The 113,344-nt window shown below is 74.3% G+C and carries 113 protein-coding genes (2 of these 113 only partly in view); 68 read left to right on the top strand and 45 right to left on the bottom strand.

Annotated features, from left to right (window positions below):
* Window positions 1-267: the 3' portion of a putative quinol monooxygenase gene (locus tag CLV37_RS03620; protein WP_106207462.1), read on the top strand. Its footprint begins 27 nt before the window's first position; 267 of the gene's 294 nt are visible here — the last part of the coding sequence; its start codon lies off the left edge, out of view; it ends in the stop codon at window positions 265-267.
* A 12-nt stretch (window positions 268-279) separates the two neighbouring features.
* Here the strand turns inward: CLV37_RS03620 and CLV37_RS03615 are convergent, their stop codons facing one another.
* The 4 genes from CLV37_RS03615 to CLV37_RS03600 all read right to left on the bottom strand — a co-directional run bounded on the left by CLV37_RS03615 (window position 280) and on the right by CLV37_RS03600 (window position 3,601).
* Entirely contained in the window at window positions 280-1,125 is an 846-nt protein-coding gene (locus tag CLV37_RS03615; RefSeq protein WP_106206981.1) for an amino acid ABC transporter permease, read from the bottom strand.
* Window positions 1,122-1,796: an amino acid ABC transporter permease gene (locus tag CLV37_RS03610; RefSeq protein WP_106206978.1), complete on the bottom strand. Its 675-nt coding sequence runs from the start codon at window positions 1,794-1,796 to the stop codon at window positions 1,122-1,124. The genes CLV37_RS03615 and CLV37_RS03610 overlap by 4 nt, the downstream gene beginning before the upstream one ends.
* A gap of 65 nt (window positions 1,797-1,861) precedes the next feature.
* Complete coding sequence (locus CLV37_RS03605) at window positions 1,862-2,782, bottom strand: glutamate ABC transporter substrate-binding protein (RefSeq protein ID WP_106206976.1); 921 nt, start codon at window positions 2,780-2,782, stop codon at window positions 1,862-1,864.
* A gap of 39 nt (window positions 2,783-2,821) precedes the next feature.
* Window positions 2,822-3,601: an amino acid ABC transporter ATP-binding protein gene (locus tag CLV37_RS03600; protein ID WP_106206974.1), complete on the bottom strand. Its 780-nt coding sequence runs from the start codon at window positions 3,599-3,601 to the stop codon at window positions 2,822-2,824.
* A gap of 117 nt (window positions 3,602-3,718) precedes the next feature.
* Between CLV37_RS03600 and miaB the strand changes: the two genes are divergently transcribed.
* A complete protein-coding gene (gene miaB / locus CLV37_RS03595) occupies window positions 3,719-5,221 on the top strand; it encodes a tRNA (N6-isopentenyl adenosine(37)-C2)-methylthiotransferase MiaB (protein ID WP_106206972.1) in 1,503 nt (500 codons plus the stop codon).
* A gap of 171 nt (window positions 5,222-5,392) precedes the next feature.
* On the opposite strand, the gene CLV37_RS03590 is transcribed toward miaB, so the two are convergent.
* Window positions 5,393-5,713 (bottom strand): antitoxin, encoded by a 321-nt coding sequence (locus CLV37_RS03590; protein WP_106207460.1) that lies wholly within the window; start codon window positions 5,711-5,713, stop codon window positions 5,393-5,395.
* Window positions 5,714-5,774: 61 nt separating this feature from the next.
* Between CLV37_RS03590 and miaA the strand changes: the two genes are divergently transcribed.
* Together miaA and dapF are read left to right on the top strand one after the other, a co-directional pair.
* The gene (miaA, locus tag CLV37_RS03585) at window positions 5,775-6,758 is read left to right on the top strand and encodes a tRNA (adenosine(37)-N6)-dimethylallyltransferase MiaA (RefSeq protein ID WP_106206970.1); all 984 of its coding nucleotides are present in this window, start codon (window positions 5,775-5,777) and stop codon (window positions 6,756-6,758) included.
* Window positions 6,755-7,681 (top strand): diaminopimelate epimerase, encoded by a 927-nt coding sequence (dapF, locus tag CLV37_RS03580; protein WP_106206968.1) that lies wholly within the window; start codon window positions 6,755-6,757, stop codon window positions 7,679-7,681. The genes miaA and dapF overlap by 4 nt, the downstream gene beginning before the upstream one ends.
* On the opposite strand, the gene CLV37_RS03575 is transcribed toward dapF, so the two are convergent.
* A complete protein-coding gene (locus CLV37_RS03575; protein ID WP_106207458.1) occupies window positions 7,665-8,306 on the bottom strand; it encodes a class I SAM-dependent methyltransferase in 642 nt (213 codons plus the stop codon). The genes dapF and CLV37_RS03575 overlap by 17 nt on opposite strands.
* A 100-nt stretch (window positions 8,307-8,406) precedes the next feature.
* Between CLV37_RS03575 and hflX the strand changes: the two genes are divergently transcribed.
* The 3 genes from hflX to CLV37_RS03560 all read left to right on the top strand — a co-directional run bounded on the left by hflX (window position 8,407) and on the right by CLV37_RS03560 (window position 12,828).
* The gene (gene hflX / locus CLV37_RS03570) at window positions 8,407-9,972 is read left to right on the top strand and encodes a GTPase HflX (protein WP_106206966.1); all 1,566 of its coding nucleotides are present in this window, start codon (window positions 8,407-8,409) and stop codon (window positions 9,970-9,972) included.
* Window positions 9,973-10,063: 91 nt separating this feature from the next.
* Entirely contained in the window at window positions 10,064-12,112 is a 2,049-nt protein-coding gene (locus CLV37_RS03565) for an ATP-dependent DNA helicase (protein WP_281260499.1), read from the top strand.
* 50 nt (window positions 12,113-12,162) lie between these two features.
* On the top strand, window positions 12,163-12,828 hold the full coding sequence (locus CLV37_RS03560) for an aspartate/glutamate racemase family protein (RefSeq protein ID WP_106206964.1): 666 nt from the start codon (window positions 12,163-12,165) through the stop codon (window positions 12,826-12,828).
* On the opposite strand, the gene lexA is transcribed toward CLV37_RS03560, so the two are convergent.
* Window positions 12,825-13,565: a transcriptional repressor LexA gene (lexA, locus tag CLV37_RS03555; protein WP_106206962.1), complete on the bottom strand. Its 741-nt coding sequence runs from the start codon at window positions 13,563-13,565 to the stop codon at window positions 12,825-12,827. The genes CLV37_RS03560 and lexA overlap by 4 nt on opposite strands.
* 179 nt (window positions 13,566-13,744) lie before the next feature.
* Between lexA and CLV37_RS03550 the strand changes: the two genes are divergently transcribed.
* The 4 genes from CLV37_RS03550 to CLV37_RS03535 all read left to right on the top strand — a co-directional run bounded on the left by CLV37_RS03550 (window position 13,745) and on the right by CLV37_RS03535 (window position 16,216).
* Window positions 13,745-14,014, top strand: coding sequence for a DUF2277 domain-containing protein (locus CLV37_RS03550; RefSeq protein ID WP_106206960.1), 270 nt, complete (start codon window positions 13,745-13,747; stop codon window positions 14,012-14,014).
* A gap of 178 nt (window positions 14,015-14,192) precedes the next feature.
* Window positions 14,193-14,648, top strand: a complete 456-nt coding sequence (locus tag CLV37_RS03545) for a LysM peptidoglycan-binding domain-containing protein (RefSeq protein ID WP_211298334.1) — start codon at window positions 14,193-14,195, stop codon at window positions 14,646-14,648.
* Between the two features lie 112 nt (window positions 14,649-14,760).
* Window positions 14,761-15,264 (top strand): transcriptional regulator NrdR, encoded by a 504-nt coding sequence (gene nrdR / locus CLV37_RS03540; protein ID WP_106206958.1) that lies wholly within the window; start codon window positions 14,761-14,763, stop codon window positions 15,262-15,264.
* Between the two features lie 46 nt (window positions 15,265-15,310).
* On the top strand, window positions 15,311-16,216 hold the full coding sequence (locus CLV37_RS03535) for a proteasome assembly chaperone family protein (RefSeq protein WP_106206956.1): 906 nt from the start codon (window positions 15,311-15,313) through the stop codon (window positions 16,214-16,216).
* A 15-nt stretch (window positions 16,217-16,231) separates the two neighbouring features.
* Here the strand turns inward: CLV37_RS03535 and CLV37_RS03530 are convergent, their stop codons facing one another.
* Window positions 16,232-16,687 (bottom strand): pilus assembly protein CpaE, encoded by a 456-nt coding sequence (locus CLV37_RS03530; protein WP_106206954.1) that lies wholly within the window; start codon window positions 16,685-16,687, stop codon window positions 16,232-16,234.
* Between the two features lie 71 nt (window positions 16,688-16,758).
* On the opposite strand from CLV37_RS03530, the gene CLV37_RS03525 reads away from it, so the two are divergent.
* Both CLV37_RS03525 and CLV37_RS03520 read left to right on the top strand, forming a co-directional pair.
* The gene (locus tag CLV37_RS03525; RefSeq protein WP_106206952.1) at window positions 16,759-17,121 is read left to right on the top strand and encodes a TraR/DksA family transcriptional regulator; all 363 of its coding nucleotides are present in this window, start codon (window positions 16,759-16,761) and stop codon (window positions 17,119-17,121) included.
* Between the two features lie 63 nt (window positions 17,122-17,184).
* Entirely contained in the window at window positions 17,185-17,859 is a 675-nt protein-coding gene (locus tag CLV37_RS03520; protein WP_106206950.1) for an SDR family oxidoreductase, read from the top strand.
* A gap of 6 nt (window positions 17,860-17,865) precedes the next feature.
* On the opposite strand, the gene CLV37_RS03515 is transcribed toward CLV37_RS03520, so the two are convergent.
* Entirely contained in the window at window positions 17,866-19,593 is a 1,728-nt protein-coding gene (locus CLV37_RS03515; protein ID WP_106206948.1) for a hypothetical protein, read from the bottom strand.
* A gap of 383 nt (window positions 19,594-19,976) precedes the next feature.
* Between CLV37_RS03515 and serA the strand changes: the two genes are divergently transcribed.
* A complete protein-coding gene (gene serA / locus CLV37_RS03510) occupies window positions 19,977-21,206 on the top strand; it encodes a phosphoglycerate dehydrogenase (RefSeq protein ID WP_245885220.1) in 1,230 nt (409 codons plus the stop codon).
* The gene (locus CLV37_RS03505) at window positions 21,206-21,784 is read left to right on the top strand and encodes a metallophosphoesterase family protein (protein ID WP_106206946.1); all 579 of its coding nucleotides are present in this window, start codon (window positions 21,206-21,208) and stop codon (window positions 21,782-21,784) included. Before serA ends, CLV37_RS03505 begins: the two co-directional genes overlap by 1 nt.
* Here CLV37_RS03505 and CLV37_RS03500 read toward each other — a convergent pair.
* Both CLV37_RS03500 and CLV37_RS03495 read right to left on the bottom strand, forming a co-directional pair.
* Window positions 21,775-21,981, bottom strand: coding sequence for a hypothetical protein (locus CLV37_RS03500; RefSeq protein WP_106206944.1), 207 nt, complete (start codon window positions 21,979-21,981; stop codon window positions 21,775-21,777). The genes CLV37_RS03505 and CLV37_RS03500 overlap by 10 nt on opposite strands.
* Window positions 21,982-22,050: 69 nt before the next feature.
* Complete coding sequence (locus CLV37_RS03495) at window positions 22,051-23,055, bottom strand: LLM class flavin-dependent oxidoreductase (protein WP_106206942.1); 1,005 nt, start codon at window positions 23,053-23,055, stop codon at window positions 22,051-22,053.
* Between the two features lie 57 nt (window positions 23,056-23,112).
* Here CLV37_RS03495 and CLV37_RS03490 point away from each other — a divergent pair, with 57 nt between their 5' ends.
* From CLV37_RS03490 to CLV37_RS03480, 3 genes are read left to right on the top strand one after another with little or no spacing between them, the layout of a single operon-like run.
* Window positions 23,113-26,805 (top strand): ABC transporter ATP-binding protein, encoded by a 3,693-nt coding sequence (locus tag CLV37_RS03490; RefSeq protein ID WP_106206940.1) that lies wholly within the window; start codon window positions 23,113-23,115, stop codon window positions 26,803-26,805.
* Between the two features lie 56 nt (window positions 26,806-26,861).
* Complete coding sequence (locus CLV37_RS03485) at window positions 26,862-27,839, top strand: YihY/virulence factor BrkB family protein (RefSeq protein WP_245885219.1); 978 nt, start codon at window positions 26,862-26,864, stop codon at window positions 27,837-27,839.
* 8 nt (window positions 27,840-27,847) lie between these two features.
* Window positions 27,848-28,042, top strand: coding sequence for a hypothetical protein (locus CLV37_RS03480; protein ID WP_146149286.1), 195 nt, complete (start codon window positions 27,848-27,850; stop codon window positions 28,040-28,042).
* A gap of 2 nt (window positions 28,043-28,044) precedes the next feature.
* Here the strand turns inward: CLV37_RS03480 and CLV37_RS03475 are convergent, their stop codons facing one another.
* Window positions 28,045-29,079, bottom strand: coding sequence for an aldo/keto reductase (locus CLV37_RS03475; RefSeq protein WP_106206936.1), 1,035 nt, complete (start codon window positions 29,077-29,079; stop codon window positions 28,045-28,047).
* A 54-nt stretch (window positions 29,080-29,133) separates the two neighbouring features.
* On the opposite strand from CLV37_RS03475, the gene CLV37_RS03470 reads away from it, so the two are divergent.
* From CLV37_RS03470 to gndA, 5 genes are read left to right on the top strand one after another with little or no spacing between them, the layout of a single operon-like run.
* Window positions 29,134-30,219 carry a carbohydrate kinase family protein gene (locus CLV37_RS03470; RefSeq protein WP_106206934.1) on the top strand — a complete coding sequence of 362 codons (1,086 nt, stop codon included), beginning with the start codon at window positions 29,134-29,136 and terminating at the stop codon, window positions 30,217-30,219.
* A 7-nt stretch (window positions 30,220-30,226) separates the two neighbouring features.
* Complete coding sequence (locus CLV37_RS03465) at window positions 30,227-30,868, top strand: UdgX family uracil-DNA binding protein (RefSeq protein ID WP_106206932.1); 642 nt, start codon at window positions 30,227-30,229, stop codon at window positions 30,866-30,868.
* 45 nt (window positions 30,869-30,913) lie between these two features.
* Window positions 30,914-31,555: a GntR family transcriptional regulator gene (locus CLV37_RS03460; RefSeq protein WP_106206929.1), complete on the top strand. Its 642-nt coding sequence runs from the start codon at window positions 30,914-30,916 to the stop codon at window positions 31,553-31,555.
* The gene (locus CLV37_RS03455; RefSeq protein ID WP_106206927.1) at window positions 31,552-32,901 is read left to right on the top strand and encodes an MFS transporter; all 1,350 of its coding nucleotides are present in this window, start codon (window positions 31,552-31,554) and stop codon (window positions 32,899-32,901) included. Before CLV37_RS03460 ends, CLV37_RS03455 begins: the two co-directional genes overlap by 4 nt.
* Window positions 32,901-34,382 (top strand): NADP-dependent phosphogluconate dehydrogenase, encoded by a 1,482-nt coding sequence (gene gndA / locus CLV37_RS03450; RefSeq protein WP_106206925.1) that lies wholly within the window; start codon window positions 32,901-32,903, stop codon window positions 34,380-34,382. The genes CLV37_RS03455 and gndA overlap by 1 nt, the downstream gene beginning before the upstream one ends.
* 60 nt (window positions 34,383-34,442) lie before the next feature.
* On the opposite strand, the gene CLV37_RS03445 is transcribed toward gndA, so the two are convergent.
* Complete coding sequence (locus CLV37_RS03445; RefSeq protein ID WP_106206923.1) at window positions 34,443-35,090, bottom strand: DedA family protein; 648 nt, start codon at window positions 35,088-35,090, stop codon at window positions 34,443-34,445.
* Window positions 35,087-35,992, bottom strand: a complete 906-nt coding sequence (locus tag CLV37_RS03440) for a spermidine synthase (protein WP_106206921.1) — start codon at window positions 35,990-35,992, stop codon at window positions 35,087-35,089. The genes CLV37_RS03445 and CLV37_RS03440 overlap by 4 nt, the downstream gene beginning before the upstream one ends.
* A 57-nt stretch (window positions 35,993-36,049) precedes the next feature.
* Here CLV37_RS03440 and CLV37_RS03435 point away from each other — a divergent pair, with 57 nt between their 5' ends.
* From CLV37_RS03435 to CLV37_RS03410, 6 genes are all read left to right on the top strand, one after another.
* Entirely contained in the window at window positions 36,050-36,277 is a 228-nt protein-coding gene (locus CLV37_RS03435; RefSeq protein ID WP_106206919.1) for a hypothetical protein, read from the top strand.
* A 94-nt stretch (window positions 36,278-36,371) separates the two neighbouring features.
* Window positions 36,372-37,046, top strand: coding sequence for an EcsC family protein (locus CLV37_RS03430; RefSeq protein WP_106206917.1), 675 nt, complete (start codon window positions 36,372-36,374; stop codon window positions 37,044-37,046).
* The gene (locus CLV37_RS03425; RefSeq protein WP_106206915.1) at window positions 37,043-37,366 is read left to right on the top strand and encodes a YkvA family protein; all 324 of its coding nucleotides are present in this window, start codon (window positions 37,043-37,045) and stop codon (window positions 37,364-37,366) included. Before CLV37_RS03430 ends, CLV37_RS03425 begins: the two co-directional genes overlap by 4 nt.
* 62 nt (window positions 37,367-37,428) lie before the next feature.
* Window positions 37,429-38,577, top strand: coding sequence for a DUF4192 domain-containing protein (locus CLV37_RS03420; protein WP_170127032.1), 1,149 nt, complete (start codon window positions 37,429-37,431; stop codon window positions 38,575-38,577).
* A gap of 60 nt (window positions 38,578-38,637) precedes the next feature.
* Window positions 38,638-39,039, top strand: coding sequence for a universal stress protein (locus CLV37_RS03415; protein ID WP_106206911.1), 402 nt, complete (start codon window positions 38,638-38,640; stop codon window positions 39,037-39,039).
* A 311-nt stretch (window positions 39,040-39,350) separates the two neighbouring features.
* Window positions 39,351-40,826 (top strand): RNA polymerase sigma factor, encoded by a 1,476-nt coding sequence (locus CLV37_RS03410; protein ID WP_245885218.1) that lies wholly within the window; start codon window positions 39,351-39,353, stop codon window positions 40,824-40,826.
* On the opposite strand, the gene CLV37_RS03405 is transcribed toward CLV37_RS03410, so the two are convergent.
* The gene (locus CLV37_RS03405; RefSeq protein WP_106206907.1) at window positions 40,814-41,812 is read right to left on the bottom strand and encodes a helix-turn-helix transcriptional regulator; all 999 of its coding nucleotides are present in this window, start codon (window positions 41,810-41,812) and stop codon (window positions 40,814-40,816) included. The genes CLV37_RS03410 and CLV37_RS03405 overlap by 13 nt on opposite strands.
* Window positions 41,813-41,912: 100 nt before the next feature.
* Between CLV37_RS03405 and CLV37_RS03400 the strand changes: the two genes are divergently transcribed.
* Window positions 41,913-42,335: a VOC family protein gene (locus CLV37_RS03400; protein WP_106206905.1), complete on the top strand. Its 423-nt coding sequence runs from the start codon at window positions 41,913-41,915 to the stop codon at window positions 42,333-42,335.
* Here the strand turns inward: CLV37_RS03400 and CLV37_RS28775 are convergent.
* Window positions 42,322-42,453, bottom strand: a complete 132-nt coding sequence (locus tag CLV37_RS28775; RefSeq protein WP_281260498.1) for a hypothetical protein — start codon at window positions 42,451-42,453, stop codon at window positions 42,322-42,324. The two genes, CLV37_RS03400 and CLV37_RS28775, sit on opposite strands and share 14 nt — an antisense overlap.
* Before the next feature lie 355 nt (window positions 42,454-42,808).
* Here CLV37_RS28775 and CLV37_RS28960 point away from each other — a divergent pair, with 355 nt between their 5' ends.
* The 5 genes from CLV37_RS28960 (at window position 42,809) to CLV37_RS03375 (ending at window position 47,485) form a co-directional block, all read left to right on the top strand.
* A complete protein-coding gene (locus CLV37_RS28960; protein WP_106207448.1) occupies window positions 42,809-43,204 on the top strand; it encodes an acyltransferase in 396 nt (131 codons plus the stop codon).
* A gap of 665 nt (window positions 43,205-43,869) precedes the next feature.
* The gene (locus CLV37_RS03390) at window positions 43,870-44,589 is read left to right on the top strand and encodes a hypothetical protein (protein ID WP_146149285.1); all 720 of its coding nucleotides are present in this window, start codon (window positions 43,870-43,872) and stop codon (window positions 44,587-44,589) included.
* 349 nt (window positions 44,590-44,938) lie between these two features.
* Entirely contained in the window at window positions 44,939-45,442 is a 504-nt protein-coding gene (locus tag CLV37_RS03385) for a methyltransferase domain-containing protein (RefSeq protein WP_106206901.1), read from the top strand.
* Window positions 45,399-46,463 (top strand): glycosyltransferase family 2 protein, encoded by a 1,065-nt coding sequence (locus CLV37_RS03380; protein WP_342762208.1) that lies wholly within the window; start codon window positions 45,399-45,401, stop codon window positions 46,461-46,463. Before CLV37_RS03385 ends, CLV37_RS03380 begins: the two co-directional genes overlap by 44 nt.
* 23 nt (window positions 46,464-46,486) lie before the next feature.
* Window positions 46,487-47,485 carry a glycosyltransferase family 2 protein gene (locus CLV37_RS03375; protein ID WP_170127031.1) on the top strand — a complete coding sequence of 333 codons (999 nt, stop codon included), beginning with the start codon at window positions 46,487-46,489 and terminating at the stop codon, window positions 47,483-47,485.
* An 80-nt stretch (window positions 47,486-47,565) separates the two neighbouring features.
* Here CLV37_RS03375 and CLV37_RS03370 read toward each other — a convergent pair whose 3' ends face one another.
* Entirely contained in the window at window positions 47,566-48,351 is a 786-nt protein-coding gene (locus CLV37_RS03370; protein WP_170127030.1) for a hypothetical protein, read from the bottom strand.
* A 754-nt stretch (window positions 48,352-49,105) separates the two neighbouring features.
* Here CLV37_RS03370 and CLV37_RS03365 point away from each other — a divergent pair.
* The gene (locus tag CLV37_RS03365) at window positions 49,106-50,692 is read left to right on the top strand and encodes an oligosaccharide flippase family protein (protein ID WP_170127029.1); all 1,587 of its coding nucleotides are present in this window, start codon (window positions 49,106-49,108) and stop codon (window positions 50,690-50,692) included.
* Window positions 50,689-51,732, top strand: a complete 1,044-nt coding sequence (locus CLV37_RS03360) for a glycosyltransferase family 2 protein (protein WP_170127028.1) — start codon at window positions 50,689-50,691, stop codon at window positions 51,730-51,732. The genes CLV37_RS03365 and CLV37_RS03360 overlap by 4 nt, the downstream gene beginning before the upstream one ends.
* Here the strand turns inward: CLV37_RS03360 and CLV37_RS03355 are convergent.
* Both CLV37_RS03355 and CLV37_RS03350 read right to left on the bottom strand, forming a co-directional pair.
* On the bottom strand, window positions 51,656-52,783 hold the full coding sequence (locus CLV37_RS03355) for a glycosyltransferase family 4 protein (protein ID WP_146149283.1): 1,128 nt from the start codon (window positions 52,781-52,783) through the stop codon (window positions 51,656-51,658). The two genes, CLV37_RS03360 and CLV37_RS03355, sit on opposite strands and share 77 nt — an antisense overlap.
* Before the next feature lie 7 nt (window positions 52,784-52,790).
* A complete protein-coding gene (locus CLV37_RS03350; protein WP_106206885.1) occupies window positions 52,791-53,921 on the bottom strand; it encodes a glycosyltransferase family 4 protein in 1,131 nt (376 codons plus the stop codon).
* A 261-nt stretch (window positions 53,922-54,182) separates the two neighbouring features.
* On the opposite strand from CLV37_RS03350, the gene CLV37_RS03345 reads away from it, so the two are divergent.
* A complete protein-coding gene (locus tag CLV37_RS03345) occupies window positions 54,183-55,337 on the top strand; it encodes a putative glycoside hydrolase (RefSeq protein ID WP_170127027.1) in 1,155 nt (384 codons plus the stop codon).
* Here CLV37_RS03345 and CLV37_RS03340 read toward each other — a convergent pair.
* The 5 genes from CLV37_RS03340 to CLV37_RS03320 all read right to left on the bottom strand — a co-directional run bounded on the left by CLV37_RS03340 (window position 55,318) and on the right by CLV37_RS03320 (window position 60,956).
* The gene (locus tag CLV37_RS03340; RefSeq protein WP_211298332.1) at window positions 55,318-56,532 is read right to left on the bottom strand and encodes a glycosyltransferase; all 1,215 of its coding nucleotides are present in this window, start codon (window positions 56,530-56,532) and stop codon (window positions 55,318-55,320) included. The genes CLV37_RS03345 and CLV37_RS03340 overlap by 20 nt on opposite strands.
* A 111-nt stretch (window positions 56,533-56,643) precedes the next feature.
* Window positions 56,644-57,759 carry a glycosyltransferase family 4 protein gene (locus CLV37_RS03335; RefSeq protein WP_106206881.1) on the bottom strand — a complete coding sequence of 372 codons (1,116 nt, stop codon included), beginning with the start codon at window positions 57,757-57,759 and terminating at the stop codon, window positions 56,644-56,646.
* On the bottom strand, window positions 57,756-58,697 hold the full coding sequence (locus CLV37_RS03330; protein ID WP_106206879.1) for a hypothetical protein: 942 nt from the start codon (window positions 58,695-58,697) through the stop codon (window positions 57,756-57,758). The genes CLV37_RS03335 and CLV37_RS03330 overlap by 4 nt, the downstream gene beginning before the upstream one ends.
* Window positions 58,694-59,794, bottom strand: a complete 1,101-nt coding sequence (locus tag CLV37_RS03325; protein ID WP_146149282.1) for a glycosyltransferase family 4 protein — start codon at window positions 59,792-59,794, stop codon at window positions 58,694-58,696. Before CLV37_RS03325 ends, CLV37_RS03330 begins: the two co-directional genes overlap by 4 nt.
* A complete protein-coding gene (locus tag CLV37_RS03320; RefSeq protein WP_211298331.1) occupies window positions 59,712-60,956 on the bottom strand; it encodes an O-antigen ligase family protein in 1,245 nt (414 codons plus the stop codon). The genes CLV37_RS03325 and CLV37_RS03320 overlap by 83 nt, the downstream gene beginning before the upstream one ends.
* A 329-nt stretch (window positions 60,957-61,285) precedes the next feature.
* On the opposite strand from CLV37_RS03320, the gene CLV37_RS03315 reads away from it, so the two are divergent.
* A complete protein-coding gene (locus tag CLV37_RS03315; protein WP_211298330.1) occupies window positions 61,286-62,722 on the top strand; it encodes a sugar transferase in 1,437 nt (478 codons plus the stop codon).
* Between the two features lie 7 nt (window positions 62,723-62,729).
* Here CLV37_RS03315 and CLV37_RS03310 read toward each other — a convergent pair whose 3' ends face one another.
* Window positions 62,730-63,248, bottom strand: a complete 519-nt coding sequence (locus CLV37_RS03310; protein WP_106206870.1) for a DUF456 domain-containing protein — start codon at window positions 63,246-63,248, stop codon at window positions 62,730-62,732.
* Window positions 63,249-63,290: 42 nt separating this feature from the next.
* Window positions 63,291-63,515, bottom strand: a complete 225-nt coding sequence (locus CLV37_RS03305; protein WP_170127054.1) for a DUF7455 domain-containing protein — start codon at window positions 63,513-63,515, stop codon at window positions 63,291-63,293.
* 213 nt (window positions 63,516-63,728) lie between these two features.
* Here CLV37_RS03305 and CLV37_RS03300 point away from each other — a divergent pair, with 213 nt between their 5' ends.
* The 9 genes from CLV37_RS03300 (at window position 63,729) to CLV37_RS03260 (ending at window position 74,667) form a co-directional block, all read left to right on the top strand.
* Complete coding sequence (locus CLV37_RS03300; protein ID WP_106206866.1) at window positions 63,729-65,825, top strand: DNA gyrase/topoisomerase IV subunit B; 2,097 nt, start codon at window positions 63,729-63,731, stop codon at window positions 65,823-65,825.
* A 194-nt stretch (window positions 65,826-66,019) separates the two neighbouring features.
* Window positions 66,020-66,781, top strand: coding sequence for a DeoR/GlpR family DNA-binding transcription regulator (locus CLV37_RS03295; RefSeq protein WP_106206864.1), 762 nt, complete (start codon window positions 66,020-66,022; stop codon window positions 66,779-66,781).
* Window positions 66,778-67,737 (top strand): 1-phosphofructokinase, encoded by a 960-nt coding sequence (gene pfkB, locus CLV37_RS03290; RefSeq protein ID WP_106206862.1) that lies wholly within the window; start codon window positions 66,778-66,780, stop codon window positions 67,735-67,737. Before CLV37_RS03295 ends, pfkB begins: the two co-directional genes overlap by 4 nt.
* Entirely contained in the window at window positions 67,734-68,192 is a 459-nt protein-coding gene (locus CLV37_RS03285) for a PTS sugar transporter subunit IIA (protein WP_106206860.1), read from the top strand. The genes pfkB and CLV37_RS03285 overlap by 4 nt, the downstream gene beginning before the upstream one ends.
* On the top strand, window positions 68,189-69,673 hold the full coding sequence (locus CLV37_RS03280; protein ID WP_106206858.1) for a PTS fructose transporter subunit IIC: 1,485 nt from the start codon (window positions 68,189-68,191) through the stop codon (window positions 69,671-69,673). Before CLV37_RS03285 ends, CLV37_RS03280 begins: the two co-directional genes overlap by 4 nt.
* A gap of 14 nt (window positions 69,674-69,687) precedes the next feature.
* On the top strand, window positions 69,688-69,966 hold the full coding sequence (locus tag CLV37_RS03275) for an HPr family phosphocarrier protein (protein WP_106206856.1): 279 nt from the start codon (window positions 69,688-69,690) through the stop codon (window positions 69,964-69,966).
* Window positions 69,959-71,611 carry a putative PEP-binding protein gene (locus CLV37_RS03270; protein WP_106206854.1) on the top strand — a complete coding sequence of 551 codons (1,653 nt, stop codon included), beginning with the start codon at window positions 69,959-69,961 and terminating at the stop codon, window positions 71,609-71,611. The genes CLV37_RS03275 and CLV37_RS03270 overlap by 8 nt, the downstream gene beginning before the upstream one ends.
* A gap of 85 nt (window positions 71,612-71,696) precedes the next feature.
* Window positions 71,697-73,256: a carboxylesterase/lipase family protein gene (locus CLV37_RS03265; RefSeq protein WP_170127026.1), complete on the top strand. Its 1,560-nt coding sequence runs from the start codon at window positions 71,697-71,699 to the stop codon at window positions 73,254-73,256.
* 85 nt (window positions 73,257-73,341) lie between these two features.
* On the top strand, window positions 73,342-74,667 hold the full coding sequence (locus CLV37_RS03260; RefSeq protein ID WP_211298329.1) for an ATP-binding protein: 1,326 nt from the start codon (window positions 73,342-73,344) through the stop codon (window positions 74,665-74,667).
* A 111-nt stretch (window positions 74,668-74,778) separates the two neighbouring features.
* Here the strand turns inward: CLV37_RS03260 and CLV37_RS03255 are convergent, their stop codons facing one another.
* From CLV37_RS03255 to CLV37_RS03245, 3 genes are read right to left on the bottom strand one after another with little or no spacing between them, the layout of a single operon-like run.
* On the bottom strand, window positions 74,779-76,134 hold the full coding sequence (locus tag CLV37_RS03255; protein WP_106206849.1) for a M20 family metallopeptidase: 1,356 nt from the start codon (window positions 76,132-76,134) through the stop codon (window positions 74,779-74,781).
* Window positions 76,135-76,160: 26 nt separating this feature from the next.
* On the bottom strand, window positions 76,161-78,638 hold the full coding sequence (locus CLV37_RS03250) for a DNA gyrase/topoisomerase IV subunit A (RefSeq protein WP_106206847.1): 2,478 nt from the start codon (window positions 78,636-78,638) through the stop codon (window positions 76,161-76,163).
* 28 nt (window positions 78,639-78,666) lie between these two features.
* Window positions 78,667-79,278, bottom strand: a complete 612-nt coding sequence (locus CLV37_RS03245) for a nitroreductase family protein (protein ID WP_106206845.1) — start codon at window positions 79,276-79,278, stop codon at window positions 78,667-78,669.
* 26 nt (window positions 79,279-79,304) lie between these two features.
* On the opposite strand from CLV37_RS03245, the gene CLV37_RS03240 reads away from it, so the two are divergent.
* The 4 genes from CLV37_RS03240 (at window position 79,305) to CLV37_RS03225 (ending at window position 85,143) form a co-directional block, all read left to right on the top strand.
* Window positions 79,305-81,998, top strand: coding sequence for a bifunctional acetate--CoA ligase family protein/GNAT family N-acetyltransferase (locus tag CLV37_RS03240; RefSeq protein WP_106206843.1), 2,694 nt, complete (start codon window positions 79,305-79,307; stop codon window positions 81,996-81,998).
* Window positions 81,999-82,057: 59 nt separating this feature from the next.
* Window positions 82,058-82,666, top strand: a complete 609-nt coding sequence (locus tag CLV37_RS03235; RefSeq protein WP_211298328.1) for a DUF5998 family protein — start codon at window positions 82,058-82,060, stop codon at window positions 82,664-82,666.
* 5 nt (window positions 82,667-82,671) lie between these two features.
* Window positions 82,672-83,811, top strand: coding sequence for an alkaline phosphatase family protein (locus CLV37_RS03230; RefSeq protein WP_245885215.1), 1,140 nt, complete (start codon window positions 82,672-82,674; stop codon window positions 83,809-83,811).
* Window positions 83,812-83,949: 138 nt separating this feature from the next.
* Window positions 83,950-85,143 (top strand): MFS transporter, encoded by a 1,194-nt coding sequence (locus CLV37_RS03225; protein ID WP_106206841.1) that lies wholly within the window; start codon window positions 83,950-83,952, stop codon window positions 85,141-85,143.
* Here the strand turns inward: CLV37_RS03225 and CLV37_RS03220 are convergent, their stop codons facing one another.
* Together CLV37_RS03220 and sepH are read right to left on the bottom strand one after the other, a co-directional pair.
* The gene (locus CLV37_RS03220; protein ID WP_106206839.1) at window positions 85,144-85,689 is read right to left on the bottom strand and encodes a hypothetical protein; all 546 of its coding nucleotides are present in this window, start codon (window positions 85,687-85,689) and stop codon (window positions 85,144-85,146) included. It abuts the gene before it with no gap.
* Window positions 85,690-85,691: 2 nt separating this feature from the next.
* Window positions 85,692-86,882, bottom strand: a complete 1,191-nt coding sequence (gene sepH, locus CLV37_RS03215) for a septation protein SepH (RefSeq protein WP_106206837.1) — start codon at window positions 86,880-86,882, stop codon at window positions 85,692-85,694.
* Between the two features lie 113 nt (window positions 86,883-86,995).
* Here sepH and CLV37_RS03210 point away from each other — a divergent pair, with 113 nt between their 5' ends.
* Entirely contained in the window at window positions 86,996-88,135 is a 1,140-nt protein-coding gene (locus tag CLV37_RS03210) for a ferrochelatase (RefSeq protein ID WP_106207437.1), read from the top strand.
* Window positions 88,136-88,138: 3 nt separating this feature from the next.
* Window positions 88,139-88,969 (top strand): inositol monophosphatase family protein, encoded by an 831-nt coding sequence (locus tag CLV37_RS03205; RefSeq protein WP_106206835.1) that lies wholly within the window; start codon window positions 88,139-88,141, stop codon window positions 88,967-88,969.
* Between the two features lie 111 nt (window positions 88,970-89,080).
* On the opposite strand, the gene CLV37_RS03200 is transcribed toward CLV37_RS03205, so the two are convergent.
* Window positions 89,081-89,356: a hypothetical protein gene (locus CLV37_RS03200; RefSeq protein ID WP_106206833.1), complete on the bottom strand. Its 276-nt coding sequence runs from the start codon at window positions 89,354-89,356 to the stop codon at window positions 89,081-89,083.
* 425 nt (window positions 89,357-89,781) lie between these two features.
* Here CLV37_RS03200 and CLV37_RS03195 point away from each other — a divergent pair, with 425 nt between their 5' ends.
* Entirely contained in the window at window positions 89,782-90,081 is a 300-nt protein-coding gene (locus CLV37_RS03195; protein WP_106206830.1) for a DUF4193 domain-containing protein, read from the top strand.
* Here CLV37_RS03195 and CLV37_RS03190 read toward each other — a convergent pair.
* Window positions 90,056-90,544, bottom strand: a complete 489-nt coding sequence (locus tag CLV37_RS03190; protein ID WP_211298326.1) for a DUF3093 domain-containing protein — start codon at window positions 90,542-90,544, stop codon at window positions 90,056-90,058. The genes CLV37_RS03195 and CLV37_RS03190 overlap by 26 nt on opposite strands.
* A 63-nt stretch (window positions 90,545-90,607) precedes the next feature.
* Between CLV37_RS03190 and dut the strand changes: the two genes are divergently transcribed.
* The 6 genes from dut (at window position 90,608) to CLV37_RS27365 (ending at window position 94,103) form a co-directional block, all read left to right on the top strand.
* Window positions 90,608-91,132 (top strand): dUTP diphosphatase, encoded by a 525-nt coding sequence (gene dut, locus CLV37_RS03185; RefSeq protein ID WP_342762225.1) that lies wholly within the window; start codon window positions 90,608-90,610, stop codon window positions 91,130-91,132.
* Window positions 91,129-92,019, top strand: a complete 891-nt coding sequence (locus CLV37_RS03180) for a DUF3710 domain-containing protein (protein ID WP_106206826.1) — start codon at window positions 91,129-91,131, stop codon at window positions 92,017-92,019. The genes dut and CLV37_RS03180 overlap by 4 nt, the downstream gene beginning before the upstream one ends.
* Before the next feature lie 103 nt (window positions 92,020-92,122).
* Window positions 92,123-92,515: an OB-fold nucleic acid binding domain-containing protein gene (locus CLV37_RS03175; protein WP_245885214.1), complete on the top strand. Its 393-nt coding sequence runs from the start codon at window positions 92,123-92,125 to the stop codon at window positions 92,513-92,515.
* Between the two features lie 7 nt (window positions 92,516-92,522).
* Complete coding sequence (locus CLV37_RS03170) at window positions 92,523-93,185, top strand: DUF3159 domain-containing protein (protein WP_106206822.1); 663 nt, start codon at window positions 92,523-92,525, stop codon at window positions 93,183-93,185.
* Window positions 93,186-93,188: 3 nt separating this feature from the next.
* Window positions 93,189-93,920: a class I SAM-dependent methyltransferase gene (locus CLV37_RS03165; RefSeq protein WP_106206820.1), complete on the top strand. Its 732-nt coding sequence runs from the start codon at window positions 93,189-93,191 to the stop codon at window positions 93,918-93,920.
* A 33-nt stretch (window positions 93,921-93,953) separates the two neighbouring features.
* Entirely contained in the window at window positions 93,954-94,103 is a 150-nt protein-coding gene (locus CLV37_RS27365; RefSeq protein WP_170127025.1) for a hypothetical protein, read from the top strand.
* A 4-nt stretch (window positions 94,104-94,107) separates the two neighbouring features.
* Here CLV37_RS27365 and trmB read toward each other — a convergent pair whose 3' ends face one another.
* On the bottom strand, window positions 94,108-94,785 hold the full coding sequence (gene trmB / locus CLV37_RS03160) for a tRNA (guanosine(46)-N7)-methyltransferase TrmB (protein ID WP_245885213.1): 678 nt from the start codon (window positions 94,783-94,785) through the stop codon (window positions 94,108-94,110).
* Window positions 94,786-94,869: 84 nt separating this feature from the next.
* On the opposite strand from trmB, the gene CLV37_RS03155 reads away from it, so the two are divergent.
* Window positions 94,870-95,166 (top strand): hypothetical protein, encoded by a 297-nt coding sequence (locus CLV37_RS03155; RefSeq protein WP_106206818.1) that lies wholly within the window; start codon window positions 94,870-94,872, stop codon window positions 95,164-95,166.
* Between the two features lie 8 nt (window positions 95,167-95,174).
* Here the strand turns inward: CLV37_RS03155 and CLV37_RS03150 are convergent, their stop codons facing one another.
* The 3 genes from CLV37_RS03150 to CLV37_RS03140 are packed head-to-tail and all read right to left on the bottom strand — an operon-like array spanning window position 95,175 to window position 98,924.
* Window positions 95,175-97,568: an ATP-binding cassette domain-containing protein gene (locus CLV37_RS03150; RefSeq protein WP_106206816.1), complete on the bottom strand. Its 2,394-nt coding sequence runs from the start codon at window positions 97,566-97,568 to the stop codon at window positions 95,175-95,177.
* 31 nt (window positions 97,569-97,599) lie between these two features.
* Complete coding sequence (locus CLV37_RS03145; protein ID WP_106206814.1) at window positions 97,600-98,259, bottom strand: potassium channel family protein; 660 nt, start codon at window positions 98,257-98,259, stop codon at window positions 97,600-97,602.
* Window positions 98,259-98,924: a potassium channel family protein gene (locus CLV37_RS03140; protein WP_106206812.1), complete on the bottom strand. Its 666-nt coding sequence runs from the start codon at window positions 98,922-98,924 to the stop codon at window positions 98,259-98,261. Before CLV37_RS03140 ends, CLV37_RS03145 begins: the two co-directional genes overlap by 1 nt.
* Before the next feature lie 70 nt (window positions 98,925-98,994).
* Between CLV37_RS03140 and CLV37_RS03135 the strand changes: the two genes are divergently transcribed.
* Window positions 98,995-101,046, top strand: a complete 2,052-nt coding sequence (locus tag CLV37_RS03135; protein WP_106206810.1) for an APC family permease — start codon at window positions 98,995-98,997, stop codon at window positions 101,044-101,046.
* Window positions 101,043-102,413 carry a class I SAM-dependent RNA methyltransferase gene (locus tag CLV37_RS03130; RefSeq protein WP_106206808.1) on the top strand — a complete coding sequence of 457 codons (1,371 nt, stop codon included), beginning with the start codon at window positions 101,043-101,045 and terminating at the stop codon, window positions 102,411-102,413. The genes CLV37_RS03135 and CLV37_RS03130 overlap by 4 nt, the downstream gene beginning before the upstream one ends.
* Before the next feature lie 21 nt (window positions 102,414-102,434).
* Here the strand turns inward: CLV37_RS03130 and CLV37_RS03125 are convergent, their stop codons facing one another.
* Both CLV37_RS03125 and CLV37_RS03120 read right to left on the bottom strand, forming a co-directional pair.
* Window positions 102,435-102,635 carry a hypothetical protein gene (locus CLV37_RS03125; RefSeq protein ID WP_106206806.1) on the bottom strand — a complete coding sequence of 67 codons (201 nt, stop codon included), beginning with the start codon at window positions 102,633-102,635 and terminating at the stop codon, window positions 102,435-102,437.
* Between the two features lie 77 nt (window positions 102,636-102,712).
* Window positions 102,713-103,117 carry a hypothetical protein gene (locus CLV37_RS03120; protein ID WP_106206804.1) on the bottom strand — a complete coding sequence of 135 codons (405 nt, stop codon included), beginning with the start codon at window positions 103,115-103,117 and terminating at the stop codon, window positions 102,713-102,715.
* A gap of 184 nt (window positions 103,118-103,301) precedes the next feature.
* Here CLV37_RS03120 and CLV37_RS28770 point away from each other — a divergent pair, with 184 nt between their 5' ends.
* The 4 genes from CLV37_RS28770 to CLV37_RS03100 all read left to right on the top strand — a co-directional run bounded on the left by CLV37_RS28770 (window position 103,302) and on the right by CLV37_RS03100 (window position 108,601).
* Complete coding sequence (locus CLV37_RS28770) at window positions 103,302-103,685, top strand: YidH family protein (protein WP_106206802.1); 384 nt, start codon at window positions 103,302-103,304, stop codon at window positions 103,683-103,685.
* Window positions 103,682-104,035 (top strand): DUF202 domain-containing protein, encoded by a 354-nt coding sequence (locus CLV37_RS03110; RefSeq protein WP_106206800.1) that lies wholly within the window; start codon window positions 103,682-103,684, stop codon window positions 104,033-104,035. Before CLV37_RS28770 ends, CLV37_RS03110 begins: the two co-directional genes overlap by 4 nt.
* A 118-nt stretch (window positions 104,036-104,153) precedes the next feature.
* The gene (locus tag CLV37_RS03105) at window positions 104,154-107,006 is read left to right on the top strand and encodes an aconitate hydratase (protein WP_106206798.1); all 2,853 of its coding nucleotides are present in this window, start codon (window positions 104,154-104,156) and stop codon (window positions 107,004-107,006) included.
* An 83-nt stretch (window positions 107,007-107,089) separates the two neighbouring features.
* On the top strand, window positions 107,090-108,601 hold the full coding sequence (locus tag CLV37_RS03100; protein ID WP_146149280.1) for a glycosyltransferase 87 family protein: 1,512 nt from the start codon (window positions 107,090-107,092) through the stop codon (window positions 108,599-108,601).
* On the opposite strand, the gene CLV37_RS03095 is transcribed toward CLV37_RS03100, so the two are convergent.
* The 6 genes in view from CLV37_RS03095 to CLV37_RS03075 are tightly spaced (at most 9 nt apart) and all read right to left on the bottom strand, a layout consistent with a single transcriptional unit that may run on beyond the window.
* Window positions 108,602-110,578, bottom strand: a complete 1,977-nt coding sequence (locus tag CLV37_RS03095; protein ID WP_146149279.1) for an alpha-L-rhamnosidase-related protein — start codon at window positions 110,576-110,578, stop codon at window positions 108,602-108,604.
* A 4-nt stretch (window positions 110,579-110,582) separates the two neighbouring features.
* A complete protein-coding gene (locus CLV37_RS28030; protein ID WP_245885212.1) occupies window positions 110,583-111,095 on the bottom strand; it encodes a nucleoside hydrolase in 513 nt (170 codons plus the stop codon).
* A complete protein-coding gene (locus CLV37_RS28025) occupies window positions 111,086-111,418 on the bottom strand; it encodes a hypothetical protein (RefSeq protein WP_211298324.1) in 333 nt (110 codons plus the stop codon). The genes CLV37_RS28030 and CLV37_RS28025 overlap by 10 nt, the downstream gene beginning before the upstream one ends.
* Window positions 111,419-111,427: 9 nt before the next feature.
* Window positions 111,428-112,285 carry an alpha/beta hydrolase gene (locus tag CLV37_RS03085; RefSeq protein ID WP_170127024.1) on the bottom strand — a complete coding sequence of 286 codons (858 nt, stop codon included), beginning with the start codon at window positions 112,283-112,285 and terminating at the stop codon, window positions 111,428-111,430.
* Window positions 112,278-112,829, bottom strand: coding sequence for a quercetin 2,3-dioxygenase (locus CLV37_RS03080; protein WP_106206792.1), 552 nt, complete (start codon window positions 112,827-112,829; stop codon window positions 112,278-112,280). Before CLV37_RS03080 ends, CLV37_RS03085 begins: the two co-directional genes overlap by 8 nt.
* On the bottom strand, window positions 112,807-113,344 hold the 3' end of the coding sequence (locus CLV37_RS03075) for a family 1 glycosylhydrolase (protein ID WP_106206790.1). Its footprint extends 737 nt past the window's final position; only the last 538 of its 1,275 coding nucleotides appear in the window; its start codon lies off the right edge, out of view; the stop codon is at window positions 112,807-112,809. The genes CLV37_RS03080 and CLV37_RS03075 overlap by 23 nt, the downstream gene beginning before the upstream one ends.

Genomic DNA, 113,344 nt, shown 5'->3' with positions numbered 1-113,344 from the left:
ACCCTGAAGACCGACAGCCTCGAGCAGGCGCCGGCCATCATCACCGAGACCCTCGAGGCCACCCGCGCCTTCGCGGGCAACCTGGGCTGCGAGGTGACGTTCGACGTCACCGACGAGACCCACGTCGCCATCGTCGAGCGCTGGGAGTCCCTCGAGGCCGACGACGCCTACCGGGCGTTCCGGGCCACCCCCGAGGGCGCGAACCGTCTCGGGTCGATCACCGCGGACCGCAAGCTCACGCGCTACACGGTCCACGACGACCTCTGACGGCCCGTCGGGTCAGACGGCGCCGGCAGCGCCCACCTGGGCGGTGTTGGTGGCGATCGTGACCTTGCCCGACGTCCTGCCGCGCATCCGGCGCTCGACGACCTTCGCGATCCCGGCGATGACCATGTTCGTCCCGACGTAGACGACGGCGATCACGATCATCGCCGGGATCAGGTTGAAGTACTGCGACCCGAGCTGCTGGCCCCAGCGCAGCAGCTCGGAGTAGCCGATGATGTACGCCAGTGCGGTGTCCTTGAGGATCACGACGATCTGCGAGACGAGTGAGGGCAGCATCGAGCGGACCGCCTGCGGTAGCTGGATGGTCCACAGCACCTGGCTCTCGGTCAGGCCGATCGCCAGCCCGGCCTCCTTCTGGCCCTTGGGCAGCGCCTCGACGCCGGCCCGGAGGATCTCGGCGATGAACGCGCCGTTGTAGATCGTCAGACCCAGGACCACGCACCAGTAGACGGGGATACCGCCTCCGCCGCCGTAGAAGAACCAGAACATCAGCAGCAGCACCGGCGGTGCGCGGAACAGCTGGATGAGGCCGTAGGCGGTCCAGCGCAGCGCGCCCACCGACGACAGGCGCAGACTCGCCAGCACCGCGCCGAGCACCGTCGACAACACGATGGCCGCGAGGGCGACCTGCATGGTCCGCCACCAGGCGCCGAGCAGGGCCCGCTGGATGTCCTGGTAGGCGAAAGCGCTCCACTTCGAGGGCGCGAACTGTCCGGCGTCGTTCAACCGCCACACCACGAACCCGATGACCGCTGCGAACAGCGCGATGCCGACGACGGTCAGGACGTGGTTGAGCCGTCGCGCTCGCGGGCCCGGCGCGTCGTAGAGGACCTGGCTCATGCGCGTGCTCCGTTCCGGGCCGACGCGCGTTCCAAGAGCCCGACCCCTGCGAAGAGGACTCCGGCGAGGAGCGCGTACGCCACGGTGATGCCGATGAGGACGCTGATGACGGCGTTGCCGTTCTGCTCCACCAGGTTCCGCAACCCCGAGATCAGCTCGAAGTTGCTCGCCGCCGAGGCGACCGAGGTGTTCTTCAGCAGCGCGTTGAGCACGCTGCCCAGCGGGGGAACGACGGCGCGGAACGCCTGCGGCAGCACGACGAGGCGCAGCACCCCGGTGAACGGCAGCCCGATCGCGCGCGCCGCCTCGGCCTGCCCGACCGGGACGGTGTTGATGCCCGAGCGCACGGCCTCGCAGACGAACGTCGAGGTGTAGGCGACCAGGGCCAGCACCGCGTAGAGCCGGTACTGCGTGGCGGTGCCGACGCCGAAGGTGATGCCCAGCGTCGGCAGGCACAACACGCAGAAGACGATGATCAGCGTCAGCGGGGTGTTGCGGAAGACGTTGACGTACGTGGTGCCGAACGCGCGCAGCGCGGCGCTGGGGGCGATGCGGAACACCGCGAGCACGGTCCCGAGGACCAGCGAGCCGAGGGTGGCCCAGAAGAACAGGGTGACCGTTCCCCAGATCCCGCGGCCGAACACGTCGAGGTTGTCGACGACGACCTGCACGTCACCTCCTTGGTGGTGGGGGGAAGCGCCCGGGGCCACGTCGGTGGGGCCCCGGGCGCCGCTGGTCAGTAGCGGTCGACCGTGGGCGGCTCGGGGTCGGTGCCGCTGCCCCCGAGGGTGAAGTCGTAGGCCTTCTTCCAGTCCCCGTCGGTCACGGCGCCCTCGATGGCGTCGTTGAGCGCGTTCCGCAGGGCGGTGTCGCCCTTGGGCAGGCCGACGCCGTACGGCTCCTCGCTGAACGGCTTGCCGACGACCTTCAGCGCGTCGGGCTGCTGGGCGGCGTACCCGCGCAGGATGGCGTCGTCGGTGGTGACGGCGTCGACGGCGTTGGAGGTCAGCTGCTCGACGCACTTGGAGTAGGCGTCGAAGGTCACCAGGTCGGCGTCCTTGTAGTTGTCGCGGATGCGGGTGGCCGGGGTGGAGCCCTCCACCGAGCACACCTTCTTGCCCGCCAGGGAGTCCGGCCCGGTGATCTCCTCCTCGTCGGCCCGCACGAGCAGGTCCTGACCCGCGACGTAGTAGGGGCCGGCGAAGTCGACGACCTGCTTGCGCTTGTCGTTGATCGTGTAGGAGGCGATGACCATGTCGACCGTGCCCTGCTGCAGGAACGGTTCGCGGTTGGCCGAGACGGTCTCGACGTACTCGATCTTGTCCGGCGCCAGGCCGAGCTTCGCGGCCATGAGCTTGGCCATCTCGATGTCGAACCCGGCGTACTGCCCGGACCCGGCGTCCTTCTGCCCGATGCCCGGCTGGTCGGCCTTGACGCCGATCTTCACCGTGCCCGCGGCCTTGATCTTGTCGTAGGTGGGGCTGCCGGTGATCGCGACGTCGGTGGCGACGGCGTAGGTGGGGGCCGCGGCGGGCGTCCCACCGGAGGTGGCGCCCCCGCCGCCGGCGGTCTCGGGCGAGCCCTCCTGCCCGCAGGCGCTCAGGGCGAGGACGGCGGTGGCCGCTCCGGCCAGGACGACGGTTCTGACGTTCTTCACGGTTCTCGGGTCTCCTGGGTCGTCGGTTGGTCGTCGAGCTCAGTGGGTGAGGATCTTCGAGAGGAAGTCCTGCGCGCGGGCGTGCTCGGGTGCGGTGAAGAAGGTCTCGGGGTCGGTGTCCTCGAGGATCCGCCCGTCGGCCATGAACACGACGCGGTCGGCGGCGCGGCGGGCGAAACCCATCTCGTGGGTGACCACGACCATCGTCATGCCCTCACGGGCCAGCCCCGTCATGACGTCGAGGACCTCGTTGATCATCTCGGGGTCCAGGGCCGACGTCGGTTCGTCGAAGAGCATGACCTTGGGCTCCATCGCCAGGGCCCGGGCGATCGCGACGCGCTGCTGCTGCCCGCCGGACAGCTGCGCGGGGTACTTGTCGGCCTGGGAGGCGACGCCGACGCGTTCGAGCAGGGCGTCGGCGCGCCGGCCGGCCTCGGCGGCGGAGACCCCGCGCACCTTGACCGGACCGAGGGTGACGTTCTGCTTCACCGTCTTGTGGGCGAAGAGGTTGAAGGACTGGAAGACCATCCCCACGTCGGCACGCAGGCGGGCGAGGTCCTTGCCCTCGCTGGGCAGGTCGGCGCCGTCGATGGTGATGCGTCCGGCGTCGACGGTCTCCAGCCGGTTGATCGTGCGGCACAGCGTCGACTTGCCCGACCCCGACGGGCCGATGACGACCACGACCTCACCGGCGGCGACGGTCAGGTCGACGTCCTTCAGGACGTGCAGGGCGCCGAAGTGCTTCTGCACCCCGTCGAGGCGGACGAGGGGGCGGCGCGCCGGGGATGACGGCTGAGGGGCCTGCACGTGGTCACTCATGGAGCTGGAACGTACAGGAGCTGCTCAGCGTGTCCACCGTGCCGCCCTTGAGGATGCACATCGTGACCCGAACGAGACCCGTTCGAGCCCGTCCGGGGCCACGTAGACTCAGCAGCGATGAGCACGACGACCGAACCCCAGACGGGCACGCCGCGCACCTACCAGGTGCGCACCTTCGGCTGCCAGATGAACGTCCACGACTCCGAGCGCCTCTCGGGACTGCTGGAGGACGCGGGCTACGTCCGGTTCGACGAGGCGGGCACGGACGCACCGGTCGAACCCGACGTCGTCGTCTTCAACACGTGCGCGGTGCGCGAGAACGCCGACAACAAGCTCTACGGCAACCTCGGCCACCTCGCCCCGGTGAAGGAGCGCCGCCCCGGCATGCAGATCGCCGTCGGCGGCTGCCTGGCCCAGAAGGACCGCGGCGAGATCGTCCGCAAGGCGCCCTGGGTGGACGTCGTCTTCGGGACCCACAACGTCGGCTCCCTGCCGGTCCTGCTCGAACGGGCGCGGCACAACGCCGAGGCACAGGTCGAGATCCTGGAGTCGCTGGAGACCTTCCCCTCCACCCTGCCCACGCGCCGGGAGTCGCCCTACGCGGCGTGGGTCAGCATCTCGGTGGGCTGCAACAACACCTGCACGTTCTGCATCGTCCCGGCGCTGCGCGGCAAGGAGAAGGACCGCCGGCCCGGCGACGTCCTGGCAGAGATCGAGGCCCTCGTCGCCGAGGGCGTGCTCGAGGTCACCCTGCTCGGGCAGAACGTCAACACCTACGGCGTCGAGTTCGGCGACAAGCTCGCCTTCGGCAAGCTGCTGCGCGCCACCGGCGGCATCGAGGGCCTGGAGCGCGTGCGCTTCACCAGCCCGCACCCCTCCAGCTTCACCGACGACGTCATCGACGCGATGGCGGAGACGCCCAACGTCATGCCCAGCCTGCACATGCCGCTGCAGTCCGGGTCCGACCGCGTGCTGAAGGCCATGCGCCGGTCCTACCGGCAGTCGCGCTTCCTGGGGATCATCGACGGCGTGCGCTCGCGCATCCCCGACGCCGCGATCACCACCGACATCATCGTCGGGTTCCCCGGCGAGACCGACGCCGACTTCGAGGACACGCTGCACGTCGTCGAGCAGGCCCGGTTCTCCAGCGCCTTCACCTTCCAGTACTCCCCGCGCCCGGGCACGCCCGCGGCGACCATGGCCGACCAGATCCCGAAGAAGGTCGTCCAGGAGCGCTACGAGCGCCTCACCGCGCTGCAGGACCGCATCACCTACGAGGACAACCAGGCCCAGACCGGGCGCGTCCTGGAGGTGCTGGTGGCCGAGGGGGAGGGGCGCAAGGACGCGGCGACGCAGCGCCTGTCCGGGCGGGCGCCCGACAACCGCCTCGTCCACTTCGCTGTCCCGGAGGGGACCGTCCTGCGACCGGGCGACGTCGCCACGGTGCAGGTCACGCGCGGCGCCCCGCACTACCTCGAAGCCGACGACCTCAGCCGCTTCGCGGTGCGTCGCACCCGCGCGGGCGACGCCTGGGAGGCCCGCCAGGCGCGTCCGGAACCGCAGGACGACGGCCCCCGGCCCGTCGGGCTCGGGATGCCGTCGCTGCGCGTCCGCTCCTGAGGTCGCCCTCGGGGCTGGGCCGGGTCTACTTCGACGGGGGGACCGACGGGTCCGGCACGGGGTCCGGGCCCGGCGTGGGGCCGGGGTCGGGCATCGGGGGTTCCCCGGGCTGACCGGGGGTCGGCACCGGGCTCGGGGGCACCGGCGTCGTCGGCGGTGGCGTCGGGATCGTCACCGGACCGGTCCCGTCATCGGCGTGCCGTCCGAGGCGACGCCCCCGCGCATCGGGGTCCCGCCGTCCGGGGTCGTCGTCGGCGGGGCCTGCTCGGCCACCAGGTCCACGCCCTTGCGGGCCAGGTCGCTCACCTTGCTCACCGGACCGGCGAACTTGCCGCCGGTGCGCGAGTTCACGAACTCGCCGGCCTTGCCGAGCGCGCCGTCGGCGTGCCCGGAGTGCTCGGCCGCGAACGCGCCCGCCTTGCCCCGGGCCTCGTCGGCGATCTCCTTGGCCTGCTCGGCCGCCTCGCCGAGCTTGCCCTTGAGGTAGTCCATGGTCCCCACGGCCGCTTCCCCTTCCCTGCCTGGTCGAGCTGGTGCGTTCGAGACGGCACCCATGCTCTGCCACGATGACGCGGTGGGCCAGTCGAACGTTCCCGATCCGACACCGCTGATCGCGGTCATCGGCCCGACCGCCTCCGGCAAGTCCGACGTCGGCGTCGCCCTGGCGCGCCTGCTGGCCGAGCGCGGGACCCCCGGGGAGGTCGTCAACGCCGACGCCCTGCAGTTCTACCGGGGCATGGACGTCGGCACCGCGAAGATCACGCTCGCCGAGCGCCGCGGGGTCCCGCACCACCTCCTCGACGTCCTCGACGTCACCGAGACCGCCGAGGTCGCCCGGTTCCAGGGCTGGGCCCGCACCGCGTTCGACGACATCACCGGACGCGGGCACGTGCCCGTCCTGGTCGGCGGCTCCGGGCTCTACGTCCGCGCCGCCCTCGACGACCTGCGCTTCCCCGGCAAGGACCCCGCCGTCCGGGCCCGGTTCGAGGCCGAGCTGGAACGGGTCGGACCCCAGGCCCTGCACGCCCGCCTCGCCGCCTCCGACCCCGAGGCCGCCGCGCGGATCCTGCCGAGCAACGGCCGGCGCATCGTGCGCGCCCTGGAGGTCGGCGAGATCACCGGCGAGCCCTTCGCCGCCGCCCTGCCCGAGCAGACCTACCTGAGGCCCACCGTGCAGGTCGGTCTGGCCGTCCCCCGCGAGCAGCTCGTGGCCCGCATCGACGCCCGCGTGGAGCGCATGTGGGCGGCCGGGCTCGTCGAGGAGGTCCGGGCGCTGGAGGGCCGCGGCCTGCGTGACGGGCTGACCGCCGGCCGCGCGCTCGGCTACGCGCAGGTCCTGGACGCCCTCGACGGGACCACCACCGAGGACGAGGCCCGCGAGCTGACCGCCCGTCTCACCCGCCGGTTCGCCCGCAAGCAGGAGTCCTGGTTCCGCCGCGACCCGCGCGTGCACTGGCTCGAGGCCCCCGACGGCACCACCGCCGACGACCTCGCCCACCGGGTCCTGCAGCTGCTGCCCGTAGCATCGGCGGCGTGAGCGGCGAGATCACCTTCACCAAGGGCCACGGCACCGAGAACGACTTCGTGCTGGTCGCCGACCCCGACGGCGCGTGGAAGCCCGACGCCGACCTGGTCGCCGCGATCTGCGACCGCCGCGCCGGCCTCGGCGGCGACGGGCTCATCCGCGCCGTGCGCACGGCCGCCGACCCCGACGCCGCCGCGCTCGCCGGCCAGGCCGAGTGGTTCATGGACTACCGCAACTCCGACGGGTCCATCGCCGAGATGTGCGGCAACGGCGTCCGCGTCTTCGCCGAGTTCCTGTCCCGCAACGGCTACCTGACCGTGGAGGACGGCGCCTGGTTCCCCGTCGCGACCCGCGCGGGACTGAAGCGGCTGCGCCGCGAACCGGACGGGTCCTGGACCGCCGACCTGGGGCGCTGGTCCCTCACCGGGGGCGCCCAGGCCCTCGCCGACGGCTCCGACGCCCTCGTCCAGGTCCACGGCCTCGACGGCGTCGCCCGCCCCGCGCTGTCGGTCGACCTCGGCAACCCGCACACCGTCGTCGCCCTGCCCCACGCCGCCGAGCTCGACGCGGCCGACCTCACCCGGGCCCCCGAGGTCCAGCCCGTCCCGCCGCACGGCACCAACGTCGAGCTCGTCGTGCCCGTCGACGCCATCGACGTCGACGGGGACGGGACCAGCGACATCGGCGACATCGCGATGCGCGTCCACGAACGCGGCTCCGGCGAGACCCGGTCCTGCGGCACCGGGGCCTGCGCCGCGGCGCTCGCGACCCGCGCGTGGGCCGGTGAGGGGGCGCCGGGGGTGTGGCGCGTGCGCGTGCCCGGTGGACGGCTCGTCGTCACCGTCGGTGCGGGCTCGTCGCTGTCGGAGGGGACGGTCTGGCTCTCGGGTCCCGCTCAGCTCGTGGCGACGGGGACCTTCACGCTGCCCGCCTGACGGACAGGACCCGGAACCCCTTCGACGTCGTCGTCCGCGTCGTCGTCGTCCCCGGCAGCACCCCCGAGCCCAGCCACGCGTGCAGCGAGTCCGACCCGAGGTTCTTCTGCACGACCAGGTGAGCGACGCCGCCGGGGGCGAGCCGGGGCAGCCAGCGCAGCAACAGCTCGTGCAGGGCCTCCTTGCCGATCCGGATGGGCGGGTTGGACCAGATCTCCGCGAAGACCAGGTCCGGGTCCACGTCGTCGGGCAGGCTCGCGCGCACGGTGAGACCCAGCCGGGAAGCGTTGCGCCGCAGCAGGTCGAGCGCGCGCTCGTTGACGTCGACGGCGTGGACGCGCTGGTGCGGGCGCAGCAGCGCCAGGGTCAGGGCGATGGGCCCCCAGCCGCAGCCGAGGTCCAGGACGTCGCCGGTCGCCTCGTCGGGCTCGACGAGCGGCAGCAGCACGGCGGTGCCCTTGTCGAGCCGGTCGCCGCTGAAGACCCCGCGGGCGGTGGTGACGGTGACCGGCCGGCCGGCCAGCTCGACCGTCAGCTCGCGGCGCTCGTCGGGGGTGGCCGGGGCGGCGGTGAAGTAGTGCTGGGACTCGGGCTGCGGATCGGGTCGGGGACCTGGCTGCGACACGTCGCGCAAGCCTAGAGCGCGAAATAGCTTCGCCGCGCGCGACGTTGAGTGTCACGCTGGGTGCACCGGACAGACCGGGCACCTGCGACCGAGGAGGTCCATGAACCAGCGCCACGCTTCCGCGACGGAGCCGTCGACGGAACCCACGCACACCGACCGCGACACGGAGTCGAGCCTCGAGTTCGACCGGGCCATCGCCCGCATCCTGCGTGGTCACGGGGAGAACGCGGCGCAGGAGGTGCACGGAGACGACCCGGACGGGCACACCAGCTTCGACGGTGACCAGCTCGACCTCGCCGACCGTCGCGCCCTGCGCCGCGCCGCCGGACTGTCGACCGAGCTGTCCGACGTCACCGAGGTCGAGTACCGGCAGCTGCGCCTCGAGCGCGTCGTCCTGGCCGGGGTCTGGTCCAGCGCCGACTCCAACCGGGCCGAGGCCGAGGTCTCGCTGCAGGAGCTGTCCGCCCTCGCCGCCACGGCCGGCTCGGACGTCCTGGCGGGGGTCCTGCAGCGCCGCACCACACCCGACGTCGCGACCTACCTCGGCTCCGGCAAGGCCCAGGCCCTGGCCGACCTGGTCGCCGCCGAGGGCGCCGACACCGTGGTCTGCGACGGGGAGCTGTCCGCGTCCCAGCGCCGTGGTCTCGAGGACATCGTCAAGGTCAAGGTCGTCGACCGGACCGCGGTGATCCTGGACATCTTCGCCCAGCACGCCAAGAGCCGGGAGGGCAAGGCCCAGGTCGAGCTCGCCCAGCTGGAGTACCTGCTCCCGCGCCTGCGCGGGTGGGGTGAGTCGATGTCCCGGCAGGCCGGTGGTCGCGTCGCCGGCGGTGCGGGGATCGGTTCGCGCGGTCCCGGTGAGACGAAGATCGAGCTGGACCGCCGGCGCATCCGCGGCCGGATGGCCAAGCTGCGCCGCGAGATCAAGGGCATGGGCACCACCCGCGTGGAGAAGCGCTCCCTGCGGCACGCCCGTGCCGTCCCGGCCGTCTCCATCGCCGGGTACACCAACGCGGGCAAGAGCTCGCTGCTGAACCGGCTCACGGGGGCCGGGGTCCTGGTCGAGAACGCCCTGTTCGCGACGCTGGACCCGACCGTGCGCCGCGCTCAGACGCCCGAGGGGCGCCCGTACACGCTCGCCGACACCGTCGGGTTCGTCCGGGCGCTGCCGCACCAGCTCGTCGAGGCGTTCCGCTCGACCCTGGAGGAGGTCGCCGAGTCCGACGTCGTCCTGCACGTCGTCGACGGCTCGCACCCCGACCCCGAGGGGCAGCTGGCCGCGGTGCGGGCCGTGCTGTCGGACCTCTACACCGAGCGCGACGCCCCGGCCGTCCCCGAGCTGGTGGCGATCAACAAGGCCGACGCCGCCGACCCCGAGGTTCTCGACCGGTTGCTGCGCAAGGAGAAGAACGCCGTCGCCGTCTCGGCCCGCACGGGTGCCGGGATGGACGAGCTCCTGGCCCGCATCGCCGAGATGCTGCCGGTCCCGGACGTCGAGCTCGAGGTGGTCGTGCCCTACGACCGCGGCGAGCTGGTCCACCGGGTCCACACGACCGGTCAGGTCCTCGACGAGGAGCACACGGCCGATGGCACGCGGCTGCTGGCCCGCGTGCGGCCCCGATTGGCCGCCGAGCTGGAGCGGTTCCGGCTGACGCGCACGGCCTGACGCGACGTCCGCCCGTCCACGGGGCCGCCGCCGACGACGGCAGCTGTGGACGGTGGACGGACGTGTCCGAGCGGCGGGGGAGGATGGCCCGGTGAGCACGTCGACCGAGCCCCTGCCCGACGAGGACGACCGCGAGGAGGTCGACGGCCCCGAGGCCGCCGACCTCCTCGACGCCGTGGTCGACGCCCTCGGCGGCCAGCGGCGCGAGGGGCAGGCCCGGATGGCGCAGGCCGTCACCGACGCCATCCGCACCGGGCGGCACCTGCTGGTGCAGGCCGGCACCGGCACGGGCAAGTCGATGGCCTACCTCGTGCCCGCGGTCGCGCACGCGGTGCACACCGACCGGCGGGTCGTCGTCACCACGGCCACGCTCGCCCTGCAGGCCCAGGTCGTCGAACGGGACCTGCCGCGGCTGGCGAAGGCCCTGGCCCCCGCGCTGCGCCGCGAACCGACCTGGGAGCTGCTCAAGGGACGGGCCAACTACCTGTGCCGCAACAAGCTGGACGGCGGCTTCCCCGGCGACGACGGGGCCCTGTTCGACCTCGCCGCCCCCGCGGCGGACGGCGCCGGGGACGGCGGACGCCTCGGCCGCGAGGTGGTCCGGCTGCGGGAGTGGGCCGAGACGACCGCCACCGGCGACCGCGACGAGCTCGACCCCGGGGTCAGCGACCGCGCCTGGCGCCAGGTGTCGGTCTCGGCCCGCGAGTGCCTCGGCGCCCAGCGCTGCCCCGTCGCCGCGGAGTGCTTCTCCGAGCGCGTGCGCGCCCGCGCCCGGCAGGTCGACGTCGTGGTCACCAACCACGCCATGACGGCCATCGACGCCATGGAGAACAACGGGCAGCTGCTGCCCGAGCACGACGTCCTCGTCGTCGACGAGGCCCACGAGCTGGCCGACCGGGTGACGGCCGTGGCCACGGCCGAGCTGTCGGCCTCGGTCCTGCACGCGGCCTCGCGCCGCCTGCGCCGCTCGGCCGGCATCGTCTCCGACGCCCTCGACGACGCCGCGGTGGCCCTGGAGGCGGCTCTCGACGAGGCCCCGTCCGGCCGGCTCGACCGGTGGCCCGACGCCCTGGCCGACGCCGTCGTGGCGGTGCGCGACGCCTCCCGGCAGGCGCTGACCGACCTCAAGGACGCCAACGAGTCCGCCGGCAAGGAGGAGGACCCCGAGTCCCGCGGGGCCCGGCACCTGGCCAGGGCGGCGGTGCAGGAGGTCTTCTCGGTCGCCGACCGGCTGGCCGAGGACGTCGGCCGCGGGGCGCAGGACAGCTTCGACGTCGCCTGGGTGACGGCCGCCTTCGGGCCGGCCTCGCGCGCGCCCTCCCTGCACATCGCCCCCCTGTCCGTGGCGGGCCTGCTGCGCGAGAAGCTGTTCACCGAGCGCACCGTGGTGGCGACGTCCGCGACCCTGACCCTCGGGGGCTCGTTCGACCCGGTCGCGGGGGCCTTCGGCCTCAAGGGCGAGAAGGGCGCGAAGACGCCCTGGACCGGCCTCGACGTCGGTTCGCCCTTCGACTACCGCCGCCAGGGCATCCTCTACGTCGCCCGCCACCTGCCGCCGCCCGGTCGCGCCGGGTCCGACGACGCCGTCATGGACGAGCTCGCCGGCCTCGTGGAGGCCGCCGGGGGCCGCACGCTGGGCCTGTTCTCCTCGCGCCGGGCCGCCGAGCAGGCGGCCGAGGCCATGCGGGGGCGGTTGTCGACGCCCGTGCTGTGCCAGGGCGACGACCGGCTGCCCAAGCTCGTGCGCGACTTCACCGAGAACGCCTCGACGTCCTTGTTCGGGACGATGTCGCTGTGGCAGGGCGTCGACGTGCCGGGCGACAGCTGCACCCTGGTCGTCATCGACCGCATCCCCTTCCCCCGCCCGGACGACCCGCTCATGTCGGCGCGCTCGCGGGCCGTCGACGCGGCCGGCGGCAACGGGTTCACGACGGTCTCGGTGGCGCACGCGGCCGTCCGCCTGGCCCAGGGGGCGGGGCGGCTCATCCGGGCGACGGGGGACAGGGGCGTCGTCGCGGTGCTCGACTCGCGGCTGGCCACCGCGCGCTACGGCGGGTTCCTGCGCGAGTCGCTGCCGGACTTCTGGCCCACGACCTCGACCGGGACCGTGCAGGCCGCGCTGCGTCGGCTGGGTGGGTGATCTGCGTGACACCCGCTGGCAGCCGGGCACCTTCGTGGGATGCTCGGGACGTGGCCACCGTCGGCTTCCTGCACACCGCGCACGCGCACGTGCGCACCTTCCGCGACCTCCTGGGCGAACGCGACGACACCGTCGCCGACCGCCACCTGGTCGACGCCGGCCTGCTGGCCGCGGCGCGCGAACGGGGTCTCGAGGCGGTCAGGGGGGCGATCGGCGACCGGCTGCGCCGCCTCGCGGGCGAGGGGGCCGACGTCGTCGTCTGCACCTGCTCGACCATCGGGCCCACGGCCAAGGCCGTCGGCGCCGAGATGGGGCTGCGGGTCGTGCGGGTGGACCGCCCGATGGCCGAGGCCGCGGTCCTGGCGGGCCGGCGCATCGCCGTCGTGGCCTCCCTCGACGAGGCGGCCTCGACCCTGATGCCGCTGCTGCACGAGTGCGCCGACTCGACCGGGCGCGACGTGGAGTTCGTCGAGGTGCGCTGCACCGACACCTGGTCGGCCTTCGAGGCGGGGGACCTCCTGACCTACACGACCGGTGTGGCGGACGCGGTCCGGCGGGCGGTGCTGCCGCTGGACCCGCCGGTCGACGTCGTGGTGCTCGCGCAGGCCAGCATGGTCGACGCGGCGCCCTTGCTGCGCGACCTCAGCGTGCCCGTGCTGACCTCGCCGCGACTGGCGGTCGAGGCCGCGGTGGAGCTGGTGCAGCCGGTCCGCTAGAGCGAGCGCAGGACGGCGGTGACGCGGCCGAGCACGGTCGCCTCGTCGCCGTCGAGGGGCTCGAACAGGGGGTTGCGCGGCAGGAGCTTCACGTGACCGTCCTTGCGCTGCAGGACCTTCACGGTGGCCTCGCCGTCGATCATGGCGGCGACGACGTCACCGTTCTCGGCCGTCGGCTGCCGGCGCACCACGACCCAGTCGCCGTCGCAGATGGCCGCGTCGATCATCGACTCCCCGACCACGCGCAGCACGAAGTGCTCCCCGGCGCCGATCAGCTGCGCCGGCAGGGGGAAGACCTCCTCGACGAGCTGCTCGGCCAGGATCGGGCCGCCGGCGGCGATGCGACCGACGAGCGGGACGTAGGCCGGAGCCGGACGGCCCTCGGCGGGCGTGCCGTCGACGCCGGCGATGAGGCCCCAGCCGAACTGCGGGGAGGGGGAGACGACCTCGAGGGTGCGCGGGCGGCGCGGGTCCTTGCGCAGGAAGCCCATCTTCTCGAGGGTCTTGACCTGGTGGGCGACGCTGCTCGGGCTCGTCAGCCCCACGGCCTGGCCGATCTCGCGCATGCTCGGCGGGTAGCCGCGCTGCTCGACGCCCTCGCGGATCGCGGCCAGGACGCGACGCTGCCGGTTCGTCAGGCCGTCGCGCACCAGGGGCGGGTCGGGGAACTCGTGCACCGTGCCGAGCCGCTCGTCGGCGAGCTCTCCGTCGTCGGTCCCGTCGAGCACGTCGGCCACGTCCTTCTCCCCGTCCCGTCCTGCGCACACGATCTGCGGTCACTTGCTGCGGTCACGTCCACCGGGCCGACGCGTCGACCCGGTGCCGACACCGTAGTCAGCAGCGTCCCACCGATCAAACAGGTGTTCGAACACGCGGGTCGGCGTGTCGTGCGGGACGGCTGCCTAGGGTCGTCGGCATGTGCCGGAACATCCGCCAGCTGCACAACTTCGAGCCGCCCGCCACGACCGACGAGGTCCACGCCGCCGCGCTGCAGTACGTCCGCAAGGTCGCGGGCACGACGAGACCGTCGGCCCGCAACGCCGAGGCGTTCGACCGGGCCGTGGCCGAGGTGGCGCACGCGACGCGCCACCTGCTGGACGACCTCGTCACGACCGCCCCGCCGAAGGACCGGGAGGCCGAAGCGGTCAAGGCCCGGGAGCGGGCCGCCCGGCGCTACGCCCCCTGAGCGCCCCGCGAGGCCGTCCGCGCAGGTCAGGCCGTCTGTCGGAGGCCGGTGGCAGCGTCTGTCCCCGTCACCCCCCGATCCGGGGGTTGCGTCCCGCCGTTCGAACGGTGGTAGAACAGACACACCGCATCGAACACTCGTTCGATCCGCGGTGCCACCGAGATGGAGGTCCACGCTCGTGAGCACCACCGCCCTCGCCCCCGCCCTCGCCCCCGCGCTCGCCCCCCGCCCGACCCTCGCGCTCGAGCTGCCCCGGCAGCGCAGCGCGCGCCCGTGCGCCGCGCGGGCCGCCCGCCCGGCCCGTCCCGCGCGGGGTCGTCGCCGCCCCCTGCGCCTGACGCGCCGGGGCCGCCTGCTCCTCACCTGCACGGCCGCCTCGGCCCTGGCCGGTGCGGTGATCGTCGCGACCGGGGCCCTCTCCGGGGCCTCCGCGGGTGCCGGGGTCGGCCCCGGGCGGGCCCCGGCTCCCGCCGTGCACACCGTCCTGCCGGGCCAGACGCTGTCGACGATCGCGGAGGAGTGGGCGCCGTCGCAGGACTGGCGCGAGGTCGCCGACGAGATCGTCGCGCTGAACGCGCTGCCCTCGATGAGCCTGCAGGTCGGCCAGCGGCTGACCCTGCCGGACCGGGACTGACGTCGTGCCCGGCGCCGCCCGTGCACCGTGGCCGGTTGCCCGCTGCACCGCCCTGGACGTACGGTCGAGGCTGGACCAGAGCTGTCGTCCGGTCGCGGGGGAGGAAGTCGGGGTGCACTGCCCGTTCTGTCGGCACGAGGATTCGCGTGTCGTCGACTCGCGCACGACCGACGACGGGACCTCGATCCGTCGCCGGCGCCAGTGCCCGAACTGCTCCAAGCGCTTCACGACGGTCGAGACGGCCAGCCTGACCGTCCTGAAGCGCTCCGGTGCCCCCGAACCGTTCAGCCGCGCCAAGATCGCCTCGGGCGTGCGCAAGGCCTGCCAGGGACGCCCCGTCAGCGAGGACGACATCGCGCTGCTCGCCCACCGGGTCGAGGAGGCCGTCCGGGCCCAGGGGGCCGCCGAGATCGACGCCCACCAGGTGGGGCTCGCCACGCTGCCGTTCCTGCAGGAGCTCGACGAGGTGGCGTACCTGCGCTTCGCCTCGGTCTACCAGGCCTTCGACTCGATGGCGGACTTCGAGAAGGCCATCGACCGGCTCCGGGCCCAGCGCCAGGCGCGTGCGGACGCGCTGCCGGCCGATCCCGTCGAGCCGGTCCCCGCGCACGGCTGACGGACCCCTGCTCGGACCGCCGCCGCGAGCCGGGGATGATGGCGGGATGCTCGATCCCGCTTCCCTGTACTCCTACGAGGGTGAGCGCCCCTCCCTGGTGGACCCTCCCCTCGTCGTGGCCCTGTCCGGCTTCGTCGACGCCGGCAACGCCGTGCGGCTCAGCGTGGACCACCTCCTCGAGACCTGCCGCCACGAGGTCGTCGCCACCTTCGACGTCGACCAGCTCCACGACTACCGCGCGCGGCGGCCCACCATGACCTTCGGCGGGCAGAACTGGCTCGACGTCGAACCACCGCGGCTGCGGGTGCTGCGGGTCTTCGACGAGGAGGGCTCCTCGTTCCTGCTGCTGACCGGGCCCGAACCCGACGTGCAGTGGGAACGCTTCACGGCCGCCGTCTGGAACCTCGCCGACGAGCTGGGGGTGGGGCTGACCATGGTGCTCTCGGCCGCGCCGACGGCCGTGCCGCACACCCGGCCCAGCGGGGTCACCGCCAGCGCCAGCCGGCCCGAGCTGCTGGAGGGCTACCGCACGTGGGACGTGGAGGCGCAGGTGCCGGGCCACGCCAGCGCGCTGCTGCACCTGCGCGGTTCCCAGGCGGGCCGGGACGTGGTGTCCGTCCTGGCGCACGTGCCGCACTACCTCGGCGGCAGCGACCACCCCGACGCCGCGGCCGTGCTCGTGCGCACGATCTCGGGCGCCACCGGGGTCTCCATCGACGTCCAGGCCCTGCAGGAGGCCGCGTCGCAGACGCGGGTCGAGGTGGACCGGCAGGTGGCGGAGTCCCCCGAGGCGGCTGCCGTCGTCACCGCCCTGGAGGAGCAGTACGACGCGTTCGGCGACGAGGGCCGCGGCACGGGCGCCGCCAGCGCCTTCCTGCCGACCGCCGACGAGCTCGGGGAGGAGTTCGAACGGTTCCTGGCCAAGCGCGAGGAGGAACCCGGGGAGGGCTGAGGCGGGTCGGCCCGGTCAGGCCGGCAGCGTCGCGCCCTCGGTCCCGACGCTGCCGCCCCGGGCCCCGGACAGGTGGTGCAGCAGCGCGAGGGCGTACGCGTCGGCGGCGTCGGGAGCCTCGAACGCGTCGGCTCCCTCGGCGTCGAGCAGCAGCACGCGGTGGACCGTCTCCTCGCCGACGTCGCGGCGTTCGAGCCGGGTGAAGCGCTCCCCGAGCAGCTCCCGCAGCTGGTGCTCGGCCGGCAGCCAGCACGCCTCCGGCTGGTCCACGGAGTCCAGGGCCCACTCGGTGGTGCCGTTGAAGCCGATGATCTGGCCCGTGGGGTGGTCGTGCACCTCGATCGTCATGTCGGACAGCGTGAAGACGTCCGAGTCCATGTCCCGGTGCGGGATGACGAACCGGTCGCCCGAGGCGGGCTCCCACGGCAGGCCGGCTTCCTTCAGGCGCAGGGCCAGGTCGACGGAGATCACGCCCCCCAGCATGGACCCCGGAGCACCCCCCGTCGTGCCGGAACGGCCCTCACAGGGTAGGAACGTCCTTCATGAACGCCAGCTCCCACCTCGACGCCACCGAGCTCGACGCCGCCCGCGAGCGCTTGCAGACGATGCAGCGCGACCTGCAGGCCACCATCGACGACCTCACCGCACGCCTGGAGGCCGGGAGCACCCCCGACGCCGCCGAGGGCGGGCAGGACGCGGGCGACATGGGGGTCCACGAGCAGCAGGCCGCGGAGAACGAGGGTCTGCTCGAAGGGGCCCGTCGGCGCCTGGGCAGCGTGCAGGACGCCCTCAAGCGGCTCGACGCGGGCACCTACGGGATCTCGATCGTCTCCGGCGAGCCCATCCCCGCCGAGCGGCTCGAGGCGCTGCCCGACGCCGCCACCCTGGTGGGCGAGAAGATCTGAACCCCGCCCCCGCGAACGGGGGCCGGAGGTGCGGACCGCCGGCCGGCTGCCTACGGTCGGCGGATGCGCATCGTCATCGCCGGAGGACACGGGAAGATCGCCCTGCTGCTGGGGGCCGCGGCCGCGGATCGCGGTGACGAGGTCGTCGGGCTGGTGCGCAACGAGGCCCACCTCGACGACCTGCGGGCGGCCGGCGTGAGCGGGGTCGTGCTGGACCTGGAGAGCGCCTCGGTCGCCGACGTCGCGGGTGCGCTGACGGGCGCCGACGCCGTGGTCTTCGCCGCGGGCGCCGGGCCGGGCAGCGGAGCCGAGCGCAAGGACACCGTCGACCACCGGGCCGCGGTGCTGCTGGCGGACGCGGCCCAGCGCGCCGGGGTGCCCGGCTACCTGCTGATCTCCTCGATCGGGGTCGACCGCGTGCGCGACGGTGCGACACCCTCCGGCGTCGACGAGGTGTTCACGGCGTACCTGCGCGCCAAGCTCGCCGCCGAGGAGGACCTGCTGGCCCGCGACGGCCTGCGGGTCAGCGTCCTGCGCCCCGCCTCGCTGACCGACGACCCGGGCACGGGGTCGGTCCGGCTGGCCCCCGACGTCGACTCCGGGCGGGTGACGCGCGCCGACGTGGCCGCCGCCGTCCTGGGGCTCGTGGACCGGCTCGTCGACGGCCGGGCCCCGGCCCCCGTGCTGGGGCTGGCCGAGGGCGACGTCCCCGTCGCCGAGGCGGTCGCCCGGGCCTGAGCGGACTCAGCCGAAGGCGCGACCGGCGTAGACCAGCGCGAACAGCGCGAGGGCGACGAGTGCCGTGCGAGCGGCGCGGGGCGGGGAGAGCCGGTGAGCGCGGGTGGCCCGGGCCCCGCTGCGCAACCACCGTCCCGGCACCCGGTCCAGGACGAGGCCCAGGGCACCGGCCAGCACCGACCACAGCGCCCGCACGCCCAGGGTCGCGGGCACTGCGAGGACCAGCAGCACCTGCGTCACGGCCGAGCGGGCCGGATCGTGCCCGGCCACTGCGGCCACGGTCTGCACGAGCAGCCCGGCGGCGGCCAGCAGCAGGAACTCGCCGTCGCGCCACGGCGCGCGGGCCCACGCGCGGAACGCCGCGCTCAGCAGGCCGACGGCCGCGAGCGCGCCCAGGACCAGGGCGATCGGGGTCACGGGTCCGCCACCGAGGGTGAGACCGTGGCGGACCGCGACCGCGACCCACGCCGCGCCGGCGAGCGCCAGCGCGAGGACCGGGGTCAGGACGGTGCGCCGCCCGCGCCGGGACCGTCGCCCACGCCGGGACCGTCGGCCGCGCCGGGCCCGCCGGGGCAGGACGGTGACGAGCGTCGCCAGGCACACCTGCGCCGCGAACACCGTCGCGGACGGTCCGGCGAGCAGCGCTCCCGCCCCCAGGGTCAGGACCAGCGCACGCCGTCCTCGCAGCGCCCGTCGGTCCCGCGTCCCGCGGCCGGTGACGACGAGCAGCGCGGCGGCGCCGACCGCCAGGTCCCCCCAGCCGGGCGGGGTCGTCACCAGCAGGGCGAGGGCCAAGGTGGCCGCGACGACGGCCGGGGACGGGCCGAGCACCCGTTCGGCGGCCAGCCACGCGGCGACCACCACGAGCGCGGTCACGGCCGGCAGCACGATCCGCGAGGTGTCGGCTCCGGACAGGGCGAAGAGGCGGGCGGCCGCGGTCGACCAAGGGGTGGGGGACGTGCCCGCGAACGGCGTCAGCACCGCCAGGGCCAGGGCGTAGAGCGTGGCGGCGACGCTCGCCCGGCGCACCCGGCGCGGTGACCCGTGCCGCTGCGGCAGGCTCAGCCGGGCCAGCAGGACGAGACCGGCGACCAGCACGGCCGAGCGCAGCCAGCCGGGGCGCGAGGGCGAGGACGACGCGTCGATCCAGGCGAGGGCGGGCAGCGCCGCCAGCGGCAGCAGACCCAGGGTCCGGCGCAGCCGGGCCGGCTCCAGCGGGCCGCGGGCGCGGGGGCCCGTGAAGCGGCCGACCACGACGAGGACCAGCCCGCCCAGTGCCGTCGCGGGCACCGGGGGCGTCCAGCCCACCGCGTCCACCAGCCGCAGCAGACCCGTGACGACGACCACGCCGCCGGCGACCCCGAGCACGAACCGGGCCAGCGGGTCGGGCAGGGCGATCCCGGCCACCCGCAGCAACGGCCCGCCCACGCACGACAGCCCCACGACGAGGACTCCGGCGGCCGCCGGAGCGGGCAGCCCCACGCCGGCGACGAGCAGGGCCGTCACCGCCAGGGCCAGGACGACCAGGAGGTGGTCGGCGGTCGGCGTCCTCGGCGGGCGGGGTTCGAGGGGGGCCCGGTGCCGGGGTCCCTGTCCGCGGACGGCCTCGAGGCGGTCGGCGCGCCGTGGTCCGGGGACGGCCACCCCGAGGTCGGGGCCGGTGCTCTCGGCCGGCCGGCCGGCGGCGCTGACGAGGACCGCCGGGTCGTGGCGCGGGGACGGGGAGCGGTGCACGGCAGGCTCCTCCCTCCGGACGTGGTGCGTCGCACGTCGTGTGGGGGAACGGTAGGAACGGCGGTTCGACGAGGACAACCGCACATCCGTGACGGAGAGCAACGCTCTGTGGAGATCGTCGCCCGGTCCGCCCAATCCCGTGCGCTCGTCCGTGAGCGGTGTCCGGCCGGTGAAGCGTTGCGGTGCAACCGTGCGAAGCGTGCGACGGTGGGTGACGAGCCTCGGCGGGCAGGACCACCCGAACGCCGAGGTCCCTCACCGGGATGACGCAGAGTGACTACTGAGGGCGAGAACCGCTCACGCCCGGCGCACCCGTTCTCCCGCGCAGCCCTCAGTGCGGGAGACTGGCGTCCCACCTGAGTCGCTGAGCTGGAGGAACACGCGTGTCCGCCCCCGACCTGACGCCCGCCCGCACCGGGCGTGCGCTGCTGCTGGAGAACATCCACGCCGACGCCCGGACCCTGCTGTCCGAGGCCGGGTGGGAGGTCGAGACCGCGTCCGGTGCGCTCGACGAGTCCGAGCTGCTCGAACGCCTGCCCGGCGTCTCCCTGCTCGGCATCCGCTCGCAGACCCAGGTGAGCGCCAAGGTCCTGGAGAACGCCCCCGACCTGCGGGCCGTCGGCGCGTTCTGCATCGGCACCAACCAGATCGACCTGTTCGCCGCGGCCGCCAACGGCGTCGCGGTGTTCAACGCCCCGTACAGCAACACCCGCAGCGTCGTGGAGCTGGCCCTCGCCGAGATCATCGCGCTGACCCGCCGGCTGACGGTGAAGGACCAGGCCATGCACGCCGGGGTGTGGGACAAGTCCGCCGCGGGCTCGCACGAGGTCCGCGGCCGCCGGCTGGGGATCATCGGCTACGGCAACATCGGCTCGCAGCTGTCCGTGGTCGCCGAGGCCCTCGGCATGAGCGTCTTCTTCTACGACCGCACCGACAAGCTCGCCCTGGGCAACGCCCGCCGCTGCGGCAGCCTGCACGAGGTCCTCGAGATCGCCGACGTGGTGACGCTGCACGTCGACGGCCGCCAGTCCAACTCCGGGTTCTTCGGCGAGGAGGAGTTCGCCCGCATGCGGCCGGGCTCGATCTTCCTCAACCTCTCGCGCGGGTTCGTCGTCGACCACGAGGCGCTGGCCCGGCACGTCCGCAGCGGGCACATCGCCGGGGCCGCGATCGACGTGTTCCCCACCGAGCCCAAGGGGTCCGGGCACGGCTTCGACTCCGAGCTGCGGGGGCTGCCCAACGTCATCCTGACCCCGCACGTCGGCGGGTCGACGGAGGAGGCCCAGGAGGACATCGGCCGCTTCGTGGCCGCCAAGCTGCGCGACTACGCGCTCTACGGCGCCACGACCCTGTCGGTGAACCTGCCCGCGCTGGGCACCGAGACGACCCCCGGCACGGTCCGGCTGGCCCACCTGCACCGCAACGTGCCGGGAGTCCTGGCCGCGATCAACTCCGTCCTCGCCGAGGCCGGGGTGAACATCGAGGGCCAGCAGCTGGCGACCCGCGGGGACCTGGGGTACGTCGTGACCGACATCGCCGCGCCCGCCGCCGACGAGGTCGGCCGCCGGCTGCGCGAGCTGCCCGAGACCGTCCGGGTGCGTCAGCTCAGCTGATGAGCAGGGTGGTCGTGGTCTCCGACACCCACCTCCCGGCGCGGGCGAAGGACCTGCCCGCGCCGGTGTGGGCGGCGGTCGAGGCCGCCGACCTCGTCGTCCACGCGGGGGACTGGTGCGACGCGGCGACCGTGCTGGCCCTGCGGGAGCGGTCGGCGCGGCTCGTGGGCGTCGCCGGCAACAACGACGGCGCCGACGTCCGGGCGCACCTGGACGAGTTCACGACCTTCACCCTCCACGGGGTCAGGTTCGGGGTCGTCCACGAGACCGGGGACAGGACGGGCCGGGAACGACGCTGCGACGCCGCGTACGCCCAGGACCTCGACGTCCTCCTGTTCGGGCACAGCCACATCCCCTGGGACACCACGACGCCGCGGGGACTGAGGCTGCTCAACCCGGGGTCGCCGACGGACCGTCGGCGCCAGCCGACGGGGACCTGGCTGGAGCTCGACGTCCGGGACGGCGGGATCTCGTCCGTCGCACTGCGACGGGTGCCTCCCCGGGTGCCTCCCCGGGTGCCTCCCCGGGTGCCTCCCCGGGTGCCTCCCCGGGTGCCTCCCCGGGTGCCTCAGAGGTAGATGTCGACCCGGCCCGCGGGGTGCGTCGCGTCGGCTGGGCCGACCTCGACGGCGTCGTCCGCGGTGGGACGGCGGATGACCATCGCGGGCCGGCGGCGGCGTTCGCGCTCGTCGGGGGTGGTCTGGGGGTCGGTGCGGACGATCGCAGGCACGGTGACGGCCTGCGAGGCCCAGGTGGCGCTCTCGAGGCTGATCATGCCGGTCCATCGGCACTCACGGCGCGTGGTTGAGGCGTCCGCGGGAGTTCACCCGTTCGGCCCATCAAGTCACCCGGCGTCGCCCCAGGCCGCCGCGACCAGCTCGTAGGAGCGGGCGCGCTCGGCCGGGTCGTGCACGGCGGTGACGACGAGCAGTTCGTCCGCGCCGCTGCGCTCGACGAGGTCGGCGAGCACCGGGACGACCTCGGCCGCCGTCCCGACCACCGGCCGCGGCGCGAGACGCCCGGCGGTGTTGCGCTCGGCCAGCGTCCAGCGGTGCGCCGCAGCCTCCTCCGGCGTGGGCAGCGGGCCGGGCGCGCCCAGGCGCAGCCGCACGGTGGACAGCGTCACGGCGTGAGCCAGCTCGGCTGCGCGGTCGGCCGTGTCGGCCACGACCACCGACACGGCCAGCAGCGCGTGCGGCCGCTGCCGCCACCGGGAGGGCACGAACCGCGCCCGGTAGGACCGCAGCACCTCGACGGGGTCCAGGGCCCCGAAGTGCCCCGCGTACGCGTAGCCCGTCCCCAGGCCGGCCGCGAGCTGCGCCCCGTGGTCGCTGGAACCCAGCAGCCACACCGGCGGCAGCGGCACGTCCGTCGGCTGGGCCGCGATCCCCGCGAACGGGTGCCCGGGCTCGAAACCGTCGACGAACCCGCGCAGCTCGGCGAGCTGGTCGGTGAAGTCGTCGCGCACCAGCGCCTCGCGCGAGCGCCGCAGCGCCAGGGCCGTGCGGCCGTCGGTGCCCGGGGCCCGGCCCAGACCCAGGTCGACGCGCCCGGGGTGCAGCGCCTCCAGCGCCCGGAACGTCTCGGCCACCTGCAGGGGGGAGTGGTTCGGCAGCATGACCCCGCCCGCGCCCACGCGCAGCGTCGTCGTGGCCGCGGCGATCGCCCCGACCAGCACCGCGGGGGCCGAGACGACGCCGGGGGAGTTGTGGTGCTCGGCGACCCAGTACCGGTGGTACCCCATCCCCTCCACGGCCCGCGCCAGGTCCACGCTGCGGCGCAGCGCCACCGACGGCGGGTGGCCCGAGGGGACGGAGGACAGGTCCAGCACGGACAGGGGGACGCTCACGGGACTCGCGGAACTCACGGGAGCAGGTGTCGCAGGTCGCGCGTAGGGTCGTCAACCGTGTCATCAGAACGTTCCCAGGGCTGGTTGCGCCGCCTCGCCGGCTACTGCGCCCGCCACCCCCGCGACCTGATCGCCTCCTTCGGCGCCGCCCTCGTCGCCTACGTCGTCACCGCCCTCGTCCCGCTCGTGGTCCGCCACGTCGTCGACGACGTCATCGGCACCCCCGGCGCGTCCCTGTGGCCGTGGGCGGCGCTGCTGGTCGCCGCCGGGCTCGTCGTCTACGCCCTGGGCTTCGTCCGGCGCTTCACCGCGGGCCGGTTGTCCCTCGACGTGCAGTTCGACCTGCGCAACGAGGTGCACGCCGCCGTGCAGCGGATGGACGGCCGCCAGCTCGACGGGCTGTCCACCGGGCAGGTCGTCAGCCGCTCCATCAGCGACGTCCAGCTCGTCCAGGGACTGCTGGCCTGGCTGCCCAACGTCACCGGCAACGCCGTCCTGTTCGTCGTCTCCCTCGTCGTCATGGCCGTCCTGTCCCCGTCGCTGACCCTCGTGGCGCTGGCCACCGGTCCGGCCCTGTTCTGGATCGCCTGGCGCAGCCGCCGGGACCTGTTCCCCGCGAACTTCGCCGCCCAGGCCCGTGCCGCCGAGGTCGCCGCGCACGTGGAGGCCGCCGTCACCGGGGTGCGGGTGGTCAAGGGGTTCGGCCAGGAGGCCGCCGAGCTGCGCCGGCTCGAGGGCGTGGTGGGGGACCTGTTCACCGACCGCATGCGCGTCGTGCGCTACAACTCCCGCTACGGCCCTGCGCTGCAGGCGGTCCCGGCCCTCGGGCAGGTCGGCGTGCTCCTGTTCGGCGGGTGGCTGGCGCTGACCGGGCACCTCACCGTGGGCACGTTCCTGGCGTTCACGACCTACCTGGGCAGCCTCGTCTCCCCGGTCCGCCAGCTCGCCGGGCTGCTGACGATGGGGCAGCAGGCCCGCGCCGGCGTCGAACGCGTCCTGCAGGTCGTCGACACCACCCCGACGATCCTGGCCCCGGCCGCCGCCGGCCGTCAGGTGGCGCAGCGCTCGGTCCGGGACCTGCCGGACGGGCCGCTGGCGGTCGCGTTCGAGGGCGTGGAGTTCGGGTACACCCCCGACCGGCCCGTCCTGCACGGGGTCGACCTGTCGGTGCCCGCCGGCGGCACCCTCGCCCTCGTGGGCACCGCCGGCTCGGGCAAGTCCACCCTCACGAGCCTGCTGCCGCGGTTCTACGACGTGGCCGCCGGCAGCGTCCGCCTCGGCGGCGTGGACGTGCGCGACCTGGACCCCGAGACGCTGCGCGCGGCGGTGGGCATGGTGTTCGAGGAGACGTTCCTGTTCTCCGACACCGTGCGCGCCAACGTGGCCTACTCCGTCCCGACGGCCACCGACGAGGAGGTCCGCGACGCGCTGCGCACCGCCGCCGCCGACGGGTTCGTCGACGCGCTGGACCAGGGGTGGGACTCCCTGGTGGGCGAGCAGGGCCTGACGCTGTCCGGGGGCCAGCGCCAGCGGATCGGGCTGGCCCGCGCCCTGCTGGCCCGCCCGCGCGTCCTCGTCCTGGACGACGCGACGTCGGCCGTCGACCCCACCGTCGAGCAGCGCATCCTCACCGCCCTCGCCGACGCGCGCACCCCCGGGCAGACGGTGCTGCTGGTCGCCCACCGCCGCTCCACGCTGCGGCTGGCCGACCGGATCGTCGTGCTGGACGCCGGGCGCGTCGTCGACGCCGGCACCGAGGCCGAGCTCACCGAGCGCTGCGCCGTGTTCCGCCGGTTGTTCGACCCCGACGAGACCGGGGAGCAGACCCCCGTCCCCGAGCGCGTCAGCGCCGCCCAGCGCCCCGTGCCGGCCCCCCGGCGGGGCGGGCGCACCGCCGCCGCCGCGGCCGTCGACGCCGGGCTGCCCGTCTCGGGGGACCTGCTGCGCCGCATCGCGGACCTGCCCCCCTCCGGCGACGTCCCCGACGTCGACGTGGCCGCCGCCGAACGGCACGACCCGGCCTTCGGGCTCGGGACGCTGCTGCGGCCCTTCCGGTGGGCGCTCGCGGCCGGGATGGTCCTCGTCGCCGGCGACGCCCTCGCGCAGCTGTTCCTGCCCCAGCTGGTGCGCACCGGCCTGGACGACGGCGTCTCGACTGGGGACCTGCACGCCCTCGTCGTGGCCTCGGTCGTCGCCGCCGTCGTCGTCGCGGCGGACTGGGTCGTCAACGTCGGGCAGACCCGCGTCGCCGGGCGCACCGGGGAGCGCCTGCTGTTCAGCCTGCGGCTGAAGACGTTCGCGCAGCTGCAGCGGCTGGGTCTGGACTACTACGAGCGCGAGCAGGCCGGCCGGATCATGACGCGCATGACCACGGACGTCGACGCCCTGTCGTCGTTCCTGCAGAACGGCGTCGCCCAGGCCCTGGTGAGCCTGCTGTCCCTCGTCGGGGTGTTCGTCGCCATGCTGGTCCTCGAACCCGAGCTGGCGCTGGTCGTGGCGTGCGTGCTGCCCGTGCTCGTCGCGGCCACGCTCGTCTTCCGGGCGAAGTCACGACCGGCGTACACCGAGGCCCGCGAGCGGGTCAGCGCCGTGAACGTGCAGTTCCAGGAGTCCGTCGCCGGGGTCCGGGTCGCGCAGGCGTTCGGGCGCACGCACGAGGACGGCGCGCGGTTCCGCGCCAAGGGCTGGGCGTACCGGCAGGCGCGGCTGCGGGCCCAGCGGTACATCGCGACGTACTTCCCGTTCGTGCAGTTCCTCAACGAGGCCACGGCCGCGCTGGTCCTGGTCGCCGGTGGGCTCATGGTGCGCGACGGGCGGATCTCCGTCGGCGTGCTGGTGGCCTTCCTGCTCTACGTCGACCTGTTCTTCGCCCCCGTGCAGCAGTTGTCGCAGGTGTTCGACGGCTACCAGCAGGCCGCCGTCGGGCTGCGCCGGTTGCGCGACCTGCTGCGCACGCCCACGACCGTCCCCGCCGCGGCACAGCCCGCGCCGGTGGGCCGGCTGGCCGGGGACCTGCGCTTCGAGCACGTCGACTTCCACTACCAGAACTCCGAGCACCCCGCGCTGGCCGCCCTCGACCTGCACGTGCGCGCGGGGGAGACCGTCGCCCTGGTCGGGGAGACCGGGGCGGGCAAGTCGACCGTCGTCAAGCTCGTCGCCCGCTTCTACGACCCCACCGGCGGCCGGGTGCTCGTCGACGGTGAGGACCTGCGGAGCCTGGACCTGGCCGGCTACCGGCAGCGGCTGGGGGTCGTGCCCCAGGAGGCGTACCTGTTCGACGGGACGGTGGCCGAGGCCATCGCCTACGCCCGGCCCGGGGCGAGCTTCGAGCAGGTGCGCGCCGCGGCGCGCGCCGTGGGTGCCGATGCGGCCATCACCGCGCTGCCGGGCGGCTACGGGTTCGTCGTGGGCGAGCGCGGCCGCAACCTGTCCACGGGGCAGCGCCAGCTCGTGGCCCTGGCCCGGGCCGAGCTCGTGGACCCCGACGTCCTGCTGCTCGACGAGGCGACCGCGGCCCTGGACCCGGCCGCCGAGGCCGCGATCGCCGCCGCCAGCGATGCCGCCGCCAGCCGCCGCACCACGATCGTCGTCGCCCACCGCCTCTCGACGGCCGCGCGCGCCGACCGGATCGTCGTCCTCGACCACGGCCGCGTCGTGGAGCAGGGCACGCACGCCGACCTCCTGGACCGGGGCGGGTACTACGCCGGGTTGTGGGCCTCCTTCGTGGCCGGGCGCACCTCCACCGCCTGAACGCCCGGTGGGCGCTCGCCGTGCGCCCGGCCACGGTGCGGTGGATCGTGGGAGGCGTGAGCAGAACCACCCACCGAGACGACGTGTCCGTCCACCACCACGGCGAGGACGCCGATTCCCCGCGGCAGATCCCCTCGCGCGGCTGGCTGGCCGTCTCCAAGCGCGCTTGGGCCGAGGCCAAGGAGGACCAGGTCCCGCTGCTGGCCGCCGGGGTGGCCTTCAAGGCGTTCCTGGCGATCTTCCCGGCGCTGACGGCGGCGTTCCTGGTCTGGGGGATCTTCGGGGACACGAACTCCATCAAGGACCAGATCAACGGGATCCAGGCGATCCCGCAGGCCGCCCGCGACCTCGTCGTGCAGCAGGTCACGACGGTGGCCGACGGCAAGTCCGCCGCGGGCATCACGGCCGTCGTCGCGATCGTGCTGGCCCTGTGGAGCGCCTCCAGCGGCGTGCAGAACCTCATGGCCGCCACCAACACCGCCTACGACGAGAAGGAGACCCGCGGCTTCGTCAAGCTCAAGGGCACCGCGTTGCTGCTGACGGTCGGCGCCATCGTGTTCATGCTGCTGGCCATCGCGTTCATCGGGGTCGTCCCGGTGCTGATCAAGGCGCTGGGCGCCGGCGCCGTCGTGAGCGTCGTCGTCAACGTGCTGCGCTGGGTGCTGCTGCTGGGGCTGATCCTCGTGGCCCTCGGCGTGGTCTACCGGGTCGCCCCCGACCGCGACGCCCCGCGCGTGAAGTGGCTGTCGGTGGGCGCGGGGGTCGCCACGGTGCTGTGGCTCGTCGTCTCGGCCGGTTTCTCGGTCTACGTGACCGTCGCGGGCAGCAGCTCGTACGCCAAGAACTACGGGTCGATGGCCGGGGTCGTCATCCTGCTCATGTGGCTGTGGCTGACGAGCTACGCGATCCTGCTGGGCGCCGAGATCAACGCCGAGTCCGAGAAGCAGACCAACCGGGACACCACGGTGGGCCCGGCCGAACCGATGGGGCGGCGCGACGCCGTCGCCGCCGATCGCAAGCCGCAGGAGAGGTGAGGACGACCGTGCCCGCAGCCGAGGAACACCCCCAGTTCGAGCAGACCCACGAGGCGGAGCTCAAGAGCGCCGCCGACCACCTGGAGACGTCGAAGGAACTGTCGAAGGAGGCCCACGAGGGGTGGACGCACCTGCCGGCCGTCAACGAGGCCGACGACGCCCACCACCCCGGTTCCCAGGGGCGGCAGGCGCCGGCGGACTGAGGTCAGCGACCCCCGGTGAGCTTGCGCGAGCGCTGGTTCGACCCGGGCCCGCCGTACGGGTAGTCGGCGGGTTCGGGGTCGCTGGCCTCGTCGAGCGCGGCGAGTTCGCCCGGTTCGAGCTCGAGGTCGGCGGCTCCGAGGTTCTCAGTGAGCTGTGCCGTGGTGCGCGCCCCCAGGATCACCGAACTGACCGACGGCTGCGCCGACAACCAGGCCAGCGCGATCTGCGCCATGGGGACCCCGCGGTCCTGCGCCACCCGCTGCACGGCGTCGACGACGGCCCACGTGCGCTGCTGGGCGTTCCGGCGCGCGTACGCCTCCACCCCGCGCTCGGGGTTCTCGCCCAGCCGCGTCGCCCCCGTCGGGGCCTGGTCGCGCGTGTACTTGCCGGACAGCCAGCCGCCCCCGAGCGGGGACCACGGCAGCAGCCCGAGGCCGTTCTCCTCCGCGGCCGGGACGATCTCCCACTCGATCTCGCGGACCAGCAGGTTGTACTGCGGCTGCAGCGTGACCGGCGGGGAGAAACCGCCCGCGTCGGCCACGTCGACGGCCTTCTGCAGCTGCCAGCCGGTGAAGTTCGACAACCCGACGTGGTGGACCTTGCCGGCGCGCACGAACGAGTCCAGCGTCGCCAGCGTCTCCTCGATCGGGGTCCACGGGTCCCAGGCGTGCACCTGGTACAGGTCGACGGCCTCCACCCCGAGGCGGCGCAGGGACGCGTCGAGCGCCCGCGTGAGGTGACGGCGCGACAACCCGACGCCGTTGGGTTCCTCCGACGTCGGGAACCGGCCCTTGGTGGCCAGCACCACGCGGTCGGTGACGTCGGAGGGCCGGTCGGCCAGCCAGGCGCCGATGATCTCCTCCGAGACGCCACCGGAGTAGACGTCCGCGGTGTCCACGAGGGTGCCCCCCGCGGCCAGGAACGCGTCGAGCTGCTCGAAGGAGACGTCGCGGTCGCTCTCGCTGCCGAAGGTCATGGTGCCGAGCGCGAGGTTCGACACCGAGGTCCCGCTGTTGCCCAGGGTTCTGTACTCCATGTCCGCATCCTGACCCCTGCTGACGCCGGGCGCCCGGCCTGGCAGCATCGGGGCGTGCTGACGCAGCCACTCCCCTTCGACGTCCACGTGCGGGGCACGGTGTTCCTCGACATCGTCCTGACCGGCCTGGACTCCGAACCCCGCCTCGGCACCGAGGTGTGGACCTCGGGGATGGGTTCGTGCCCCGGGGGCATCGCGAACATGGCCGTCGCCGCGGCCCGCCTCGGGCTGGCCACGTCGCTGTCCGCGGCGTTCAGCACCGACGCCTACGGCCAGTTCTGCTGGCAGACGCTGGGGGAGCAGGAGGGGGTGGACCTGTCCACGTCCTACCGCGTCGACGACTGGCACTCCCCGGTCACCGTCTCCCTGGCCTACGGCGGCGACCGCGCGATGGTCACCCACGAGCACCCCGCGCCCGTGGACGAACCCTCCGACGTCCCCGCGGCCCGCAGCGCGCTCGTGCACCTGGCCGCCGTCGCCCAGCCGTGGGTGCTGCGGGCCCGCGAGCAGGGCTCGCTGGTCTTCGCCGACGTCGGCTGGGACTCCTCCACGCAGTGGAACCCCGACGTGCTGGCGGGCCTGGAGCACTGCCACGCGTTCCTGCCCAACCACGTCGAGGCCATGCGCTACACCCGCACCGCCTCGGCCGCCGAGGCCGTCGCGGCGCTCGCCGACCGCGTCCAGGTGGCCGTGGTGACCTGCGGGGCCGACGGGGCCCTGGCGGTCGACGCCGGCACGGGGGAGAGCGCCGAGGTCCCCGGGTTGCGGCTGGAGGCTCTCGACGCCACCGGGGCCGGGGACGTGTTCGGGGCCGGTTTCCTCACCGCCACCCTCGCCGGGTGGCCGCTGGCCGAGCGGCTCTCCTTCGCGAACCTGTGCGCGGGGCTGTCCGTGCAGCAGTTCGGCGGGTCGCTGTCGGCGCCGGGCTGGGGGGACATCGCCGACTGGTGGTCGCACCTGCGGCTCGGGCCGCGCACGTCGGCGACGTCGCAACTGGTGCGCCAGTACGGCTTCCTCGACGGCGTCCTCAAGGAGCACCCGACGACGCGGGGTTCGGTGCGCCGGGCCAGCGCGACCCTGGCCGTGCGCAACGACCTGCCGACCGGCACGGGAGGCGGTCCGGGGTTCGCGGGGTCATGATCGGCCGGTGACGACCGAACGTCCCGGAGCCGCCGACTTCGTCCCCCCGGGGGCGGACCTCGACCAGCTGCGCCAGGCCGCGCCCGCGTGCCGGGGCTGCGAGCTGTGGGAGCCGGCCACGCAGGTGGTGTTCTCCGCGGGGGCCCCCGACGGCCGCCTCGCGCTGGTGGGGGAGCAGCCCGGGGACCAGGAGGACCGTCGTGGGGTCCCGTTCGTGGGGCCGGCGGGCCGGTTGCTGCAGAAGGCCGTGGCCGAGGCGGGCATCGACGTGGCGACGACGTACGTGACGAACGCGGTCAAGCACTTCCGGTTCCGCCAGGAGGCGCCGGGCAAGCGGCGCATCCACGCCAGCCCCGACGTCGGCCACATCACCGCCTGCCGCCCCTGGCTGGCCGCCGAGCTGGCCGTCGTGGACCCCGACGTCATCGTCTGCCTGGGTGCCACCGCGGCGAAGGCCCTGCTGCCCAAGGACTTCCGGGTCACCAAGCACCGCGGTCAGCTGATCACCCAGACGACCTCGCGCGGGGAGAAGACGTTCATGGGCACCATCCACCCCTCGGCGGTGCTGCGGGTGCCCGAGGCGGACCGGGACGAGGCGTACGCCGGGCTGGTGGCCGACCTGCGCACGGCGGCCGCCGCCCTGACCTGACGGCGGAGGGGGTGGGCCGGAGAGGTCCGCTACCTTAGATACATCATGGATACGGCCCCTCCCGCCGCCGAGCGGGTCTACGCGCACGTCAAGCACGCCATCCTCGACCGCACCCTGCCCGGCGGGCAGCTGCTGACCGAGGGCGAGATCGCCGAGCAGGTCGGCGTCTCGCGCACCCCCGTGCGCGAGGGGCTGCTGCGCCTGGAGGCTGAGGGGCTCGTCCAGCTCATCCCCAAGCGCGGCGCGCTCGTCGTGCCCGTCTCCCCGACCGAGGTCGAGGACGTCCTGGAGGCCCGCGAGCTCGTCGAGGTCCACACGGCCCGCCGCGCCTGGGCCGGGCGCGCCGCCCTGGCCGACCGCCTCGCCCCGCACCTGCTGGCCATGCGCCGGGCCGCGGCCGCCGACGACACCTGGCAGTTCGCCGCCGCCGACCGCGCCTTCCACGCCGAGGTCGTGCGCGCCGCGGGCAACGACGTCCTGTCCGGCGTCTACGACTCCCTGCGCGACCGGCAGATGCGGATGGGGGTGGCCAACCTCGCCGGGGCCCCGGACCGGACCGCGACGGCCCTCGCCGACCACGAGGCGCTGCGCGAGGCCCTGCGGGGGGACGACGAGGACCGCTGGCTGGACCTCGTGCGCGACCACGTCCGCCGCGCCGGCGACCGGCTGCGGGCGGTGCGCGCGTGAGCACCCCCGCCCGCACCCGTGCCGCCGACCGCCCCGTCCGGGGGGCCTGGGTCGTCTTCGCCGTCGGGGCGGTGGCCTACGTCGTCACCGTCGCCAACCGCACCTCGCTGGCCGCCGCCGGCCTCGACGCCCAGCACCGCTACCACATCGCCGCCGGGACGCTGTCGAGCTTCGCCGTCCTGCAGTTCCTCGTCTACGCCGCCCTCCAGGTGCCCATCGGCGTCCTCATCGACCGGTGGGGGCCGCGCCGGCTCGTCGTCCTGGGCGCCACCACCATGGGTGTCGGGCAGGTCGTGCTGGCCCTGAGCACGCAGACCTGGCAGGCCGTCCTGGCCCGCGTCCTCGTCGGCGCCGGCGACGCCGCCACGTTCGTCAGCGTCCTGCGGGTCGTGACCAACTGGTTCCCGCCGCAGCGGGTGCCGGTCATGACCCAGCTCGTCGGGCTCTTCGGCCAGCTGGGGCAGGTCTTCAGCTTCGTCCCGCTCGTGGCGCTGCTGCACGGCCCGGGCTGGACGCCGGCCTACACCGGCATCGGCGCCTTCAGCCTGCTCGCCGCAGCGCTGTCCGTCGTCGTGCTGCGCGACGTCCCGCCGGGCCGGGAGAACCCCCGCACCACCAAGTCCCTGCGCGAGGTGGGTGGGGACCTGCGGGCCGCGCTGCGCCACCCCGGGACCCGGCTGGGGCTGTGGTCGCACTGGGCCACCCCGTTCTCGGGCAACGCCTTCGCCACCCTGTGGGGGTTCCCGTTCCTCGTCTCCGGCCAGGGGCTGAGCACCGGGGGGGCCAGCGCGCTGCTCACGCTGTACACCGTGACCGCGGCCGGGACGGGACCGCTGTTCGGCTCCTTCGTGGCCCGGCACCCGCTGCGCCGGTCCTGGCTGGTCCTGACGATCGTCGCCGCCCAGGCCGTCGTCTGGGCGGTGGTCCTGCTGTGGCCCGGACCCGCGCCGCTGGTCCTGCTCGCGCTGCTCGTCGTCGTCGCCGCGACCGGGGTCCCCGGCTCGATGATCGGCTTCGACTACGCGCGCACCTCCAACCCCGCCCACCGGCTCGGCGGGGCCACCGGCATGACCAACGTCATGGGCTTCACGGCCTCGGTCGTGCTCATCCTGCTCGTCGGCGTCCTGCTGGACGCCCAGGGGGCCGGCACCCCCGACACGTACTCCCTGGGGGCGTTCAAGGTCGCCTTCGCCCTGCAGTTCCCGCTGTGGGCGGTCGGGGTGGCCGGCATCCTCGTGAGCCGCCGGCAGACGCGGGCCCTCATGGCCCGCGACGGGGTGGTCGTCCCCCGGGTGCGCGACGTGCTGCGCAGCCGCGGTTCCCGCACCGGCGCGGGCACGGCATGATGCGGCGGGTGAGCGATGAGACGACGCAGAAGGCCCAGATCGGCGTGACCGGCCTGGCGGTGATGGGGCGCAACCTGGCCCGCAACATCGCCCGGCACGGCTACGTGACCGCCGTGCACAACCGCACCGACGCCAAGACGAAGGCGTTGATCTCCGAGTTCGGCGACGAGGGCACCTTCGTCCCCGGCTACAGCGCGCAGGAGTTCGTCGACTCCCTGGAGTCCCCGCGCACGATCATCATCATGGTCAAGGCCGGCGGCCCGACCGACGCCGTCATCGACGAGCTGGCCCCGCTGCTGTCCGAGGGCGACATCCTCGTCGACGGCGGCAACGCCCACTTCCTCGACACCCGACGGCGCGAGGCCGCGCTGCGCGAGAAGGGCATCCACTTCGCCGGCGTCGGCGTCTCCGGCGGTGAGGAGGGCGCGCTGCTGGGCCCCTCGATCATGCCCGGTGGTTCCGAGCACGCCTACGCCAAGCTCGGGCCGATCCTGGCCGACATCGCCGTCTCGGTCGACGGCACCCCGTGCTCCACGCACGTCGGTCCCGACGGCGCCGGTCACTTCGTGAAGATGGTCCACAACGGCATCGAGTACGCCGACATGCAGCTCATCGCCGAGGCCTACGACCTGCTGCGCCACGGCCTGGGCCGCACCCCGAAGCAGCTCGCCGAGGTCTTCACGACCTGGAACTCCGGGGACCTGGAGTCCTTCCTCATCGAGATCACCGCCCGGGTGCTGGCCAAGGACGACCCCACCCAGGAGGGGGTGGCCCTGGTCGACGTCGTGCTCGACGAGGCCGAGCAGAAGGGCACCGGCCGCTGGACGGTCCAGACCGCGCTCGACCTGGGGACCCCGGTCTCCGGCATCGCCGAGGCCGTCTTCGCCCGCGCGCTGTCCGGCCACGCCGAGCAGCGCAAGGCCGCCCAGCCCGTCCTGCCCGGCCCGGACGCCGGCGCCGAGGGGTCCGGCGGGTTCGTCGCCGAGGCCGACGCCGAGCAGTTCATCGACGACGTCCGCGCGGCGCTGTACGCCTCCAAGGTCGTCGCCTACGCCCAGGGCTTCGACATGATCCGCGCCGGGTCCCTCGAGTACGGCTGGGGCATCGACCCCGGCGCGATGGCCACGATCTGGCGCGGGGGCTGCATCATCCGCGCCAAGTTCCTGGACCGGATCAAGGACGCCTACGCCAAGAACGCCGAGCTGCCCTCGCTGCTGCTCGACCCGTACTTCGCCGACGCGGTCGTGCAGGGCCAGGAGGCGTGGCGCCGCGTCGTGGTGCACTCGGTGAACGCCGGGATCCCCGCCCCCGGCTTCTCCTCCTCGCTGGCCTACTACGACGGCCTGCGCCGCGAGCGGTCCTCGGCCGCGCTGGTCCAGGGCCTGCGCGACCTGTTCGGCGCGCACACCTACAAGCGCACCGACCGCGACGGGTCCTTCCACGTCGAGTGGTCCGGCGACGGGTCCGAGACGCAGTCCTGACCCGGTCCCGGCCCGGTCGCGGCGGCGGTGGTCCCCTCGGGGGTCACCGCCGCCGTGCGCTCAGCCGACGCGCTGGGCGCGGCGGGCGCGGACCCGCCGCGCCACCGCCCACACCAGCACCGCGCCGATGACGGCGTAGAAGGCGTAGTCCAGGTAGTGCCCGTAGCGTTCGACCAGCTCGTACTGGGTGCCCAGGGCCATCCCGAGACCGATGAGCAGCGCGTTCCACAGCCCGCTGCCCGCGACGGTGAACAGCGAGAACTTCAGCAGGCCCATCCGCGCCGCGCCCGCGGGCAGCGAGACCAGGCTGCGCACCCCCGGGACGAACCGACCGGTGAAGACGGCCGCACCCTCGTGCCGGTGGAACCAGTCCGCGCTCTTCGTGACGTCCTCGGCGTCCATCAGCGGGACCTTCGCCGCGATGCGCGCCGCCCGGTCCAGCCCGACGGCGTGGCCCACCCAGTACAGCAGCAGCGACCCCAGGTACGACCCCAGCGTCGACAGCCCCAGGACCGCGACCAGGCCGATCGCCCCGGTCTGGACGAGGAACCCCGCCAGCGGCAGCACGACCTCGCTGGGGATGGGGGGGAACACCACCTCCGCGAAGCTCAGCAGACCCACGCCGGCGGCGCCGAGCGTCTCGACGGTGTCCAGGACGAACCCGGTCAGGCCACCCGTGGTCGGGACGGTCTCGGCCGTGGAGCTCATGGGGAAGGGTCCTCCTGCGGGGCGGGGTCGGGTGGGCTCGAGGCGGGAGTGCTGTCCCGCAGAACGGCCGACCCCGCGCAGAAGTGCCGGGCGTCGTGGTCCAGGAGCAGCCGGGCCGGGGCGACCCCGCCCGACAGGGCCCGCACCACCGCCTGCTCGGGCAGCTCGGCCTGCGAGGCGACCAGCAGCGCGTTGCCGTAGCGCCGGCCCCGGAACACCCCCGGTTCGGCCAGCACCGCCGCGTGCGCGAAGACCTCGAACGCCGTGGCCAGCTCCGCGCGCGAGTTCGGCATCGGGGGCCGGTCGGCGAGGTTGGCCACCCACAGCCCGCCCGGGGCCAGCACCCGGTCGACCTCGCGCAGGAACTCGACCGTGCGCAGGTGCTCCGGGACCCGGTCACCGGCGAACGCGTCGCGCACCACCACGTCCTGCGTGCCGTCGGGGACCGGTGCGAGCCCTTCGCGCCCGTCGGCGACCTTCAGCCTGAACCCGGCCGAGCCGGCCGCCCCGAAGCTGCGGCGCACCACCTCCACCAGCTGCGCGTCCACCTCCAGCACCAGCTGCCGCGAGGAGGGCCGGGTCGCGGCGAGGTAGCGGGGGAAGGCGCACCCCGCGCCCCCCAGGTGCAGGGCGCGCACCGGGCCGGGGGCGTGCACCGCGTCGATCACGGCGGCCGTCCACTGGTGGTACTCGAACATCAGGTTCGTCGGGTCGCCCACGTCGACGTACGAGCTCGGGACGCCGTTGACGTGCACGGTCCAGCCGTCGGGGTCGTCGCGGTCCTGCTCGAACCGGACGGTGCCGGTCGCGATGGGCTCCTCACCCTCGACGGGCTGCGCGGACGGCGCCGGGCGCGCGGACCTCGGTGGACGGGAGCGGCGGGGTGCGGGACGGTCGGGCACCCCGCGATCCAACCAGGCCGCTTCAAGTTCCCCCGGACCGCTGCCGAGGTACTGAGCATGTCCACCTTCCTCGAGATGTGCCTGCTCGCGCTGTTCGTCGTCCCCTTCGTGCGCGACCGCCGGGCCCTGCGCCGCAGCCTCGACGCCTCGCGCATGCCGCAGGCGGACCGCCCGCCGGTGGCCGCCGGGCAGCGCCTGCCGCGACCGTGGGCCCGTCGCCGCTACGTCGACGCCGGGGTCGCCGACGTCGTCGCCTTCCTGTCCGAGCAGGACCCCGCGCGCTGACGTCCGCCCCCGACGTCGGCCCCGACGTCGGCCCCGGCGTCCACGCCGACCCGTTGTGCTTGCGGGTCGCGTCCCAGCGGTTAGCGTCGGGCACGTGAGCCCTGACGCGCCCCGCGACACCCCTGACGAACCGAGCGCCCTCGACCGGCGCGCCGCCGACCTCGTCCAGCGCCTGCTGGCCGTCGGCATCGACGGGCTCGGGCCCTTCGACGGCGCGGCCGAGGTCGCCCGCGCCGCACGGACCAGGCACCCCAGCGCGGAGTCGGCCCTGCACGCCGTCGTGCGCAACCACACCCGGCTCGTCGCCGGCAACGGCTTCGTCACCGGCCTCGGCGGCCTGCTGACCCTGCCGGTGGCCCTGCCCGCCAACGTCTTCGGCTTCCACGTGCTGGCCGTGCGCGCCGTCGCCGCCCTCGCCGAGCTGCGCGGGTACGACACCTCCCGCCCCGAGGTCCGCTCCGCGATCCTGCTGACCCTCGTCGGCGCCGACGCCACCGAGGTCCTGAAGTCGGCGGGGCTGCCCACCGGCGGGAAGCTGGTCGGCCTCGTCACCTCCCGCGTCCCGCGGCCGGTGCTCATGCTCGTCAACAAGGGCGTCGGCTTCCGGCTCATCGCCCGCTTCGGCACCCAGGGACTTCTGCGGCTGCCGCAGCGCGCGCTGCCCGTCGTCGGCGGGGCCATCGGGGCCGGCGTCGACACCGTCATGTTCCGCCGCATCGTGAAGGCCGCCGAGCACGGCCTGCCGCCCAAGCACCCGGACCCGGCGTGAAGCCGGCGCTGCGGGCCGTGCCCGTCGTCGACCTGCGCACGGCCGGGCGGTTGCGCCTGCTGCCCGCCATGGTCCGCGACGCCGTCTCGGGACGCTGGAGCGGTCCGGGTCGTCGCCGGCTCGCCGGGGCGGCGGTCGGGACCCTTTACCTGCTCTCGCCGGTGGACGCCGTCCCCGAGCTGTGGCTGCCGGTCGTCGGCCTGCTCGACGACGGGCTAGTGGCCGCCTACGTCGCCGCATCCGTGCGGGCCGCGACGGACGACTACGTGCGGCGACCGGCGAGCGCCGACCCGGGTGTGCACAGGCGCCGCGGGGACTGAGCACCGCGGTCCCTGTGGACGGACGGGACCGGCCTCGTGGCGGACCCCGGACGCTGGCCGACGTGAGCACCGCACCCGTCCACCCGCCCCCGGACTCCGAGCCCGAGCCCGACCGGATCGTCGCCCGTGGACCGGGTGAGCTCCTCGCCCTCGTGCCGTACCTGTTCGGCTTCCACCCCGGCGACAGCGTCGTCCTGCTCGAGGTGCGGGCCCCGGGCCCCGACGGCCGCCGACTCCTGGGGTTCGCGGCGCGGGTGGACCTCCCGCCGAGCGCCGAACCCCACCTCGTGACCGCCGCCACCGGTCCCCTCGTGCGGACGGCCCACCGGCGGACCGGGGCCGGGGCGCAGGTCCACCTCCTCGTGCACGACCCGGACGCCCACGAGGTCGACGGTGCTCTCGTGCCCGGCGCCCGGGCTCGCGCCACCGTCGCGCACCTGCGCCAGGCCCTGCGACGGCTGCCCACCGGGGCCGAGCTCGGCGACGTGCTCCTCGTGGGCGAGGACCGCTGGCGGTCGCTGACGTGCGAGCGGCCCTGCTGCCCGCCCGCCGGTGCGCCCCGCAGCGGCGCCGGCGCCGGGCGGGTCGTCGCCGAGGCCGTCTGGCGCGGGCTCACGACGGCGCCCGACCGCGCGGCGAGCCTGCCCGGGACCAGCCCCGTGGACCCTGCCCGCCGCGAGGCGGCGACGCGCGGACGCCGGCGGGTGCCCTCCGACCCGGTGGCGCTGGTCGCCGCCTTCGACGCCGCGGTGCGGGAGCGGCCGCTGACCGGGGTCCCCGCCCTCCCGGACCCCACCTGGTGCGGCCGGGTGCTGGAGGGCCTGCGGGACACCGCCGTCCGCGACGCCGTGCTGCTGGCCGGCGGTGCCGGGGCCGCGACCGACCGCGCCCGTGCGGCCCTGCTCACGGGCGGGGGAGAGCCGCCGCCCGACGGCGAGCGCGTCGGCGACCTCCTGGAACGGGCCCTGGGCGAGGACTTCGAGCTGCCGCGCGCGCTCGCCGCGGCGGGTCTGGCGGTGGACGTCGCCCGGCACGCCACCGGTCCCCTCGCCGCGCCGGCGTGGACCGTGGCGGGGTGGCTGGAGTGGCGCTCCGGCCGCGGGGCGCGGGCCGCGGTGTGCGTGGAGCAGGCCCTGCGCCACGACCCCGGGCACCGGCTCGCCGTCCTGGTGGACCGGGCCCTGCGCCTCGGCCTGGCGCCGCACCGGTGACGGCGGCCGGGTCCGGGCGTAGTACGGTCACGGATCGTCTACGACGTTGGAGGGTGCGGCATGGGGATCGTCGTCGGGTACGTGGCCAACCCCGAGGGCCGCGCGGCCCTCGAACGCGCCGGGGAGGCCGCGCTGAGGCTGTCCGCCGCGCTGGTCGTGGTCCACAGCCGGCGCCCGGGGCGTGAGGTCGACGCCGACGAGGCCCGGCAGCTCGCCGACGTGCACGACCGCGTGCGCGAACAGCTCGCGGCCGCGGGCCTGGACGTCGCCCTGCGCGACGTCCCCGACTCCGACGACCCGGCCGACGACCTCATCACGGCGGCGGAGGAGACCGGCGCCTCCCTCATCGTCATCGGCCTGCGCCGCCGCACCCCGGTCGGCAAGCTCATCCTGGGGGCCAGCGCGCAGCGGATCCTGCTCGACGCACCCTGCCCGGTGCTGGCCGTCAAGCCCGAGGACTGAGCGGTCCCGCAACCCCTCCCGTGCCACGGGGCACGGCCCGCCGGGCGTCCGCACTGGGTCGCCCGGGTGGTGTCGTGCCTCGTCTCACGCCGATCCGTGCAAGAATCGGCGTTTGTCTCCCTTGTGGGCATAAGTTCGGCGCCCGCCGGTGTTGACCTTGTCGGCTGCTGCCCGCGCAGCCTCGTTCCGCCCACGACGAAAGGCAGTCCGTGTCGTCGGTACCGACCTCCCGGCCGCTCCCGCCAGAGTTCGCTTCCGCTCCCTTCCAGGAGCTCCTCCAGCACGGCACGACGCACGGCTACGTCGACGCGATGGCCGTCCGGGTCGCGTGCGAGGACGCCCAGCTGCCCGTGCAGCGCATGAAGGCCGTCCTGCGCGCCCTCGACGACAACGGCATCACCGTGAAGGTGCCCGAGGCCGCCCCCAAGCGCGCCGTCGCCGCGGCCGGCTCCGCCCGGCGGACCACCTCCACCGCGACGGCCACCAAGGCCGCGCGGCCGGCGGCCAAGCGCGCCGCCGCCCCGGCCGAGGGTGAGGACGGCACCGCCGCCCCCGCGCGCCCGGCCGCCAAGACGGCCACGAAGGCCGCGGCCAAGCCGGCCGGCAGGGGCACCGCCAAGACCGCGGCCGCCAAGACCACGGCCAAGACGGCCGCCAAGGCCGGCGGCAAGGCCGACGACGTCGACGAGGGCGAAGAGCCCCTCGAGGACCCCGTCGAGGACCTCAAGGACGACGAGGTCCCCGCGGAGGAGGAGGCGTCCGCCGAGACCGCCGACGCCGCAGAGGAGGAGGGCACCGCCAAGAAGACCGGCGGTGGTTTCGTCCTGCGCGACGACGACGACGACGACGCGCCCGCGCAGCAGGTCTCCACGGCCGGTGCCACGGCGGACCCGGTCAAGGACTACCTCAAGCAGATCGGCAAGGTCGCCCTCCTCAACGCCGAGCAGGAGGTCGAGCTCGCCAAGCGCATCGAGGCCGGTCTGTTCGCCGAGGAGAAGCTGCACTCCGGCGACGAGATCGACCCGATCTTCAAGCGCGAGCTGTGGTGGATCAGCGAGGACGGTCGACGCGCCAAGAACCACCTGCTCGAGGCCAACCTGCGTCTGGTCGTCTCCCTGGCCAAGCGCTACACCGGCCGCGGGATGCTCTTCCTGGACCTCATCCAGGAGGGCAACCTCGGTCTGATCCGCGCGGTCGAGAAGTTCGACTACACCAAGGGCTACAAGTTCTCGACGTACGCGACGTGGTGGATCCGTCAGGCCATCACCCGCGCCATGGCCGACCAGGCCCGCACCATCCGCATCCCGGTGCACATGGTCGAGGTCATCAACAAGCTCGCCCGCGTCCAGCGGCAGATGCTGCAGGACCTGGGCCGCGAGCCCACTCCGGAGGAGCTCGCCAAGGAGCTCGACATGACCCCGGAGAAGGTCGTCGAGGTCCAGAAGTACGGCCGCGAGCCCATCTCGCTGCACACGCCCCTGGGTGAGGACGGCGACTCCGAGTTCGGTGACCTCATCGAGGACTCCGAGGCGGTCGTCCCGGCCGACGCGGTCAGCTTCACGCTCCTGCAGGAGCAGCTGCACTCGGTCCTGGACACCCTGTCCGAGCGCGAGGCCGGTGTGGTCTCGATGCGCTTCGGCCTGACCGACGGCCAGCCGAAGACGCTCGACGAGATCGGCAAGGTCTACGGGGTGACGCGTGAGCGCATCCGGCAGATCGAGTCCAAGACGATGTCGAAGCTGCGCCACCCGTCGCGCTCGCAGGTCCTGCGCGACTACCTGGACTGACGCCCGCGGCGTTCCACGAGGGCCCGGTCGGACTCCCGACCGGGCCCTCGTGCGTCCAGGGCCCCGAACCGGTCCGCGAGCGTCGCGAAGGCCGCCCGCAGCGCAGCGGGGGAGGCGTCCTCGATCGGCGCGTCGAACCGGCCGACGGCCGCCGCCAGCGCGGTCCACGACCACGAGCCGAGCACGACCCGGCACCGGTCGCCCTCGAGCTCCTCGACGGTGCCGTCGCCCACGAACCCGGCCACCTCCGCGGCCCGGCGCCGCAGCACGACCCGCCCGGTGCAGGGCCAGACGTCCCGCGTCGCCGAGCCCTTGAAGCGCGCCTCGACGAGGGCGACGGGATCCGAGCCCGGGACGGGGCGGGGACCGAACCGGGGCCCCGTGGGGACCTTGGGCGTGATCCGGTCCAGGCGGAAGGTGCGCCAGTCGTCGCGGTCGAGGTCCCAGGCGAGCAGGTACCAGCGCCCGCCGCGGTGCAGCAGGTGGTGCGGTTCGACCCGGCGCGGCTCGTCGCGCAGGTCCAGGCGCAGTACCTCGCGAGCGCGCACGGCGTCGCCGACGGCGAGCAGCACGGCCGTGTCGACCCCGGCTCCGGCGGGGCCGACCACGCTCGCCTCCGCGAGGACGTCGACCCGGTGCCGCAGCCGCGCGGGCAGCACCTGGCGCACGGTCGTCAGCGCACGCGCCGCACCCTCGCCGATCCCGCCCCCGCCGGCCGCGGTCGTGCGCAGGGCGATCGTCAGGGCGACGGCCTGCTCGTCGTCGAACAGCAGGGGCGGCAGGTCCTCGCCGGCGTCGAGCCGGTATCCGCCGTCGGGGCCCTTGGTCGCCCGGACCGGGTAGCCGAGGTCGCGCAGCCGCTCGACGTCGCGGCGCACGGTGCGGGCGCTGACCTCGAGGCGGTCGGCCAGGAGCTGCCCGGGCCAGTCGCGACGGGCCTGCAGGAGCGACAGCAGCGCCAGCAACCGTCCCGGGGTTCCGCTCACGGCCCCAGTATCGGGCCGAGAAGAGGTCAGGAACCGGCCGCTTCACCCGGAAGAGTCGTCCTCGTCGCCGGGACCTGCCCGGCCGTCACGAGGAGGCACCGTGAGCATCACGACCACCACCCACCTGAACTTCCGCGGCCAGGCGCGCGAGGCGCTGGAGTTCTACGGCGAGGTCTTCGACGCGCAGCCCGTCGTCGTGACCTACGGGCAGGCCCACGACCCCCAGGGGGAGGCCGAGCACGTGCTGTGGGGCGAGGTCGCCGCCCCGTCGGGGTTCCACGTCATGGCCTACGACGTGCAGACCGACCGCGACTTCGACCCCGGCGTGCACCCCGTGTACGTCTCGCTGCGCTGCGGGACGGAGCAGGAGGTGACGACCGCTTACGAGGGCCTCGCGCGGGCGGCCCGGCACGTGCGGACCCCTCTGGGGCCGTCGGCCTTCTCCCCGCTGTACGGGATGCTCACCGACCGGTTCGGCGTGACCTGGGTGATCGACCAGGCCGTCGCGTTCAGCGCAGGCTGAGCCCGTCGGCGGCGAGGACGGGCACGGCCGGAACTCCGCTGACCAGGACGAGCAGGACGCAGCCGACGGCCACCAGTCCCCGGGGTGACGTGCCCGGCGTCACTCCTGCCTCGCTCACCACGTGTACGAGCACCCGGACCGACCACCAGGCGTGGCGGACCTCACCGTCGCCAGGTGGACGTTCCGGGGAGGAACGGTCCGGCGGGCGCGGTCGTCCCCGCCTCCGCTCCTGCTGCCCGGGGAAGCCCGGGCGGCGCCACCGAGCGGGCGGTCGTCGCTGCGCACCCCCCCACCGCTGCGCAGGGCGTGTCGTCGCAGATCACCACAGGTTCGGGGCGACCGTCGGAGCCGGGTCCCTACACTGCCGATCCGTGCCAAGCCAACGCGCCGTGCAGGACTTCGTCGGTCGAGTCGCGAACCTCCCCGTGGTCCCCGCACGGCGGTGGCGGGGGCGGCTCCTGCGTTCTGCGGGGATGAGGGCTCACGCCCGGGTCGACGTCTACGCCGGTGTGCGGGTGGCGGGGGAGGGGCTGGTCGTCCTGGGGGAGGGTTGCTTCGTCAACCACGACTGCTACTTCGACACCGCCGCCTCCATCACGCTGGGTCGGGCGGTGGCTCTGGGCGATCACGTCCGCATCATCACCTCGAGGCACGAGATCGGTTCCGCGGAGCGGCGGGCAGGACCCCGGTCTCCTCAGCCGGTGGTGATCGAGGACGGGTGCTGGCTGGGATCGGGAGTCACCGTGCTGCCGGGGGTGACGATCGGTGCCGGGTGCGTGGTCGGGGCGGGAGCTGTGGTGGTGGGTGACTGTGCGCCGCACGGTCTCTACGCCGGGGTGCCGGCTCGGCGGTTGCGGGACCTGCCGTGAAACTCGGAGACCCCCGGTTCCCCCCAGTGCACCGGGCTCGGCGACGAGCGGGCTCTGCATCGCGCTGAGGCGGCACCCTCCACGTCAGTGTCGCAGCGGACGACCGCCCGTCTGCCGCGTCGAGGTCGACGCGGGGGCTTCGAGGATCGTGCAGACACTCCGGAGGACCGGACGTCCACGTCGCCCCGGGGTCGGTCGGCCGTGTCGAACCGCGGCCGCGCACCCGGGGCGAGGAAAGACGGCGATCCGCTGGTGCTCCTTGAGGCAAGATGGTGCTCTCACCTCCACGTGCGGCGGGGGACGACGCGTCGGAGCGGGGTTGGACCGGGCGTGAGGGGGGGAAGATGCGTCGTGTCGGTTCTGCGACCGTGGATTCGCAGGCTTGGACCAGAGGACCGGTGCCGACGTCCGGGCTGCGTCTGCCGATGCCGTACCCGGGTGATGAGGCCGTTCACCCGAGCATCGTCCACGTGCCTTCAGGTTTCGGCGGCTACGAGTACTGGCTGGCGTACACGCCGTACACGGCTACGGATCCCCGCCTCGAGAACCCGTGCATCGCCGCTTCGCACGACGGCACTCACTGGGTGGTGCCTACCGGTGCGACGAACCCCCTCTGCGCACCTCCTCCCGGAACGGCGCACAACTCGGATCCCTGCCTGTCCCTGGTGGACGGCGTCCTCCACCTCTTCTGGCGGGAGAGCGACGACGCCTCGGGCACCTCGGACCTCGTGCACCTCAGGACGTCGCCGAACGGGACCGACTGGTCTCCTGCAGTGCTCGCGCACGCCAACCCCGGGCACGACTGGACCGCTCCTGCGATCCTGGCCGACGACGAGGGGTGGGTCATGTGGGCCGTACGGGCGAACACCGCCCCGGACGCCGCGGCCAGTGGTCGTGCACTCCTGCGGCGTCGGGCGCCCACTCCCACCGGCCCGTGGGGGCCGGTGGAAACCTGCACGCTCGAACTGCCGGCGGGACAGGTCGTGTGGCACCAGTCGATCCGTCGGTTCGAGGGGTGGTACGTCGGGCTCTTCAACATCCAGACGCCGGGTACCTCACGGACCTCCGACCTCGTCATCGCCACGAGTTCCGACGGTCTCGACTGGGGTACGTCGTCCGGTCCGTTGATCCGCCGCTCAGCACCCCACCACGACCGTCTCTACCACGGGGACTTCGTCGTGCACCGGCGAGGCGGTGCTCTGCACGCGGACGTGTGGTACAGCGCCTTCCGGGCAGGCCACCCCAACACCTGGTCCATCTCGCGCACGCGGTTGCGCCGACGGGTCTGGTCCCCCGTTCCGCGGTCCGTGCGCACGTTCACCGGTTCGGCGGGTGGTCACCTACTCGAAGTGCTCAAGAAGGTACGGAGAGTTCTGGTGCGGTGAACGCCTTGAGGGGTTCGCCGAGGAGCTGCCGGGAATCGCCGGTACAGGGCTCGCCATCTCGGGATCTCGAGATCCCGTGGGGAGAATCGTTCACCACTGCGGCCGGGTGCTCGTCGGTTAGGGTTCTGGCGTGGTGGCTGAGAAGAGGTCCCGTCGGTCGATCTCGTCGGCCGCGCGGCTCCTCGCTGAGCGGTCGGAGATCGCCCGGCGTGCGGCGTTCCGGGTCCGCTGGGGCGACCCGTCCAGAGTTGAACCGCTGTCCAAGTGGGGTCACACGCGTGGAACGGTCATCGATCGTTGGTACATCGACCGGTTCCTGAGCACGCAGGCCCACCGCGTTCACGGTCGTGTGCTGGAGGTCAAGGAAGACCGGTACGCGTCCCGGCTCGGAGCAGAACGGGTCGAGGTGCTGGACATCGACCCGCTCAACAGCGCGGCGACCGTCGTCGGTGACGTCTGCGAGCCGACGACGCTGCCCCGGGCTGCCTACGACGCCGCCGTCGTCACGCAGGTGCTGCAGTTCGTCCGGGACCCGGTGCGGGCCCTCGACAACCTCGGATCCTCCCTGCGTGCGGGAGGCACGATCCTGCTGACCGTTCCCGCGGTCAGCAGGGTCGACGGCACGTCCGACCGGTGGCGGTGGACGCCGCAGGGACTCACCGACACGATCGCGGCCGCCGGACTCACGGGGACGGTGGTGGGCATGGGCAACGCCCTCGCCTGTCGGGCCTTCCTGTTCGGCGCCGCCGTGGAGGACGTCGAGGAGTCGAGCCTCGACGTCACCGATCCGGACCAACCCCTGGTCGTGGGTGCGGTCATCGGAGGTCCCGAGGGGACGGGGGCGCACCAGTGATCGCAGCGAGGGACGTCCCGTCGCGAGCCCCGGGGGTGCTGAGGTGAGCGAGTTGCCGCGCGTGTCCGTGGTGATGGCCGCGTGGAACGCTGCGACCACCGTGGCCGCCGCGGTGTCCTCGGTGCTGTGGCAGACCTACCCCGCCTGGGAACTGGTCGTCGTCGACGACGGGTCGACCGATTCGACCGCTGACCTCGTGTCGGCCTTCGACGATCCGCGCATCACCCTGGTGAAGCAGGAGAACGCCGGCGCAGGATCGGCCCGCAACGCAGGCATGGAGGCGGCGAGGGGCGATCTCATCACGTTCCTCGACAGTGACGACGTGATGCTCGGACGGCACCTCGAAGCTCTCGTGGAACGCCTCGGCGATCGCACGCGCGCCATCGTGACCGCCAACTCGTACTGGCTGCTCCCCGGTGGGATCGACCCCTCCCACACCCGGCACAAGGGCCGGTTCCCCGCGGTGCCGCACCAGCGGCTGAGCCTGCTCGAACAGAACTACCTGTCTCCCATGTCCCTGTTCCGCCGTGAGCTGCTCGAGGACGTGGGAGGTTTCGACACGACGCTTCACCGCAGCGAGGACTGGGACTTCTGGCTCCGTGCGGTGTTCGCCGGTCACGAGGTGGTCCACCAGCCGCGTCCTCTCGCCCTGTTCCGGTGGGGGCAGAGCAGCATGTCGACGAACCGCGACCTGGTGTTCGACGCCGAGCGCACCATCCTGGAGGGGATGTCGTCTCGTGACGACCTCCGGGACGACGAGCGGGCGTACCTGCGCCGACGTCTCGCCTCCCCGCCTCCACGGCTCCTGAGCAACGAGGGGGATGCCGCCTTGCGGGGCCGGCAGTACGCCCGGGCTGCCCAGCGGTTCGCCGCCGCGGCCGACCTCTCGCCCAGCGAGACGATGCTCGTGCGCAAGGCGCAGTTGATGAAGCTGGCCCCTCGCCTGGCGGGCCCCCTGCTGCGCGCCCGTCAAGTCCGGCGCGAAAACGCCCTCGCCTTCGACGCCGAGTTCGAGCATTGAGCGCGGCCGGTCGGGGTGGGCCCGTGATCCCCCTCCGAGCCCCTGAGCCGGTGGGGCCGGTCGAACCGGCGACGACTGCGCCGAGCATCGCCGTCGTCATCGCGGCCTACAACGCGTCCGCCACCATCTCGGCCACGTTGAACTCCGTCTTCACCCAGACCCTCCCACCTGACGAGGTGGTGGTCTGCGACGACGGGTCCGACGACGTCGAAGAACTTCGTGCCGCTCTGTCACCCTTCGGCGACCGGGTGCGCCTGGTCCACGTGGACCACGGGGGCGAGAGTCGGGCCAAGAACGGCGCCGTGGCCGCCACCTCGTCCGACGTCGTCTGCGTGCTGGACGCCGACGACCTCTGGGAGCCGCGTCGGCTGGAGGCCGTGGCGGAAGCCCTGCGCGTCCGACCGGACCTCTCCTTCGTCACCACGGACGCGTGGCACGTGCGTGCCGGTCGACGAGTGGTCCGGCACTACGCGGTGAACGACTTCCCGACGGACGGGCAGCGCAGCGCCATCCTGCGCTCGAACTTCGTGTTCGGGCACACCGCGGTGCGCCGCAGCGCCTGGGACGACGTCAGCGGGTTCTCCGAGGCGCTGACCGTGGGCGCCGACTGGGACTGCTGGCTGCGGCTGATCTACCGCGGCCACCTCGTCGGGCTGGTGGACGAACCGCTGGCGAGCTACCTGCTCTCACCCGGGAGCCTCTCCGGCAACCGGGCGCGGGCGATGCGGGCCAGGGTCCTGCTCCTCGAGAAGGCCGCCGCGGAGCAGACGTTCTCAGCCGACGAGGGAGACGTCCTGAGGCAGTCCTTGCAGCGGTGGGGGACCGCGGCGGTGCTCGCGGAGGCCGACGAGGCGGTGCGCAGCGGCAGCGCCGACGTGCGTCGACGCTGTCTGGCCGTCACCCGGACCCCGGGCGTGGGAGCACGCACCCGGGTGAAGCACGCCCTGGCCGCCGCAGCGCCGGGACTGGCCCGCCGCCGGAGGTCCCAGGTCGACCGGGAGGCGGACGATGCGGGAGAGTGAGCGGTGGCGCCACGGGCGAGCACCGTCGACGTGGACGGATCGGTGCGCACGACGGTGTCCGCGCTCTCCGCCGGCACTCGTCACCGAGCCGACCACGCGGTGAAAGCCGGCCAGGTCGCGCCCAGTTCAGGGGCGTGCCGCCACGCGTCCGCCAGTCGCCCGGCGTACGGTTCCTCCGCGGCCACCGCCTCGTCGTCGAGCCGCCGCAGGCGTTGCCCCCTCGATGTGCTGTGGGACAGCCAGGTCAGCATCGCCAGAGGCCCCACCGCGTCCGGTGGCAGCTGCAGGGCTGACGCCGCACGCCGCAACCACCGGAACAGCAGCGGCGATCCCTCGGCGCGGCCGGTGTGCAGGGCCACGGCTGCCGCGCAGCGCTCCTGCTGCGTACGGGCACCGGCGAGCAGCCCCAGGGCGTCGGTCAGGAAGTACAGGGCGTCGGCCAGCGGCAGCCCGCCCGCACGGGCGCTCTCCCAGTCGAGCACGGTGAAGTCCGTCCCCCGGGTGACGAGGTTCCACGAGCCGAGGTCGTTGTGGGCGAGGACACCCGGAACCCCTGCCACCGCTGACAGCGGCTCGGCGGCTCCCGGGACAGCAGCCAGGTCCGCGGCCAGTCCCCGGTCCAACCCGTGCGGTTCCCTCGTCGTGAGCCCGAGGTTCGTCGTCCACTCCGCCACCGCCTCCACCAGGGGGAGGGCGGCCTGCGCCGCGCTGCGGACGAGAAACCGCCCGACCTGTTCCCCACCGCCGGCGGACTCCACCGAACCCCGGGCCCCGTCCACCGTGAAACCGCCGAGGAGCCGGGGCACGTGCGTCGCTCCGGCGGCCGAGGCGAGGGCGAGCCCGTGGGCGTCACGGTCGAAGGACACGCCTGCCGCACCCGGCAGGCGTGCGAGCTTCACCGCCACGGCTTCACGCCGGAAATCTGAACCAGCGGCGACGAAGACCGCCCGCGTCAGCGCGTCCCCGTGGCCGAGGACCAGTACCCAGGGCCCGGTCGCCGGGGCTCCGGCGGCCAGTGCGGCGTGCAGACCGTAGGGTCGCAGCCCCGCGCGGGAGGCCACCGTGACGACGTCGTCGCCGCGTCGAGCCACCAGGTGAGGTCCGAGGCGTGAACCCACGACGGCGTTGCGCACCCGACGTACGCCACTCGGGGGCGCCAGGTGGTGGTCGACGGCTTCCTTCAACGCGGCGCGTTCCAGGGGTACGAGCAGACGCGGGCCGGAATCACCGGGAACCGACAGAACCCGCAACACCGAGTAACCGGCCCGCTGCAGAAGGGCAGGAGGCGCCGATCCGACGAGGAGCAGCGACTCGGCCCCGGTCGCTGCGGCTGCGGCAGTTTCCGATGCGTGGGCCACCACCAGCGGTGCTCCCGCGTCCCGGCGCACACCGCAGGCCTCGAGCGCGCCGATCCACGCCGTCGCCCCCGGCAGCACCTCCGCTGAGCGGTAGGGGCGCGGCAGCAGCAGTCGGGCGTCCGCCGTCCGCGGGTTCGCCGACGTCGAGATCATGCCGAGCAGGTTAGAGCCTCGATGTCCGGTGCTCCCCGAAGTCTGGCAACCTTGCCGCGTGCACGCCGGCCGAACGGCCCGTGCGAGGTGTCGTGGCGGAGGAGACCGGATGGCGGACGAGACCCCCGCTGGGCTGCAGGACGCTGCAGGTGCCGCTGCGGGTTCCGCAGCCGCGCGCCGGACCACGGGGGCCAGCTTGTTGCGCGGGGGAGCGTGGCTCTCGATCGCCCTCGTGCTGCCGCAGTTCTTCACCCTCGTCATCTCCGTCGCCGCCGCCCGCTTCTTGGGCCCGGACGACATGGGCCGGCAGAGCTACCTGTCGTTCGTCTCCGTGACGGCAGCCACGCTCGCCTCCCTGGGCCTGCCGGTCGCGTTGCAGCGCTTCGTCGCGACCGCTGCCGGCCAGGACCGGTGGGGCCGGGTGGCCTCCTTCGCCGTGACGGGGTGGTGGGCGTCCCTGGTGTGCGGTGGTCTCGCCTTCGGCGTGGTGGTGCTCGTCGGCACGCGCACCTACCCCGACCTCCGGCTCGCCTGGTTCCTGGCGGGGACCGTCGCGGCTCTGACCGTCGTCCAGAGCACAGCCTCCAACATCCTCTTCGGCCTGCAACGGTTCCGGCAGGCGACGCTCATCGGGCTGGTCCTGGGGGTCGTCGGCGTCGCGGCAGCCCTGCTGGCGCTGGGACTCGGCCACGGGATCGTCGGGATGTTCGCCGCCGAGGCCGTCACCATCGCCCTGACGATGCTGGGGACGGTGTTCCTGGCCGTCCGCGCCGTACGTCCTCACCTGCGACGGCGCGAGCCCCTGGGTCGCGAGGGGCGGGAACTGCTCAAGTTCTCCCTCGCCATCGGTGCCGGCCTCGTGCTGGAGGTCGTCGTCTTCAAACGCTCGGAGTTCCTCTTCCTGGAGCGGTACTCCAGCGCCGAGCAGATCGCTTTCTACTCGGTCGCGTTCGCCGCCGTCGCGGCTGCGGGTCGTCTGCCCACCGCGCTGGTCCAGCTCGTCCTCCCGGCCGTCTCGACGTTGGCCGGTGCGCAGCAGCACGACCGCATCGCCTCCGGGTTCGCTCGCGGGATGCGGCTGATGCTCACGGCCACGCTGCCGTTGTCCGCCGCAGCGGTCGCGCTCGGTCCGCTCGCGCTGCGCACCGTCTACGGGCAGGAGTACTCCGCTGCCGGGCTGGTCCTGGCGGTGATCGCACCCGTGCCGCTCCTGGTGGCGCCCCTGGCCGCGGTCTCCTCCGCGACCCTCAACGCTCTCGGCGTGCTGAGATCCCCCCTGCTGTGGGGCGGGTTCGCGCTGGTCGTGACCCTCGTGCTGGACGTGACCCTCATCCCGCGCCTCGACAGCCTGGGGGCGGCGCTCGCCAACGACGGGGGCCAGCTCGCGGGTAGCCTGCCTCTCATCTACCTGGCCCAACGACGGGTGCGGACCAGGTGGTTGCGTCTGGTGCTGCTGCGGGCACTTCTCGTGTCCGTGGCTGCCGGTACTTGTGCCTGGGCGGCAGGGTCGTCGGTCGAGGAGGTCGTGGGGGGTGGACCCGCGTTGCTGATCGGAGCGTTCGCCGGGGCGGCCGGTTTCCTGCTCCTGGCCCGGTTGCTGCGCGTGCTGGACCACGACGACGCGTCCTGGCTGACGGGGGCCCTGGGGCATCGCGCCGCGGTCCTGAACCGCCTCGTCGACGTGGTGTCGCGGTGAGCCCGGTGCGGCGGCTGATCGCTCCGCCCGCCCCGTCCACAGCTCACCCGGCCACAGCTCACCCGGCCTCCGCACCGCCCGGCATCAGTGTCGTCATCGCCGCCTACCGCGCCGAGGGCACTCTCGCCGCAGCCGTGGGATCGGCGCTGGCCCAGGAGCCACCGCCCGCGGAAGTCGTGGTGGTCGACGACGGCTCTCCGGACAGGACGGTCGAGGTCGCGGAATCCTTTAGGGACGCGGTCCGCGTCGTGCGCCGGCCCCACGCCGGCGAGGCGGCGACGAAGAACACGGCGGCCCGGGAAGCACGCTCGGAGGTGATCGCCTACCTCGACGCGGACGACGTCCTGCTGCCCGGCTGGCTGGACGCCGTGCGCACCGCGTTCACCGAACGACCCGACCTCACGCTGGTGACCGCCGACGCCTGGCTGGTCCGCGACGGCCGGCGCGTCCGGCGCGTCTACGACGGTGGGTTCAGCTTCGCGGCGACCGACCAACGGCGAGAACTCCTGCGGCGGAACTTCGTCCTGGGCCTGTGCGCGGTGCGTCGTGGTCCCTTCCTCGCCGCAGGGGGTTTCGACGAGCGGGTGGAGGTCGCGTCGGACTGGACGGCCTGGCTGCGCGTGGTGCTCGCCGGAGGGGTCGTGGGGTGCGTCGACGAACCGCTGGCCGAGTACCGCTTGCACGACGCCAGCCTGTCGGCCGACACCACGCGCCTCCTGCAGGGTCGTGTCGATGTCCTGCAGCGCACCCTCGACGATCCGAACCTCACCGAGGGTGAACGCTCGGTGCTCCTGGACTCGCTGGCCGAGCAGCGTCGTCGGCTCGCCCTGGCGCTCGCCCGGTCGGGTCTGCTCTCCGGTGCCCCCGGCGCACGCCGAGCCGCCCTGCGGGTGCTCGGCGACAGCGGCCAGCCCGCCGCGTCCCGGCTCAAGTCCCTGGTCGCCGTCGTCCTGCCGTCGCGGGTCAGCCGTCGCTTCCTGGCGCGTTCGGACGTGAGCGCCGCCTTCCGCGGTGGAGGCGTCGGCGGGGCCGGAGGATGACCGCACGGTAGAGCGCAGCCGTGGCTCGTGCCATCGACTCCGTCGAGTACCGGGTGGTCACGAGCTCGTGTCCGCGGCCGGCGAGATCGTGACGCAGACCGGCGTCCGCGCACACCGCGCGCAGGGCTGCGGCCAGGCCGTCCGGGTCCTGGGCCGGAACCAGCAGCACACCGTCCGACAGTGCCGTCCGCACCTGTCCGACGTCGGTCGCCAGGCAGGGCAGGCCGGCGGCCATGGCCTCCATCAGGGCCAGGGGAAGCCCTTCGCTGCGTGACGCGAGGCAGAAGACGTCGAGCCCGTCGAGCCACGACTCGACGTCGCCGACGTCGCCGTCGAAGTCCACGGGCAGGCCGGCGGCCGCGGCTCGGAGCGCCGCTTCATCGGGGCCGGTACCCCCCACGCGCAGGCGGACGTCCAGACCCTCGGCCCGCAGTTGCCTGAACGCCGTCAGCAGGACGTCGATCCCCTTCTGCGGCACCAACCGGCCGAGCGTCCCGATGACCCGGGGGGACGGGACGGACGAGCGTGGTACCGCCGGACGGCTGCGCCGGACTCCGTTGTCCACGACCCGCGTGCGGCGCTCGTCCACCCGCAGGGTGTCGATCAGGAGCGTCCGCACCTCCTGGGACACAGCGATCACGGCGTCCTGAGCGCCGTAGAGGAGTGCCAGGACCGACCGCTGGACCGAGGAGTCCAGCGCTCCCGGCAGGTGCAGCGTGGCGACCGACGGGGCCCCTGAGAACAGACCAGCCAGCAACCCGTAGCGGTTGTTGGTGGGGGAGTTGAGGTTGACGTGGACCAGGTCTGGACGAGTGTTCCGCACCGCGGCCACCAGTCGGAGAACCGCGCGAGCATCGACCTTGCCAGCCACCGGATCGACGACGACGAGCTCGCAGCGCCCGGCGAACACCGCCTCGAGCCGCTGCGGCACCGGCCTGACGGCCACCACCGTCGCTCGCACCGATTCCCGCAGCTCGTCGACGAGTGCGGCGACGACGGCCTCGGCGCCACCCCAGACCGGTGCATCCAGGACGTAGGTGACCCTGGTCACGGGCTGCTCACCCACCCAGGGCGCTCTCGTAGGCCGCCACCAGGGGTTCGGTGGCAGGTCCTGGAGACAGGTTCTCCTCGAAGTGCTTGCGGCCGGCGGCGCCCCGCTGGCCACGTGCGCCGGGATCGAGGAGGATCTCCCGGACGGCGTGGGCGAAGCGGTCGGGTTCAGTCTCCACCACCACCCCGTCCGTGTCGCCGATCCCTTCGGCTCCCTCGGGGGTGGTGACCACCGGTACCCCGCTGGCCAGGGCCTCCATGACCTTGACCTTCATGCCGCTGCCCCGGCTGACGGGGTACGCCAGCACGGAGAGGCTGCGCAGGAACTCACCGGCGGAGGCCACTTCCCCGAGGACCTGCACACCCTCTGCCTCCTCCAGACGCAGCTCGCCGGAGCCGCGGCCGGCGATGACCAGCTGCGCGCCGGGTACCCCGGACCGGACGCGGGGCCAGATCCGGGAGACCAGGCGCAGGACCGCGTTCCGGGTGGGTGGCCAGTCGGCCGTGCCGATCAGGCCGGCCAGCGGGGGACCGTCGAGCGGCGCGGGTTCGTAGTGGGCCGGGTCCAGCGACAGGGGCGCGACCGTGATGCGGGCGCGGGGGTTGATGGTGCGCAAGCGGTCGGCCACCTGCGGGGAACTCGCCAGGAGGTGGTCGTGGGTGCGGGCCAGACGCACCTCGGCGTAGACCTCTTCGGCCCGGCGGAGAGGATCCGCTCCCCAGATCCCGGCCAGGGGCAGGTCCCGGTGGGCCAGGTAGTGCACGTGCAGCACGCGCGGTGTCGAGCCCGACGGCAGCGACCAGCCCGTCTCGGTCTCCTCCAGGTGGACCACGTCAGCGCGACCGGCCACCCGGGCCAGGGTCGCTGCGAAGGAACCCCGCGACAACTCCCCGCGGGGCCGGGTGGCCTTGGCGGCGTACAGCCGAACGCGGGAGAGGGTTTCGGGTGCCCTGACCAGTTGCACGTCCAGGTCGGGCGGGACCTGCTCGCCGCACGCTCCCGGCGGCCGCCGATCGGCGGCGACGGCGGTCACGTCCAGGCCGTGCGAGGCGAGCCCACGCAGGAGGCCCACGGCGCAACGCCCCGGCGCACCTCCTTCGACGAGGGGCGGCTGGCTCAAGGCGACGGCGATCCGCATCCCACTCCTCCTGCGGACGACTCCGCAGTGTCCGAGGACAGCGGGGCGACCTGTGCCCTCGTTCACCCGTCTGGCCCATCCAGGCGGTCCCACGACCGGACGAGGACCCAGGAACAGCCCTGGGAAGAATCCGATCGAGGCAGGATAATGATGATCCGTCGCCGTGCAAGCCTGGCACTGGCCGCCGCTCTGGCCGTCGGTGCGGGTCTCGTCCCCGTGACGGCGCACGCGTCCGCCGGGTCTGCGCCCACCCTGCCTCGCGTGCAGCGTCTGGCTGCCTCGGTGCAGACCGGGGAACTGCCCGCCGTCCAGCGCCGGGGAGTCTGGTACGCCATCGGGGACGAACCCACCGCCGCAGAGGTCGACGCCGCGCCGCGCACCTACGGCGTCGTCGTGCTGAACCCCTGGGACGGGTGGGCGGCCCAGCGGATCCACCAGCTGGACCCCTCCGTCGTCGTGCTCATGTACAAGGACCTCTCCAGCACCCGCAGCTACGCCGGGGCGTACGCGCAGGCCGACCCGGCGGGGGTCCGGTACGCGGAGGCGGAGCAGGACGCACCGCGGTGGTTCGCCACCGACACCAGCGGTGCGCGCGTGCAGTGGGGTCCCTACCCCGGTCACTGGCAGATGGCGGTGTGGGACTCCGGGTACCAGCAGCGCTGGGCGGCCAACGTCACCCGCGAGGTCCTCGCCGGCAGCTGGGACGGCGTGCTGGCCGACAACGACTTCGCCACCCTGGGTTTCTACTCCTCCGCCGTCCTGGCCGGCACCACGAGTCGCCAGGAGACCGACGCGAAGATCCGGGCCGGTCTCGACGTCATGGTGACCACTGTGGGAACGGCCCTGAACGCCCGGGGCAAGGTCCTCGTCCCCAACCTGTCCGAAGCGCGTCTGTACCCGGGTCGCTGGGCCTCGCACGCACGCTACGGCGGGGCGATGGAGGAAGCGTTCGCCCACTGGGGAACCGACACGTCCTCCGGCTTCCTGTGGGACTGGTCCGGCACCGGGTGGCAGGCCCAGACCGCGCAGATGGCCTCGCCGGGCCTGTCCCTCGCGGTGACCCGAGCGAGCGCCTCCGACCGACGGACGTCCCTCTTCGGCTACACCAGCGTCCTCGTGCGCGGTGACTCCACGTCCTACTGGACCGGTTCGACCACGCCCGCGGGTGACTACTCGGCACCGGAGTCGATCCCCGAGATGGCTTGGCCCGTCGGTGCCGCCGTCAGCGGGCCCGTCCAGCTGGTCTCGGGTGCCTGGACGCGAACCTTCCAGGGTGCCTTCGCCGCCGTGAACCCCACCCAGCAGCGTGTCGTCGTCCCGGTGCCCGCCGGGTTCGTCGACGCCCAGGGGAGGACCGTGAGCAGCGTGACGCTCGAGGCGACCTCCGGGACGCTGCTCAAGCGCCGGGTGCGCTGAACCCCACGCCGGGCGACGCGTCGTCCGTGACGTCCGTGACGTCCGTGACACCGCACCGCTCCCGCAGGACGTCCCGGTAGAGCCTCGACACACGCTCGGCGCTGTCCCCGAGGCGGTGGTGCTCCTGCACGTGCCTGCGCCCCGCGGCACCCTCGCGCGAGGCCGTCGCGAGGTCGTCGAGACGGACCGCGACGGCGTCGCCGAGGGCGTCGACGTCAGCCACGGGGACGACGCTCCCGGCTCCTCGGGGGACGCTCTCCCTGGCCCCGTGGACGTCCGTCACGACGACGCTGCGCCCGCTCGCCGACGCTTCCAGCGGGACCAGCGCCATGCCCTCCCACCGGGAGGGGACCACGACCACGTCGGCCGCTGCGTACCACTGCCGGGGGTCGTCGACCGCGCCGGCGAACTGCACACCAGCGCCGGCGGCTTCCCGCAGTCGTCCCAGCTCCGGTCCCTCTCCCACGAGGACCAGGCGCGCTCCGGCCACCCGCTCCCGGACACGGGGCCACGCGGCCAGGAGCAGGTCCTGACCCTTCTGCTCGCTGAGCCGGCCCACGCACACCGCCACCGGACCGGGCGGGAGGTCGAGGGCGACGCGGGCGCTCCGCCGGTCCGCGGGACGGAAGTGCCGGACGTCGACCCCGTTGGGGACGACCACCGCGCTCCCCTCCAGGTGCAGACCCAGTGCCGCGGCGGCCGAACGCTCCGCCTCGCTGACGCACACGACGCGATCGGCCCACCGCACCCCCGCACGCTCCCAGGTCGTGGTCGCCGCCCGGACCGGCCCGGACACGGCCAGGAAGGACCAGCCGTGCGGCTGGAAGACGGTGGGACGCCGTCCCCGCACGGCGAGACGGCCGGCGAGCCCCGCCTTCGCGCTGTGGAGGTGGACCAGGCCGGGGTCCACGCGCGCGACGATCCGGGCCAGCCGCCTCGTCTCCACGAGCACCGACGGGCCCGGGGTGCGCGTCGCGGCCCAGGGGTGGACGCGTGCACCGGCCCCTCTCGCCGCTGACGCCAGCCACCCGTCGGTGGGGCAGGCGAGGTGCACGTCGAGCCCCGTCGCCACCTGGTGGCGCACGAGGTCGACCACGCAGCGCGCGACACCGGCCGTCGTCGGCTGGGCCACGTGCAGGACCCGGTGCAGGACCCGGTGCCGGAGCCCGTCGTCCTGCTGCTGACGCTCTCTCACGCGCAACTCCTCTGGTGGCTGGGGTCGGTGGGTCCTGGCGCGGGGCGACACCTCACGTGCACCCGGTTCCTCCCGCGGCCCGGGAGCGCCACCGGGGTCGCACGCGAGGGGTCACGCCGGCAGGAGCGACGTGTACAGCGCGAGGTGCTGGTCCGCACACCCCTGGACGCCGAACGCGCGCCGGGCGCGCGCGGCCGCCTCGTCCTCGCGCACCGCCGTGTCCACGGTGGACGAGGTGAGGTCCACCAGCGCCCGTCGCAGCGCGGACACGTCGTCGGGGGGGATGAGCACGCCGGCCTCGCCGACCGTGTCCCGCAGGCCGCCGACGTCGGTGGCGACCACCACGCGGCCTGTCGCCATGGCCTCGATCACGACCAGCGGTTGCTGTTCCATCGAGGACGGCAGCACCAGTGCGTCGCACCGGGCCAGCAGTTCGGGGACGTCCGTGCGGAAGCCGAGGAAGCGGACCCGTCCTTGCAGGCCGGCGCGTGCCGCCTGGGCCTTCAACGCCGCCTCCTCGGGTCCGCTGCCGGCGATCGTGAGTTCGACACCGGGGGGCAGTGCCGGGTCGGTCAAGGCGTCCAGCAGGAGGTGGACCCCCTTGCGCCGCACGAGGAGGCCGACGAAGAGGAGGTTCCTGACGAGCCCTGTGCGGGGAGTTCTGGGGGGGAGGGCCAAACCGTTGTCGATGTGGGTGATCCGCTCCCGCGGCACGTGCAGACGGTCGACCAGGAAACGGCCCATCGACGGGGACGGGACGACGGTGCGGGACGTGGCCCGGGCCACCAGAGCGTCCCCGGTGAGGACGGCCCGGGTGTAGCGCGACGGCTCAGGGCGGTCCTCACCGCTGAACCAGTCCTGCCCGACGTCGTCCGGCACACCGTGGTACGTGTGCACGACGACTGCCGGTCTTCCTCCCCGCCGCGCCATGCCGACACCCACCAACCCGGAACGCCGGTCCTGCGCGTGCACCACGTCGGGGGTCCAGGCGCGGATGCGCCGACGAGCGCGGACGATGGCTGCGGCGGCGAACTTGCCTCCGACGAGGACCTCCTCGTGCAGGTGGGCGATCCGTTCGGCTCCCCGGGCCGGCCGTGGTCCGAAGACCTTCACCTCCCACCCGGGCCGTTGCGCGACGGCTCGGGCCAGCTCGACCGTCACGTCGACCGGACCACCCTGCGACTGCGTGAGCAGGTACGCCACGCGCCGGTTCGGCCGCGTGGTCACGAGACCACCACTGCCCCCAGGGGACGGCCCGACGCCCGCGCGCGCAGCAGAGCCGTCGTGAGTTCCTGCGGCGTCGTGCGACGCAACGTGGCCGTGACGATCGCGACCTCGGCCTCGACCTCGACGGCCGCGGGGTCCTCCGACGGACCGGAGACCGCCAGGTCGCTCCCGCGCACCGCGCCCTGCACGGCGGCGAGGTTCCCGGCCTCCTGCTGGTCGGAGGCGAAGACCCGGACGACGGAGGCGCGCGGGTGGTCGGCGGCCATCCGCGCGGACAGGGTTTCCCCGTCGGCTCGGAGCAGTTCCACGGGGACCCGTGCGCCGGCGGTGCGCCGGGCGATGCGTTCCACGTCCCCGACCGTGAGGACCCGCGGCCTGAGCACGTGCACGGCTGCCACGGCCAGGACGGCCGCCACCGCCGCAGCCAGCAGGGCGAGACCGGTCGAGAGCAGCCGATCCGGCCGCAGCGCCGTCGCCGGCGCCGTGACGTCGCCCACGACGCGGAAGGCACCGACCGGGTCCAGGACACCGCTGCCCTGGACCTGTGCGACGACGACCTGCAGCCCCGCTTCGGCGGCCTCCGCCGAGGGAGCGGTGACCGTGATCCGGGCCACGGCCGAGGACGGCACCAGTTCCACGGTGGTCGTCGTCGCTGCCGCCTGGCCCGCCGGCACGGCGCGTTCGATCCCTTGTCGCACCGGGGCCGAGACCACGAGTTCCGGCAGGGCCGGCAGGACGAGGGCGACCACTTCACCGTAGGAGCCGGTGGACTCCTGGGAGGTCTGGGGGACCGGTACGGCGACGAGCCCGACGCGGGCCTGGTACGTCGGGGACTGCAGCCCGAGGACGAGGAGCAGGGCCCCGAACACGACCACGGCCGTGACCAGGGCGGGCACCAGTGCGCGGCGCAGGGCAGCCAGGGCCTGGGACGTCGTCACGAGGAGCTCACCCCGGCGAGGTTCTTCCTCTCGACCAGGACTTCGTCGAGCACGCTGGCGTACTGGTCCATCATCACCTCCGGTGCGTAGTGCCGTTCGATCACGTCTCGCGCCGAAGCGCTCTCGACGTCCCTGAGCACGGGGTCGTCCAGCAGTTCGACCAGAGCCCGCCCCAGGGCGGCCGGGTCGCGCGGCGGCACGAGCCGGCCCCCACCGCCCCCGAGGACCTCGCGCAGCCCGTCCACGTCCGTCGCCACCACCGGTCGTCCGGCCGCCATCGCCTCGAGCACGAAGACGGGGAGGCCCTCCCAGTCCGAGGCGAGCACGGCGACGTCGGCCGCGGCGAGCAGCAGCGGGACGTCGCTGCGCGCACCGAGGACCCGGACCGTGCCGCCCACGCGGGCGGCGCGGCGCGTCACCTGGTCCTGCAAGGGGCCCGAGCCCGCCAGCAGGAGGATCGCGCCGGCACCGACCCGGTCCCAGGCGTCGAGGAGCACGTCGTGCCGCTTCTGCGGCACCAGACGCGCCGCGCACAGCGCGACCCGCGCGTCCGCGGGCAACCCCAGGGCCCGACGGGCGTCGTCGCGGGAGGGGAGGACGGGCGTGGACACGGCGTTGCGGATCACCCTGGGGCGCTGCCGCATCCCCGCGGCGACCAGTCGGTCCGCGACCGCTGCGCTCACCGCGACCGCGGCGTCCGGCAACCGCGACAGCAAGCGGGCGCTGAGCCGGTAGTCGGCTTCCGCGACGCCGTGGAAGACGGTGACGACCGGTGGCCGGCGACGAACCGTCCGCGTGGCGGCGACCGTGGTCGCCGTGGCGCTGACGTTGTGGGCCACGACCACGTCGGGTTCGTGCACGACCAGGGCTCGACGGGTGGCGGCCACTGCGGCGATCAGACCGCCGGGGCGGCGCCGGGACAGGGGGACGCGGTGGACCTGCGCCAGGGAAGCGCCGACCAGCTCCTCCTCGCGGGAGCCGCCCGCACTGGCGATGCCGGACTCCCAGCCCCGTTCACGTCCGCGCCGGACCATCTCCACCACCAGCGACTCCGCTCCACCCGTCCCCATCTCGCCGATGACGTGCAAGACCCTCACGGGCACCTCCTTCGCTGCGGCGGTGGACCGCCGCCGTGATGGCCAGAGCCGCCCACAGCGGCATGTAGTACTCCTCGGAGAGGAAGATCGAGCTGGTGCAGACGGCGAGGAGGCTCCCCTGCGCGGCGAGTGCAGCCAGGCGCAGCCGGTCGCGACGACCAGCGCTGTCCGCCCCCCGGTTGCGGACAGCCGCCTCGCTCGCGAGGAAACCCGCCGCGATCGCCGCCAGGAAGACCAGCAGGGCGATGACACCCAGTTCCGCCCCGACCTCCAAGTACATCTCGTGCGCCACCGGCGTCAACGCGTCCAGTTCGGCGAGGCGACCGTACGAGACGTAGCCGGTGCGGAAGCCTCCCGGTCCGACCCCCAGCAACGGGTGGTCGCCCATCATCCTGGCGGCCGCGAGCCAGCGCAGCTGACGCGTCTCGATGTTGGTGGAGGCGATGTACTGCTTCTGCGCCAGTGCTCCGTCGATGACGTTGCGGACGAGGTCGAACGCGGGGACGGCCGCCAGGGCGAGCAGGACCGCGCACAGCGCCGCCGTCCGCACGCGGACGAGACGACGCGCCAGGGCCCAGAGCAGCACGACCGTCACGGCGATGGCACCGCCCCGGGACAGCGTCGCCGCCGCACCCAGGACGAGCACCAGGAGCGCGGGGGCGGCCAGGAGCTTCCACCGTGAGTCCTTCAGGTGGACCAGGGCGACGATGGCGACGGGAACGGCGGCGGTGAGGACGTAGGCGAGGTCGTTGGGGTCGTCCAACGGGCCCGTCGCCCGCGCGTCCCCGAGGAACAGGAAGCTGACCAGGGCCCCGACCCCGCAGCTCGCAGCTCCGGTGAGGAAAGCCGCCAGCGCCGCCCAGGGGTGCACGTCGTGCGTGAGGACGTCGACCATCGCCACCGTCAGGACGAGGAAGGGTGCCCACCGGACGGTGTAGACGAGCGCCCACCCGTTGTCCAGGTTCACCGCCGCCGAGGCCAGGACGAGCACGAGCAGGGTGAGCGCGCACCACGTCACGGGGTGGGAGGTCCCGATCGCACGGCCACCGAACACCCGGTGCACGACCCAGGTGACCAGGAAGAGCGCGGGGGCCAGTTTGCTGAGGTTGGGGTTCACGGCGAGGAGGTAACCCTCCAGCGGCGCCAGTGCGAGCGTGGCCAACAGGGACCACTTCAGCACGAACAGACCGGCACCCTTCCCGGGGGCCCGGTCTCGCGGAACGGCTGCTGACGCAGAGGAGGCGGGGGTCGTCGAAATCACCTCGTCGCCGTCCTCCTCCGTCGTGTCCTGCGAGTATCCACCGTTTGCGACGTTTCGACGTCCAGTTCTCCCGATCAGGACGGGAGAAGTTGAGAGTGTGCGCGATACTGGTGTTCGCCATGATGCTTCCGCGAACATGAGGTAAGAAGTTCGTGCGAGTTCCACACCGGGGTCCGCTGTCCGTGGACCCGCTTCGCTGGTCTGGGGGGTCATGAAGGGTTCTGGGTGCCGTGGCGACTGACCGGCGGGTGGAAACCCGGCTGGAAGTCGTGCGCTCCGGGCGCGCAGGTGTCCGCTCCGAGCACCTGTTCGACCCGCGCAGCCTGCGCCCCCGCCTGTTGGTCGGACCCGTGGGTCCCTACCTGCTCGCGGGTGACGCGGTGGTCTTCGCGCTGTCGGCTTTCAGCAGCGGAGTCGTTGCGCCAGTTCAGGTTCTCGCACTGGTGGCGGTGGTGTGCTGCTTCCGCATCTTCGGCCTGTACCGGTCGAGGCTGTCGCTCTCCCTGCTCGACGACCTGCCGTACGTGCTGGCCGGGGGAGTCCTGTGCCTCACGACGGAACTCTCCTTGTCCGCCTTGCTGATGGCCTCCAGGTCTCGCTCGGACGCACTAGCGCAATCACTCTTCGTGGTGATTGGCGTACTCGTTGTTCGTCGCCTTGCGTACAGTTTCGTCGAGCACCAACGACGCCTGGGGCGGGTCCGGCACACGGCCCTCGTCCTGGGTGCCGGCCAGGTGGCCATTCGGCTCGTGGACAACCTGCGCGAGCACCGTCAGTACGGTGTGGACCCGGTCGGGTTCGTCGATTCCCGGCCGCGCATCGACGACCCTTCAAAGCTTCCCGCTCCGTTACTGGGTGGGTACTCAGAGTTGGCCGAACTCATCACCGACTTCGCAGTTCGAGTTGTTGTCGTCGCTTTCGGTAATCAACGCGAGGCTGACCTCGTCGACGTCCTGCGCACGTGCGACCGCCTGGACTGCGAGATCTTCGTGGTCCCCCGGCTGTTCGAGGTGCACACGGTGACGCGCGACATGGACGAGGTCTGGGGGATCCCGCTCGTCCGGGTCCGCCGCGCTCCGTTCCGGACGTTGACCTGGCAGCTCAAGCGCCTGACGGACCTCGTCGTCGCCGCCGTCGCGCTGGTGGCCCTCTCACCCGTCATGCTGGCGTGTGCTGTCGCCGTCCGGCTGGAGGGCGGCCCGGGCATCATCTTCCGGCAGGTGAGGGTGGGTCTCGACGGCACGCCCTTCGAGGTGCTCAAGTTCAGGTCCCTCAAGCCGGTCGACGACGCCGAGTCGGCGACGAACTGGAACATCAAGCACGACGCCCGGCTGGGGCCCGTGGGACGCTTCCTGCGGCGGTCCTCCCTCGACGAGCTGCCGCAGCTGTGGAACATCCTCCGCGGTGACATGAGCCTCGTGGGCCCTCGCCCGGAGCGACCGCACTTCGTCGACGAGTTCACCAGTCGCGTCCCGCGGTACATGGCCCGTCACCGGGTCCCCGCCGGGTTGACCGGGTGGGCCCAGGTCCACGGTCTGCGGGGGGACACGTCCATCGAGGACCGTGCCAGCTTCGACAACTACTACATCGAGAACTGGTCGTTGTGGGGTGACGTGAAGATCATGGCCCGGACGGTCACCCAGGTGCTCGGCGCTCGCGGAGGGTGAGGCTCGTTCAGCGCAGGCTGAGCGCCCCGGCGACCAGGACGACGGTCGCGAGCAGACCGGCGGCCCCCTCGATCGCGACGCTCAGACCGACGTTGCGCAACGCCACGACGGTCGAGCGCCACGCGGTCCGGGCCCGACCGGGGACCTGACCCCCGACCTGATCACCGACCCGAGCGGTCCCGGCCAGCTCACCGAGGAACACCCCGAGGACGAAGCCCAGCGGCAGGCCCAGGACGGGGACGACGAAGAAGCCGACGACGCCGAGCACGGCGCCGAGCAGCAGGCTGGTGCGCCGGATCCCGGCGCGGGTCATCCGCCGGCCGGGCAGCAGGTACATCGCCACCTGCCCGGCGACCAGCAGGAGGGCGGTCCCGGCGATGAACCACCACGCCGCACCGCCCTGGACGAGAGCCCAGACGAGCCCGGCCACGGCGATGAGGACCGTGCCGGGCAGGACGGGCACGACGATGCCGACGAGGCCGACGGCGACCGCCAGCCCCACGACAGCGAGCCCGGCGTCACCCATGTCGGTGACACCGGGCTCGCCGGTCGTGCTGCTGAGGGGTGCTCAGCGCTCGTCGGGGGCGGCCGTCGAGGACGTCGCCGCGAGCTTCTGCGACTCGTCGTGGATGTCGGCGCCCGCGGCGCGCAGGGCCTGGCCGTGCTCGCGGCCGTGGTGAGCGCAGAAGAGGAGCTCACCACCGGCAGAGAGCTGGACCCGCACGTAGGCCTGCGCACCGCACCGGTCGCACCGGTCCGAGGCGGTCATGGAGGGGCTGCTGAGGGTGGTCATGGCGGTGGTCATTCCGCGACTCCTTCCGGGTCGTGCACGCTGGCGGGCAGCTGCTGCTCCCACCGGACACTCTTCCCCAACCTTCGGCAGGGCGCGCGCGTTCCCACGCCGTCGGCCCAACGCGTTCGCTCCTAGCGGAGGTGTCGTCCGTCACACTCCGGCTCCGCCGAGCGTCTGCGCGGGCCTGTCGGTCACGTTGCGTACCCTTCCGGGGTGACTCCCCCCAGTGCCTCCACCGCCGGGTCCTCCGGCGAGGACAAGTACACCGCCGCGAACCTCCTCGTCCTGGAGGGGCTCGAGGCGGTCCGCAAGCGGCCCGGCATGTACATCGGTTCCACCGACTCCCGCGGTCTCATGCACTGCCTGTGGGAGATCATCGACAACGCCGTCGACGAGGCCCTGGGCGGGCACTGCAAGAACATCACCGTGATCCTGCACGCCGACTCCTCCGTGGAGGTCCACGACGACGGTCGCGGCATCCCCGTCGACGTCGAGAAGCGCACGGGGCTGTCCGGCGTCGAGGTCGTCTTCACGCACCTGCACGCCGGGGGCAAGTTCGGCGGCGGGTCCTACTCGGCCTCGGGCGGTCTGCACGGGGTGGGGGCCTCCGTCGTCAACGCGCTGAGCTCGCGGCTGGACGTGGAGGTCGACCGCGGCGGCAAGACGCACGCGACGAGCTTCCGCCGCGGCGCCCCCGGGCGCTACGCCGGCGAGGGGCCCGACGCCCCCTTCACCCCGGCGACGGGTCTGGAGGTCACGGGCCGCGCCAAGCGCGGGGTCACCGGCACCCGCGTCCGGTACTGGGCCGACCGGCAGGTCTTCCTCAAGGACGCGGCGTTCTCCCACGAGGACCTCAGCGCCCGCGCCCGCCAGACGTCGTTCCTGGTCCCGGGCCTGCGCATCGTCATCCGCGACGAGCGTGAGGGCGAGCCGCGCGAGGAGGTCTTCCAGCACGACGGCGGCATCGCGGAGTACGCCGACTTCCTGACCCCCGACGCGGCCGTGACGGACGTGTGGCGGCTGCACGGCGAGGACGTCTTCACCGAGACCGTCCCCGTCCTCGACGAGGCCGGGCACATGGAGATGCAGGACGTCGAACGGCAGTGCGCCGTCGACGTCGCGCTGCGCTGGGGGACGGGCTACGACCAGACGGTCCGCTCCTTCGTGAACATCATCGCCACCCCCAAGGGCGGCTCGCACCTGGCGGGCTTCGAGCAGGGGCTGTTCGCGGCGGTCAAGAAGCAGGTGGACGCCCAGGCGCGCCGGCTGAAGGTCGGCAAGGACGAGAAGCTGGAGAAGGACGACATCCTCGCGGGCATGACCGCGGTGGTGACGGTCCGGCTGGCCGAACCGCAGTTCGAGGGCCAGACCAAGGAGGTCCTGGGCACCGCGGCCGTGCGCGCCATCGTGCGCAAGGTCGTCGAGGCCCAGCTCGGGGAGGTCCTCACGAGCCCGAAGCGCGACGAGAAGGCCCAGGCGAGCGCGGTGCTGGACAAGGTCGTCACGGAGATGAAGTCGCGCATCTCGGCCCGGCTGCACAAGGAGACCCAGCGCCGCAAGAACGCGCTGGAGAGCTCCTCGCTGCCGCCGAAGCTCAAGGACTGCCGCTCCGACGACGTCGCGAACACCGAGCTCTTCCTCGTCGAGGGCGACTCGGCGCTGGGGACGGCGATGGGGGCGCGGGACTCGGAGTACCAGGCGCTGCTGCCGCTGCGCGGCAAGATCCTCAACGTCCAGAAGGCGTCCGTGACGGACATGCTGAAGAACGCCGAGTGCGCCTCGATCATCCAGGTCGTCGGCGGGGGGTCGGGGCGCAGCTTCGACCTGGACTCGGTGCGCTACGGCAAGATCGTGCTGATGACCGACGCCGACGTCGACGGCGCGCACATCCGCACGCTGCTGCTGACGCTGTTCTTCCGCTACATGCGCCCGCTCATCGACGCAGGCCGCGTCTACGCCGCCGTGCCCCCGCTGCACCGGCTGGAGGTGACGCAGTCGGGCAAGAAGGGCAAGGAGGTGGTCTACACCTACTCCGACGCCGAGCTGCGCCGCGTCACGGCCGACCTGACCCGGAGGGGCCGGACCTACAAGGAACCCCAGCGGTACAAGGGGCTGGGGGAGATGGACGAGGACCAGCTCGCCGAGACGACGATGGAACGCGCCCACCGCACGCTGCGCCGGGTGACCGTCTCGGACGGGGCCGTGGCCGAGCGGGTCTTCGAGCTCCTCATGGGCAACGACGTCGCGCCGCGCAAGGACTTCATCATCGCCGGTGCCGAGAACCTGGACCGGGAGCGGATCGACGTCTGACCCCCGGTCGACGGACCCCCGCCCTGTGCCCGGGCGGGGGTTTTTGTTTGCCCCCGTACCGCATGTCCGTTTCGGCTTGAACGTGTTGACTCGTGTCCGGAACCGGCGTACAACTGACCCCAGCACGGTCGGGGACACCCGACGACACCACCCCACGACACCACCCGACGACGACGTCTGCAGGAGCCAGGGACATGTACGCACCGGAGCGGCACCAGGCCATCCTCGGCGTGGCCCGCGAGGCCGGCCGGGTCGAGGTCAACGCCCTGGCCGAGCGTCTGGACGTGACTCCCGAGACCATCCGCCGCGACCTCACGGTCCTCGAGCGGCGCGGCGTCCTGCGCCGCGTCCACGGCGGGGCGATCCCCGTCGAACGCCTCGGGGCCGAGCTCGCCGTGCCCGAGCGGCAGGACGTCGCCGGCGCCGAGAAGGACCGCATCGCCAAGACCGCCCTGGCCGAGCTGCCCGACGGCGGCACCCTGCTGGTCGACGCCGGGACCACCACGGCCCGGTTCGCCGAGCTGCTGCCCACCGACCGCGAGCTCGTGGTCGTCACCCACGCCCTGCCGATCGCGCAGATCGTCGCCAGCCGCCCGAACCTGACCCTGCACCTCGTCGGCGGCACCGTCCGCGGTCGCACCCTGGCCGCGGTCGGCGGCTGGGCCGAACGCGCCCTGGCCGACGTCTTCGCCGACGTCTGCTTCCTGGGGGCCAACGCCCTGACCGTCGAGCACGGGCTCACGACGCCCGACCTCGCCGAGGCCGCCGTCAAGCGCGCCCTCATCTCCTCCGCCCGGCGCACCGTCGTCCTGGCCGACCACACCAAGTTCGGCCGCGACGACTTCGCCCACGTCGCACACCTGGAGGCTGTCGACACCGTGATCACCGACACCGCGACCGACCCCGACATCGTCTCCGACGTCGAGGCCGCCGGCCCCCGGGTCGTGCGCGCATGAGGTTCCTCACCGTCACCCCGAACCCGAGCGTCGACCACACGGTCGAGCTCGACACCCTCACCCGCGGCGAGGTCCACCGGGCCACCGCCGGTTCGGTGGAGGCCGGCGGCAAGGGCGTCAACGTCGCCCGCGTCCTGGCCCGCCACGGCCACGAGGCCACGGCCGTGCTGCCCTCCGGCGGCGTCGACGGGGACCGGCTGGAAACCCTGCTGGCGCCCCAGCGGGTCCGCGCCGCGACCGTCGCCATCGCCGGGTCGATCCGCACGAACACGACGATCGTCGAACGCGACGGCACCACGACCAAGCTCAACGAACCCGGCCCGGAACTGGGTCCGCAGGACCTGGACGCCCTGCAGCGCAGCGTGTCCGACGAACTCCAGCGTGCTCCCGACTGGTTCGTCAGCAGCGGCTCGCTGCCGCCGGGCGCGCCCGCGGACCTGCACGCGCGGTTCGTCCGCACCGCCCGCGGGCTCGGCGTCCGCTGCGCGGTCGACACCAGCGGCGCGGCCCTGGCCGCCGCCGTCGACGCGGGGCCGGACGTCCTCAAACCCAACGAGGACGAACTCGCCGAACTCCTCGGCCGCGAGCTGCACACCGTCGGCGACGTCGTCGCCGCGGCGGGCGAACTGCGCTCGCGCGGGGTCGGCGAGGTGCTCGTCAGCCTCGGCGGCGCCGGGGCCCTGCTCGTCGGCGCGCAGGGCACCGTGTGGGCCGGGGGCCGCAGCCTCGTCCCGCTGAGCACCGTCGGAGCCGGCGACTGCACCCTCGCGGGTTTCCTGCACGCGACGGGCTCACCGGCCCAGCGCCTCGCGACCGCCGTGGCCTGGGGCCGCGCGGCCGTCCTCCTGCCGGGCAGTTCCGTGCCCGCAGCCCCCGAGACCTCCGCCGCGGCCGCCGCGGTCCGCACCCTCGACGACCCCCACCCCGACACCCTCGTGAAGGACCTCCAGCGATGACCGACCTCACCGCCCCCGAACTCGTGCTCGTCGACCTGCGGGCCGACGACCGCGTCGACGCGACCCGCCAGCTCGCCCAGACCCTCGCCGACGCCGGCCGCGTCACCGACCTCGAGCAGTTCCTCGCCGACGTCGCCGCCCGCGAGCTGCAGATGGCGACCGGGATCCCCGGCGGCATCGGCCTGCCGCACGCCCGCTCCGCCGCGGTCACCGTGCCCAGCCTGGCCATCGGCCGGGTCGTGGACGGCGCGGGGATCGACTGGGGCGCCGAGGACGGCCCGGCGAACCTCGTGTTCCTCATCGCCGCGCCCACCGAGGGCGAGGCCGACCACCTGCAGATCCTCGCCAAGCTCGCCCGCAAGCTCGTGCACGTCTCGTTCCGCCAGTCCCTGCTCGAGGCCCCCGACGCGGGGGCCGTCGCCTCGATCGTCCAGGAAGAGGTGTACGGACGATGAAGTTCGTCGCGATCACCAGCTGCCCCACGGGCATCGCCCACACGTACATGGCCGCCGAGGCCCTGGAGCAGGCCGGCAAGGCCGCCGGGCACGACGTCCAGGTCGAGACCCAGGGCTCGGCCGGCTCGGCCCCGTTCGACCCGGCCGTCATCGCCGCGGCCGACGGCGTCATCTACGCCGCCGACCTCGAGGTCCGCGACAAGGACCGCTTCGCCGGGCTGCCGTTCGTCGACGTCGGCGTGAAGAAGGCCGTGGCCGACGCCCCCGGGGTCGTCGCCGCCGCCGTCGCCGCGGTCGAGGCGGCGCCCAAGGGGAGCCCCGCCCCGGCGGCCGGCCCCGCGCTGGCCACGAAGGTGACCGCGAACGCGCACGTCGGCACCCGCATCCGCCAGTGGCTCATGACCGGGGTCAGCTACATGATCCCGTTCGTCGCCGCGGGCGGCATCATGATCGCCCTGTCCTTCCTCATCGGCGGCTACACGATCAACAAGGTCACCGCCGCCGACCTCATCGCGAGCTTCGACCCGACGACGGCCCACGACTGGGCCGGGCTGCTCTTCGTCCTGGGCGGTTCGGCCTTCGGGTTCCTCGTGCCCGTCCTGGCCGGGTTCATCGCCTTCGGCATCGCCGACCGCCCCGGCCTGGCGCCCGGGTTCGTCGGCGGCACCATCGCCGTCGCCGTCGGGGCCGGGTTCCTCGGCGGTCTGGTCGCCGGGTTCCTCGGCGGGTTCGTCGCCCTGGGCCTGGCCCGGCTGAAGGTGCCCAACGCGGTGCGCGGCGTCATGCCCGTCGTCGTCATCCCGCTCGTGGCGACGTTCATCACCGCCGGCGCCATGCTCGTCGTGCTGGGCCACCCGCTGAAGTGGCTCATGGACGAGCTGACCGCGGGCCTGAACTCCCTGTCCGGCGGCGGGATCGTCCTGCTCGGCGTGATCCTGGGCGTCATGATGGCCGCCGACCTCGGCGGGCCGATCAACAAGGTCGCCTACACCTTCGCCACCACGGGCCTGGCCACCGTCGCCACCGCCTCGGGCCAGCCCGTCGAGCTGAAGGTCATGGCCGCGGTCATGGCCGCCGGCATGACGCCGCCGCTGGGCATCGCCCTGGCCACGTTCGTGCGCCGCAACCTGTTCACCGAGGCGGAGCGCCAGAACGGCAAGGCCGCGGTCCTGCTCGGGGCGTTCTTCATCACCGAGGGCGCCATCCCGTTCGCCGCCGCCGCCCCGCTGCGCATCATCCCCGCCGCGATGATCGGTTCCGGCCTGACCGGTGGTCTGACCATGGCCTTCGGGAACACCCTGCGCGCCCCCCACGGCGGGATCGTCGTGTTCGGCCTCGTCGGCCAGCCGCTGCTGTACCTGCTGGCCATCGTCATCGGCTCCGTCGTCACCGCCGCCGCCGTCGTCGTCCTCAAGGGCCTGCACCGCAAGGCCCCCGAGGCTCAGAGCACCGCCACCGCCGCCCAGCCCGCCACCGTCTGAGGAGAACACCCCCCGTGTCCAACCCCACGGCCACCCGCACCGCCGTCGTCGCCTCCCGCGTCGGCCTGCACGCCCGCCCCGCCTCGCTGTTCGTCCAGGCCGCCGCGGCCACCGGCCTGCCCGTCACCATCGCCGTCGGTGACGGGGACGCGGTCGACGCCCGCAGCATCCTCATGGTCATGGGCCTGGGCGCCCAGCACGGCGACCAGGTCACCCTGACCGCCGAGGGCGAGGGGGCCGAGGCCGCCCTCGACCAGCTCGTCACCCTCGTGGAGACCGACCACGATGCCTGAGCTCCTGGGCGTGGGGGTCGGCACGGGGGCCGCGGTCGGCACCGCGGTCGTCCTGGCCCCGGCTGCCCGTCCGCCGGCCGACGAGCCCGCCGACCCCGGCGCCGGCCCCCGCGTCCGGGAGGCGTTCGCCGCCGTCGCGGCCACGCTGCGCGAGCGCGCCGAGGCCGCCGGCGGGACGACCGCCGAGGTGCTGCAGGCCACCGCGCTGATGGCCGCCGACCCCGGGCTGCTCGCCGTCGTCGACGCCCGGCTCGCCGCCGGTGCCGGCCCGGCCACCGCCGTGGACCAGGCCGTCGAGCAGTTCTGCGACGTCCTGGCCGCGTCGGGCCCGTACCTGGCCGAACGCGTCACCGACCTGCGCGACGTCCGCGACCGGGTCGTCGCCCGCGTGCTGGGGCTGCCCGAACCCGGTGTGCCGCAGCTGGTGGAACCGTCCGTGATCGTCGCCCGCGACCTGGCCCCGGCCGACACCGCGGCCCTCGACCTGTCCCTCGTGGTGGGCATCGTCACCGAACTCGGGGGGCCGACGAGCCACACCGCGATCATCGCCGCGCAGTTCGACATCCCGTGCCTGGTCCGGGTGGCCGGGGCCCTCGGCGTCGCGGCCGGCACCCCGCTCGCCCTGGACGCCCGCGCCGGGACCCTCGTGCCCGACCCGTCGGCCGAGCTGCGCGAGCAGGTCGCCGCCCGCCGGGCCGCCCGGCTGGCCCTGGCGGCCGGTGCCGGCGGGCCGGGCCGCACGGCCGACGGCACCACCGTCCAGCTGCTGGCCAACGTCGGGACCCTCGAGGACGCCGAACGCGCTGCGGCCCAGGACGTCGAGGGCGTCGGGTTGTTCCGCACCGAGGTCCTCTTCCTGGACCGGACCAGCGCTCCGACCCTGTCCGAGCAGACCGACGCCTACGCGCGGGTGTTCGCGGCCTTCGGGGCCCGCAAGGTCGTCGTGCGCACCCTGGACGCCGGCGCCGACAAACCGCTGGCGTTCGTCGAGGTGGCCCCGGAGGAGAACCCGGCCCTGGGGGTGCGCGGCCTGCGGACCGCGCGCCGCCACCCCGAGCTGCTGCAGACCCAGCTGCAGGCCCTGGCCGCGGCGGCCAAGCAGACCGGGACCCACCCCTGGGTGATGGCCCCCATGGTCTCGACCCCCGCCGAGGCGGCGGACTTCGCCCGCGCCGCGCGCGCCGTCGGGCTGGAGACGGTCGGGGCGATGGTCGAGGTGCCCGCCGCGGCGCTGCGCGCCCGGCAGCTGGTCGCCGCCGGGCTCGACTTCGTCAGCCTGGGCACCAACGACCTGACGCAGTACGCCATGGCCGCCGACCGGCTCGAGGGCGACCTCGCGGACCTGTTGGACCCGTGGCAACCCGCTGTCCTGCAGCTGGTCGAGGCGACCGGTCAGGTCCACGTGCCCGTCGGGGTCTGCGGGGAGGCGGCCCGCGACCCGCTGCTCGCGCTCGTCCTCGTCGGGCTGGGGGTCCGCAGCCTGTCGATGGCCCCCGCCGCCGTCCCGGCCGTCCGGTTCGCCCTGGCACGCACCCACCTGGAGGCCTGCCGGGCGATGGCGAACGCCGCACTCGGCGCGGACTCCCCGCAGCAGGCCCGCGAGTTCGCGGCGCGCTTCGCCGACCCGGACGTCCTGGCGCTGTAACCTCACCGCAGGATCCCTCGGCGGGACGTCCCCCCGGCCTCGCCGAGGGATCCGTAGGAACCGTCGTTCGTGGAGGTGCGGGGTCTTGCCCAGGGTCGTCGTGACGACGGCGGGCGGGGTGCGGGGCACCTCCGCCCACCGCGGGGTCGTGAGCTTCCGGGGTGTCCCCTACGCGGCACCGCCCGTCGGGGTGCGCCGCTTCGCCGCACCCGCCCCGGTCGAGCCCTGGCAGGGCGTGCGCGAGGCCCGCGACCCCTCCCCGATCGCGCCGCAGGACCCCAGGTCGGGCTACGGCTGGACGCACGACGCCGGTGAGGACCACCTCACGGTCGACGTCCACGTCCCGGCCGAGTTCCCCCGCGACCTGCCCGTCCTGGTCTGGATCCACGGCGGCGGCTGGGTCTCCGGTTCCGGGTCGGCGCCGGGGTACCACCCGGCGGCCTGGGTGCGCCGGGGTTTCGTCGTCGTGGCCATGAACTACCGGCTGGGGTTCGAGGGTTTCGGTGCCGTGCCCGGCGCCCCGCACAACCGCGGCCTGCTCGACCAGATCGCGGCCCTGCGCTGGGTCGCCGAGAACGTCCGGGCCTTCGGCGGGGACCCCGACCGCGTCACGATCGCCGGGCAGTCGGCCGGGGCGAGTTCGGTCGCGGCGCTCATGTGCGCCCCGGCGGCCCGGGGCCTGTTCTCCCGCGCGATCGCGGCGAGCATCACGGCGGAGACGTACTCGATCGCCCAGGCCGAGCGCGTCGCCGAGCGCGTGGCGCGCGCTGCGCGGGTGCCGCACTCCCGGGCGGGTTTCGCGGGCCTGCCGCCGATCCGGCTGCTCGCCGCCTCCGACGCCGTGGCCCAGGACCTCGCCGCCGACCCGGACGCCGGCCCGCGCGGGGCCGTCCCCCTGCTGTACCACCCCGTCGTCGACGGCGACGTGGTCGACGGCCCGTTCATGGAGGGTCCGCACGCGGGCGGCGACCCGGGCGTGGAACTCCTCGTGCAGACCGTCGCGGACGAGTGGACCCTGTTCTCCCGCAGCGGTTTCGCGCCGGTCGCGAAGAACGTCGAGGAGGTCCGGGCGTTCGCCGTCGCCGTGGGGCTGCCGCCGGCGGCCGTCGAGGAGTACCGCGCCCTGCTGCCCGGTGCCGACCCCGGCGCGCTCGGGGACGCCCTGCTGTCCGACGCGTTGTTCGCCGAACCCTCGCGGCGCTTCGCCCGCGCCCACGCCGCGCGCGGGGGGCGGACCCACCTGGCGCGCTTCACGTGGCGCTCGCCGTTCCTGGGGGGCAGGTTCGGCGCGACCCACGGCCTCGACGTCCCCTTCGCCTTCGGCAACCCGCAGGCCATGGAACCGTTCCTGCACGCCGTGCCCGTGCTGCCGCTGGCCCGCCGGGTCCCGGGGGTCTCGCAGCACCTGCGCGGGCTGTTCCCCACGCCCGCGTCGGCGGCCCTGTCGCAGCGCCTGGTGCAGGCGTGGACGGGTTTCGCGGCCGACGGCGACCCGGGGTGGCCGCAGATCTCCGCCGCCGGCGTCCCCGTGCAGGTCTGGGGTTCGCGCGACCGCCTCGAGCGCACGCCCGACGCGCGCGAACGGATCTGGGCGGACGTCGTGTTCCGCCCCTTCGACGGCGCGCGCGTCCCCGCGCCGCGCTGACGTCACCGGGGTGGTGCGCGAGCCTCCTCGGCCCGCGCGGCGCCGGTCCTGGCTCGCGCGGGCCTGCGCGTCGTAGCGTCGGGGCGTGACCGACCCCGCCGAGGACTCAGACCTCGCCCCCGTCCTGGCCCGCCGCCTCTCCTCGGAGTCCGCCGACGTCCGGCGCGCCGTCGCGGTGCTCGGCGAGCTCCTGTCCGGCGGCAGCCGCAGCGCCACCACGGCCAACGGTTTCGTGGAGACCCACCTGGGGCTGCCGCACACCTCCCTGGTCTCCGAGCGCGTCGACCTGACGAACACCCGGGCCGTCTCGGTCGGGGCCGCCCTGGCCGACCTCGTCGACCTGCACGGCGCCGTCCTCGGTCCCGTCGAGGACGACGAACCGCCCACGTGGCAACGCATCGACCTGCTCGACGAGCACGTCTCGGTCCCCACGGCCACGGCGGCGTTCTTCCCGGCGGGCACGGCGACGGACGCCGACGTCGTCGTCCAGCTCGCCGAGCACGACTACGAACCGCAGCCCGCGTCGCTGCGCGTGCTGTCGCGGCCCGGTGACCACGCCTCGGCCCGCTCGGTCGCGGACTGGCTGCTGGCCACCGCCCGCCGGGACAAGGGGTTCTACCGGGGCCGGGTCCTGCACGCCGACGCCCACCTGCCCCTGAAGCTCAAACCCACCGCGCTCGGCCCGGGCGGGCGCGAGGACCTGGTGCTGCCGGCGCACGTGTGGGCCGAGATCGACGCCAACGTCGCCGCGCTCACGACGCGGGCGGACCTGCTGCGGGACCTGGGGCTGGGCACCAACCGCGGGGTGCTGCTGGCCGGCCCGCCCGGTGTCGGCAAGTCCGCGCTCAGCCGCGTCGTGGCCCGGGAGCTGGCGGGGGAGTTCACCGTCATCATCGTCGACGCCGCCGCGGCCTCGACGGTGCTGCGCCAGGTCTACCGGGAGACGACCGACCTCGGCCCGAGCGTCGTGGTGCTCGAGGACGTCGACCTGTACCTGGGAGACCGCAAGGCCGGCGCGCGCGGGACGGCGCTGGCCGACTTCCTCGCCGTCCTCGACGGCACCGAGGAGTACCGCGACGTGCTGACCATCGCGAGCACCAACGACCCCGCGGCCCTGGACGCCGCCGCGACCCGCTCGGCCCGCTTCGACGCCGTCGTGCACCTGAGCACCCCCGACCAGGAGGCCTGCGAAGCCATCCTGCGCCGGTTGCTGGGACCGTTCGGGCAGACGTCGGTGGACTGCGCGGTGGTCGCCGCGCACCTGCCGCCCGGGGTGAGCGGGGCCGACCTGCGCGAGGTCGTGCGCCGCACCGTGCTCGGCCACGGCGCCGACCTGAGCACCGAGGCCGTCCTGCAGGTCGTGCGCGACGGTCGCTGGCAGCCCGCGCCCCTGACCGGCAACTACCTCTGACCGATCCGCTGCCGCCTCCACCCCGCCGAAGGCACACCTCGCGCCCGCAGCAGCGGCCCGACGGGGCGCGATGTGTGCCTTCGGCGGGGTGGGGCGGCTGCCGGCATCGGCTCAGCCCAGGAAGTCCTCGACGTCCAGCACCCCGCCGGCCGCCTCGAACTCCGCGCGCACGGCCGCGAGGAGGCCGGCGTCGGCGAACACGTCCAGGGCGGTCAGCGCCAGCCCGACGGCGCCGTCGAGGACCCCGGCGTCCCCGGTCGCCGACCCGGCCGCCGCGGCGAACTCCGCGGTGTGCAGCGACACCTCGGGCGCCGAGACCGCGAGCATGGGGTGGATCGAGGGCACCCGGACGCTGACGTTGCCGAGGTCGGTGGACCCCGCGAGGGTCTCGGGGACGACCCCCGGGGGCAGCGCGGTCCGCCCGCGCCGGGCCTGGTGCGCGCTCCAGCGCGCGGCGAGCTCGAGGTTGGCCCGGATCGGCAGGTACGCCGGCTGCCGGTCCCACTGCAGCTCCACCCCCGTCCCGGTCATGGCCGCGGCCGCGCGCAGGACCACCTCCACCCGGGCGCACAGGTCGGCCAGCGTCGCGGGTTCGGCCGAGCGGACGTAGTACTCCGAACTCGCCGTCGCGGGCACCACGTTGGGCCGCTGGCCGCCGTCGACGACGATCCCGTGGACGCGGTCGCTGGGCGTGATGTGCTGGCGCAGCATCGCGATCCCCTGGTAGCCGGCCACGACCGCGTCGAGGGCGTTGCGGCCCATGAACGGCTGGGCCGAGGCGTGCGCGGGGACGCCGCGGTACGTCGCCCGGACCTGCCGGCGCCCCAGGAACGGCTGCACCGCCACGTCGTAGGAGAACGGGTGCAGCATCACGACGACGTCCACGCCGTCGAACGCGCCGTCGCGGGCCAGGAACTCCTTGCCGCCACCGCCCTCCTCCGCCGGGGTCCCCAGCAGGACCGCCGTGCCGGTGACCCGCCCGGCCCGCAGCGCCTCGACCGCGGCGAGGAAACCCCCGACCGCCGTGCTGCAGATGACGTTGTGCCCGCAGCCGTGGCCGATGCCGGGCAGCGCGTCGTACTCGGCGAGGAAGGCCACCGTCGGCCCCTCGCCGGACGTGACCGACGCCCGCAGCGCCGTGTCGAGGCCGTGGACCCCCACCTGCGCGTCCACCCCGTGCCGGGCCAGCAGGTCGGCCACGGCCCGCACCGACCGGTGCTCGGCGAACGCCTCCTCGGGGTGGGCGTGCAGGTCGTGGCTGAGGACCAGCAGGTCCGGCCCCAGCGCCTCCACGGCCGCCTCCCCGGCGGCGAGGACCTCCTCGGCCGCCCCCGCGTGCGCGCTGCGCAGCGGGGCGGCCGTGGCGGCCGCGCGCTCGATGGCGGCCCGCACGCCGTCCAGGTACGTCGGGTCCGGGCGGGTGGGCTGGGAACCGGGCTGGGAACTGGGCTGGGACGCGTCGGCCATGGGACAGGCCTACCGCGCCGCCCGGCTCAGCCGGTGACGGGGGCCCCGCCGAGGGCGGCGACGGGCTTGTCCAGCGCCGTCCCGGACCCGTCGCGCCGGCCCTGGGCCTCCGGCAGCGGCACCGCCGCCCCCGTCGACGTCGCCGCCTCGGGCTGCGAGCCGGCCCACGCCAGCAGCAGGGTGTCCTCGCCGCGGGCGAACCGGTGGCAGCGGACCCCGCCCGTCGCGCGGCCCTTGGCGGGGTACTCCGACAGCGGGGTCGCCTTGGCCGAGCCCACCTGCGAGACGCCGCCGGCGGAGTCGCCGGCGATCGTCACGACCACCGGGTCCACGGCGTCGGGAGCCACCGCCGTCATCGACACCACGCGCGCGCCGGGGGACAGCTTGATGCCCGCCATGCCCGCCGCCGCCCGGCCCTGCGGGCGCACGAGGGAGGCCGGGAACCGCAGCAGCTGCGCGTCGGAGCTGATGAAGACCAGCTCCTCCTCGCCCGTGGCCAGGGCGACGGCCGCGACGACCTCGTCCTTGGTGCGGGCCGTGAGGTCCTTCAGGGCGATGACGTCGACCTCGGCCCGGTTGCCCAGGGCCTCGGGCACGACGCGCTTGACGACGCCGGAGGCCGTGGCCAGCGCGAACCCCGGGTCGTCGGGGTCCTCCACGCCCGGCACGGGCAGCGGCACGATCGTCAGGGCGCGCTCGCCCTTGCCGAAGGTCACGAACTCCTTCACGCTCGTGCCGCCGGACAGGTTCGGGCGACCCGCCATCGGCGGCAGCGTCGGCAGCTCCAGCACCGACACCTTCACCAGCCGGCCCGCGGAGGTGATGACGCCGACGTCCCCGCGCGCCGTGGCCGGTGCCGCGGCGACGATCAGGTCGTGCCGGGAGCGCCGGCCCTCGGTGCCCAGCGGCTCGGCCGAGCTCGTGCGCGCGAGCAGGCCCGTGGAGCTGAGCAGGACCCAGCACGGGTCGTCCTCGATCTCCAGCTGCGTCGCGGCCGCGGTGGGCGAGGGGCCCGCGGACGTCAGCAGCACGGTGCGGCGCCCCGACCCGTGCTCGGCCGCGACCTGGCCCAGCTCGTCGCTGACCAGGGTCCGCAGCTTCAGCTCGTCGGCCAGGATCGACTCCAGCTCGGCGATGAGCGCACGCAGCTCGGTCTGCTCCTGCTCGAGCTGGAGCCGGGAGAACCGGGTCAGCCGGCGCAGCTGCATGTCCAGGATGTAGCGGCCCTGCTCCTCCGAGAGGGAGAACCGCTCGCGCAACCTGCCCAGCGCCGCCTCGGCGTTGTCGGAGGACCGGACGATGGCGATGACCTCGTCGATGTCGAGGATCGCGACGAGCAGCCCGTCGACCAGGTGCAACCGGTCCTGGGCCTTGGTCAGGCGGAACCGCGTGCGCCGGCGCACGACGTCGACGCGGTGCCCGATGAAGACCTCGAGGAGTTCCTTCAGCCCCAGCGTGCGGGGCTGGCCCTCCACGAGGGCGACGTTGTTGATGCCGAAGGACTCCTCCATCGGCGTCAGCCGGTACAGGTGCTCCAGGACGGCCTCGGGGACGAAACCGTTCTTGACCTCGATGACCAGCCGCATGCCCTTGTGGCGGTCGGACAGGTCGGTGACGTCCGCGATGCCCTGCAGGCGCTTGTTCTTGACGTTGTCGGCGATCTTCTCGACGAGCCGCTCCGGCCCGACGCCGTAGGGCAGTTCGGTGACGACGATGCCCTGCCGGCGCCCGATCTTCTCGATCTTGACGGTGGCCCGGGTGCGGAACGAACCGCGGCCGGTGGCGTAGGCGTCCTTGATCCCCTCCAGGCCCACGATCCGTCCCCCGGTGGGGAAGTCCGGGCCGGGGATGAACCGCATGAGCGCCGGCAGGTCGGCGTCGGGGTGCTTGATGAGGTGACGGGCGGCGCCGACGACCTCGGAGAGGTTGTGCGGCGGCATGTTCGTGGCCATCCCCACCGCGATGCCGCTGGCCCCGTTGACGAGCAGGTTCGGGAACGCCGCGGGCAGGACCCCGGGTTCCTTCAGGCGGTCGTCGTAGTTCGGGACGAAGTCGACGACGTCCTCGTCCAGGCCCGTCGTCATGAGCAGCGCGGCCGGCGCCATGCGCGCCTCGGTGTAGCGCTGGGCGGCGGGGCCGGCGTCGAGGGAGCCGAAGTTGCCGTGCCCGTCGACCAGCGGCAGGCGCATCGTGAACGGCTGGGCCTGGCGCACGAGGGCGTCGTAGATCGCGACGTCGCCGTGCGGGTGCAGCTTGCCCATCACCTCGCCGACCACGCGGGCCGACTTCACGTGCGCGCGGGCCGGGACCAGGCCCATGTCCTGCATCATGAACAGGATGCGGCGCTGGACGGGTTTGAGGCCGTCGCGGGCGTCGGGCAGGGCCCGCGAGTAGATGACCGAGTAGGCGTACTCCAGGAACGCGCCCTGCATCTCCTGCTCGACGTCGATGTCGACGATCCGTTCGGGGACGTCGTTCGGCGCGGGTGCGGATCGGCTGGGCATGAGGGGCATTGTGCCGCGCCGGTCGGACTCAGCCCGGCCAGGGCGCGCCGAACCGCCCGTCGTGCACGCTGTCCGCGACGGTGCGCCGGTGCCGGCGCGAGGGCCGGGAGTCGTCGTCGGGGGCCGGGTGCCCCAGGGTCAGGGCCGCCACCAGCCGCCGGTCGTCCGGGACGGCGAAGGCGGCGCGCACCGCCGCGTGCGCGGCCGAGGGCACCCCGAACAGGCACGCGCCCAGGCCCGCGTCGACGGCGGCGAGCAGCACCAGCAGCCCCGACATGCCCGTGTCGACGTCGGGCCAGGGCACCTCCCACGTGGCCGCGTCGCGGTCGGGACCGGGCTTGTCGGACGCGGCGTAGCGCCGCGCGTAGGCGCCGGGGTCGGCCAGCAGCAGGACCACCACGGGCGCGGTGCGCATCCCGCGCAGCCACGCGTCCGCCGGTCCCGGGCGCGCGGCGGTGTCCCAGAAGCGGGCCCGGTCGGCCGCCGAGCGCAGCACCAGCAGGTCGCGGCCCTGGCTGTTGCCCGCGCTCGGTGCGCGCAGCCCGGCCGCCAGCACCCGCCTCAGGACCGCCTCGTCGACCGGCGCCGCGTCGTAGCGCCGCACCATGCGCCGCGCGCGCAGGACCTCCCCGAACTCCACGACCCCATCGTCCTAGGATCGGGGCCATGCCGCTGCCGCCCGTGGGCTACCCCACCCGGTGGGAGGCCGACGTGGCCCTGCGCGACGGGGGCACCGCCCACGTCCGGCCGATCCGCCCCGACGACGCCGACGCCGTCGCCGCGTTCCACGACCGGCAGTCCGAGGAGTCGCGCTACTTCCGCTTCTTCGCCCCCATGCCGCGCCTGTCGCGCCGCGACCTGACGCGCTTCACGCAGGTCGACCACGTCGACCGGGTGGCCCTCGTCGCCACCGTCGGGCAGGACATCGTCGGCATCGCGCGCTTCGACGCCGCCCCCGTGCGCCCCGGCCGGCCCCGCTCGGCCGAGGTGGCCTTCAACATCTCCGACGCCCACCAGGGCCGCGGGCTCGGCTCGGTCCTGCTGGAGCACCTGGCGGCGGCCGCGCGCGAACGCGGCATCCGCCGCTTCACCGCCGACGTCCTGCCGTCCAACGCCAAGATGATCGGCGTCTTCCGCGAGGCCGGTTTCGAGGTCCGGCAGGGCTACGCCGACGGCGTCCTGGACGTCTCCTTCGACATCGACCCCACCGAGCGCTCCGTGGACGTCATGCGCGCCCGCGAGCAGCGTGCCGAGGCCCGTTCCGTGACGGCCCTGCTGACCCCGGCCTCGGTCGTCGTCGTCGGGGCCCGCCGGACGCCGGGGACGGTCGGGCACCGGCTGCTGGCCGACCTGGTGGCGGGGGGTTTCGCCGGGCGCGTGCACGCGGTGAACGCCGCCGGCGCGGGTGAGGACCTCCTGGGTGTCCGGCTGCTGGCCTCGGTCCGCGAGATCGGCGAACCCGTCGACCTGGCCGTGGTCGCGGTCGCCCCGGGCACCGTCCTGGAGGCCGTCCAGGACTGCGCCGCAGCGGGTGTGCGGGGCCTGGTCGTGGTCTCCAGCGGGTTCGCCGAGACCGGCCCGGAGGGGGTCGAGCTGCAGCGCGAACTCGTCCGCATCGCGCGCGCCAACGGCATGCGCGTCATCGGCCCGAACTCCTTCGGGGTCCTGAACACCGACCCGGCGGTGCGGATGAACGCCACGCTGGCCGAGGACGTGCCGCCGCCGGGGCGGTTCGGGTTGTTCAGCCAGTCCGGCGCGCTGGCCGTCACCGTGCTCAGCTCCGCGCACCGGCGCGGCCTGGGGATCTCCACCTTCGTCTCGGCCGGCAACCGCGCCGACGTCTCGGGCAACGACCTCATGCAGTTCTGGCACGACGACGAGGCCACCGCGGCCGTGGGGCTGTACCTGGAGAGCGTGGGCAACCCGCGCAAGTTCTCCCGCGTGGCCCGCGGGCTGGCCCGGCGCAAACCCGTCATCGTCGTCAAGTCCGGGGCCTCGGGGTTCGGGGTACCGCCCGGGCACACGGTGCGCCGCTCCGAGGTGCCCTTCGAGGTCGTGGACTCGATGCTGCGCCAGGCCGGGGTCATCCGCGTCGAGAACGTCCACCAGCTCTTCGACGTCGCCCAGGTCACCGTCGAGCAGCCGCTGCCCGCCGGGGCCCGCATCGCGATCGTCGGCAACTCCGACGCCCTGGGCACCCTGGCCGCCGACGCCTGCGTCAGCTGGGGCCTGCAGGTCGTGCACGGACCGACCTCGGTGCACCCCGAGGCCGGGGTCGAGGTCTTCACCGACGCCCTGCGCCGGGCCTTCGCCGACCCCGACGTCGACGCCGTCGTCGCCAGCTGGGTGCCGCCGACCGCCACCGTCGACGCCGCCGTGGCCACCGCCGTGGCCCGCACCGCCGCCGAGGGCGGCAAGACGTGCGTGACGTGCTTCCTGGGCACCCGGTCGGTCTCCGCGGCGCGCGTGGGGTCCCTGGGGGCCGAGGGGTCCGCCGACGACGACTGCCCGACCGTCCCCAGCTTCCCGACCCCCGAGGACGCCGTCCGAGCCCTGGCCTCCGTCGTGCGCTACGCCGAGTGGCGGCGCAAGGACCGCGGCCACCCCGTGGCCCCCGACGGCGTCGACCTCGCCACGGCGCGCGCCGTCGTCGAGCGGGCCCTGGCCGAGCACCCCGACGGGACCACGTTGACGGGACAGGCCCGCGACACCCTCCTGCAGGCCGTGGGCATCCCCGTGCTGCCGCGCGCGGAGGTGCGCGGCGTGGCCGAGGCCGTCGAGGCCGCCGAGCGGTTCGGCTGGCCCGTGGCGCTGAAGACCGTGGGGGAGGCCCTGTCCGGCCGCCAGGACCTGCGGGGGGTCCGGCTGGGGCTGTCCTCCCCGCAGGCGCTGCGCCTGGCCGTGGAGGAGATGCTCGCGGTCTTCGGCGACGAGGCGCCCACCCTGGCCGTCCAGCCCATGGCCCCGCTCGGGGTCCCGTGCCTGGTCCGCAGCATCGAGGACCCCCTGTTCGGGCCCGTCATCGCCTTCGGCGTCGAGGGCGACCCCATCGACCTCATGGGCGACGTCGCCTACCGCATCCCGCCGCTGACCGACGTGGACGTCGCCGACCTGGTCCGCTCGATCAAGGCGGCGCCCAAGCTGTTCGGGCACCGCGGGTCCCCGGCCCTGGACGTCCCCGCCCTGCAGGACGTGATCGCCCGCGTCGCCGTGCTGGCCGACGCGCTGCCGGAGATCGCCGAGCTGCGGCTGACCCCCGTCCTCGTCGCCGAGCGGGGGGCGACGTGCCTGGACGTCGTCGTGCGCCTCGCCGCCCCGCAGGGCCGCGCCGACCCCGACCGGCGCACGCTGCCCCTGTGAGCCCGCGCCGCCGGCTGCGGGTGGCACGGGGGGTTCGGCCCGTGCGGGATGATGGCCCGATGCGCGACCGCACCGACACCCGCACGGTCAGGGCCGAGGGGGCCGATCTCCCGGTCGCTCTGCTCAAGGACCTCGAACGGGCCGGGTACTACCCCGACCTCGTCGCCGACTGCCTGCGCACGGCCGTGGCCGGTGAACCCGTCGACGCGCACCTCGTGCACCCCGAGACGACGTTCGACGCCAACGAGGTCCGCCGCCACGTCACCGTCCTGGCCACCACCCCCACCCGCCTGGTGGTCGCCCACGCCGACGACCACGGCCCCGACGACACCGCTGCGGAGCCGTACGCGGTGTGCTCGACCGAGTCGGTCGCCCTGGGCCGGGTCCACTCCGTCGTGGTCTCCCAGGTCGTCACCCGCCCCGCCGACCACCGCCCCGGCCGCACCCCGGCCGAGGTGAGCCTCACGCTGGGGTGGGGTGCGCTGCAACGGGTCGACCTCGAACCGGCGTCCTGCCCCGACCCCGACTGCGAGGCCGACCACGGCTACACGGGGTCGCTGACGGGGGACGACCTCACGGTCCGCATCGCCAGCGCCGCCGAGGGGGCCGACGCGGTCTCCGCGGCCCTGGCCTTCGCGCGCTCCCTGTCGGCCGTCACCGCCCGCTGATCCCCGTGCCGTTCCCCGCGCCCGCCTACGGCCGCGACACCCTCGCCGACGTCCTGCCCGCCCTCGCGCGCTCCCTGGGCGTCCCCGAGTTCGCGGGCGCCTCGCCGGACCTGCCCCTGCCCGCGGCCCGGCGGGTCTGCTTCGTCCTCGTCGACGGCATGGGCGAGCTCCTGCTCGCCGCCCGCTCGGGGCACACCTCGACGATGCGCCGCTGGCGCTCCGACGGGCTGCACCGGGTCCTGACCGCCGGGTTCCCGACGACGACCGCGACGAGCATGGGGCTGCTGGGCACGGGCCTGGCCCCCGGCGGGCACGGGCTCGTGGGGTACGAGGTCCTCGACCCCGACCGCGACGTGCTGCTCAACGAGCTCGCCTGGGACGGCGCCGTCGACCCGCGGCGCTGGCAGCCGCACACGACGGTGTTCCAGCGCGTCGCGGCCGCCGGCGTCGACGTCGTGCGCGTCGCGCCGCCGCACTTCGACGGTTCCGGGCTGACCGAGGCCGCCCTGCGCGGGGGCCGGTTCGTCGGCACGCCCGAGCGGCTGGCGGCCCGGGTGGACGCCGCGGTCGCCGCCGTCCGCTCGGCGCCGCACCAGTTCACGTACCTGTACTGGGGCAGGCTCGACCACACCGGTCACGGCTCCGGGGTCGACTCGGGGGAGTGGACCGCCGAGCTCGAACGCGTCGACGAGGCCCTCGCCGAGCTCGCGCGGCGGCTGCCGGCCGGGACGCTGCTGGTCGTCACCGCCGACCACGGCATGGTCGACGTGCACGCCCCGCAGCGCCTCGACCTGGCCGCCGAACCCGGCCTGCTCGCCGGGGTCCGCCACGCCGGCGGCGAACCGCGCACCGTCCAGCTCTACACCGAACCCGGTGCGGCGCAGCAGGTCGCGGCGACGTGGCGGGAGCGCCTGGGCGCCCGGGCCGAGGTGCTGCTGCGCGCCGAGGCCGTGGCGGCGGGCTGGTTCGGGCCCGTCGAGGACCGCGTGTCCGCCCGCATCGGCGACGTCCTGGCGGTCATGCGCGACGACATCGCCGTCGTGAACTCCGCCCGGATGCGCCCCGAGACGCTGCGCCTGATCGGTCAGCACGGGGCGCTGTCGGACGCCGAACGGCTCGTGCCCCTGTTCGTCGTGCCCTGCTGAGCCACCCGGGCGGGCCGCGGGTGCGCCCGGGAGACCCGCCCGGGAGCCGGGGACGACCTTCCCGCGGGTACTTCCCGGACCCTGAACCGGTTAGGCTCACCGAGGTCGCGCTGACGAGGGCCGGCCGGGAGGAACACCGTGCACCCCGCCCCGCCGACCGCCGCGACCACCGGTCCCCGCCGGTCCCGCGTCGCCGTCGTCGTCCTGTTCGTCGTCGCCGGCGCGGTCATGGGGGGCTGGTCCGGGCGCATCCCCACCGTCAAGGCCGACCTCGGCCTCAGCGACGCCCAGTGGGGCCTGGTCGCCCTCGCGATGCCCCTGGGCAGCCTCGTCGCCCTCCTCGTCCTGACCCGGGTCATCGGACGCACCGGAGCGCGGGCGCTGGCCCTGCCCGGCGCGGCGGCCCTGCTCGTCGTCGCACCGCTGGCCGCGGTGTCCCCCTCGGCGGGGTTCCTCGCCCCGGCCCTGGCCCTGCAGGGGGCCAGCACGGGGCTGCTGTTCGGGCCCATGAACGCCCTGGCCGTCGACGTCGAGCGCCGCTACGGCCGCAGCATCATGTCCTCCTTCCACGCCTGGTTCTCCGTCGGGCAGCTCACCGGGGGTCTGGCCGGCGCCGCGGCCGGGCTCCTCGGCGTCGACCCGTGGCTCCAGCTCACCGTCTGCGACGTCGCGCTCGCGGTCGCCCTGTGCAGCACCGCGTCCGCCGTGCCCCGCCCGCACGCAGCGCAGCTGACCGGGCAGCGGACCGGGCAGCGGACCGGGCCGTGGACCCGCCCCGCGCCCCGCGAGCGCCCCACGCCCCAGATCGTGCTGCTCGCCGCCCTGGCCCTGCTCAGCGCGGTGACGGAGGGCTCGGCCGTGCAGTGGAGCGCGCAGTTCTCCGTCTCCCTCGGCGCCGGCGTCGCCACCGGCTCGCTGACCCTCGTCTGCTACTCGCTGGCCATCGCGCTCACCCGGTCCTTCGGCGACCGCGTCGTGGACCGGGTGGGGCGCCGGCGGTTCGTCCAGCTGTCCGCGCTCACGACGGCGGCGGGGGTCGTCGTCGCGGTCGGGGGCGGGACGGTCCCCGCCGCGCTGCTGGGCTTCGCCCTCGTGGGCCTGGGGTGCGGCTGCGTGTTCCCGACGATCATGGGCCTGGCCGGCAACCAGCCCGACATCTCCCCGGCGCGCGCGGTGACCTACGTGAACCTGGGGGAGTGGCCGGCGTTCTTCCTCGGCCCGCCCCTGGTCGGCGCCCTCGCGGAGGTGTCGTCGCTGCGCTGGGCGATGGGGCTGCTGGTCGTGACCGCGCTGGCGGTGGCCCTGCTGGCCCGGCGGATCCGCGTGCCCTGATCAGCCGTGCGCGAGCAGTTCGACCCCGACGACGACGACACCCAGGACGACCTCGGCGAGCAGCACCAGGAGCTTGTGCCACCGCGGCAACCGCACGCGCCGCACGGCGAACCACCCGATCGCGGCCAGCGCCGCGACGAGCGCGACCACGGCCGCGGTCAGCCCGGTGGACGGCTCCCACACCCCGGCGCTGCCCAGGCCCACGAACACCAGGGGTGCTGCGACGCCGGCCAGCGCGCTCGTGCTGACGCCCACCATGAGCCGCAGCTCGCGGCGGTCCGGCAGGACCGCGTGCACCGCCACGTGCGCCACGACGTCGGCGACGAACGCGGCCAGCAGCGTGCCGAGGACGGTGATCGCCAGCGTCCGGGCCGGGGCTCCCTCGTCGGGGTGGGTCCGCAGCGCCAGGACGACCGCCAGGGCCGTGAACGTCACGTAGACGCGTTCCTTGAGCCGGTCCGCCCGGTGGTCGTCGACCTCCCCGGGGGCCATCCCGGCGAACTCCGGGCTCGTCGCCGGGTCGACGAGCGCCCGGCGACGGCGCACCGTCAGTCCTTCTTCGTGCCGAACATGATGTCGTCCCAGCTGGGCACGCTGGGACGCTTGGCCCCCGAACCCGACCGGCGCGCAGAACGGTTGCGGCGCCGGGGGTTGCCGGGCTCGGTCGGGTTCTCCGCGGGGGTCTGCGGCGCGGTGTCCGCAGGAGCCTGCTCGGCCTCGGCAGGAGGCTGCTCGACCTCGACCTCGGCTTCGGGCGCGGTCTCGGGCAGCGCCCCGGCGTCGGGGACCCCGTCGGTCCCGCCGTCGGCCTCGCCGGGCTCGTCGACCTCCGCCGCCTCGGGCACCTCCGGTTCGAGGCCGCCGCCGGACAGGACGGTCCGGTCCTCCACGTCCCCGGGCGCCGAGTCGGCCGGGTGGGCCGGGGGCGGGTCGGCCGTCAGCGCGTCGACGCGCGGGGCCGAGCCCGCACCGGTGCCGGCGGCCGGCTCGGGTGCGGACCCCGCCTGCTCGGGGCGCACGCCCCGGGCGGACTCCAGCGCGTCGAGCAGTCGGTCGGTCCCGTTGGCGCGGACCCCGCCGTCGGCCTCCACGTCGTAGACGCGCTCGGCGCCCGGGCGGGTGCCCTCGCCCGGGACGGAGACCAGCCGCCGGGCCGGCAGCGGGCCGGGCTCGGCCGGTTCCTCCTCCGAGAGCCAGCGGGCCTCGTCGTCGTGGGCGGACAGCACCCGCGCGGCGGGGTCGAAGCCCCAGCGGGCCACGCGGCCACGGCCACCGGCGACGAACTCGCACTGGACGATCCAGCCGCCCTCCTCGGTGCGCCAGGCGTCCCAGCGGGCGCCCTCGGGGTCCACGGCCCGCGCGGACAACCGGGCCACCACGACGTCGTCCAGGCTGCCGGTGCCGGCCCCGCGCCCGTAGGGCGTCCGCCGGGCCAGACCCGCGACGTGGGCCCGCTCGGCCAGCACCGGGCCCTCGTAGCGGCGCACGTGCTCGACCGTCAGACCGCCGGCGGCCGCCACGTCCTCGGCGGACTCCCCGGCGCGGATGCGGGCCTGGATGTCCCGCGGACGCAGCTGCGCCTCCATCTGGATCTGCAGCTGCCCCAGCCTCGCCCGGTCGCGCCGGACGGCAGCGCGCAGCGCCTCGTCGACCCGCAGCCGGTAGCGGCTGCCGTCGGTGGCGACGAGCACGACGTGCTCTCCGTCGTCGTGAACCCCGACGAGCCTCAGGTCCTGCATGTGGGGCGCCCTCCCGGAAGCGTGATGCGGGCCATCATCGGGGATGCACTCTGCCACCTCCCACCCGGTCCTGGGTGGACCCGGGCGCGTGCGGACGCCCGGAGCGAGCGATGATGGCGCCCGTGAGCGACGCGAGCCCGTACGACGCCCTCCTGCTGCTGTCCTTCGGGGGACCCGAGGGACCCGACGACGTGATGCCCTTCCTGGAGAACGTCACCCGCGGACGCGGGATCCCCCGCGAGCGGCTCGAGGCGGTCGCCGAGCACTACCTGCACTTCGGCGGCAAGAGCCCCATCAACGACCAGAACAAGGAGCTCCTCGCGCAGCTGCGCACCGAGCTCGACGCGCGCGGCCTGACGGAGCTGCCCCTGCTGTGGGGCAACCGCAACTGGGAGCCGTACGTCACCGACGTGCTGCGCCAGGCCCACGAGGACGGCGCCCGCCGCGTGCTGACCGTCTTCACCAGCGCGTACTCGTCGTACTCCAGCTGCCGGCAGTACCGCGAGGACCTCGGCAAGAGCCTGCAGGCGCTCGCGGACGAGGGCCGCCGCCTCGACGTCGACAAGGTCCGGCACTACTTCAACCACCCGGCCTTCACCGACGTGAACGCCGCCGCCGTGGCGGACGCCCTGGGCGAGCTGCCCGGGGCGGCGCGCGAGGGGGCCCGTGTGGTCTTCGTCACCCACAGCGTGCCCGACGCGATGAACGACGTCTCCGGGCCGCCGGCCGCCGGGGGCGGGGCGTACGTGCGTCAGCACCTCGACGTGGCGGGCGAGGTCGCCCGCCGCGCCTCCGAGCGCGTGGGCCGGACCCTGGAGTGGGACCTCGCGTACTGCTCCCGCAGCGGTCCGCCCACCCAGCCGTGGCTGGAACCCGACGTCAACGACCACCTGCGCGAGCTGCACGCGAACGGGACGCCGGGGGTGGTCGTCGCGCCGATCGGCTTCGTCAGCGACCACATGGAGGTCAAGTTCGACCTCGACACCGAGGCCGCCGAGACGGCCGCCGAGATCGGGCTGCCCTTCGCCCGGGCCGCGACGGTCGGGGCGCACGAGCGGTTCGTCGCGGGCCTGGTGGACCTGGTCGAGGAGCGCGCCGCGCAGGCGCGCGGGGACGAGCCGGCCCGGCCCTCGACGGGTGCGCTCGGCCCCTCGCACACGGTGTGCCCCGTCGACTGCTGCCGGAACCTGCGCGCCGCCCTGCCCGCCGCGACCGGCGAGGACTACCGGGCCCCGGCCGTGGCGGGGGCCTGAGGCGTGCCGGTCCCCGGTCCCGACGAGCTCGCCCGGTTGCGGGCGCTGGCCGTCGAGGTCGCCACGGCGGCCGGTGAGCTGATCTCCGTCGGGCGCCCCGACCGCGTCGAGGTGGCGGCGACCAAGTCGAGCCCGACGGACGTCGTGACGGCCATGGACACCGCCTCGGAGCAGCTGCTGCGCCAGCGCCTGCGCGCGGCGCGCCCGCAGGACGGGTTCCTCGGCGAGGAGGGCGGTCACGAGCCCGGCACGAGCGGGTTGACGTGGGTCGTCGACCCGATCGACGGCACGGTCAACTACCTCTACGGGCTGCGGTCCTACGCGGTCAGCGTCGCCGTCGTCGGCTCGCAGGGCCCGCCGGACCCGGCGACCTGGACGGTGCTGGCCGGTGCCGTCGTGGACCCCTCGGCGGGCGAGACGTGGTCGGCGGTCCTGGGGGGCGGGGCGACGCTCGCCGACGCGCACGGCACCCGGACCCTCACCGCGGGTCCGGGCCCCGAGCTCGGCCAGGTGCTGCTGGCCACCGGCTTCGGCTACGACGCGGCCCGCCGGGCCGAGCAGGCCGCCGTGGTGGCCCGGCTGCTGCCGCGCGTGCGCGACCTGCGGCGCGTCGGGACGGCCTCGTTGGACCTGTGCGCCGTGGCCGCCGGCCGGGTCGACGCCTACTACGAGCTGGGCCTGAACCCGTGGGACTTCGCCGCGGGCTGGCTCGTGGCCCGCGAGGCCGGGGCCGTCGTCACCGACTTCGCCGGGGGACCGGCCGGCCCGCACGGTCTCGTGGCGGCCGGTGCCGGCCTGCACCCGGTCCTGCTGGAGGCCCTGGACCTCGGCTGAGGACGTCCCGCCCGCGGCGCGGGGTCCGCGCAACGACGAAGAGCCTGACCCTCCGGTGGAGGGTCAGGCTCTTCGTCGTGTTGGGTCGTGCTCGGGTCCTGCTGGGTCGGGTCAGGCCGTCGCGCACTCCGCGCCGACCCGGGTGAGGTCGACGAGGAGGCCGGGGCGTCGGTCGGCCAGGTAGGCGACCGTGTCGGGCAGCGCCACGTCCTGCGCGGCGGCGAGGTCCACGAGGGCCTCGAGGTCGTCCAGGAGGGCCTGGGCGAGGTCGTCGTCGCCGGCTGCGGCGGCGGAGTCGATCGTGGCGCGGGTGCGCTGGACGCGGTCGGACAGTTCGGCCACGAACGTGGGCGACGTCTGGGTCGTGCGGGGTTCCGGCACGGGCACGGCACCTCCCTTGCGGGCTGTCGGGAGCTCCTCCTGGCGGCGTGGGTCGTCCCGCGCTGGAGACGGGGGACGAGCTGCCGGATCGGCGGGGACGCGAGAAGACTACGTCCCCCGCGGCCGGGGGCCAACTCCTCCCGTGTCGGGTGTGGACGGTCAAATGCGTTGCGTGAGCGTCGATGTGCCGTACGGGGCACGAGCGCCGTCGTGGGGGTGGACGGGCGTGCGCGCACCGGGCGACCCGCCCCGGTTCGAACGCGCGCGGCGCGTAGGTCATGATGCGTGCTCGCTCGTGCGCAGCGCGGGCGAGGACCAGGGTGGGGAACGGGCAACGCCGGGCATGGATCGGGCGGTCGGGGCGTTGACCTCGCCGCACCGGGACGACCGGTGGATGCACGACGAGACGGCATGGAGTGTGAGGCGAGGTCATGGCGACCGACTACGACGCACCGCGCAAGAACGACGACGAGCTGAACGAGGACTCCATCGAGGAGCTCAAGGCGCGTCGCACCGACAAGAGCTCGGGCGCCGTCGACGAGGACGAGACGGAGGCGGCCGAGGGGTTCGAGCTCCCCGGTGCGGACCTGTCGAACGAGGAGCTGTCGGTGCGGGTGCTCCCGCGTCAGCAGGACGAGTTCACGTGCACCAGCTGCTTCCTGGTGGTGCACCGCAGCCAGCTGCACGACTCCGGCGACGGGCGCATCATCTGCAACGACTGCGCCGCCTGATCTCGGCGGCCAGCCGCTGCGGGCGCCTGGTCGAGACCAACCAGTAGGGGGTGGGGTCGGCCGGGTCGTCCAGGTGGATCCGCACGGCGGGCCGGATCCACGAACGGATCGCGAGGTGGGCCCGGGCGTCGAGCCCGGGCCCCAGTGCGGCCCGGCGCTCGGGGCCGGCGATCACGTCGACCCCGCTGACCACGTCCAGCGGCAGCCGGGCCCGGCCGACGCGGAACTCGGTGCCGGTCAGCTCCGTGGTCCACGTCAGGCTCAGCAGGACGCCCACCGCCAGGAGCGCCCCGGCGCCCGCGCCGACCCAGGCTCCGGCCGGTCCCCAGATCGGCAGCGCCGCGAGCGCCCCGCCGATCGGAGCCGGCAACCACGACAACCACGTGGTGATCGCGGGCCACCAGCGTTCGCGGCCGTCCCACACCTGCTCGGGACCCGGTTCGGAACGAGGGGGTCGAGTCACGCTCTGCACCCGCTCAGGGTCGCACGGGTGGGCACCGGGGTAGGGTCGAGCCCCGTGACGGAACTGCCCCCGCCGACGGCGACCCTGCCGGTCGAGACGGTGCTCTCGGTGCCCGAGGCCCTGCCCACCTACGCCCACCCCGGCGACGCGGGGGCCGATCTGACGACCCGTGTCGACGTGGTCGTCGGTCCGGGGGAGCGCGTCAACGTCCCCACGGGGGTCTCCATCGCCCTGCCGGAGGGCTACGCGGCGTTCGTCGTGCCCCGCTCGGGGTTGGCCGCCCGCCGCGGGCTGACGACGCTGAACGCCCCCGGGACGGTCGACGCCGGGTACCGCGGGGAGATCCGCGTCACGCTGCACAACACCGACCTGCACGAGGCCGTCGACCTGAAGGCCGGGGACCGCATCGCCCAGCTCGTCGTCCAGCGCGTGGAGCGGGTCCGGTTCGTGCCCGTCCAGGAGCTGCCCGGGTCCGTGCGTGGAGCCGGCGGCCACGGGTCGACCGGTGGCAGCGGTGCCCTGCACCCGGCCCCCCAGCCCCAGACCCCCGCCCAGACCTCCGCACAGACCGTCGAGGAGCGACCGTGAGCCTGTTCCGCCGCCGCAAGGTCGCCGAGAGCGCCGAACCCGCCGAGGACGCCACGGGGGGTGTCACGGGCGGTTCGGAGTCGGTCACCACGGCCGAGTCCGGCGCCGAACCCGCCACCGCCGCCCACGGCGTGGTCGACGACCCCGAGGCCCGCGCGGCCGCCGAGGCCGTCTCCGAGGCCGTCTCCGGGACCTCCGGGAACCCCGCGGACCCCGCCGTCGAGGAGTCCGACCCCTTCGACCGCTCGCAGGGCCCGTGGGACGTCTCCGAGGTCGGCGAGGACGAGGGGCGCCTGGCGCTCGGCGGTCTGCAGCTGGTGGGCCGCGAGGGCATGGAGCTGCGGTTCGAGGTCGAGGAGGCCGGGGGCCGGGTCATCGCCGTCACCGTCGGCCTGAACGGCTCCACCGTCCAGCTGCAGGCGTTCGCCGCGCCCCGCACCGCGGGCGTCTGGGACGAGATCCGCCACGAGATCGCCGAGGCCGTGGTCGCCCAGGGCGGCTCCGCCGACGTCCAGGACGGGGCGCTGGGCCGCGAGCTGCTGTGCCGCCTGCCCGTGCGCACCGAGGACGGGCGCACGGCCCACCAGCCGACCCGGTTCGCCGGCGTCGACGGGCCGCGCTGGTTCCTGCGGGCCGTCTTCGCCGGGCCCGCCGCCCACGACCCGGCGGCCGCGGCCGAGCTCGAGTCCGTCGTGCGCGACACGGTCGTGGTGCGCGGCAGCGAGGCCATGGCCCCGCGCGAGCTCATCCCCCTCGAGCTGCCGCAGCAGCCCGACCAGGCCCAGCCCGCCCCGGCCGCCGACGCGGCGGAGGGCGCGGCGGACGGCGGCGGGCGCGAGGAGCTCAAGCCCTTCGAGCGCGGACCCGAGATCACCGAGGTGCGCTGAGCCCGGCGGCGTCCCGCGACAGCGTCGGGACGCCGCCGGGAACATCCGCGCACCGGGTGACGTTGGACTCTCGTCCACCTCTGGAGGGCCTACTGTGGTTGCCGTGTCGAAGTCCTCGGTGCTGAGCACGCCGCTGTGGCGGCGCGCGCTCGCACGTTTCACCGCCTCGGAGTCCGACCTCGCCGCCGAGGAGGCGCAGGAGGACGCCGTGCGCAACGGCGGGACCCCCTGCGACCAGATCCCCGACCGGACGAAGGCCTGCGTCTGCGGGACCCTGCGCTCGGTCACCCTGCGCCCCCGCGGCGGGGTCCCCGCGCTCGAGGCCGAGCTGTTCGACGGGTCCGGCTCGGTCCAGCTCGTCTGGCTGGGCCGGCGCAAGATCGCCGGCGTCGAGCCCGGTCGCCGCGTCAAGGCCCGGGGCCTGGTCGCGTGCGACGACGGCCAGCGGGTCATCTTCAACCCCGTCTACGAGCTCGTCTGCCCCGAGAAGGTCTAGTCCCGTCGTGAACGACCCGCAGACGGTCGAGGAACTCGTCCGCCACCGGCTGTCGGCCGCCCTCGGGGGCTGGCGCGGCCTGGTGGACTCGGCCGTCGCCCCGCTGGCGTTCCTCGTCGGCTGGCTCACGACCCGCGACCTGATGGTCTCCGTCGGGGCCTCCCTCGCCGTGATGCTCGTCGCCCTCGTCGTGCGCGTCGCCCGCCGCGAGACCCTGCAGTTCGCCCTCGGGGGCATCCTCGTCACCGCGGTCGCGGCGTTCATCGCCTCGCGCACCGGCCGGGCCCAGGACGTGTTCCTGCCCGGCATCCTGCTCAACCTCGCCCTGGCGGTCGTCTTCGCCGTCTCGATGGTCAGCCGGTGGCCCGTCGTCGGGTTCCTGGTCGGGGCCGTCACCGAGGAACCCACCGCCTGGCGCCGCGACCGCGGCGTCGTCTCGTTGTGCCAGAAGCTCACGGGTCTGCTGCTGGCGGGGTACCTGGTCCGCGCCGGCGTGCAACTGCCCCTCTACCTCGCGGGCCACACCACGGCGCTGGCCGTGACGAAGCTCGTCCTCGGCTGGCCCCTGCTGCTGCTGGGCATCGCGATCGCGGGCGTCATGCTGCTGCGCGGGCGCACACCCCTGCAGGCGGTCCACGCCGAGGCCGAGGACCCGCTGCCCGAGGGCTGAACCGTGCCGGGGCCGGGTCACTTCGACGCCCACGCCGCCGCGTACGACCGGGGCCGCCCGCCCTACCCGCCGGCCCTGTGGGAGCGGCTGCGCCCCCTGGTGCGTCGCGGGACCCGCGTCGTCGACCTGGGCGCCGGCACCGGGCTGGCCACGGGCCCCCTGCTGGCCGCCGGGGCCGCCGTGACCGCTGTCGAACCCGGCCCGGCGCTCGCGGACCTGCTGCGGGCCCGGTTCCCGACCGCGACGGTGCTGCGGGCGACGGCGGAGACCGCCGACCTGCCCGAGGGCGGGTTCGACCTGGCCGTCGCCGCCACCGCGGTGCACTGGTTCGACCTCGACGCGGTGCTGCCCCGGCTGCACCGGGCCCTGGTGGCCGGTGGGTGCTTCGCGGTGTGGCGCACCGCCTTCGGCGACCCGGGCGTGCCCCTCAGCCCGTTCCGCCGGCGGGTGGCCGAGATCACCGCGGCGCGCTCGGCCCCGCCCCGGCCGGGTCCGGGCGAGCTCGACACCGGGCAGTGGGCGGCGCGCCTGACCTGCGGGGGCTGGTTCACGGTCCGCGCCGTCGAGGAGTTCGCGTGGTCGGTCGAGCTGGGGACCGAGCAGGTGCGGGACCTGTTCACGACGTTCAGCGACTGGTCCGCGCACGAGGTCGCGCTCGCCGCCGACGCGGTGCGCGACCTCGGCGGGTCGGTCACCGAGCACTACCGCACACCCCTCGTGCTGCTGGATCGGTGAGGCTCACCTTCCTGCGGGTGCTAGGTTCCTGCGGTGCCGAAGAAGAAGGTCCTGTGGCCCAAGTCGAAGTGCTGCGAGTCGAAGGACAAGTGCAAGCGCTGCCCGCTGCGGATGCTCAAGGAAGGCACGATGCCCGAGGGCTGGACCGTCAAGAAGCGGCGCCTGGTCAAGGTCGAGGACTGAGCCCTCAGCGCCGGCGGGCCAGGACGTCGTTGACGACGTGGCCGAGGTCCAGCCCGCGCCGCTCGAACCGCGTGACGGGCCGCCACGACGGTCGCGACCGGTCCGGGTCGAGGGTGAACGCCGGGTCCGCGCCGATGACCTCCACCATCTGCTCGGCGTAGGGCTCCCAGTCGGTCGCGCAGTGCAGCGTCCCGCCCGCGACCAGCCGGTCGGCCACCAGCGCCACGAACGCCGGGTTGACCAGCCGGCGCTTGTGGTGGCGGGCCTTCGGCCACGGGTCGGGGAAGTAGACGCGCACCCCCGCCAGGGTCGCGGGGCGCACGCGCTCGGTGAGGTACGCCCGGCCGTCGGCCTCCAGCAGTCGGACGTTCGTCAGCCCGCGCTCGACGATCCCCTGCAGGAGCGCCCCGATGCCGGGGGTGTGCACCTCGGCCGCCAGGACGTTCACGTCCGGCGCCGCCTGGGCCATCTCCAGCGTCGCGTCGCCCATCCCGGACCCGATCTCCAGGACGACGGGGTTGTCGTCGCCGAACAGCGCCCGCGGGTCCAGGTCGGTGTCGGGGCGGACCTCGAAGCGCCCCAGGTGCTCGGCCAGCGCCTCCTGCCGGACCACGCCCATCCGTCCGCGGCGGAGCTTGAAGGACTGCACGGGGGGACCGGGGGGCACGGGCGAGGGGCTCACCCGCTCATTCTCCGGCACCGTTCAAGGGAACCCGTCCGGGTGCCGATGGGGGAGCACTCACCCGTTCGGCGCAAGGAGACGACCGTGCTGCGACCCGTCACCGCCCTGGTCCTGCTGGCCACCCTCGGCGTGCCGCTGCTGCAGCACCACCACGACCAGCAGCAGGGCCGACCGCAGGACCGTCCGTCCGCCCCGACCACCCACGCGTCGGCGCGCTTCGAGCACCCGGTGCTGCGTCCCGCCGTGCCGACGCCGGACCCGACCCGGGGACCGACCGACCCCGGCACGGGAACGCTCGGACCCGGCGACGTCGTCCTGCCCGACCCGGTGCTCACGCCGATCCCGACGCACGCGCCCCGCGCGGTCATCCGCCCGCTCTGACCCCGGGTTCACGCGCCCGGGGCCCCGACGTACCGCGCCAGGTGCTCACCGGTGAGCGTCGAGCGGGCCGCCACCAGGTCGGCGGGGGTCCCCTCGAACACGACCCGGCCACCGTCGTGCCCGGCGCCGGGCCCGAGGTCGACGACCCAGTCGGCGTGGGCCACCACGGCCTGGTGGTGCTCGATGACCACGACGGAGCGGCCGGAGTCCACGAGCCGGTCCAGCAGCCCGAGCAGCTGCTCGACGTCGGCCAGGTGCAGACCCGCCGTGGGTTCGTCCAGGACCAGGATCCCGCCCTGCTCGCCCAGGTGGGTGGCCAGCTTCAGCCGCTGGCGTTCGCCGCCGGACAACGTCGTCAGGGGCTGGCCGAGGGTCAGGTACCCCAGGCCCACGTCGGCGAGGCGGGCCAGGACGGCCTGCGCGGCCGGCGTCCTGGCCTCGCCGGCGCCGAAGTGGGCGAGGGCCTGCGTCACGGGCAGCGCGAGGACCTCGGCGATGTTCAGCCCGCCCAGCCGGTGCTCCAGCACGGAGGCCTGGAACCGGCGACCCTCGCAGTCCTCGCACGTCGTCGCGACCCCGGCCACGACGGCGAGGTCGGTGTAGACCACCCCGTTGCCGCCGCAGGTGGGACAGGCCCCCTCGGAGTTCGCGCTGAACAGCGCGGGTTTGACCCCGTTGACCTTCGCGAACTGCTTGCGGACCGGTTCGAGCAGCCCCGTGTACGTCGCGGGGTTGCTGCGCCGTGACCCGCGGACGGGGGTCTGGTCGACGGTGACGACCCCTTCACGCGGGGACACCGCGCCGTGGACGAGGGAACTCTTGCCCGAACCGGCCACCCCCGTGACGACGACGAGGACGCCGAGGGGCACGTCGACGTCGACGTCGCGCAGGTTGTTCGCCGAGGCGCCCCGGACCTCCAGCGTCCCCGTCGAGGTCCGGACGGCCGTCTTGAGCGCCGCGCGGTCGTCGAGGTGGCGACCCGTGACGGTGCCCGAGGCGCGCAGCCCCTCGACGGTCCCCTCGTAGCAGACCCGCCCGCCGGCCGGCCCGGCTCCGGGCCCGAGGTCCACGACGTGGTCGGCGACGGCGATGGCCTCGGGTTTGTGCTCGACGACGAGCACGGTGTTCCCCTTGTCCCGCAACCGCAGCAGCAGGTCGTTCATGCGCTGGACGTCGTGCGGGTGCAGGCCCGTGGTGGGTTCGTCGAAGACGTACGTCGTGTCCGTCAGCGCCGAGCCGAGGTGGCGGATCATCTTGACCCGTTGCGCCTCACCGCCGGACAGGGTCCCGGAGGCGCGTTCCAGCGACAGGTACCCCAGCCCGATCTCCACGAAGGAGTCCAGCACCCCGCGCAGGTTCTGCAGCAGGGGCGCCACGCCGGGCTCGGGGATCCCGGCGATCCAGCCGGCGAGGTCGGAGACCTGCATCCGGCAGGCGTCGGCGATGCTCACCCCGGCGATCCGGCAGTTCCGCGCGCCCTCGGCCAGCCGGGTGCCGTCGCAGTCGGGGCAGGCCGTGAACGTCGCGACGCGCTCGACGAAGGCCCGCACGTGCGGTTGCAGGGAGTCGACGTCCTTGGACAGCATCGACTTCCGGATCTTCGGGACCAGGCCCTCGTAGGTGACGTTGATGCCGTCGACCTTCAGGCGCACCGGCTCGGCGTGCAGGAACGCCTCGAGCTCCTGCGCCGTGAAGTCCGCGATCGGCGTGTCGGCCGAGAAGAACCCGCAGCCGTTGTAGATGCGCCCGTACCAGCCGTCCACCGAGTACCCGGGGACCTTGATGGCCCCCTCGTTGATCGACCTGGAGGCGTCGTACAGCTCGTCGAGGTTCACGTCGTCCACCGATCCCCGGCCCTCGCAGCGCGGGCACATCCCCCCGGTGCGCGAGAAGTCCGCGACGACCTCCTTGCGGCCGGCGCCCTTGGCGACCGTCACCGACCCCCGGGCCGAGACGGAGGCGACGTTGAACGAGAACGCCCCCGGCCCCCCGATGGACGGTCGCCCGAGCCGGCTGAACAGGATGCGCAGCAGGGCGTTGGCGTCCGTCGCCGTCCCCACGGTGGAGCGGGTGTCCCCGCCCATCCGCTGCTGGTCGACGACGATGGCCGTCGTCAGCCCGTCGAGGACGTCGACGTCGGGCCGGGCCAGCGGGGGCATGAACCCCTGGACGAACGTCGAGTACGTCTCGTTGATCATCCGCTGCGACTCCGCGGCGATCGTGGCGAACACCAGCGAGCTCTTGCCCGACCCGGAGACGCCCGTGAAGACCGTCAGCCGCCGCTTGGGCAGGTCGACGCTGACGTCGTCGAGGTTGTTCTCCCGCGCGCCGTGCACGCGGATGAGGTGGTGGGCGTCGGCGGGGTGGACGTCGGCGGGGTCCCGGCGTGGGGTCGCGGCCATGACCCGATCCTGCCAGCGGGCACCGCGGCCGTCAGGGGGCTCCGAGGATCGACCTCAGCTCCGCCTCGGCGTCCGGCACGGACAGGAACAGCAGGTGGTCGCCGGGTTCGAGGACGTCGTCCGGGCTCGGCGGCAGGGGCCGCTCGTTGCGGACGATGGCGACCAGGACGGTGTCCTCGGGCAGCCTGACCTCGGCGACGGTGCGGCCCAGCACGGGGCTGCCGTCCTCCAGGGTGTACTCCGACATCGACGCCTGGCCCTGCTGGAACGTGAACAGGCGCACGAGCTCGCCGACGGAGACGGCCTCCTCGACGAGGGCGGTCATGAGCCGGGGGGTCGAGACGGCCACGTCCACGCCCCAGGCCTCGTCGAACAGCCACTCGTTCTTCGGGTTGTTGACGCGGGCCACGGTGCGCGGGACGCCGTACTCGGTCTTGGCCAGCAGCGAGACGACCAGGTTGGCCTTGTCGTCGCCCGTGGCGGCCACGACGACGTCGCAGTCGGCGAGCTCGGCCTCGTCGAGGCTGACGATCTCGCAGGCGTCGGCGAGCAGCCACTGCGCGTCCGGGACGCTGGTGATCTTCATGGCGGCGGGGCTGCGGTCGATGAGCAGCACCCGGTGGCCGTTGCCGAGCAGTTCCCGGGCGATGGAGCGCCCGACGATGCCGGCGCCGGCGATGACGACGCGCATCAGGCTCCCTCCTCCGGCGCGGCGGCCAGCACGGCCGCGGCCGCGGCGAGGCGCTCGTCGGCCACGACCACGTGCACGATGTCGTCCTCCTGGTAGGCCATGCCCTTGGCCGGCACCAGACCCTGCCCCAGCCGCGTCACGTACGCGACGCGCACGCCCGCGGCGGCCTCCAGCGCCGACAGGGGCCGGCCCACCCACGCCTCGTGGACCGGGACCTCGACGAGCACGACGCGCCCGGAGGCGTCGCGGAACTCGCTGACGGCGCCCTCGGGCACGAGCCGGCGCAGGACCTGGTCCGCCGTCCAGCGGACCGTGGCGATCGTGGGGATGCCCAGGCGCTCGTAGACCTCGGCCCGGCCCGGGTCGTAGATGCGGGCCACGACGTTCTCGACGTCGAACTTCTCGCGCGCCACGCGGGCGGCGAGGATGTTGGAGTTGTCCCCGGAAGAGACCGCGGCGAACGCGTGGGCCTCGTGGATCCCGGCCTCGACGAGGGTGTCGTGGTCGAAGCCGACCCCGGTGACGCGCCGGCCCGCGAAGGCCGGGCCCAGGCGGCGGAAGGCGTCGGCGTTCTGGTCGACGACCGCGACGCTGTGACCCCGCTGCTCGACGGTGAGGGCCAGGCTCGAACCGACCCGGCCGCAGCCCATGATCACGAAGTGCACGTCCCGAACGCTACCGCCTGCTCCTGCGTCCGGCACGCACCCGGCGCGGATGCACCTACCATCGTGAGACGTGCCCTCTGTGACCGAAGCGGTCAAGCGCGTCCTGGTGGGACGGCCGTTCCGCAGCGAACGCCTGTCCGAGACGCTGCTGCCCAAGCGCATCGCGCTGCCCGTCTTCGCCTCCGACGCCCTCAGCTCGGTCGCCTACGCCCCCGACGAGATCTTCCTGACCCTGTCGATCGCGGGGATCGCGGCCTACGCGTTCTCGCCGTGGATCGTCGCCGCGGTCGTGCTGGTCATGTTCGTCGTGGTCGCCTCCTACCGGCAGAACGTGCACGCCTACCCCTCCGGGGGCGGGGACTACGAGGTCGCGACGGTCAACCTGGGCCCCAACGCCGGTCTGACGGTCGGCAGCGCGCTGCTCGTCGACTACGTGCTGACCGTCGCCGTCTCGATCTCCTCGGGTGCGCAGTACGCGGCGGCCGCGATCCCGGTCCTGCGCGGGCACGAGGCCCTGTTCGCGGTCGGGCTCGTCCTGCTGCTGATGACGGCCAACCTGCGCGGGCTGCGCGAGAGCGGCGCGGCGTTCGCCGTGCCCACGTACATCTTCATGTTCTCGATCCTGGGGATGGCGGTCTACGGGTTCGTGCGCCTGCTGCTGGGGGACCTGCCCGACGCCCCGAGCGGGGACCTCACCCTGACCGCCGAGCACGACATCTCCGGCGGCCTGACCAGCCTGGCGGGGGCCTTCCTCGTCCTGCGCGCCTTCTCCTCCGGCGCTGCGGCCCTGACGGGGGTGGAGGCCATCAGCAACGGCGTGCCGGCCTTCCGCAAGCCCAAGAGCAAGAACGCCGCCACGACGCTGCTGCTGCTGGGCCTGACGAGCGTCACCATGCTCGTGGGCATCGTGACCCTGGCCCGCGCCACCCACGTCCGCTTCGCCGAGGACCCCGCGCGGCAGCTGCTGCGCGACGGGGTGCCCGTGGGCGACTCCTACGTCCAGGACCCGATCATCGGCCAGCTCGCCGCGACCGTCTTCGACCACCTCCCGGTGGCCTTCTACGTTGTCACGGCCGCCACCGGCGTCATCCTGGTCCTGGCCGCCAACACCGCCTTCAACGGCTTCCCGGTGCTCGGCTCGATCCTGGCCCGCGACGGCTTCCTGCCCAAGCAGCTGCACACCCGCGGGGACCGGCTGGCGTTCTCCAACGGCATCATCGCGCTGGCGGTGGCGGCCATCGTCCTCATCGTCGCCTACGACGCCGAGGTCACCCGGCTCATCCAGCTCTACATCGTCGGCGTCTTCGTGTCGTTCACCATGAGCCAGACCGGCATGATCCGGCACTGGACGCGGCACCTGCGCACCGAGACCGACCCGGCCAAGCGCGCGGCCATGCGCCGCTCGCGGGTCATCAACAGCATCGGCCTGGGGCTGACCGGCCTGGTCCTGGTCATCGTCCTGCTGACGAAGTTCACCCAGGGCGCCTACATCGCGATCCTGGCCATGGTCGTCGTCTTCGTGAACATGAAGCTCATCCGCCGCCACTACACGAACGTGGCGCGCGAGATCGAGATCCCCGCCGAGCGGCAGGCCAAGGCGCTGCCCACCGGGGTGCGCGGCATCGTGCTCGTCTCCAAGATCCACAAGCCGACGATGCGGGCCCTGGCCTACGCCCGCGCCGCCAAGCTCACCGACCTGCAGGCCGTGACGGTCGCGGTCGAGCCGGAGGAGTCCGCCGCGCTGCAGCAGCGGTGGGAGGCCCTGGGCGTGCCCGTCCCGCTGACCGTCCTGGACTCCCCGTACCGCGACGTCACCAAACCCGTCCTGGAGTTCGTGCGGTCGATGCGCCAGCGCTACCCCCGCGACCTCGTCATCGTCTACGTCCCCGAGTACGTCGTCGGGCACTGGTGGGAGACGTTCCTGCACAACCAGTCCGCCCTGCGGCTGCGTGCCCGCCTGCGCTACCAGCCGGGGGTCATGGTCGCCAGCGTGCCCTGGCAGCTCAGCAGCTCCGCCGGGCTGGAGGACCGCGTCGAGCGCTCCGCCCCCGGCACCGTCCGCCGCGGCGCCTTCGGGCCCGGTCCCGTCCAGCCGCCCACCCGATCCCAGGAGCAACCGTGAGTCCCGCCCCCACCCGCCGGCGCCGCACCCGCCCGGCCCGCCCCGCCGGACCCGACGCCCGCGGCACCGAGATCGAGGTCGAGGTCGGGCCCGTCGCCCACGGCGGGCACTGCGTGGCCCGTCACGAGGGCCGGGTCGTCTTCGTCCGGCACGCCCTGCCCGGCGAGCGGGTCGTCGCCCGCGTCACCGAGGGCGCCGAGGGCGCGAAGTTCTGGCGGGCCGACGCCGTCCGGGTCCTGCGGGCCGACGCAGCCCGCGTCGAGCCGCCGTGCCCCGTCGCCGGCCCCGGGCTGTGCGGCGGCTGCGACTTCCAGCACGCCACCCCCGCCAGGCAGCGCGAGCTGAAGGCCGCCGTGGTCGCCGAGCAGTTCCGCCGGCTGGCCTCCCTGGACGTCGACGTGAGCGTCGAGGAGGCCCCCGGCGGCGGCGAGGAGCCCGGGGACGGCCTGCGCTGGCGCACCCGCACCCAGTTCGCCGTCGACGCCGAGGGCCGCACCGGGTTGCGCGCGCACCGCTCGCACGCCGTGGTCGCGCTGCAGGACTGCCCCATCAGCACCCGCGCCGTCGTCGGCTCCGGCGTCCTGGCCCAGCGCTTCGGCAACGTCGAGACCGTGGAGGTCGCCGCCGGGTCCGACGGCGCCGCCCCGCTGGTGGTCGCCACGCCGGTGGTCGGCACCCACGCGCACCTGCCCAAGCTGGCCGCCGCCTCGGTCGCGGTGCGCACCCCGGAGGGGCTGCACCGCGTCTCCGGGCGCACGTGGGTGGGGGAGCGGATCGGCGTGCGGGGCCGCGAGCACGACTTCCGCGTCAGCGGCGCCGGCTTCTGGCAGGTCCACCCCGCCGCGCCCGCCCTGCTGGGCGAGGCCGTCCTCGCCGCGCTGGAACCGCGGGCCGGTGAGCGCGCCCTCGACCTCTACTCCGGCGTCGGCCTGTTCACCGCGCTGCTGGCCGACGCCGTCGGCGCCGAGGGCCACGTGCTGGCCGTCGAGGGGTCCGAGCGGGCCGTGCGCGACGCGCGCAAGTCCCTGCACGCCCTCGAGCAGGTCGAGCTGTGGGCCGGGGCCGTCGAGGAGGCCCTCACCGACGACGAGCTCGTGCGGCGGGGGGCCGACGTGGTCGTCCTCGACCCGCCCCGCTCCGGCGCCGGCCGCGACACCGTGGCCGCGATCGCGGGGCTGGCCCCCCGGGCCGTCGCCTACGTCGCCTGCGACCCCGCCGCCCTGGCCCGCGACACCGCCTTCCTGGCCGGGCACGGGTACGTCCTGGACGGCCTGCGGGCCTTCGACCTGTTCCCCATGACCCACCACGTGGAGTGCGTCGCGCGGTTCGTCCGCGCCGCGACGGTCCCCACCCCGCCGCAGGCCTGACCCGCGCCGGGGCGGGCGGGGTCAGCCCCCCGTGGCGGGTCCGCGCTCCTCAGCGGGGGAGCGCAGGCCGGACAGACCGGACAGGACCGAGGCCAGGACGACGGCGGGAGGGGTCCGCGCCTCGGTCAGGTCGACGACCTCCCGCTCGTCCCAGGCCGGGACGGGTTCGCGGGTGGAGTGCCGGGGGACGTAGCGCGCCGGACGCGACGTGGGCAGGGACACGGTCTCCTCCTGGGGTCTGGTGCGGGGGTCTGGTGCGGGGGTCTGGTGCGGGGTCTGGTGCGGGGTCTGGTGCGGGGTCAGCCGAGCCGGCCGGAGCTGGACAGCCACAGGACCACGAGCAGGGTCAGGACGACCGACGCCGCGGCACCGGCCCCGCCGACCAGCGCCAGCCCCGCGACGTCGATGCGCGAGCACACCGCGCGCACGGCCTCGCGGACCCGGGTGCGCACGTCGACCGCGGGCTGGTCCGGGATGGCCCGCAGCCCCGCCAGGACCGAGGCGAGGACGACGCCGGACTCGGCGTCCCCCAGCTCCACGGCCCGGGGCACGCGACGGGCCGGCAGCGTCCGCGGCGCGGCGCGGTGCTGGGCGCGGCGCACCGACGGGACGGCCGGGCGGGCGGTGGGCTTCGCCGCGGTCTTCGCGGACGTCGTCGCGCGGGGCGTCGCGCGGGGCGTCGCGGTGGTCGACACGGGGTTCATCGGGCTGGCTCCAGGGCGTCGGACGGGCGGCGTGCGGGTGCTGCCTCCACTGTGCTGACCGAGCGTGATCCGACTCAAGCCGTGCGTAGTGCAACCGAGTGCACCCGTCCGGGTGGTCCGTCGCTGTGCGGGGTCGTCCGGGGCCCTCCCGGACGGTCCCGGGGCCTCGGGGGATCATCGGGGGGTGAGCGACAGCCCGACCGGTCCGGGACCGCGGCGGTTCCCCCGCAGCGTCTACGGCACCGGCACCGAGCCCGACCCGCGGTTCTCCCTGGCCAACGAACGCACCTTCCTGGCCTGGATCCGCACGTCCCTGGCGCTGCTCGCGGCGGGGGTGGCCCTCGAGGGCCTCGACCTGGCCCTGCAGCCCGGGCTGCGGCTGGCCGCCTCGGTCGTCCTGGTCCTGCTGGGGGTCCTGGCCCCCGTGCAGGCCTGGCGGGGGTGGGCCCGCGACGAGCGGGCGATGCGGCGCGGCGTCCCGCTCGCCTCGCCGACCCTCGCCTCGCCGCTGACGGCCGGGGTGGGGCTGGCGGGTCTGCTCGTCCTGCTCGGCCTGCTGCTGCGGTGAGCCGGTTCGACCCGGGCCTGCAGCCCGAGCGCACGGCCCTGGCGTGGCGACGGACCGCGGTCTCGGTGCTCGTCGGGTCCGCGGCGGGGGGCCGGTTGCTGGCCGGGCAGCTGGGGGCGGGCGCCGTCGTGCTGGGGATCGCCGGGTGCGCCTTCGCGGTGTGGCTGCACGCCGCGGCCGGTGCCCGGGCCCGCCGGACGTCCCGGGCGCTGGCGCGCGACGGCCACCTCGGGCGCGGGCCGGACGGCCGGGTCCTGGCGCTCACGTGCGCCTTCAGCGTCCTCGTGGGCGCGTTCGCCGTGTCGGTCGTCCTCGGCCACGGCCTCAGTGGTATCTTGACGTCGAGATAAATGGTCGGGGGTCCTCCCGACCCCGCGAGCGTCACGGCCCGGCCCGGTGGGACGATCGAGCACGGTACGGACGGCACGACCACGCCAATGACGACGGAAGAGAAGTGAGGAGCTCCCGGTGAGCAGCCACAACAGCTTCGAAGCCAAGGCTACCCTAACGGTTGGGGGGACGGACTACACGATCTTCCGTCTCGACAAGGTCGAGGGTGCGGCGAAGCTGCCGTTCAGCCTCAAGGTCCTCCTGGAGAACCTGCTGCGCACCGAGGACGGCGCCAACATCACGGCCGACCACATCCGCGCCCTCGGTGGCTGGGACCCGTCCGCGCAGCCGGACACGGAGATCCAGTTCACGCCGGCCCGCGTGATCATGCAGGACTTCACCGGCGTCCCCTGCATCGTCGACCTCGCCACCATGCGCGAGGCCGTCGCCGACCTCGGCGGGGACCCGACCAGGGTCAACCCGCTGTCGCCGGCCGAGCTGGTCATCGACCACTCCGTCATCTCCGACGTCTTCGGCCGCCCCGACGCCTTCGAGCAGAACGTCGACCTGGAGTACGGCCGCAACCGCGAGCGCTACCAGTTCCTGCGCTGGGGCCAGACGGCCTTCGACGACTTCAAGGTCGTCCCGCCGGGCACCGGCATCGTGCACCAGGTGAACATCGAGCACCTGGCCCGCGTCGTGTTCCCGCGCCAGGTGGGCTCGGAACTGCAGGCCTACCCCGACACCCTCGTCGGCACGGACTCGCACACCACGATGGTCAACGGCCTCGGCGTGCTCGGCTGGGGCGTCGGCGGCATCGAGGCCGAGGCGGCCATGCTCGGCCAGCCCGTCTCGATGCTCATCCCGCGCGTCGTCGGCTTCAAGCTGTCCGGGCAGATCCCGGCCGGCGCGACCGCCACCGACGTCGTCCTCACCATCACCGAGATGCTGCGCAAGCACGGCGTCGTCGGCAAGTTCGTCGAGTTCTACGGCGCGGGCGTGGCCTCGGTGCCGCTGGCCAACCGCGCCACCATCGGCAACATGAGCCCGGAGTTCGGCTCCACCGCGGCGATCTTCCCGATCGACGACGTGACCCTGGACTACCTGCGCCTGACCGGTCGCAGCGACGAGCAGGTCGCCCTCGTCGAGGCCTACACCAAGGAACAGGGCCTGTGGCACGACCCGTCGGTCGAGGCCGCCTACTCCGAGTACCTCGAGCTGGACCTGTCGACCGTCGTGCCGAGCATCGCCGGCCCGAAGCGCCCGCAGGACCGCATCGTGCTGACCGAGGCCAAGGAGGCGTTCCGCGCCGCCCTGGGCGACTACGTCACCGACGAGGCCCCGGCCACCGGGAACGTCGCCTCCAGCGCCCACAGCGACGCGGTCGACGCCGTCGCCGGCTCCTCCCAGGACGAGGCCAGCGCCGAGAGCTTCCCGGCGTCCGACGCCCCCTCGGCCTCGAGCACCGACGAGCGCGACGAACCCGCCGCCCCCGGTCACGCCCAGGGCCGCCCCTCGAAGAAGGTCGCGGTCACCATGGCCGACGGCACGCAGACCGAGATCGACCACGGCGCCGTCGCGATCGCCTCGATCACCAGCTGCACCAACACCTCCAACCCCTCGGTCATGGTCGCCGCCGCGCTGCTGGCCAAGAACGCCGTGGAGAAGGGCCTGACCCGCAAGCCGTGGGTCAAGACCTCCCTCGCGCCCGGGTCGAAGGTCGTCACCGACTACTACGACAAGGCCGGCCTCACGCCGTACCTGGAGAAGCTCGGCTTCCACCTCGTCGGCTACGGCTGCGTGACCTGCATCGGGAACTCCGGTCCGCTGCCCGAGGAGGTCTCCGCGGCCATCCAGGAGAACGACCTCGCCGTCACCGCGGTCCTGTCGGGCAACCGCAACTTCGAGGGCCGCATCAACCCCGACGTCAAGATGAACTACCTGGCCTCCCCGCCGCTGGTCATCGCCTACGCCCTCGCCGGCACGATGGACTGGGACGTGGAGAACGACCCCATCGGCCAGGACGAGTCCGGCACCGACGTGTACCTGAAGGACATCTGGCCCGACGCGGCCGAGGTCGAGCGGGTCATCGGCGAGGCCATCAGCAAGGACATGTTCGTCAAGGACTACGCCGACGTGTTCGCCGGTGACGAGCGCTGGCAGGGTCTGCCGACCCCCGAGGGCAGCACCTTCGCCTGGGACGCCGAGTCCACCTACGTCCGCAAGCCCCCGTACTTCGAGGGCATGCAGGCCGAGCCCGCGCCCGTCACCGACATCTCCGGCGCGCGTGTGCTGTTGCTGCTGGGCGACTCGGTCACCACCGACCACATCTCCCCGGCCGGTTCCATCAAGCCCGACTCGCCGGCGGGGGTGTACCTGACCGAGCACGGCGTGGACCGCAAGGACTTCAACTCCTACGGCTCGCGCCGCGGCAACCACGAGGTCATGATCCGCGGCACGTTCGCGAACATCCGCCTGCGCAACCAGTTGCTGGACAACGTCTCCGGCGGGTTCACCCGTGACTTCACCAACGGCGGCGAGCAGTCGTCGATCTACGACGCCGCGCAGAACTACGCCGCGGCCGGCACCCCGCTCGTCGTCCTGGGCGGCAAGGAGTACGGCTCGGGCTCCTCGCGCGACTGGGCGGCCAAGGGCACCGCGCTGCTGGGCGTCAAGGCCGTCATCACCGAGAGCTTCGAGCGCATCCACCGCTCGAACCTCATCGGGATGGGCGTCGTGCCGCTGCAGTTCCCGCAGGGGGAGTCGGCGGCGTCGCTGGGGCTGGACGGCACCGAGACGTTCGACATCGCCGGCATCACCGAGCTCAACGAGGGCCGCACTCCGCGGACCGTGAAGGTCACCGCGACCCGCGAGTCCGGCGAGACGGTCGAGTTCGACGCGGTCGTGCGCATCGACACCCCCGGTGAGGCGGACTACTACCGCAACGGCGGGATCCTGCAGTACGTGCTGCGGTCGCTGACCGGCGCCTGATCCACCACGGACGGGCGGTCACCCCCTCGGCGGGGGTGGCCGCGCGTCCGCGCGTCCGGGCCCGGGTGTGGTCTGATCTAGCCGTGCCTGCCACCCCCAGCCCACCACGGTCCGGTCGTCTCGCCCTGCCCCTGGTCGGTGCCGTGCTGGGGGCCGCGCTGTCGTGGGTCTCCTCCCGCGGTCTCATCGACGACAGCTACATCACGCTGGCCTACGCGCGGAACCTCGCCGAGCACGGGCACTGGGGGATGACCCCGGGGATCACCTCGAACGCCGCGACGTCCCCGCTGAACGTCGGCCTGCTGGCCCTGGGGTTCCTCCTCGCCCGCCCGTTCGCGGGGGTGGACGGGGAACTGGCGCTGGGGGTCGTCACGACGCTGCTCGTCGCCGTCGCCGCCGGGTGCGCCGGGTACGTCACGCGCCGGGCGGCGATCTCACCGGCGTGGGCCGTGGCCGGGCTGGTCGTCGTCCTCGCCAACCCCCTGCTGGTCTCGGCGCTCGGGCTCGAGGTGGTGCTGCTGTTCACCGCGATGACGGCCCTGCTGGCCGCCGGACTGGCCGGGCGCCCCGTGGTGTTCGGCGTCGTCGCGGGCCTGGCGCTGCTGGCCCGGCTGGACACGGTGGTGTTCATCGTCGTGCTCGCCCTGGCCTGCCACGGGGTGCGCCGCCGGTTGCCGTCGGCGGTCCTGGCGTGCTGCGTCGTGGCGCTGCCGTGGTTCGCGGCGAGCTGGTACTGGCTGGGGTCGGCGATCCCGGACACGTTCGTCATCAAGACGAACCAGAAGAACTTCGGGCCCGACCGGACGTACCTGCGCGGTCTGTGGACGCACTACTGGCCGAACACGCCGGTGGCGGTCGGGGTCGGCGTCGCGGGGGCCGCGATCGGGGTGCTCGTCCTCGTGGTGCTCGTCCTGCTGCTCGTGCGCCGGCGCGACGGGGTGCGGGCCGGCCTGATCGGCCTGGGGGTCGCCGGGGCGCTGTACTTCGGCGTCTACTCCGTCCTGGGGGTCCCGCCCTACCAGTGGTACTACGTGCCGCCCGCCGCGGCGCTGTCCTTCGTCGCGGTCCTGGGTCTCGGTGTCCTGCTGCGGGACAGGGGTCGGCGGGTGCTGACCGTGGGGCTGTCCCTGGCCGCGGTCGCCGGTCTGGGGTTCTCGGTCCCGGCCGCGGCGTTCCCGCTGCCGTGGGCCTACCCGCCGGTCTTCGGCAACTTCGCCACCCCGGCCGAGTACCACGCGATCGGCGCGCGGGTGGGCCGCATCGTCGGGGACGAACGCGTCCAGGCTCCCGGGGAGATCGGCGAGCTGGCGTACTCGTGCGACTGCGAGATCGTCGACCAGTTCTCCGACCCCGCCGTGCTGCAACCGCTCATCGACGAGCGCATCGCGAACGCCGACCCGGTGCTCGCCCGGCTCCTGACGTGGAACTACGCCCGCCGCGACCCCGGCCCGGCCCAGCCGACGCCGTGGGTCCTGCGCTGGCGCAGCGCCGCGGTCAAACCTCCGCAGGGCGTGGCGCAGTGGACGACGACGGCCGGGACGTGGCGGACGAAGGACGAGCTGGTCCTGTTCCGCGCGCAGGACGCCACGCCCTGATCACCGCTCGGGGAACGTCACGGTGCGGGGGCCGGTGAACTCCTGCCCGGCGCGCACGAGGGTGCGACCGGCGGGGACGGCCACCTCGACGGTTCCCGGGCGGACCAGCACGCGGATCTCGCCGTCACCGACGGGCACGACCGCCCCGGCCCACTCCAGCTCCCCGAGCTGGGGGTCCACCGTGAACGTCGCCCACCCCGCGGAGGCCGGTCGAACCCCCGTGACGACCTGCGGCAGCAGGCTCGCCGGGCCCGCGGCCCAGGCGTGGCACAGGCTCTTGCCGAACGGCCGGCCGTACATGCTCCACGGGCTGGCGCGGGGGTCGGCGAACTCCTCCCAGAAGCTCGTCGCGCCCGCCTCCAGCATCGCGCCCCAGTGCCGGCGGACCCGGGCCACGGCCTCGGGGCCGTGCCCCACCTCGGCCAGGGCGGCCAGCGCGAACGCGGTGACGAACGGGGTCCGGGTGGCGGGTCCGTCCAGCAGGGTGCGCGCCGCACCCTCGCGTTCGGCGGGACCGCTGACGCCGGACAGGACGGCGAACAGCGTGGCGTGCACCGAGATCCCCGACGGCCCGTCGAGGTGCTCCTTCCACCCCCGGCGCTGCGCGTCCCACGCCCGGGCGCGCAGGGCGGCGGACAGCCGGTCGGCCAGCTCGTCCCAGCGCCCGGCCGCCTCGTGCCCGGCGGCGCGCAGGACGGTCACCGCGCTGCGCAGCGCCCAGAACCACAGGCACTGCAGCGCCGTGCAGTCGCGGTCGGGGTCGACGTCGACGCCCCAGTCGATGAACACGGGTTTCGGGAACGCGCCCGGCCCCGGCACCGGGCGCAGGACGCCGTCGGGCCCGGCCTCGGTGGCGACGTCGGCGACGAAGGCGGCGACCTCCTCGGCGTCGGCGGGTGCGTCGAGGGTGAACGAGCGCAGGACGGCGTGCGTGATCAGCCACCAGAGGGAGTAGTCGACGATGCCGTTGACGTACCCCTCGGTGTGCCGGCCGAGGACGTCCAGGGTGCGCCGGGCGATCCCCGTGTCGCCGAACGCGTACGCCAGGGCGGGGGCGCCGAGCGCGGTGTCACCCGTCCACGGCATGCGGTCGCGCTTGACGCCGTCGACCAGCAGACCCTGCGCGCACACCCGCAGCGTGTGCACGCTCGTGGCCCAGATCCGCTCGAGCACGGGGTCGGAGCAGGTGAACAGGCCGCGGGCTTGCACGGGGTGCGCGGCGGCCTCGAGGAGGACCGACTCGACCCCGGTCGCGTGGACCGCCACGTGCCGCAGCCCGAGCTCGTGGACGGAGGCCCAGGAGCCGTCCGGCCGCTGCTCGAGGTCGTGGCGCTGCTCGGCTCCCGTCCCGGCGTCGGGGTCGAGGAGGGCCTCGGCGCGCGACTCCCCGGCGACGATCCGGGGGACCCCGGTGCAGCGCACGACGACCCGGCCGAGGAGTTCGGCCGGTGCGGTCCACAGCCCGTCGGCGTCCTGCGCGAGCGCGACGGGGTGGACGGGGTTGCGGACCTCGTCGGGCGCGGTGCGCGGGCGCCCGGGACGCAGTTCCGGCCGCGTCCAGGTGCGCTCGTCGGCCGACACCTCCTCGACCTCCGCGTCCCCGCCGAGGACCGCGAGCCCGGCGGGCCGGGTGCCGTGGGTGCGCACGCGGACCGTCCAGCTGCCGTCCGCGGCCGGTCCGGCGGGGGTCCCGGCCACGGCCACCACCGTCCCCGTCGCGGTGGCCCGGCCGGTTCCCCGTCCCCGGAAGACGGCGTCGGCGACGAGGCGCCCGAGGTTGTCCGGGTAGCCGACGTCGACCGCCGCGGCGAAACCCTCCCGCACGATCCGGTGCAGCAGGCCGAGGTCCCACTGCCCCGGCAGGGCCGCCCAGCGGACGTCGAGGGGTTCGCCCCCGGGACGGTCGGGCAGCGGGTCCACCCGGCACGTGGCGGTGAGCTCGGCGGTCGTCCGCGGAACCGGCGTGGCGTTCTGCACGGGCTCAGTCGACCACACCGCGGCTGTGGCGGCCGAGCACCGCCCGCAGATCGCCGAACAGCAGGTTCACGTCGAGCCGGATGCACACCGAGACGCCCTCGCGTGGGCCCGGTTCCCACGTGCTGGACTCCGTCGACAGGGCCGTGTCGAGCAGGGGGCAGCTGTCCCCGAGCGGCCACACCGGGTCCACCGCGAACCCCGGCGGCAGCGGCAGGTCGGTGAACCGCCGCCACAGCCAGGGACCCGCGGGAGGCAGCGCGGTCAGGAACTCCTCCAGCTCGCGCACCGACCAGGCGCACTGCCGGTAGGTCTCCAGCGGGTACTGGCGCACCCGCAGGTCCGCGAGCCCGAGCACGAACTCCGCGGCCCGCGGGTCGGTGTCCCGGTTGTACTCCGCCGCGCCCGTGCGGCTGCCGCCCACCCAGGTCAGGCTGAAGCGCCGCGCGAGCCCGGGGTCGGCGGCCAGGGCGTGCGCGACGTTGGTCAGCGGACCGGCGCACACGACGGTCAGCGGCACCGGGTCCTCGGCCCGGGCGGCCGCGGTGATCGCCCGTGCGGCCGGGAGGCCACCGCGGAGCCGTCGAACGGCTCGTCGGCGCCCGCGTGCACCCCGGGCCGGCCGCGGTCCAGCACCTCGAGCAGCTCGGTCGCCAGCGCCGCCCCCGCCGCGGCCGACCCGGCGGGGTCGACGAAGACGGGGGACAGGAACGAGCTCGTCACGGCGTCGACGCGGTTGCCGGGGGCGAGCACGTGGTGAGCCAGGGCGACCAGTCCGTCGGGGTCACCGCCCCAGTCGTTGTCGACGACGACCCGCGAACGGGTGGCGACGGTCCAGGGCACGCGGACTCCTCAGAGGTGGTCGGTGAAGAACCGCACGGTCGCGGTCAGGGCCTCGGCGGCGGCGGTGGCGTGCCCGAGCCAGAGGTGGTCGGCGCCGGGCCAGGAGCGCTGCTCGACCAGCGCCCCGGCGCCGTCCAGGGCCCGGACGACCCGCTCGCCCTGGCGGGCCGCGACGAAGCGGTCGTCCTCGCCGTGCAGGACCAGGAAGCGGCGCCCGCGCACGACGTCGGCCACCACGCGGTGCACGGGGCTGGCGTCGGCCGCACGGTCCGGGACCGCCGAGACGGGGGCGCCCAGCAGCAGCGCCTCCCGGGAGGCAGGGTCGTCCGGGTCCGTCCCGCCGTCGCCCGCCAGGGTCGTCAGGTCGGTCGGGGCGTACCAGGAGACGACGGGTCCCAGACCGGCACCGCTCACCCCGAGCAGCAGCGCGAGGTGACCGCCCGCGGACTCGCCCCACACCCCGATCCGGGTGGCGTCGATCCCCAGTTCCGGCGCCCGGGTGCGCAGGAACTCCACGGCCGCCCGCACGTCGTCGAGCTGCGCGGGCCAGCGCGCCTCGGAGGAGAGCCGGTAGTCGAGAGCCGCGACGGCGAACCCGGCGCCGGTCAGCTCTGCGAACACCGTCGCCCCGGGCTGCGCACCGACCCACCGGCGGTCACCGGCCGCCCAGCCCCCGCCGTGCAGGTACAGCACGACGGGCGGCGGGACGTCGGAGGTCGCGGGCCGGTGCAGGTCCAGTTCCAGCGGTCGCGCCCCCGGCGGCGTGGAGTACGCGAGACCGGCCAGGCACGAGGCCGGGTCCGGCAGCGGCCAGCCGTCGACCGCCGGGGGCCGGGGCAGGGTCCGCCCGGGCAGGGGGTCAGACACCGTCCCACCCGAACCCCGGCAGCAGTTCCACGTCGAGCTCGCGCGCCGCGGCGAGCAGGTCGGGGATCGGCGGGACGTACGGAGGTTGCGCCCCCGCGTGGTCGGTGGGGGTCCCCATCCGCTGCGGGAACCGCTCGAAACCCCCGCTGACGACGCCCAGCAGCTGCGCGGCCTCCTCGACGCGGTAGGCGTGCGGCAGACCGGCCGGGACGAAACCGAAGTCGCCGGTCCGCAGCACGCGCGTCCGCTGCCGGCCGCTCTCGTCCTGCACGAACAGCCGGACGGCGCCGTCGAGGACGTAGAACACCTCGTGGGTCCCCGCGTGGGAGTGGGTCGGGATGATGTCCCCGGACGGGCAGGTGCTCGTGAACACCCCGAACTGCCCCTGCGTCTCGGCGCCGCTGAGCAGCAGCGTGAACAGGTCGCCGAACAGGTTGGCGTGCTCACCCTCGCCGCGGTCGAGGAAGAAGGGTTCGGGCCGGCCGGGCAGGACGCCGTCCCACGCCGGGCGCCCCGACGGGTCACGCAGGTACTGGAACGTCACGTCGTCCTCCGTCGGGGTTGCCCGCGGTGCGTGCGCGCCGGACGAGGCCGGCGTACACGTCCGCGGAGGGTTTGCGGGTGCGGGCGAAGGTCTCGCGGTCCACCGAGACCAGCCCGAGCTTCGGGCCGTACCCGAAGATCCACTCGAAGTTGTCCAGCAGGGTCCAGTGGCAGTACCCCAGGACAGGGGTCCCCCGCCCGATCTCGGCGCCCAGCGAATCCAGGGCGGCGGGCAGGAACCGCGCGCGCTGGGTGTCGTCCTCGGTCTGGATGCCGTGCTCGGTCACGAGGACGGGGACCCCCGACACCTCGTGCGCGTAGCGCACGGCCCCGGCCAGCGAGTCAGGGTCGACGACGCTGCCCATCCCGTTGCGCGCGCCGTCGGGGACGACCTCGCCGTCCGGGCCGTGCCAGAACGTCTCGTAGTTCTGCACGCCGACGAAGTCGTCGTCGCGGGCCTCGCGCAGCCAGTGGTCGTAGACGGCGGCCCGGCGCGCGTCGCGGTGGGCCTGGCCG

Source organism: Kineococcus rhizosphaerae (assembly GCF_003002055.1).
GTDB classification, from domain to species: Bacteria; Actinomycetota; Actinomycetes; order Actinomycetales; family Kineococcaceae; genus Kineococcus; species Kineococcus rhizosphaerae.
Note: the sequence above shows the minus strand (reverse complement) of the source record. Positions and strands in the feature narration are given on the sequence as shown.

What these genes read in the sequence shown, in the direction of transcription:
- CLV37_RS03615 (WP_106206981.1), bottom strand. Translation starts at nt 1,125, where the DNA reads ATGAGCCAGGTCCTCTACGACGCGCCGGGCCCGCGAGCGCGACGGCTC.
- CLV37_RS03600 (WP_106206974.1), bottom strand. Translation starts at nt 3,601, where the DNA reads ATGAGTGACCACGTGCAGGCCCCTCAGCCGTCATCCCCGGCGCGCCGC.
- miaB (WP_106206972.1), top strand. Translation starts at nt 3,719, where the DNA reads ATGAGCACGACGACCGAACCCCAGACGGGCACGCCGCGCACCTACCAG.
- CLV37_RS03590 (WP_106207460.1), bottom strand. Translation starts at nt 5,713, where the DNA reads ATGGACTACCTCAAGGGCAAGCTCGGCGAGGCGGCCGAGCAGGCCAAG.
- miaA (WP_106206970.1), top strand. Translation starts at nt 5,775, where the DNA reads ATGCTCTGCCACGATGACGCGGTGGGCCAGTCGAACGTTCCCGATCCG.
- hflX (WP_106206966.1), top strand. Translation starts at nt 8,407, where the DNA reads ATGAACCAGCGCCACGCTTCCGCGACGGAGCCGTCGACGGAACCCACG.
- CLV37_RS03550 (WP_106206960.1), top strand. Translation starts at nt 13,745, where the DNA reads ATGTGCCGGAACATCCGCCAGCTGCACAACTTCGAGCCGCCCGCCACG.
- CLV37_RS03535 (WP_106206956.1), top strand. Translation starts at nt 15,311, where the DNA reads ATGCTCGATCCCGCTTCCCTGTACTCCTACGAGGGTGAGCGCCCCTCC.
- CLV37_RS03525 (WP_106206952.1), top strand. Translation starts at nt 16,759, where the DNA reads ATGAACGCCAGCTCCCACCTCGACGCCACCGAGCTCGACGCCGCCCGC.
- CLV37_RS03520 (WP_106206950.1), top strand. Translation starts at nt 17,185, where the DNA reads ATGCGCATCGTCATCGCCGGAGGACACGGGAAGATCGCCCTGCTGCTG.
- CLV37_RS03505 (WP_106206946.1), top strand. Translation starts at nt 21,206, where the DNA reads ATGAGCAGGGTGGTCGTGGTCTCCGACACCCACCTCCCGGCGCGGGCG.
- CLV37_RS03500 (WP_106206944.1), bottom strand. Translation starts at nt 21,981, where the DNA reads ATGATCAGCCTCGAGAGCGCCACCTGGGCCTCGCAGGCCGTCACCGTG.
- CLV37_RS03475 (WP_106206936.1), bottom strand. Translation starts at nt 29,079, where the DNA reads ATGGAGTACAGAACCCTGGGCAACAGCGGGACCTCGGTGTCGAACCTC.
- CLV37_RS03460 (WP_106206929.1), top strand. Translation starts at nt 30,914, where the DNA reads ATGGATACGGCCCCTCCCGCCGCCGAGCGGGTCTACGCGCACGTCAAG.
- gndA (WP_106206925.1), top strand. Translation starts at nt 32,901, where the DNA reads ATGCGGCGGGTGAGCGATGAGACGACGCAGAAGGCCCAGATCGGCGTG.
- CLV37_RS03445 (WP_106206923.1), bottom strand. Translation starts at nt 35,090, where the DNA reads ATGAGCTCCACGGCCGAGACCGTCCCGACCACGGGTGGCCTGACCGGG.
- CLV37_RS03435 (WP_106206919.1), top strand. Translation starts at nt 36,050, where the DNA reads ATGTCCACCTTCCTCGAGATGTGCCTGCTCGCGCTGTTCGTCGTCCCC.
- CLV37_RS03415 (WP_106206911.1), top strand. Translation starts at nt 38,638, where the DNA reads ATGGGGATCGTCGTCGGGTACGTGGCCAACCCCGAGGGCCGCGCGGCC.
- CLV37_RS03410 (WP_245885218.1), top strand. Translation starts at nt 39,351, where the DNA reads ATGGCCGTCCGGGTCGCGTGCGAGGACGCCCAGCTGCCCGTGCAGCGC.
- CLV37_RS28960 (WP_106207448.1), top strand. Translation starts at nt 42,809, where the DNA reads ATGAGGGCTCACGCCCGGGTCGACGTCTACGCCGGTGTGCGGGTGGCG.
- CLV37_RS03365 (WP_170127029.1), top strand. Translation starts at nt 49,106, where the DNA reads ATGGCGGACGAGACCCCCGCTGGGCTGCAGGACGCTGCAGGTGCCGCT.
- CLV37_RS03350 (WP_106206885.1), bottom strand. Translation starts at nt 53,921, where the DNA reads ATGCGGATCGCCGTCGCCTTGAGCCAGCCGCCCCTCGTCGAAGGAGGT.
- CLV37_RS03310 (WP_106206870.1), bottom strand. Translation starts at nt 63,248, where the DNA reads ATGGGTGACGCCGGGCTCGCTGTCGTGGGGCTGGCGGTCGCCGTCGGC.
- CLV37_RS03305 (WP_170127054.1), bottom strand. Translation starts at nt 63,515, where the DNA reads ATGACCACCCTCAGCAGCCCCTCCATGACCGCCTCGGACCGGTGCGAC.
- CLV37_RS03295 (WP_106206864.1), top strand. Translation starts at nt 66,020, where the DNA reads ATGTACGCACCGGAGCGGCACCAGGCCATCCTCGGCGTGGCCCGCGAG.
- pfkB (WP_106206862.1), top strand. Translation starts at nt 66,778, where the DNA reads ATGAGGTTCCTCACCGTCACCCCGAACCCGAGCGTCGACCACACGGTC.
- CLV37_RS03285 (WP_106206860.1), top strand. Translation starts at nt 67,734, where the DNA reads ATGACCGACCTCACCGCCCCCGAACTCGTGCTCGTCGACCTGCGGGCC.
- CLV37_RS03280 (WP_106206858.1), top strand. Translation starts at nt 68,189, where the DNA reads ATGAAGTTCGTCGCGATCACCAGCTGCCCCACGGGCATCGCCCACACG.
- CLV37_RS03270 (WP_106206854.1), top strand. Translation starts at nt 69,959, where the DNA reads ATGCCTGAGCTCCTGGGCGTGGGGGTCGGCACGGGGGCCGCGGTCGGC.
- CLV37_RS03255 (WP_106206849.1), bottom strand. Translation starts at nt 76,134, where the DNA reads ATGGCCGACGCGTCCCAGCCCAGTTCCCAGCCCGGTTCCCAGCCCACC.
- CLV37_RS03250 (WP_106206847.1), bottom strand. Translation starts at nt 78,638, where the DNA reads ATGCCCAGCCGATCCGCACCCGCGCCGAACGACGTCCCCGAACGGATC.
- CLV37_RS03240 (WP_106206843.1), top strand. Translation starts at nt 79,305, where the DNA reads ATGCCGCTGCCGCCCGTGGGCTACCCCACCCGGTGGGAGGCCGACGTG.
- CLV37_RS03235 (WP_211298328.1), top strand. Translation starts at nt 82,058, where the DNA reads ATGCGCGACCGCACCGACACCCGCACGGTCAGGGCCGAGGGGGCCGAT.
- sepH (WP_106206837.1), bottom strand. Translation starts at nt 86,882, where the DNA reads ATGCAGGACCTGAGGCTCGTCGGGGTTCACGACGACGGAGAGCACGTC.
- CLV37_RS03210 (WP_106207437.1), top strand. Translation starts at nt 86,996, where the DNA reads ATGGCGCCCGTGAGCGACGCGAGCCCGTACGACGCCCTCCTGCTGCTG.
- CLV37_RS03195 (WP_106206830.1), top strand. Translation starts at nt 89,782, where the DNA reads ATGGCGACCGACTACGACGCACCGCGCAAGAACGACGACGAGCTGAAC.
- CLV37_RS03150 (WP_106206816.1), bottom strand. Translation starts at nt 97,568, where the DNA reads ATGGCCGCGACCCCACGCCGGGACCCCGCCGACGTCCACCCCGCCGAC.
- CLV37_RS03145 (WP_106206814.1), bottom strand. Translation starts at nt 98,259, where the DNA reads ATGCGCGTCGTCATCGCCGGCGCCGGCATCGTCGGGCGCTCCATCGCC.
- CLV37_RS03120 (WP_106206804.1), bottom strand. Translation starts at nt 103,117, where the DNA reads ATGAACCCCGTGTCGACCACCGCGACGCCCCGCGCGACGCCCCGCGCG.